This window comes from Xylanibacter sp. (genome assembly GCF_057607445.1).
Genome location: NZ_DBLZAX010000003.1, coordinates 115,343 through 230,685 on the forward strand (window position 1 = coordinate 115,343; position 115,343 = coordinate 230,685).

Annotated in this window: 62 protein-coding genes (2 of these 62 running past the window's edge); 31 read left to right on the forward strand and 31 right to left on the reverse strand. The window is 47.7% G+C overall.

The window, feature by feature from the left end:
- The 4 genes from ACZMIG_RS03860 to ACZMIG_RS03875 form a co-directional block, all read right to left on the reverse strand.
- A protein-coding gene (locus ACZMIG_RS03860) for a pectinesterase family protein (RefSeq protein WP_487889086.1) crosses the window boundary here: on the reverse strand, window positions 1-2,975 show its 5' portion. The gene continues 922 nt to the left of window position 1, outside the view; only the first 2,975 of its 3,897 coding nucleotides appear in the window; it begins with the start codon at window positions 2,973-2,975; the stop codon falls past the left edge of the window.
- Window positions 2,976-3,321: 346 nt separating this feature from the next.
- Window positions 3,322-4,110, reverse strand: coding sequence for a hypothetical protein (locus tag ACZMIG_RS03865; protein ID WP_487889087.1), 789 nt, complete (start codon window positions 4,108-4,110; stop codon window positions 3,322-3,324).
- Between the two features lie 100 nt (window positions 4,111-4,210).
- Window positions 4,211-6,181 carry a RagB/SusD family nutrient uptake outer membrane protein gene (locus ACZMIG_RS03870; RefSeq protein WP_287603211.1) on the reverse strand — a complete coding sequence of 657 codons (1,971 nt, stop codon included), beginning with the start codon at window positions 6,179-6,181 and terminating at the stop codon, window positions 4,211-4,213.
- A gap of 60 nt (window positions 6,182-6,241) precedes the next feature.
- Complete coding sequence (locus ACZMIG_RS03875; protein ID WP_487889088.1) at window positions 6,242-9,433, reverse strand: SusC/RagA family TonB-linked outer membrane protein; 3,192 nt, start codon at window positions 9,431-9,433, stop codon at window positions 6,242-6,244.
- A gap of 665 nt (window positions 9,434-10,098) precedes the next feature.
- Here ACZMIG_RS03875 and ACZMIG_RS03880 point away from each other — a divergent pair.
- The 8 genes from ACZMIG_RS03880 (at window position 10,099) to ACZMIG_RS03915 (ending at window position 22,898) form a co-directional block, all read left to right on the forward strand.
- On the forward strand, window positions 10,099-12,201 hold the full coding sequence (locus ACZMIG_RS03880; RefSeq protein WP_487889089.1) for a pectate lyase family protein: 2,103 nt from the start codon (window positions 10,099-10,101) through the stop codon (window positions 12,199-12,201).
- Window positions 12,202-13,080: 879 nt separating this feature from the next.
- Entirely contained in the window at window positions 13,081-13,548 is a 468-nt protein-coding gene (gene rimP, locus ACZMIG_RS03885) for a ribosome assembly cofactor RimP (RefSeq protein ID WP_021855958.1), read from the forward strand.
- Between the two features lie 98 nt (window positions 13,549-13,646).
- Window positions 13,647-14,915, forward strand: coding sequence for a transcription termination factor NusA (gene nusA / locus ACZMIG_RS03890; RefSeq protein ID WP_021855957.1), 1,269 nt, complete (start codon window positions 13,647-13,649; stop codon window positions 14,913-14,915).
- A gap of 202 nt (window positions 14,916-15,117) precedes the next feature.
- Entirely contained in the window at window positions 15,118-17,997 is a 2,880-nt protein-coding gene (infB, locus tag ACZMIG_RS03895; protein ID WP_487889090.1) for a translation initiation factor IF-2, read from the forward strand.
- A gap of 183 nt (window positions 17,998-18,180) precedes the next feature.
- A complete protein-coding gene (locus tag ACZMIG_RS03900; protein ID WP_487889091.1) occupies window positions 18,181-19,206 on the forward strand; it encodes a porin in 1,026 nt (341 codons plus the stop codon).
- A gap of 110 nt (window positions 19,207-19,316) precedes the next feature.
- Window positions 19,317-20,459 carry a CD0519/CD1768 family membrane protein gene (locus ACZMIG_RS03905; protein WP_193391580.1) on the forward strand — a complete coding sequence of 381 codons (1,143 nt, stop codon included), beginning with the start codon at window positions 19,317-19,319 and terminating at the stop codon, window positions 20,457-20,459.
- A 721-nt stretch (window positions 20,460-21,180) separates the two neighbouring features.
- The gene (locus ACZMIG_RS03910) at window positions 21,181-21,651 is read left to right on the forward strand and encodes a hypothetical protein (RefSeq protein WP_370798660.1); all 471 of its coding nucleotides are present in this window, start codon (window positions 21,181-21,183) and stop codon (window positions 21,649-21,651) included.
- Between the two features lie 5 nt (window positions 21,652-21,656).
- Window positions 21,657-22,898, forward strand: coding sequence for a leucine-rich repeat domain-containing protein (locus ACZMIG_RS03915; protein WP_487889092.1), 1,242 nt, complete (start codon window positions 21,657-21,659; stop codon window positions 22,896-22,898).
- Between the two features lie 155 nt (window positions 22,899-23,053).
- Here ACZMIG_RS03915 and ACZMIG_RS03920 read toward each other — a convergent pair whose 3' ends face one another.
- The 3 genes from ACZMIG_RS03920 to ACZMIG_RS03930 form a co-directional block, all read right to left on the reverse strand.
- On the reverse strand, window positions 23,054-23,818 hold the full coding sequence (locus ACZMIG_RS03920; RefSeq protein WP_302697617.1) for a LytR/AlgR family response regulator transcription factor: 765 nt from the start codon (window positions 23,816-23,818) through the stop codon (window positions 23,054-23,056).
- Between the two features lie 34 nt (window positions 23,819-23,852).
- Window positions 23,853-24,881: a sensor histidine kinase gene (locus ACZMIG_RS03925; RefSeq protein ID WP_487889093.1), complete on the reverse strand. Its 1,029-nt coding sequence runs from the start codon at window positions 24,879-24,881 to the stop codon at window positions 23,853-23,855.
- A 175-nt stretch (window positions 24,882-25,056) separates the two neighbouring features.
- The gene (locus tag ACZMIG_RS03930; RefSeq protein ID WP_487889094.1) at window positions 25,057-26,373 is read right to left on the reverse strand and encodes a hypothetical protein; all 1,317 of its coding nucleotides are present in this window, start codon (window positions 26,371-26,373) and stop codon (window positions 25,057-25,059) included.
- 294 nt (window positions 26,374-26,667) lie between these two features.
- Here ACZMIG_RS03930 and ACZMIG_RS03935 point away from each other — a divergent pair, with 294 nt between their 5' ends.
- Window positions 26,668-27,180, forward strand: coding sequence for a lipocalin family protein (locus tag ACZMIG_RS03935; RefSeq protein WP_487889095.1), 513 nt, complete (start codon window positions 26,668-26,670; stop codon window positions 27,178-27,180).
- An 8-nt stretch (window positions 27,181-27,188) separates the two neighbouring features.
- Here the strand turns inward: ACZMIG_RS03935 and ACZMIG_RS03940 are convergent, their stop codons facing one another.
- A complete protein-coding gene (locus ACZMIG_RS03940) occupies window positions 27,189-27,407 on the reverse strand; it encodes a hypothetical protein (RefSeq protein WP_487889096.1) in 219 nt (72 codons plus the stop codon).
- Between the two features lie 102 nt (window positions 27,408-27,509).
- Here ACZMIG_RS03940 and ACZMIG_RS03945 point away from each other — a divergent pair, with 102 nt between their 5' ends.
- Genes ACZMIG_RS03945 through ACZMIG_RS03960 form a run of 4 tightly spaced genes read left to right on the forward strand, consistent with a single transcriptional unit; the run spans window position 27,510 to window position 31,973 of the window.
- Window positions 27,510-27,959 carry a MarR family winged helix-turn-helix transcriptional regulator gene (locus ACZMIG_RS03945; protein ID WP_053398513.1) on the forward strand — a complete coding sequence of 150 codons (450 nt, stop codon included), beginning with the start codon at window positions 27,510-27,512 and terminating at the stop codon, window positions 27,957-27,959.
- A complete protein-coding gene (locus ACZMIG_RS03950; RefSeq protein WP_484447577.1) occupies window positions 27,940-29,262 on the forward strand; it encodes a TolC family protein in 1,323 nt (440 codons plus the stop codon). Before ACZMIG_RS03945 ends, ACZMIG_RS03950 begins: the two co-directional genes overlap by 20 nt.
- A gap of 39 nt (window positions 29,263-29,301) precedes the next feature.
- Window positions 29,302-30,372, forward strand: a complete 1,071-nt coding sequence (locus ACZMIG_RS03955; protein ID WP_021855945.1) for an HlyD family secretion protein — start codon at window positions 29,302-29,304, stop codon at window positions 30,370-30,372.
- Window positions 30,369-31,973, forward strand: coding sequence for an MFS transporter (locus ACZMIG_RS03960; protein WP_487889097.1), 1,605 nt, complete (start codon window positions 30,369-30,371; stop codon window positions 31,971-31,973). Before ACZMIG_RS03955 ends, ACZMIG_RS03960 begins: the two co-directional genes overlap by 4 nt.
- A gap of 644 nt (window positions 31,974-32,617) precedes the next feature.
- Here ACZMIG_RS03960 and ACZMIG_RS03965 read toward each other — a convergent pair.
- Window positions 32,618-34,024 (reverse strand): helix-turn-helix transcriptional regulator, encoded by a 1,407-nt coding sequence (locus ACZMIG_RS03965; protein WP_487889098.1) that lies wholly within the window; start codon window positions 34,022-34,024, stop codon window positions 32,618-32,620.
- A gap of 220 nt (window positions 34,025-34,244) precedes the next feature.
- Here ACZMIG_RS03965 and ACZMIG_RS03970 point away from each other — a divergent pair, with 220 nt between their 5' ends.
- From ACZMIG_RS03970 to ACZMIG_RS04000, 7 genes are all read left to right on the forward strand, one after another.
- On the forward strand, window positions 34,245-36,656 hold the full coding sequence (locus ACZMIG_RS03970; protein ID WP_486997469.1) for a T9SS type A sorting domain-containing protein: 2,412 nt from the start codon (window positions 34,245-34,247) through the stop codon (window positions 36,654-36,656).
- A gap of 84 nt (window positions 36,657-36,740) precedes the next feature.
- Window positions 36,741-37,883, forward strand: coding sequence for a hypothetical protein (locus tag ACZMIG_RS03975; RefSeq protein ID WP_487889099.1), 1,143 nt, complete (start codon window positions 36,741-36,743; stop codon window positions 37,881-37,883).
- Window positions 37,884-38,642: 759 nt separating this feature from the next.
- Complete coding sequence (gene sufB / locus ACZMIG_RS03980; protein ID WP_487889100.1) at window positions 38,643-40,106, forward strand: Fe-S cluster assembly protein SufB; 1,464 nt, start codon at window positions 38,643-38,645, stop codon at window positions 40,104-40,106.
- Window positions 40,107-40,197: 91 nt separating this feature from the next.
- The gene (locus ACZMIG_RS03985) at window positions 40,198-40,938 is read left to right on the forward strand and encodes a hypothetical protein (protein ID WP_487889101.1); all 741 of its coding nucleotides are present in this window, start codon (window positions 40,198-40,200) and stop codon (window positions 40,936-40,938) included.
- A gap of 53 nt (window positions 40,939-40,991) precedes the next feature.
- Window positions 40,992-41,741, forward strand: a complete 750-nt coding sequence (gene sufC, locus ACZMIG_RS03990; RefSeq protein WP_021855938.1) for a Fe-S cluster assembly ATPase SufC — start codon at window positions 40,992-40,994, stop codon at window positions 41,739-41,741.
- Window positions 41,742-41,863: 122 nt separating this feature from the next.
- Window positions 41,864-43,210 (forward strand): Fe-S cluster assembly protein SufD, encoded by a 1,347-nt coding sequence (gene sufD / locus ACZMIG_RS03995; protein ID WP_021855937.1) that lies wholly within the window; start codon window positions 41,864-41,866, stop codon window positions 43,208-43,210.
- 316 nt (window positions 43,211-43,526) lie between these two features.
- Window positions 43,527-44,741 carry an aminotransferase class V-fold PLP-dependent enzyme gene (locus ACZMIG_RS04000; RefSeq protein ID WP_053398526.1) on the forward strand — a complete coding sequence of 405 codons (1,215 nt, stop codon included), beginning with the start codon at window positions 43,527-43,529 and terminating at the stop codon, window positions 44,739-44,741.
- A gap of 89 nt (window positions 44,742-44,830) precedes the next feature.
- Here the strand turns inward: ACZMIG_RS04000 and ACZMIG_RS04005 are convergent, their stop codons facing one another.
- Genes ACZMIG_RS04005 through ACZMIG_RS04015 form a run of 3 tightly spaced genes read right to left on the reverse strand, consistent with a single transcriptional unit; the run spans window position 44,831 to window position 51,669 of the window.
- A complete protein-coding gene (locus ACZMIG_RS04005) occupies window positions 44,831-46,717 on the reverse strand; it encodes a hypothetical protein (RefSeq protein WP_147630830.1) in 1,887 nt (628 codons plus the stop codon).
- A 27-nt stretch (window positions 46,718-46,744) separates the two neighbouring features.
- Window positions 46,745-48,349: a RagB/SusD family nutrient uptake outer membrane protein gene (locus ACZMIG_RS04010; RefSeq protein ID WP_053398528.1), complete on the reverse strand. Its 1,605-nt coding sequence runs from the start codon at window positions 48,347-48,349 to the stop codon at window positions 46,745-46,747.
- A 23-nt stretch (window positions 48,350-48,372) separates the two neighbouring features.
- Complete coding sequence (locus tag ACZMIG_RS04015; RefSeq protein ID WP_484449150.1) at window positions 48,373-51,669, reverse strand: SusC/RagA family TonB-linked outer membrane protein; 3,297 nt, start codon at window positions 51,667-51,669, stop codon at window positions 48,373-48,375.
- A gap of 1,690 nt (window positions 51,670-53,359) precedes the next feature.
- Here ACZMIG_RS04015 and ACZMIG_RS04020 point away from each other — a divergent pair.
- From ACZMIG_RS04020 to ACZMIG_RS04030, 3 genes are read left to right on the forward strand one after another with little or no spacing between them, the layout of a single operon-like run.
- Complete coding sequence (locus ACZMIG_RS04020) at window positions 53,360-56,551, forward strand: SusC/RagA family TonB-linked outer membrane protein (protein ID WP_302352709.1); 3,192 nt, start codon at window positions 53,360-53,362, stop codon at window positions 56,549-56,551.
- Between the two features lie 26 nt (window positions 56,552-56,577).
- On the forward strand, window positions 56,578-58,167 hold the full coding sequence (locus tag ACZMIG_RS04025) for a RagB/SusD family nutrient uptake outer membrane protein (RefSeq protein ID WP_487889102.1): 1,590 nt from the start codon (window positions 56,578-56,580) through the stop codon (window positions 58,165-58,167).
- A 35-nt stretch (window positions 58,168-58,202) separates the two neighbouring features.
- The gene (locus ACZMIG_RS04030) at window positions 58,203-60,077 is read left to right on the forward strand and encodes a hypothetical protein (RefSeq protein ID WP_443733550.1); all 1,875 of its coding nucleotides are present in this window, start codon (window positions 58,203-58,205) and stop codon (window positions 60,075-60,077) included.
- Between the two features lie 569 nt (window positions 60,078-60,646).
- Here ACZMIG_RS04030 and ACZMIG_RS04035 read toward each other — a convergent pair.
- Window positions 60,647-61,570, reverse strand: a complete 924-nt coding sequence (locus ACZMIG_RS04035) for a tyrosine-type recombinase/integrase (RefSeq protein ID WP_487889103.1) — start codon at window positions 61,568-61,570, stop codon at window positions 60,647-60,649.
- A 55-nt stretch (window positions 61,571-61,625) separates the two neighbouring features.
- On the opposite strand from ACZMIG_RS04035, the gene ACZMIG_RS04040 reads away from it, so the two are divergent.
- Window positions 61,626-61,799, forward strand: a complete 174-nt coding sequence (locus ACZMIG_RS04040; RefSeq protein WP_487889104.1) for a hypothetical protein — start codon at window positions 61,626-61,628, stop codon at window positions 61,797-61,799.
- A gap of 72 nt (window positions 61,800-61,871) precedes the next feature.
- On the opposite strand, the gene ACZMIG_RS04045 is transcribed toward ACZMIG_RS04040, so the two are convergent.
- Window positions 61,872-62,540 (reverse strand): helix-turn-helix transcriptional regulator, encoded by a 669-nt coding sequence (locus tag ACZMIG_RS04045; protein ID WP_487889146.1) that lies wholly within the window; start codon window positions 62,538-62,540, stop codon window positions 61,872-61,874.
- A 431-nt stretch (window positions 62,541-62,971) separates the two neighbouring features.
- Window positions 62,972-63,547, reverse strand: coding sequence for a ribonuclease HII (gene rnhB, locus ACZMIG_RS04050; protein WP_287604868.1), 576 nt, complete (start codon window positions 63,545-63,547; stop codon window positions 62,972-62,974).
- A 254-nt stretch (window positions 63,548-63,801) separates the two neighbouring features.
- On the opposite strand from rnhB, the gene ACZMIG_RS04055 reads away from it, so the two are divergent.
- Window positions 63,802-64,089, forward strand: a complete 288-nt coding sequence (locus ACZMIG_RS04055; RefSeq protein WP_487889105.1) for a hypothetical protein — start codon at window positions 63,802-63,804, stop codon at window positions 64,087-64,089.
- Between the two features lie 606 nt (window positions 64,090-64,695).
- Here ACZMIG_RS04055 and ACZMIG_RS04060 read toward each other — a convergent pair.
- From ACZMIG_RS04060 to ACZMIG_RS04070, 3 genes are all read right to left on the reverse strand, one after another.
- Window positions 64,696-66,459 (reverse strand): choice-of-anchor J domain-containing protein, encoded by a 1,764-nt coding sequence (locus ACZMIG_RS04060; RefSeq protein WP_487889106.1) that lies wholly within the window; start codon window positions 66,457-66,459, stop codon window positions 64,696-64,698.
- Window positions 66,460-66,494: 35 nt separating this feature from the next.
- A complete protein-coding gene (locus tag ACZMIG_RS04065; RefSeq protein WP_487889107.1) occupies window positions 66,495-68,339 on the reverse strand; it encodes an Omp28-related outer membrane protein in 1,845 nt (614 codons plus the stop codon).
- A gap of 120 nt (window positions 68,340-68,459) precedes the next feature.
- Window positions 68,460-69,785: a T9SS type A sorting domain-containing protein gene (locus tag ACZMIG_RS04070; protein WP_487889108.1), complete on the reverse strand. Its 1,326-nt coding sequence runs from the start codon at window positions 69,783-69,785 to the stop codon at window positions 68,460-68,462.
- An 801-nt stretch (window positions 69,786-70,586) separates the two neighbouring features.
- Between ACZMIG_RS04070 and ACZMIG_RS04075 the strand changes: the two genes are divergently transcribed.
- The 4 genes from ACZMIG_RS04075 (at window position 70,587) to ACZMIG_RS04090 (ending at window position 81,596) form a co-directional block, all read left to right on the forward strand.
- Window positions 70,587-71,465, forward strand: a complete 879-nt coding sequence (locus tag ACZMIG_RS04075) for an AraC family transcriptional regulator (RefSeq protein ID WP_487889109.1) — start codon at window positions 70,587-70,589, stop codon at window positions 71,463-71,465.
- A gap of 72 nt (window positions 71,466-71,537) precedes the next feature.
- A complete protein-coding gene (locus ACZMIG_RS04080) occupies window positions 71,538-75,386 on the forward strand; it encodes a hybrid sensor histidine kinase/response regulator transcription factor (protein ID WP_487889110.1) in 3,849 nt (1,282 codons plus the stop codon).
- Window positions 75,387-75,768: 382 nt separating this feature from the next.
- Window positions 75,769-77,697 carry a rhamnogalacturonan acetylesterase gene (locus tag ACZMIG_RS04085; protein ID WP_487889111.1) on the forward strand — a complete coding sequence of 643 codons (1,929 nt, stop codon included), beginning with the start codon at window positions 75,769-75,771 and terminating at the stop codon, window positions 77,695-77,697.
- Complete coding sequence (locus ACZMIG_RS04090; protein WP_487889112.1) at window positions 77,694-81,596, forward strand: pectinesterase family protein; 3,903 nt, start codon at window positions 77,694-77,696, stop codon at window positions 81,594-81,596. Before ACZMIG_RS04085 ends, ACZMIG_RS04090 begins: the two co-directional genes overlap by 4 nt.
- Window positions 81,597-81,842: 246 nt before the next feature.
- Here ACZMIG_RS04090 and ACZMIG_RS04095 read toward each other — a convergent pair whose 3' ends face one another.
- The 5 genes from ACZMIG_RS04095 to ACZMIG_RS04115 all read right to left on the reverse strand — a co-directional run bounded on the left by ACZMIG_RS04095 (window position 81,843) and on the right by ACZMIG_RS04115 (window position 93,639).
- The gene (locus ACZMIG_RS04095; protein ID WP_487889113.1) at window positions 81,843-82,436 is read right to left on the reverse strand and encodes a DUF3109 family protein; all 594 of its coding nucleotides are present in this window, start codon (window positions 82,434-82,436) and stop codon (window positions 81,843-81,845) included.
- A gap of 33 nt (window positions 82,437-82,469) precedes the next feature.
- The gene (gene ung / locus ACZMIG_RS04100; RefSeq protein ID WP_021855918.1) at window positions 82,470-83,135 is read right to left on the reverse strand and encodes a uracil-DNA glycosylase; all 666 of its coding nucleotides are present in this window, start codon (window positions 83,133-83,135) and stop codon (window positions 82,470-82,472) included.
- A gap of 1,265 nt (window positions 83,136-84,400) precedes the next feature.
- On the reverse strand, window positions 84,401-86,164 hold the full coding sequence (locus ACZMIG_RS04105) for an Omp28-related outer membrane protein (RefSeq protein WP_418874135.1): 1,764 nt from the start codon (window positions 86,162-86,164) through the stop codon (window positions 84,401-84,403).
- 15 nt (window positions 86,165-86,179) lie between these two features.
- A complete protein-coding gene (locus ACZMIG_RS04110) occupies window positions 86,180-88,858 on the reverse strand; it encodes a M6 family metalloprotease domain-containing protein (protein WP_487889114.1) in 2,679 nt (892 codons plus the stop codon).
- A 98-nt stretch (window positions 88,859-88,956) separates the two neighbouring features.
- Window positions 88,957-93,639, reverse strand: coding sequence for a choice-of-anchor J domain-containing protein (locus tag ACZMIG_RS04115; protein WP_487889115.1), 4,683 nt, complete (start codon window positions 93,637-93,639; stop codon window positions 88,957-88,959).
- Window positions 93,640-93,975: 336 nt separating this feature from the next.
- Between ACZMIG_RS04115 and ACZMIG_RS04120 the strand changes: the two genes are divergently transcribed.
- A complete protein-coding gene (locus tag ACZMIG_RS04120) occupies window positions 93,976-95,565 on the forward strand; it encodes a helix-turn-helix domain-containing protein (RefSeq protein ID WP_302024295.1) in 1,590 nt (529 codons plus the stop codon).
- A gap of 826 nt (window positions 95,566-96,391) precedes the next feature.
- Here the strand turns inward: ACZMIG_RS04120 and gpmI are convergent.
- Window positions 96,392-97,915 carry a 2,3-bisphosphoglycerate-independent phosphoglycerate mutase gene (gene gpmI / locus ACZMIG_RS04125; protein ID WP_487889116.1) on the reverse strand — a complete coding sequence of 508 codons (1,524 nt, stop codon included), beginning with the start codon at window positions 97,913-97,915 and terminating at the stop codon, window positions 96,392-96,394.
- Window positions 97,916-98,325: 410 nt separating this feature from the next.
- Between gpmI and ACZMIG_RS04130 the strand changes: the two genes are divergently transcribed.
- The gene (locus ACZMIG_RS04130; RefSeq protein ID WP_487889117.1) at window positions 98,326-99,384 is read left to right on the forward strand and encodes a glycoside hydrolase family 43 protein; all 1,059 of its coding nucleotides are present in this window, start codon (window positions 98,326-98,328) and stop codon (window positions 99,382-99,384) included.
- 236 nt (window positions 99,385-99,620) lie between these two features.
- On the opposite strand, the gene ACZMIG_RS04135 is transcribed toward ACZMIG_RS04130, so the two are convergent.
- The 7 genes from ACZMIG_RS04135 to ACZMIG_RS04165 all read right to left on the reverse strand — a co-directional run.
- On the reverse strand, window positions 99,621-102,098 hold the full coding sequence (locus tag ACZMIG_RS04135; RefSeq protein ID WP_487889118.1) for a M6 family metalloprotease domain-containing protein: 2,478 nt from the start codon (window positions 102,096-102,098) through the stop codon (window positions 99,621-99,623).
- Window positions 102,099-102,100: 2 nt separating this feature from the next.
- Window positions 102,101-103,936, reverse strand: coding sequence for a CARDB domain-containing protein (locus ACZMIG_RS04140; RefSeq protein WP_418874131.1), 1,836 nt, complete (start codon window positions 103,934-103,936; stop codon window positions 102,101-102,103).
- A 78-nt stretch (window positions 103,937-104,014) separates the two neighbouring features.
- Entirely contained in the window at window positions 104,015-108,646 is a 4,632-nt protein-coding gene (locus ACZMIG_RS04145; protein WP_487889119.1) for a hypothetical protein, read from the reverse strand.
- Between the two features lie 776 nt (window positions 108,647-109,422).
- Entirely contained in the window at window positions 109,423-111,021 is a 1,599-nt protein-coding gene (locus tag ACZMIG_RS04150) for a tetratricopeptide repeat protein (protein WP_302697995.1), read from the reverse strand.
- A gap of 592 nt (window positions 111,022-111,613) precedes the next feature.
- The gene (locus tag ACZMIG_RS04155; protein ID WP_125105509.1) at window positions 111,614-112,957 is read right to left on the reverse strand and encodes an FtsW/RodA/SpoVE family cell cycle protein; all 1,344 of its coding nucleotides are present in this window, start codon (window positions 112,955-112,957) and stop codon (window positions 111,614-111,616) included.
- Between the two features lie 107 nt (window positions 112,958-113,064).
- Window positions 113,065-114,396 carry a UDP-N-acetylmuramoyl-L-alanine--D-glutamate ligase gene (murD, locus tag ACZMIG_RS04160; RefSeq protein ID WP_125105508.1) on the reverse strand — a complete coding sequence of 444 codons (1,332 nt, stop codon included), beginning with the start codon at window positions 114,394-114,396 and terminating at the stop codon, window positions 113,065-113,067.
- 10 nt (window positions 114,397-114,406) lie between these two features.
- Window positions 114,407-115,343, reverse strand: partial view of a phospho-N-acetylmuramoyl-pentapeptide-transferase gene (locus ACZMIG_RS04165; protein ID WP_021855909.1) — the 3' portion only. 335 nt of this gene lie beyond the right edge of the window; only the last 937 of its 1,272 coding nucleotides appear in the window; its start codon lies off the right edge, out of view — the gene reads right to left on this strand; its stop codon occupies window positions 114,407-114,409.

Below are 115,343 nucleotides of genomic sequence, written 5' to 3' on the forward strand. Positions count from 1 at the left end.
TCGTGAACAGAGTTCTTGCCGTTGTAAGAAGTGATTTCGGCTGCGTTCTCTCCGCCATAGCAAGCCTTGGCGCTGCCCCAGTTGAAGTTTACGTTGTTTACGTATTCCATGAATACGACATAGTCTTCGCCGCGTGCGCCGTTGATACGCGGGCTGCGCGAGTTGTTGCCTGCGAGCAGGTTGTGGTGGTATGTTACGGGTGATCCGCCCCACTGTGCGCCATATCCACGGTTACCCTTGTCGTGGCCTGCCTGATAGAGACCTTCGTGAACGATGCTGTACTGCACTGTCAGGAAGTGGCTGTCGGCAGTGTTCATACATTCCTCAACTGACCATCCGAATGCGCAGTGGTCGAATATATAGTTAGAGCAGTTTTCTGTTCCGCATGCTTGATCCTGCTTGCCGTCGCCTGAGCGGAAACGGATGTTACGTATGATAAAGTTCTGTGAACCTCCAAGGTTAACCTTGTCGCCCACGATGCTTATGCCGTCGCCTGGAGCTGTCTGTCCGGCCAGCGTCCAGTCAGAGCGGCTTACGCGCAGGTTTCCGTTGAGATGAATCTCGCCGTTAACGGCAAATACGATAGTTATAGGCTCGTTGGGATACTGCTCGAAAGCCCAGCGCAGAGTACCTTCTGTGCCGTCGTCGGCAAGAGAAGTTACGGTAACTACCTGTCCGCCGCGGCCTCCTGATGTGTATTTACCGAAGCCTTCTGCTGTCGGGAATGCAAGCATCATGGCGCCTTCCTTGGCTTCAACGGCGTCTGATGTTACGCCGTGGCGCGAGATGCTCTTCACGGTGTATGTAGCATTGTCGTCAGCGTCCTTTGTGTAAGAAGGCTCTGCCGTCATGTCTACGAATACGCCGTCCTTGTAGATGAGGTAGCCGGCAGCCTTGTCGTCGCCGTCCCATGTGAAGCCGGTTGCAGACACGTTGAAGTTTGAAGGCTCTGCAGCGCCGTTCAGGATTGCGTTATAGTCGAAAGAAACGTCAGAGAATTTAGAGAAGATGAACTCTGGGTTCATGTATGCCTCTACCTCAGCATCGGTTGCCTGGTGGCTGAAAGATGCGCGTGATGAAGTGTCAATCAGGTTTCCGCTCTTGTCAACGTTCTTGTATTCAAAGTAAGAGCAGTCGTTCTCGGCTCCGCTCCATTCTGTCCATCCCTTGGTGTTGATGTGCTTGTCGAGCGTACACTGTATGAACATTGTTCCGCACTTCTCCTTCCACGGACGTCCCAGATAGTAGTCGCCTGCAGATACGCGCGGAGCCGGCACCACCTGGCAGTTGCGGAAGAACAGGCCGGCATAGAACTTGTCGGTGCTGAGTTCCGGATACAGAGTCTTTGTGAGTGTCAGTCCGGCATCGCCGGCAGCCGTGATGTAGCCGCCGCCCTTGAGACATTTAATCTCGCAGTTCTCAAACCACTCCAGACCGCTGTCGTAGATAAAGTCGGTAGTACCCTCGATGGTACATCTTGTGAAGTATCCGCGTGCGCCGATGTTTGCCTTGTATGTATCCTGGTAGCCGCTTATCAGACAGTTTTTGAAGATGTGTGCGTCGCCTGCCGTAAACAGAGCCTCGGCCTGTCCCACGTTGCCGCTGGTGTTGCGTATGGTGAGGTTCTCGGCGTAGAAGCGTGATGTATACACGTTGAGCGCAGCGCAGTCGTTGTAAGTGTTCTGCGGGTTGTTTGAGCCGCGGTCTACAGATGAAGTCAGGATGGTAGTGGCCTTGTCCTCACCGATAAGACTGATAAACTTGTTCTTGTTAGTCTTGGTGCCCGAATAGAGGTTTTCCTCATATACGCCCGGACGGATGTATATAATACCGCGTGAGCCGTCGCTTACGGCGTTGATGGCATCCTGGATTTTTGTATAGTCGCCCGTGCCGTCCTGAGCCACGGTATAGAGCTCTATCGGAGCGTTTGCGTCGGGAGCGTTGTCGTCAGATGTATCGCCGCCGCCCTCGATGTCAGACAGCTCGCCCACGTCGCTCACAGGGTTGTCCTTTGCATACTGAGCCTGCTCGGCAGTTATCTCAGAGCCGAAAATCTGTATCTTGTGTACGCGGGTGGTCTGTTGCTGTGTATACGGACTCTCGCTCTTGCCGAACACCGGCTGTCCTTCTTCGTCAGTCTGCACAGGGTCTTTCATGTTCTCGCCGTCCCAGATGCGCCAGCGGATAGACACGTCGTGGGCGTCAATTACGTTTTCCATGAAGTAGCCTTGGTCGCTGAATGATGTGTAGCCGAACTTATGCATGTCCGAACCCATCCATACCAGCGGCTGCCAGTCGCCGTCACCAATCTTTATGTCGCACTTTATTCCGCGTCCCCATGATGTAGAAGACCATGCCCACTGTATGCGTTCTACGTAAGGAATGTGGTCTATTTCCATCCATCCGTGTTGTGAGATAGGTGCTCCGGTTTCAGGGTCGCGATCTTTGAATGCGTCGCGGCACATCTGCACGAATCCGGCTTCGCCGTATACAGGCTTGCCGTCTTCTCCGTATTTTATGTTGTCTTCGATATATTTTGTATGTCCTTCAACAGTCCAGTCATTAGGATATGTTCCGGCTCCTGTGGTGTTCTGTCCCATATAGTACTGACGACAGAATGCTGCTGTGGCACCTGCATAGCCGTTGTATGACTTTTTGTTTGCGAAGATACAGTTGTGGAAAAGAACAGGATATTTTATTTCTGTTCCGCCGTTTGCAGGAACTTCGATGACAGTGTTCACATAGCCGCCGTCTGCATATTCAGGGCAGTCCATGCCGGTCTCGCCGGTCCATGTTTGTCCCGGCCACATTTCGTCGCTGAAGTTTATGTCTATTATCTTAGGATAAGTGGACGAATTACTCCACTCTGCAACTACTGAAGGTGGGTCGAGACTGCCTTCAATAGCTGCGCCCGCATTAAGTGTTGCAGGCAACAATGTCGCTGCGGCAAGCGCAAGCTTTGAGATTAGTTTCATTTTTCTTAATTTTAATTGATTATGTTTTTTACGTTTGTAATGAATTTTCTTGTCTTAACCTAAATCTGTCATTAGAGATCGCGTGGATTATTGCCTGAGATTGAGCTTATTGTCGTTCATCTTTCGCATGCATAGCCAGACTATGTCAAGAAGAAACAGATGACACGAAGGCAACATAAACCACATGGAAGACCGAAAGAGTCAATCTGTTTGTAGTATTAAAGCGTGTGCGGCATAATGACTGATTTTGGCTTGAATGTAAGAAATTTGTATATTTTTGATTTCTTCTTATCTAAAGAAACCGCCCTTCTGTCAGAAAGACGGTTTCTAAATTTTTGACAATTTATTATTTTACAACGAACTTCTTTCCGTTCATGATATAAAGTCCCTTGCCGAGATTTTCTTTATCTTTGCCGATATAGCGTCCGTCGATTGTGTATATCTTGCCGTCGTTGACAGTTGCGTCATTGCCTGTAACAACGTTCTCTATGCCTGTTGTTCCACCGTAGTTAGAGTCGCTGTAGCTTGTAAATCCGAAAGAGTAGAAGTCGATGTTAGCACCTGTCTCAGCTCCGAAGATGTAGTATTTGTGTCCTTTTGTTACGTTTACAACAGAAGAGTGAGGCATAACAGCTCCGTCAACATCGTCGAACAATACGCTGTTAGCCATTACATATGCTCCCAGTCCGTCTTTTGCAGTAGTGTCGAACACATAGAGTGTAGTGCTGTTCTTTCCGCGGCTGTAGCAGAGAGAGATCTTTCCGCTCACCTTGGGCTCCAGAGTCAGCACAGCATACGGCTGCTTCATACCGTTGTAGAGTGCTTCGAGCATGTATACAGCCTCGTTGCTTTCTCTTTCCATAGAAGATCCCATCTGCAGTGCGATGCTGAAATTGTCCTTGCACTGTACGCCAGTTGCAACGTTTGCAGCCTTGTTCAGATAGAGTTTAAATTCGTCGTTGTCAACAAATGTATAGTTTTCGGGCATAATGTAGCCATAGTCATAGCTGCCCCAAAGAGCTTCCCATCCGTTTGTCTGTGCTTCTTCAACAGTAGGGATGTGAATACTTGTCTTGGCATTTAAGTTCATTGCACCTGCAATGGCAAGTGCTACAATAAGTAATAAATTTTTCATAATTAATTGTTTTTAAGTAAATAATAAAATTAAGGCTTTTGGTAAATGTCGGGGCATATTCTTCATGCCCCGACATTTTATGTTATTATATATTTAGAGGTTAATATCCTTTACTTGGGGTAGTTCCATAACCATTGTCTCCGTATTCGTCTTTGTTCTCAATCTGGTTGAGGAAGTCGGCAGAGATAGGACGGTTATAATGTATGTCCTCGTTGAAGTAGCGTGCTGCGCGAGAGTTGTAGAGTTTCAGACGTTCACCCAATTTGTGGTGGCGCTTGAGAAGAGCCCAGCGGCAGAATTCTCCTGCCATTTCGCGTGCATACTCATCAAGAATGGTTTCTTCAGTAACTTCTGTCAGTTCAGGAGCAACAGTTCCCGGACGTGCTGCACGGTCGCGGAGCGGCTTCAGGTATTTTATAGCTTCCTCCGGAATGCCGAGCTGCTGGCATGCCTCTGCTGCGATGAGGTATACCTCTGCAGTACGCATAACCATCATGTCTCCGTTACGGCGCTGCATGTGGTTGCCAACAACACCGTTGTAGCACCAGTCATATTTTATGAGTGACGGATATAGCTGGTAAGAATTTGTGCCGTCAAACTGAGAAGTCTTGTACTGGTCACCGTCGAACAAGTCATCGATGTTAACTGTGAAGTAGATGCTCTTTGCTTTTTCTTCGGCGCTCTTGTAGTCTTTTGAGAGTACGATGGCAAAGCGGTCGTCGTCTTCTGCAACGGGATAGTCAACCACGTAAACGTTTTTCACATCCTTTATAAGGTTCTTTGTGTCGCCGCTGTGGTCGCCCTTGGCCCATACACCGGTGGGGTAGTACTGGTTACCGCCATAAGCAGATGTAGATGTTGCCATGTCAACATAAGGATAGATATACTGACCTAAGTATTGTTCACCGATGCCATATTTTGTAATGAGATTAGGTGTTATCTTTACGCGGCATGCGCTGTAAGGTCCTACCCATCCGGCATCAACCATCGAGAAGAGACCGAATGCTGTCATGAATGTATTTTCATATCGTTTGTCCCATGACGGGTCGAACACGCTTAGAGTATACTTGGTCGGAGCAATTGTATTATTGTTTGTACGGCCAAGGTAATAGTTGGTGTTGTCTGCGCGTGTGTAGATGTCGCTACACTTGTATGGGTTACAGATTGTGTATGTGAACAAGTTGTTGTTGCAGTTCACATAATTATACGACTCGTCGTTGGCATCACGTCCTGAAACGATGAACAGAGCCTCCGGGTTGTTGCGGTTGTTGGCCTGTGCCCACAGGTCAGATACGTCTGTATATAGATAAACATTGTATGCTGAGGCGTTGTTGATGATGTCGTCAGCCACGTCTTTTGCTCTCTGCCAGTAGCTTACTCCATTTTCAGAGAGACCTTCGCCTGCACCTTGTGCATAGGCACGTGCGAGTAGTCCGAGAGCAGTCTTTTTGCATACGCGTGCATAGTTGCCGCCGTAAGGCTGAACGTCGAGCTCGTCAGAAGCCTCAGTGAGGTCTTTGATAATAGCTGTATAGAACTCTTCAACAGTGTTGCGCACAGGTCTTACGTTGGTTTCGCCCTTGCTTATGTCCTCCTGGCTAAGTGTAACCGGACCGTAGTAGGTTACGAGCAGCAGGTTGTAGAATGCTCTCAGGGTCTTTGCCTCGGCAGTGAGAATCCTCTTGTCGTAGTCGGTTATGCCCTTTACGTTGTCTGCGTTGTTTATTACTGCATTGCATGATGCTATGCAAGAGTAAGCCTGCTTGAACACCTTGTTAGAACCGTTGGTGTTAGTTGTCAGTCCATCATAATAGATGAGCTGTTTTGCGTAGTCGGGATTTCCACCCGGAGTCAGCCACATGTCGGTACCTCCTTCTGCTACAGACATAAAGTCATATACGCTGTAGAGCTGTTCAGCCAGAGGCGAGTAGCAGTAAGTCTCAAGTCCTGACCATGCGTCGAACGATTCTATTGTTGCGTCGCCGCCGGTTGGGTTGTATTCGTCGAGCTCACAGGATGAGAAGCTCAGCGTTCCGGCTATAATTGCCGTATATAATAATTTTGTTTTCATAAGTTTTACTTTCATTTTTAGTTATAACAACATTTAATAGTGTATGAGTGCTTAATGCTTTTAGAAAGTAAGGTTCACACCGAACACAAACTGTTTTGTCAGCGGATAGTCTATGCCACCGTCCATTTCAGGATCGTAGTTCTTCAGCAGGTCGCTCTTCTGTATAACGAGCGGGTTGGTAATAGTGGCGTAAACGCGGAAGTTCTCTATGCCGACAGACTTAGCCCACTTCTGTGGCAGTGTGTAGCCGAGTGTGATGTTCTTGATCTTGAAGAAAGAACCGTCAACATATGAGAGAGCATAATATCCTGTGTAGGTAGTGATGTCACGTGAAGAGTTGAGTGCAGGGAAGTAGTGATCCTGATCACCTGTCTCCTGTGTCCAATAGTCAAAGTAAGTCGGGAAGTTCTTTGCACCTGTCGGATCGTAGTTGCCGAGCATGTCGTACTTGATGGTCTGACCCCAACGCCAGTAGAGATAGATGCTCAAGTCGAAGTTCTTGTATGTGAATGTATTTTTGAATCCCATTGTCCAGTCCGGATTCTTATGTCCGAGCACCTGATAGTCGTTGCTGCTGATGACATACGGATTTTCGGCTGTATATGTTTCGAGCACGCGCTCTATTTCGCCTGTTTCAGAGTTCTCGCGCTCAACCCACTTAGAATAAGAACCTTCGCCGTTGTGAATCATTCCAGGCACGTCGATCTTGAGGTCGCCGGGCTTAGCTCCGAATACGGCAGCATCGGCAGCCTCAGAAGTCTTCCATACACCGTTGAGTTTATAGTGATACCAAGAGTTTACGGCTTCGCCCTTCATCAGTACTAGACCGTTGTCGCCGTTGGTTACATATTCAGCATCGGGAGTTGCCAGTCTTGTAATCTTTTCCTTGTTCCATGTGAATGTGAGGTTTGAGGTCCATGTGAAGTCCTTGGTGACGATGTTGCGTGTGTTAAGCGCAAGTTCAAGACCTGATGTCTCAGTTTCACAGATGTTCATGTTTGTCATGTAATATTCAGAAGAGTGGTATCCTCCGTTGGTAATAGGCAGTGCTTTCTGCCAGATAACATCTTCTGTCTTTGTGAAATAGTAGTCGAGCGCCATGTCGATGCGTCCGTTCAGGAAGCTTGCATCAAGACCGATGTTGGTGTTCTTTGATTTCTCCCATCCCAGGTTAAGGTTGGCTACGTTCTGGCTGAAATGATATGCCGGCAGCTTTGTTCCGCCGAGTCCGTAGTATCCCTGCTCAAGCACAGACAGACTTGAATATTCGTCGATGGCAGCAGTACCTGTGACACCATAACCGGCTCTGATCTTCAAGTTGTCGAGCCAGCTGCGTGTGCTCTCCATGAATTTCTCTTCAGAGATTCGCCATCCGAGAGAGAATGCGGGGAATACATCCCACTGGTTGCCTTCAGCCAGACGTGAAGAACCGTCGTATCTTACTGATGCTGATGCGAGATATTTGCCTTTGTAAGAATAGTTGATACGGCCAACAAGACCCATGCCCTTTGACATGGTGTAGGTAGAGTTTACTTTCTGGTTCTGTCCGGCTCCGAGGTTATGCCACAAGTATGTGTTTGTGGTGAAGTTGTCGGCATAAGAGTAAGTGTACTCCTGGCGGTTGTGGTTCCAAGAGGTTACTCCGGTCAGAGTGAAGTCGTGGTCCTTGTTGATCTGGAAGTTATAAGTAAGAATATTCTCCCACTTGTAGTTGTATCCGTTTGTCTGTTCAACCGAAGCATAAACGCCAGAGTTAGTTCCTGTTGCTCCTGCACCGTTGTTGAAGTAGTAGCTGTAAGAGCCGATACCGTCAAACTTGTTGGTCTTGTTGAACGTGAGCGAAGCGTTGAGGCGGCTCTCGAATGTAAGACCCTTCAGCGGATTGATGCGGATGTACGGGTTGATGTATATACGTGAAACCTGGTTGTTGTTGCGGTAGTTGCTCTTGTTGTTTACCAGGAGGCTTATGGCGCCGCTGCCCGGTATTGTCTCAACGTTGGCGTTACCGTTTTCATCGTACAATGAACCTATCGGGTTGGCCTGCAGCGCTCTGTCGAGCTTTGCATATGCAGAGTTCTTGTATACGTAGCTGCCCTGCATGTTGACACCGATAGAGAGCCACTTTTTCAGCTCGTGGTCAACACGTATGTTTGTAGAGTAAACCTTGTAGTCGTCGTTATCATACTGTCCCTGCTCGTCTGTGAAGTTGAGCGACATGTAAGCTTTTGTCTTTTCTGTTCCACCGCTTACAGATACAGAGTAGTTCTGTATTACTCCTGTCTTGAGCAGAGCGTCGGCCCAGTCGATATATTGTCCTTTCTGATAAGCCTCCCATGCGTTAGTGTTGCCCAGTACGCTGGCGTCGTCGATATATCCGCCTGATTCTATCTGAGCCTGCTTGCGCATGTTGAAGTAGCCAGGTCCGTCGTAAACTTCGGGCACTTCAGACCATCCGTTTATACCTACGTATGCGTTGAAGTTAACTTTTGCCTTGCCTTCCTTTCCGCTCTTTGTGGTGACGATGATTACACCGTTGGCACCTGCAGAACCGTATACAGCAGTAGATGAAGCATCCTTGAGAACCTCGATGCTTTCAATGTCGTTGGCATTGATTGTGCTGAGGTTTCCGGGCATACCGTCGATGATGACTGTCGGGTCGCCGCTGGCAGTGAACGAGCGTGTACCGCGCAGCTGCATGCTTATAGATGCACCGGCCTGTCCGCTCGACTTTGTAATGTCGAGTCCGGCAACCTTACCCTGCAGTGCCTCAATCGGGTTAGATGCAGGTGTCATTGTTATGTCTTCGGCTTTGACAGAAGTTACCGCACCAGTAAGGTCGCGTCTTTTCATCGTACCGTAACCTATCACAACAACGTCGTCGAGTTCGGTTGCAGAATCTGGCTTCATCTGTATGTTCAGCTGAGTGTTGCTGGCGCTGACAGTCTGTGTTGCATAGCCAATGTATGACACTTCAAGCTGGTCGCCGGCACCGGCGGCAATAGAGAACTTACCGTCCATGTCCGTTACAGCTGCAGTCTTGCTGCCTTTCACTCTGACAGTAACTCCGATCATCGGCTCTCCGGTCTCATCAGTGATAATACCTTTTACCGTGCGGCTCTGCTGAACTACCTGTACCGCCATTTCCTTAGCCTCTGCATTCTCTGCATAACCGCAGGCGGGTATGCACAGTAGGGCAGAAAGACTGAAAATGACAGAAGTTTTTGTCAAGGCTTTGCCTGAATAATGCTTCATGTTTTTTTCCAAATTTTTAATTCTGTTGTTAAACATTAGTGATAAAGATATAACTAAACGCCGACTTTCGTGACACGCACGATTAACGTGTCAGAATATGTCATCGCTTGTTTCTGGTGTTTTATTTATTGTAGTTTTAATAGGTCTCGGACAAAGGACGTCAATCTTAAAATCACGTCATGTATGTAAAGTTTTCAAGAACTTGTCAAGGTAAAATGTTTTCTTACAGCAATCAGCTTTTTAACCGTTTATAAAGGCTTATGTTTTTCCTTATGGCAGGTTATTTTATTCGTTGCAAATATAGAAGTTTTTTTATTCTTATCTACAAAATATTATAAAAAAGACTTGCTTGTATCAAAAAAGAAAGTTTTTTACTCAAATTTTAGCGTAGTGTGTTGTGAATTCTTAAAAAATATTGACTTACAATTTTAATATATATATGTATGTTTTGCTTGTTTTATATGTTAAATGACTTGTTGACGTGATGCCGACGTTTAGTTACATTTTGTAGCTGATGAGGCCTTATTTCATTTGTAAAATGATTTTTGTGTATAGCATTTTGATATCTTGGCAGGGTGTTAGGCGATAAATGGTTATATTTGCTCTTGATTTTAATCAAGTCTTGCGAAACGCTTTACCTTAATAATTATAAAGAAAAACAAACGATGAGAAAACTTTTACTTTCACTTTTATTTGCTGTTGCGGGCGCTCCCGCATGCGTCATGGCTCAGCACGGGCTTGTGGGCTTTGCCAACTATGCCGACCTCGGACTGCGCGGAACCACCGGAGGTGCCGGCGGAAAGATTGTGCATGTAACTAACCGCGCCGACTTTGAGAAGTATGCCGGGGCAGAGGAACCTTATATAATAATACTGGATGCCGACCTGAAGGGCTTTTACGACTACAGCACCGACCCTAAGCAGAAGCACGACGTGGTGTCGGTGGCAAGCAACAAGACCATCATTGGTGGAGGCAGCGGCGCAAGGCTCGACAGTCTGGGACTTGACATCAAGGACCGGCAGAACATCATTATACGCAACCTGAAGATATCGAAGGCAGACCCTGATGCCATAGCCTTCAGAAACAGCCACCACGTGTGGATTGACCACTGCGACCTTTCGAGCCAGAAGGAGGAGAACGACGCCAACGACGGCCTGCTCGACTTTACCTACGGCTCGAGCTATCTGACGGTGTCGTGGTGTAAGTTTCACGACCACGACAAGTCGTCTATATGCAGCTCGGGCACGCGTAACATTGCCGACTACGGCCGACAGCGCGTAACGTATCATCACAACGCATTCGTCAACTGCACGCAGCGCAACCCGCGCATAGGCTACGGCCTGGGCCACATCTTCAACGACTATAACGAGCGCAACACGTCTTATGCCATAGGCATGTTTGCGCGTGCCGTGGTGAATGTGGAGAACTGCTATTTCAAGGACGTGAAGACGCCGTTCAGCCAGATGTACGCCACGAGCGAGGACGACGCCTACTGGGGATTCCTGAAGAGCGAGGGCAACGTATTTGAAGGCAGCAGGGGCGAGGGCAACAGCAGCGGATTCGACGTGAGCCGCTACTATCAGTATGACTTCGCGATGGACGATGCGCAGAGCGTTCCGGGCCTGGTGGCTCAGATGGGCTGCGTGGACGGCATAGAGAGCGACATCATTCCCTTTCCGGGCGACGGCGCAATAGGCGTTGTCAGAGGCACGCAGATAGCCTGCGGCGACATAGAGGGCGCCACGGGTTATATATATAAGGTGGGCACTTCGCCCGATGCGCTCCAGCAGTGCGACCCTGCGGCGCTCGAGCTGCAGCCTGCCACGACATACTATTGGCAGGTTACGGTAGACGGCGGAGAATATTCGGGCAAGACCTCGGGCGTGTTCCGCTTCACCACTGCACCGGCCGAGGCCACATATCCCACGCCCTTTGACGGCGAGCAGCACGCTTCGCTGCGCGAGGTTGACGGATCTACGTCGCCCTGCGTGCCGCTGAGCCTGCGCTGGCGCGAAGGCTTCGATGCTGAGGGCTACACCGTGTATATGGGCACCGACAGCAGTCTTGACGACGCCGAGGCCAATTATGTCGAGACGGAGGAATGGCAGCCCGGCAGTCTGCGCTACGGTCAGACATATTATTGGCGCGTCGATGCCACCGCCGCCGACGGCTCTGTGGCTACGGGCGACGTGTGGAGCTTTACATCGGACATAAGCCATGCACATGAAGGGCGCAACGAGGTGGAGCATGCCGTAAGGGGAGCGCTGTGCTTCCCTGAGCTCGACAACCAGCCTTCATGGATACTTGCCTCTAACGACTCGTGCAACGTGGGCGACCAGGGTCCCGGCTACATGAGCTTTGTGTGGGCCGGCGAGGCTGCCGAATACGACATCACTACGGCCTACTTCGACGAGGCCTCGGGGCAGGGATGGTTTGGCCTGTACGTTGGCGAGGAGCTGAAAGACCAGTGGACGGCAAAGGCCAACAACAACAAGATGTCCACACGCGTTACAAGAAACGTGCCTCTCGATGCCGGCGATGAGCTTAGGCTCGAGTTCTACACCAACGGCAACATGCGCTGCCGCACCGACTATATCGACATAGCGCCGTCGTCAGGCTCGTCGGGCATCGAGGACATAGAGGCCACGGCACAGCAGCAAGTGCGCATCTACTCGCTCGACGGCCGCTATCTCGGCAGCGACATCGGCAGGCTCGGCAAGGGCATATACATCATTAACAACCGCAAGGTGGTTATATCAGGCAGATAACTGCATGCAGCGGCAGCAGTGCCGTGGCTCTCTGTTTCGCATCTCGGTCCCGCCGGGGCAGGGCGCGGGGCGGTCGGAGCAACGGCTATGCCAAACATCATGACATGGATTGTGAAACCATGTTTTTAACATTCTAGCAAATTTTGTTAACACTTCGTCTCGGCTTAAAATAGAGACGGAGTGTTAATGTTTTTAACCTTTTACCCCGTTTTTCGGCTCTTTCCGTCCGTTTTCATGCCTTCTTCATCGCCGTTTGCGGCCTTTCATGTTGCAAAAGGTATCGTTTTGCATCGCAGAACATGGCCTTTTATGCCCCGAAACATGTCCTTTTGTAAGCCGAAAAGCCTTGTTTTGGCAGCCGTTTTGCTGTCGTTGAATTGCCGGTTGAATGTAACAGCTTGACATACAGTGTGATATAGAAATGCCGGTTTTTACGCTTTTCTCTGTCAAACGCTTGCCGCTCTTGCAATATTCTCGTTTTAACTATTCTTAATTAACATAATTAACGATATTTTACTTGCATCCGTCCCTGTTTCCGTCCCTGTCCTTGCGGCTCTTCACCGCATTGCTCTGCATGCTCATGATGCAGCCTTTTCGAAGGTCGGCCGGCTGCGCCTTGTGGCTTGCTTAGGGCGTGCCGTGTAGCCGTCTTTGCCGCCCCCGTTTCATGGTCGCCCGTGCTTATCCGCCGGCATGCTTATGCCGTAGGTAAGAGAGGCCGAAAGTTGCCATAAAGTCGCTTTCTCTATAAATATTGTATTACAAACTGCATAAAAACCGCAAAATATTTGCTAACCTGCGATTTTATTGTTAATTTTGCAGCGTTCAGTGGAATGAGGGGCTTTACGAAGTCCCTCATTTTATTTTAAATACCCGTTTATGATAGACAAAAACGTAGTAAAAAATTTAGTTGACGAGTGGCTTAAGGACAAGGAGTATTTCCTGGTAGACATCGAAATCAGCCAAGACGACAAGATTGTAGTTGAAATTGACCATGCCGACGGTGTGTGGATTGAAGACTGTGTGCAGCTCAGCCGCTTCATTGAGGACCATTTGAGCCGTGATGAAGAAGACTATGAGCTCGAGGTGGGCAGCGCCGGGCTGGGACAGCCCTTCAAGGTGCCGCAGCAGTATGTCAACTTTGTCGGAAAGGAAGTTGAGGTTCTCGACGCCGACGGCAAGAAGTTCCGCGGCGTGCTCAAGGCCGTTGACGGGCGCAACTTTACCGTAACGGTGAGAGAGAAGGTTAAGAAGGAAGGCTCAAAGCGCCCCGTGCTGACAGACGTAGACCACGATTTCAGCATGGACAGCGTTAAGTACACCAAGTATCTCATAAGCTTCAAGTAGGAGCAGCGCGCCCCCGTGGCGCCGATATGTGCATGAGCCTAAGGCGGCACTGCCGCCCTGACAGAAGATAATAATAAAATAAAAATATACAGACAGCTATGGTAGCAAGAAAGAAAGAGGAAGAAACCGTGAGCATGGTTGACACCTTCAAAGAGTTTAAAGATACCAAGAATATCGACCGTACCACTCTGATGAGTGTGCTGGAAGAGAGTTTCCGCAACGTTATCGCGAAGATTTTTGGCAGCGACGAGAACTTTGACGTTATTGTCAACCCCGATAAAGGCGACTTCGAGATTTACCGCAACCGTATTGTTGTGGCCGACGGCGAGGTGAAAGACCAGAACAAGGAGATAGCCCTCAGCGACGCAATAAAGATTGAGCCCGACTATGAGGTGGGCGAGGAAGTGAGCGAGAAGGTTGACTTCAGCAAGTTTGGCCGCCGCGCCATCCTTAACCTCCGCCAGACACTGGCATCAAAGGTGCTCGAACTTGAACACGACAGCCTCTACAACAAGTATAAAGACCGCGTGGGCCAGGTTATCGCCGGCGAGGTATATCAGGTGTGGAAGCGCGAAGTGCTGCTCGTTGACGACGAGAACAACGAGCTCATCCTGCCCAAGTCGGAGCAGATACCTCACGACGTTTACCGCAAGGGCGAGACCGTGCGCGCCGTGATCAAGGAGGTGAACAACGAGAACAACAACCCGAAGATCATACTTTCGCGCACAAGCAACATGTTCCTTGAGCGCCTGCTCGAGGCTGAGGTGCCCGAAATAGCCGACGGACTCATTACCATAAAGCGCATTGCCCGCATGCCGGGAGAGCGCGCCAAGATAGCCGTTGAAAGCTACGACGACCGTATAGACCCGGTTGGAGCCTGCGTAGGTGTTAAGGGTAGCCGCGTTCACGGCATCGTACGCGAGCTGTGCAACGAGAACATCGACGTTGTTAACTACACCGCAAACATCAAGCTCTTCATCCAGCGTGCGCTCAGTCCGGCAAAGATTTCGAGCATCAACGTTGACGAGGAGAACAAGAAAGCAGAGGTTTATCTCCGTCCCGAAGAGGTGTCTCTGGCCATCGGCCGCGGCGGTATGAACATCAAGCTTGCCAGCATGCTTACCGAATATACTATCGACGTATTCCGCGAGCTCGACGAGAGCGAGGTAGACGAGGACATCTATCTCGACGAGTTCTCTGACGAGATCGACCAGTGGATTATCGACTCTATCAAGGGCATTGGTCTCGACACCGCCAAGGCTGTGCTCAACGCTCCGCGCGACATGCTCGTAGAGAAAGCCGACCTCGAGGAAGAGACCGTTGACAACGTGCTGAAGATACTCAGAGCCGAGTTTGAAGGAAATTAAGTAATTCATAGTTCATAATGCATAATTCATAATCAGGCCTCCGGGCTTTTGGGTTGGCATTATGAGGCTTTGGCCGCCGGACGGGCGCCAGTGGCGTCCGCCGGGCACAGATGCCAATTATGAATTATACACACTGGTGATATTTTACGAATTATGAATTATTAAACAAATTTCGGCAACAGCCAATTACTTAATTAAGAAAATGAGCATAAGATTAAATAAAGCAATACGAGAATTGAATATAGGACTCCAGACCGCAGTTGAGTTCCTGAGAAAAAGAAGTGACCTTGGAGAGGTCAAGGAAGAACTGAGCTTCAAGCTCAGCGACAGTCAGTATAACGCACTTGTTGAGGCTTTCAAGTCGGACAAGGAGGTGAGAAGCCAGGCCGAGAAGCTGTTGCTCAAGCATCCGAAGGAGAAGAAACGCCAGTCGGACGGCAACAAGGAGCGCCGGGCGGACAACGCTGTGAGAAGCGTAAAGCCGCAGAAATATACACCCCTTGGAAAGATTGACCTCGACAGCCTGGGCAAGAAGCCTGCCGCCAAACCGGCGGCGCCGGCCGAAAAGCCACAGGAGGCTGCCGTTGCAGAACAGCCTAAGCCCGAGGTGAAAGAGTCTGCTGCCGCTACGGCGCAGGCCAAGAGCCAGGAGCCTAAGCCCGAACAGCCGGTTGCGGCGGCTGAAAAGAAGCCGGCAGAGCCAGCACAGCCCGCAGGCAATACTACAGCTGTTGTCGAAGAGAAGAAGACTGAGCCTGAAAAGGTTCAGCCCGAAGCAAAACCCGAGGCCAAGGCCGCAGAGCCGCAGGCACAGCAGCCGGCAGCACCCGAAAAGCCGGCAGAGCCGGAACCCGTAAAGGAAGAGAGCAAAATCTTCACACTGAAGAGCGAGAAGAAGCTCGCACCGAAGGTGAACGTGCTCGGAAAAATTGACCTCGACTCGCTCAACCAGAGCACCCGTCCGAAGAAGAAGACCAAGGAGGAGCGCCGCAAGGAGCGCGAGGAGAAGGCCATGCAGGCTCATCCCGACGGAAAGAAGAAACGTTCGCGCATAACAAAGGAGCGCGTAAACATAGACCAGGCCGTTAAGCAGAACAACAACGGCGGTGGCGACAGCCACGCAGACAAGGGCAACGCCAAGAAGAAGAACCGCAAGCGCAACCACAAGCCGCTCGAGGTTAACGAGGAAGACGTTGCACGTCAGGTAAAGGAAACTCTGGCACGACTCACCAGCAAGGGCCAGAACAAGAAGGGTGCCAAGTACCGCAAGGAAAAGCGCGAGGCCGCTCAGGAGCATCTGAAGGAGCAGCGCGCCGAGGCAAAGGCAGAGAGCAAGACGCTGAAGCTTACGGAGTTTGTAACCGTGAGCGAGCTTGCGAGCATGATGAACGTATCTGTAAACCAGGTAATCGGTACATGTATGAGCGTAGGCATCATGGTTTCTATCAACCAGCGACTCGACGCCGAGACCATCAACCTTGTTGCCGACGAGTTCGGTTTCAAGACAGAGTATGTAAGTGCGGAAGTTTCTGAAGCCATAACCGAGGAGGAGGACGACGAGAACGATCTCGTGCCGCGCGCTCCTATCGTAACAGTGATGGGACACGTAGACCACGGTAAGACATCGCTCCTCGACCACATACGCAACACCAACGTGATTGCCGGTGAGGCAGGAGGCATCACGCAGCACATCGGAGCGTATAACGTTACGCTTGCCGACGGCCGCAAGATAACCTTCCTCGACACCCCGGGACACGAGGCCTTCACCGCCATGCGTGCCCGCGGAGCTCAGGTAACCGACATCGCCATCATCATCATATCTGCCGACGACAGCGTCATGCCTACCACACGCGAGGCCATCGCTCACGCCCAGGCAGCCAACGTTCCGATGGTGTTTGCCATAAACAAGATAGACAAGCCGGGAGCCAACCCGGACAAGATACGCGAAGACCTGGCCAACATGAACCTGCTCGTAGAGGAGTGGGGCGGTAAGTACCAGTGTCAGGAGATAAGTGCCAAGAAGGGCATCGGCGTTGACGACCTTCTGGAGAAGGTGCTTCTCGAGGCAGAGATGCTCGACCTCAAGGCCAATCCTAACCGCAAGGCTACGGGCAGCATCATCGAGTCGTCGCTCGACAAGGGCCGCGGATATGTGTCTACGGTGCTTGTAAGCAACGGAACACTGCGTGTAGGCGACAACGTGATAGCCGGAACAAGCTACGGCCGCATCAAGGCCATGTTCAACGAGCGTAACCAGCGCATCGAGAAGGCATCTCCCGCAGAGCCGGCCATCATTCTCGGTCTTAACGGAGCGCCTACAGCCGGCGACACCTTCCATGTGCTTGAGACCGAGCAGGAGGCACGCGAGATAGCCAACAAGCGTCTGCAGCTGCAGCGCGAGCAGGGCTTGCGCACACAGAAGCGACTCACCCTCAGCGACATCAGCCACCGCATTGCCCTCGGTTCGTTCAAGGAGCTTAACATCATCGTCAAGGGTGACACCGACGGTAGTATCGAGGCTCTTAGCGACTCGTTCATCAAGCTCTCAACAGAGAAGATCAAGGTGGACGTAATCTACAAGGCCGTAGGTCAGATTTCAGAGAGCGACGTTACGCTTGCCGATGCTTCTGACGCCCTCATCGTGGGCTTCCAGGTTCGTCCTTCGGCAGCAGCCCGCAAGCTTGCCGACCAGGAAGGCGTTGAAATCAACACCTATTCGGTTATCTATGATGCCATAGAAGACGTCAAGTCGGCTATGGAGGGTATGCTCGAGAAGGTCAAGAAGGAGGTTGTTACCGGTCAGGTTGAGGTTCGTGAGGTTTACCACATCTCTAAGGTCGGAACCGTTGCCGGAGCTTATGTTACCGAAGGCAAGGTTCACCGCACCGACAAGGCGCGCGTCGTGCGCGACGGTATCGTGGTTCATACCGGCGAAATCAATGCCCTGAAGCGCTTCAAGGACGACGTCAAGGAGGTTGGCGTCAACTTCGAGTGCGGTATCAGTCTGGTCAACTTCAACGACATTCAGGTGGGCGATATCCTCGAGACCTTCATGGAGATTGAGGTTAAGCAGAAGCTATAACATAACGAGTGATTTTTCTTTCACAAATAGATTCTTCATTATGCGCCGTTCCTTTTAAGGGGCGGCGCTTTTTTGTGCCGTGAAATTTTATTCATATTTAATTCACTATTATTTTGCGCCATACACTATTTATACTATATTTGCACTCGTTTAATGCGATTAACCTAAATTCTGATATAATAAATGAAAAAGCTTATCGGTGCCGCTTTGTTCGGTGCGTGTGTCCTGACCGCCAATGCGCAGGACGAAATACTGAGGCTGAAGATGCTTACAAGGGTCGACTACCAGAGAGAATACATCAACGGTGAGGCCATACACGACAACTCCGGCTTTAAGGGAAAATATCTTATGTTTGCCATAGACGGAAAGATAGACGAGCATTTCTCTTATGCCTATCGCCAGCGTCTTAACGTGGGTCATTCAGACATGAGTTTCTTTGATGCTACTGACTGGGCTCGCGTAGTATATACTCCCGACGGCCAGTGGGAGTTCTCGGCAGGTAAGGATGTCGTGGCAGTGGGCGGATATGAGTATGACAAGAACCCCGTGGACGTCTACGCAGCATCTGAATACTGGAACAACATATCGCCCTTCCAGCTCGCGGCCACTGTCAGCTACACCACGCCAGGCAGGCACAGCAAGTTTATAGCGCAGTGCAGCCAGAGCATCTACCGCTCCAATGCCCCCGACATGTATTCGTATAACCTTATGTGGATAGGCAACCACGGCTGCCTGGGCACGATGTATTCGGCCAACCTTGTTGAATATATGCCCGGCAAGTATATCAGCTATCTTGCTCTCGGCCATAAGCTCACGCTCGGCAAGCTGTGCATCGAGGCCGATTTCATGAACCGCGCCTCGTCGGGGCACACGTTCCTGTTTAAAGACTGCTCTATAATGGCAGAGCTGGCCTATCGCCCGATAGAGAAGCTTAATCTGCTCGGCAAGGTTACTTACGATGTAAACCATACGGGCAAGGATGCCGACTATTCGGTGTACGACGGCACGGAGCTTACATCAGTTGGCGGCGGCGTTGAGTTTTATCCGCGCGACAACATCCGCCTGCACGCCATGTATGCCCATACGTTCGGCACCAACGGCAATCCCGAAGGAACCATGAAGCCCGGACGCGACTATATGAGCGTAGGCCTTACGTGGAACGTCAACCTGCTTAGCCTGAAGAATCCCTGGAAGAAAGACGACAACTAAAGACCGTTCTTTCTGACTGTTATACTGTCGTCCGGCTGTCCTGACACAGCGGCATGCAGCCGGACGCCTTGCAGAACAAAAGATATAACTTAACCTTAATAACTGCTATGATGAAGACAATGTTAAAGAGAGTCTGGCAGGCCATACCGAGCGGAATAGTCTGTCTGTGCGTAATTTTTGCGCTTTTCGGTTACATCGGTTCAATCATGGGCGTGCCCAATATGCTTAACACCATAATGAAGACCGCCCACGACCTTCTGCTCAACACCGTGTTTTATCTCATGGGCATCTGCGTCATCACGGGCGCCATAGGCCGCCTGTTTGTTGAGTTCGGCGTGGTGAGCCTGCTCGAGAAGCTGCTCCGCCCGCTCATGCGTCCGCTTTTCAATCTGCCCGGAGTGGCATCGCTCGGAGCCGTAATGACCTTCTTGTCGGACAATCCGGCCATCATCTCGCTGTCGCAGGACAAGCGCTTCAGCAGTTATTTCAAGAAATATCAGTTTATCTCGCTCACCAACTTCGGCACGGCCTTCGGTATGGGTCTGCTCGTCATGGTGTTCATGGTGGGGCAGGGCTTCTATATCGAGCCTCTGATAGGCCTCTTCGGAGCCTTTGTCGGCTGCATCGTGTCCACCCGCCTCATGCAGCGCAAGATTCTGAAGGCATACCCGCAGTATGCCGAAGAGCAGGTGTGCGACCCGCATGAGGTGGAGGAAGAGGAGCAGAAGGAAGAGCAGAAGAGCCTGTTCCTGCGCACGCTCAACTCGCTTCTCGACGGCGGCCGCACCGGTGTAGACATCGGCATAGCCATCATTCCCGGCGTGCTCATTATATCTACGCTCGTCATGATGCTCACGTTCGGCGCCGGAGCCAACGGCTACGACGGCTCGCCGTATCAGGGCGTAGAGCTTCTGCCGTGGCTCGCCAACAAGATCGACTTCCTGTTTGCGTGGCTTTTCGGCTTCAACGACCCGCATCAGGTGGCATTCCCCATAACAGCTCTCGGCGCCGTTGGAGCGTCGCTCGGCCTTATACCCGGCTTTATGAGCGCCGGATGGGTAGACGGCAACGCCATAGCCGTGTTCACAGCCATCGGAATGTGCTGGAGCGGATACCTCAGCACGCATACAGCCATGCTCGATTCTCTCGGCTATCGCGAGCTGACGTCAAAGGCCATTGTGTCGCATACCATCGGCGGCATTGCAGCAGGCATGGTGGCGCATTGGACTTATGTGCTCGTGATGCTGATATAAAAAAGTTTTGATAAAAACTCGTCACTCGTCACATCTCCATGTATCATTCTGATTATCAGCAGTATAAGGTGTGATGAGTTGAAAGTCCCACTCATCACGCGTGACGAGTGGGATTTTTAACTCGTCACGCTCTATGGCGTTGACATACAGCCGGTTATGTCTGTTTGTGACGAGTGATGAGTTTTTAAGAAAAAATTTTGTGCGCGTTTAATAGTCTGTCCTTTCCTAAGTTTGGTTGATTTCAGGCGGTCTTTTTCATTATAAAAGTTGACTCCGGTTATACTTTATAACTGTTATTGGTTGACTCTACTTATTATAAACCACAAGCCTTTGTTTATACTTTCAGCCTGAAGACACGCCTTTCGCATTATAAAATGCCGTCTTTTACATCATAAAAGGCCACGTTTCGCATTGCGAAAGGTCACATATTGCAGCCTTATTTGCCGTCTTTTACCTGTCGTTATAGTTCATCCTCAATAGCTTTCGTCAGGAATGTTATTATAGTTGCCGCAATTATATTGCCCCAGTCCATGCGTTTTCTGTCGTTGCCTGCTTGATGACGAGCAGCAATCCGGCCGGGCAAAAATGCTCTTGGCTTAAACCATGTTATGCCTTTTTGTGCCTTATGCCCCATATTCCTAGTTCGGTGTCTTAAAATCCCAGTTCATCGTTTATTTGTTTTATTTATGCTTGTGTATGGCTAACTTTGTGAAAAAAAGCAATGAGAAGAATATTAACCTACACAATCACGCTTATGATGCTGTGCATCACGGCAGGTAAGCTCTCGGCGGCTCCGCGCGAGCTGCGCATCACTGACGGCAGCAACAGTATAACATTGGCTTTCGACAGCGAGCCCACGGTTACGTTCTCAGAGACGGCACTTGTGGTTACGGCAGGCGAAAGCACGCTGGAATATCCGCTGACATCTACAGTGACCTTTGATTTTGTCGATGCCTCAGGCGTCAAGTCAGTAACCGCACCCGACGTGCGCTTCTCGTTCAGCTCTTCGGCAATAAGCGTCGAAGGACTTGCATCCGGCGAGGCCGTGGCCGTCTACACCTATGGCGGACAGATGGTTGCCCGTGCCGTTGCCGACAACGGCGGCAGCTGCACCATCGATGCCGGCACGCTGCCCAGACAGCCCCTTATAGTAAAGACAAGTAAAACCGCATATAAAATAATATTAAGATGAACACCATGAACAGAATAATGTCAGCATTCCTGTTGACGGCGGCTGTATGCATGCCTGCCATGTCACAGACAGTTACGGTATTCCAGAAGAACGGCGAAACCGTGAAATATAAAGTGAGCGATGTAGAGAAGATTGTCTTCGAGGGAGAGAAGCCCGATGACGAGACCAACCTTCTGAGCGAGAAGTATGTTCCGTGTGAGGCCTTCCGCAACTGGATAGACCAGAACCTGGGCGACGGCAGCGGATATTATTCGCTCGACCAGGCTGCCGCTTACGACGGCACGATAGACATAACCGGACTGACCGACATAACCGACATAACGGGCATTGAACACTTCACGTCGCTTACGCGCCTTGTCAGCGAGAACGTAACCTTCCCCGACTTTGACGTTGCGGCGCTTAAGAACCTTACATATCTTAAGATTGTGAACAACTCAAAATGCACCACGCTCGACCTTTCGCAGCTTGTCAAGCTTGAGACAGTCAGTCTGTCGCACGACGCCCTGACAACTCTCAAACTGGGCAACAACAGCGTGCTGAAGACTCTTATCTGCGACACCAACATGCTTCAGGATATAGACCTCACGGGATGCACCTCGCTCGAGTCGTTCGTGGCTTCGTGCAACAACCTCTCAAACCTCGTGCTGCCCGACTCACCGCTCAAGACGCTCGCCATACACACCAACAGCAACATAAGGTCGATAGACGTAACCAAGGTGAAGCCTACGCTCGAGCTGCTTAACGTCAACGCCTGCGGACTGACAGAGTTCGACCCGACAAACTGTCCTAAACTCGACTGGCTGGAGTGCGGACAGAACAATCTGAAGACTCTCGACCTTTCAGGCTGTCCGCTGCTTACAAGCGTGCGCTTCGACAACACTTCCATAACCGAGGTAAATCTCTCTGAGTGTGTCAAGCTGCAGGGCGTATATTGCGAGTATGCCAAGCTGAGCAGGCTCGACCTTTCGAGCAATCCCGACGTTAACGAGGTAAACGCCATGGGCAACGGCCTGACAGAGATAAACGTGAAGGGCTGCACCAACATGGGCTACATGAACCTGAGCGAGAATAAATTTAAGCAGGTGGACATAAGCGACTGCAAGAACATCTGGCTGTTCTACTGCAACCGCTGCACAACGAGTCCTGAAATCAAGGTGTGGAAGGAGTTCGACATTGCGAATGCCGCAACCAACGGATTCTACTGCGACAACGGCAAGTTTGTCTATGAGTTCAGTTCAGAGCAATAGGCCGACGGCACAGACGGCCATCAGATACGGCAATTGTGATTAAGTGACAGATATAACAGCACTTTAGAAATGTTTGGATTTTGATTAGTAAAGACGAATCATGGGCTTCGTGTCAGAAAGGTCCCGGGCGGCAACACTGTCCGGGGCTTTTGGCGTTATCGGCCCAGCCACGCCAGAAAGTCGGCGCGGCGGGCGGCACTTACGCACACCTCGCGCTCGTTGCCCATACATTCAATCTTCACCTTCAGCTTGCCCTTGAACCATCTCGACACCTTCGTCACAGCCTCTATCGATGTTATCACGTCTCTCGACACGCGGAAGAAGCGCTGCGGGTCGAGCTGGTCGTCAATCTCGTTGAGGCTTCTGAACGATGTTATGTGCTCCTTGCCGTTGGTGCATACGGCATATACATATTTGTCTTCGCTCAGGAAGAAGGCCACGGTGCCGATGTCTACCGACTCAAAGCGGTCGTTGATTGATATGAGCAGGCGGCTTATGTAGTTCTTGCGCTGAAGCGAGGCTTCGAGCCTTGTGAGGGTTTCGGCGGCTAGCCGCTGCACGCGGCGCTCTATCTTCTCAAACTTTATGAAGGCTCTCTCGAGCGCGCCCGCTTCAAGCGGCTTCAGCAGATAGTCGATGCTGTTGAGCTTGAAGGCGTCGAGCGTATACTCGTCGAAAGCCGTGATGAATATCACGGGAAACTCCGCCGGTATCTTTCTGAATATGCTCAGCGACAGGCCGTCGTCGAGCTCTATGTCGCACAGGGCAAGTCCAATGTCCGGATTAAGCTCAAACAGCCTGCACGCCTCTTCCACGGTTGATGCCGTGAACGCCAGGTGCCATTCGGGCCGCAGCCTCTCGCACATGGCCTTTATGCGCCGCAGGCTCAGAGAGTCGTTTTCTATTATAACATAATTCATCAGCGTCTGTGTTTTAATTATATTCTTTAATGGGCTACAGTGCCGGTATCGTTACCGAGAACATGTTGCCGCATCTGCTTACGTCTGTCTTCTTGCCGCTGGCGGCATACATGCTGCTCAGATATTTCAGTCCCATTCCCGTGCTTCTGCCTGTTTCGGGGCTTTTGGGGTGGCAGGGGTTGCTCACGGTTATGGCATCCTCCTTGATGCTTATAGTTATTGTCATAGGCATCGTGGCCGATATCACGTTGTGCTTCAGCACGTTTTCTATGAGCAGCTGTATCGAGAACGGCACTATCATCATGTCAGTGTCTCTGTCGCCCGTAACCTTTACTTCGAGGTTGTCGCCATAGTGTTGCGACACAATCTTCAGATAGCAGAACACCGTTTCAAGCTCGTCTTTCACCGTTACCTTCATCACGTTTTTGCGGCGGAGCATGCCGCGGTAGTAGGCCGTGAGGTTCTCTATGAACTCGAGCGACTGCTTCTTCTCGTCGACTTCTATCATAGAGCAGAGCATGTCGAGCGAGTTGAACAGAAAGTGAGGATTGACATACGACTGCAGCAGCTGCAGCTTGTGGGCGGCATTCTCCTTCAGCAGCAGGCTCTCGCGTATCAGCGCACGCTGTCTCTGCAGGCTCACAGCCCAGAACTCTATGCCCATCCATATCATTATTCCGTTGAACACCGTGCCGCCCCAGTTGATTTCAAGTCCGGTGGTGAGCAGGAACAGTATGTTTACGATGATCACAATGCACGAGGCCATCAGCAGGTCGAGCGTTATCTTCTTCCACAGAACAGCAATGTTGCGCGTAAACCATACCGACCACAAGGCGGCTATGGCTATTATCAGGAACGGAACAAAGTTGAACGGCAGCGAATATATGAACGAACCCCAGTCGCCGTTGAATGTCGGCGAGCCGAAGCGCATCCAGCAGTATGTGGCCTGAAAGAAAACCGAATAGAAGAATATTATCAGTGTCAGGCCCAGGGCGTTATAAATCAGTCTTTTATGCTTTTTGCCCATAGTTATTGCAAAGTTAATTATTTTCTTCGATTTCATTGGTGTAAACGTTAAATTTATTTTAACCAAAAACGGTCATTAGTATTGTTTTTCGTTGCTGTCATGCAGGCGCTTATGCTTTATGCACTAGACATGACAAAAGGCTCTGCAATGCTTGTTGCAGAGCCTTCGCCGTGAGCAAGGTCAGCCTGTGGTTGTCCTTGCGCATAGGGTGTCAGCGTATCATCAGTTTCTTTCCGTTGCAGATATATACGCCCTTAGGCAGGCGGGCTATGTCTGCAGGCGTGGCGTTGCTTATTATCAGGGTGCCGTTTATTGTGTAGACATTGCCGCTGATTTCGTCCGTTGTCGTAACCTTGTCAACAGATGTTGTGCCTGCGGTGAATATGCCCACTTCGTCGCCCTCTTCAAGTCCGGTCAGACTGAAGTAGTTGGAGTATTCCACCGTGCGCGGCCGTCCGTTTACGGTTACGCCCTCAATGCTGCAGTCGTCGTTTACAGCCATTATTGCCATCGACGGCTCGTCGGCCGGAACGGTGACAGTGTTGGCTCCTGCTTCAAGCTCCAGCACGTCATAATAGCTTTCGCTCACGCGGTAGACGATTACGTTGTCAGGGTTGTCGATGTTTACGTTTACTGTTATTTCGGGCTTTCTTACGGCCTGTTCCACTATTATTTTTGTGTCGTGTTTCACCACGAAGCTGTAGCCCGGGCCGAACCACGCTGGGGTATTGCCGTCTATCGTAACTGTTAGTGGCGTGCCGCTTTGTTCGTCCTCCCAGCATGCCGGATTGTAATATAGGCTTACGTTGTCGCCGCAGCGTACGGTCAGTTCGTTGCCGAAGTCGCCTGCCGACTGTCCGTTCACCTGTATGTCGGTGAAGAAACGTCCTATGTCTTCAGTCTGCTCAAAGGTCAGCATGCAGTCCTTTTCGGGAAACTCTGCTATTATCACAATCTTGCTTCCGTCCTTCGGCATGACGCTATAGCCGTAGTTATATGTCTGCTCAACGCCGTCGAGCGTAACGCTGTAAAGGTCTTGTCCGTAGTTCACCGATCCTATTATGAGCGGCAGCTCGCTCTGCGGCATGCTCATCTCATTGACTCCTTCGCTGAGGCTGATGCTCTTGTAGTTGCAGTCGAGCACGCTTACCTCCGAAGGCTTGTCCACCTCGATGGTGAATGCCACTTCGCCTTCTTTTTCAGATGTGATGGTCAGGGTCTCTTCCGTCTTCTCGTCGGTTAGTAGTATGGTGGCAGTGTTAGAGCTGATGGCAATGCTCTCTCCGGCAGAGTTCACCACCGACTTTAGCGTGCAGCCTTTAGCCGCACTGATTTCGATGTTTGTCCACGGGCTGACTTCAAGTTCGTTGTCTCCCTCTTTCAGTCCTTCAAGCGGTTCGCCGAAGATGGCAATGCTGACACGTTCGGGGTTGTCAACGTTCAGCGTCAGTTTTATTTTACCCTCGTCCTGGCCGTATGCTGTTATGCCTGCAATAAAAGTGACGAGCAATAGTAGGAGTTTTTTCATAATACTAATATTTTGATGATTACGTTACGAAGTTACATAATATAATATGCTGCGGCAATGGATTTGCGGCAAACTGGGCAAAGCGTTTACCGAACTGGTATTTCCTTGGATTAAAGTTGGTCTTTTATTGGAAGTGATAGTATTATGATGCAGATGTTTTTTATTATGCGGCCAAAAGTTATCGTGCATTTTTATCTAAATTCGTTTAAATCTTGTCATTTTGACGTTTATTTGTTATATTTGCTGTCAAATTAATCGTCAGACTTAGATTAGCTGACCATAAAACCTTTGCCTATGAAAAAGATAATGCTATTTTTGCTTTCGCTTATGTGTCTGGGCGGATGTGCCGACGAGCCGGTTACTGTTGACAACACCACCGTTAGGCAGCTCGACCTCAAGCGGTTTATGGGCCGCTGGTATGAGATAGCGCGCTACGACCATAAGTTTGAGCGCGGAATGACAAACGTTACGGCTACATACACCCTGCTCGACAACGGCAGGATAGAGGTGGTGAACGAAGGCCTGAAGGACGGCAAGCGCAAGACGGCCAACGGCAAGGGCAAGCTGCCCGACGCGTCTGAGCCGGGCAAGCTGAAGGTGACTTTCTTCCTGTGGTTCTATGCCGACTATTACGTGCTCGACATTGCGCCCGACTACAGTTATGCGCTCGTGGGCAGCAGTTCTGACAAATATCTCTGGATAATGAGCCGCACAAAGGCTCTGCCGCAGTCGGTGCTGACCGGTCTTCTCGACAACTTGCGTCGTCGCGGCTACGACACCACAAAGCTTATCTGGGTAAGACAGTGAGCATGGGCTTAATCATAATCACCGTTTTTTGAGCTATAAGCCGTCAGAAGCAAAAGAAGAAATATTTGGGATAACGCCGCGGCAAGATAAAATCCGTTTTTTAGTTTTGTCCGTTGAGGCTTTGGGGCGTGTCCTGCTGTTTCTTCTTTTGCTTTCTTTTTGTTTATTTTAGTTGCCTTTCCGTGGCTATTAGTTTCTTTAGTATTTCCTTTTAGGCATGGTTGCATATAATATGCCGTGCTTGCATGAAAGCAATCAAATTAGTTAAATATTTGACTATCTCGATAAAAAGATGTACTTTTGCAGCCGAAAAGAAAAAGAAGAATTTTATGGAGGATAACAACGGACATTTTTCATCGCGCGACTGCATCATCCAACTTATAAGTACGCGTATGGCATCGCGCCAGGCCATGCAGCGCCTTTTGCGTGATTCGGGCGCAGGCATCACTTTCGAGATGCTTCAGATAATGAGCTGTCTGTGGACAGAACAGGGCATATCGCAGCAGACGCTGGCGGTGAGGACGTCGAAGGATAAGGCCTGTCTTACTAATCTTATGCTGAATCTTGAAAAGAAAGGCTATGTCTGCAGGCGTGAAGACCCTAAGGACAAGCGCAACAAGCTGGTTTATCTTACTGATGAGGGCGAGGCCTTCAGACGGTGGATATCTCCTAAGCTGTCGGCATATTATACGCGGCTTGACGAGATACTGGGCAAAGATGTTATCAAGCAGACGGAGAAACTATTAAAAGACCTGCAGCATGCAATCGAGACATATTAGAACTTTTATCGTTGCGCTCCTGACATCGTCGGCGGCACTGCCGGCATGTGCGCAGACAGCGTGCGACACGTTGTATCTCAGTGTTGAGGAGCTTTTGTCAAAAGTGTCGCGCAGTCATCTTCAGGTGGCTGCCGACCGCCTGAAGGAGCAGATGGCTGCCGAGCGCGCCAAGACGGCACGCATGTCGAGGCTGCCTTCGGTCAGCGTGGGGCTGCGTGCCGGATATTTGGGCCAGCCGATAGTGTGGGAGAACGGACTGAGCCACGCCACCAGGCCCGACTCGCCCGACTGGCAGCAGAACTATACGGTAGACGTAAGTCAGCCCGTATATCAGGGCGGCAGGATAAAATACTCCATACGCAAGGCCGACCTTGAGCAGGAACTTGCGCGGCTGCAGACTGCTGCCGACGAGGGCGACATAAGGCTTGCCATGCTCAGCCGCTACCTTGAACTCTTCAGCATGTATAAGCAGCATATGGTGCTTGACAGAAAGATTGCTGAGTCGGAGCGTAGACTGAAGGACATACGCCGCCTGAAGGCCGAGGGCGTAATAACCAACAACGACGTGCTGCGCAGCGAGCTGCAGCTCACCGACGACCGGCTGGCACTGCAGGAGACAGACAATGACATACGCATAGCCTCGCAGCAGATAGACATCCTTCTCGGGCTCGACGAGCGCCTACTGCTCATGCCCGACACTGCTTTGCTGGCAGACGAACGTCATGTGGACAACTATGAATACTATGTTGAGCGCGCATCGCTTGCCGACCCTTCGGTGCTTGCGCTGCACAAGCAGACCGAGATAGCCGAAAACAACGTGTGCATAAAGCAGTCGGCATTGCGCCCCTCTGTATCTCTCACGGCGTCTAACACGCTGGCGCGTCCCGTTTCGCGCACTATGGCCGACATGTATAACAACGCATGGAACGTGGGCGTGTCGGTGTCTTATCCGCTGTCGGCACTCTATACCGACCGCCATCAGCTGCGCGAGGCACGGCAGAACGTTCAGCTCATGCATAACGCCGAGGAGCAGAAACAGCAGCAGATACGCATGGCCGTGCAGTCGGCCCTGCTGCGCCACCGTGAGGCCATCAGCCGTGTAGAGGCCCTGAAACTTTCAGTGAGGCAGGCATCTGAGAACTACCGCATAATGTATAACAGGTATATGAACCAACTTGCAATACTGACAGACCTGCTCGACGCCGACAACCTAAGGCTTAACGCCGAGCTGCAGCTTACCACGGCACGCACGCAGGTGGCATACACCTACTATGAACTGCAGCGCGCTGTCGGCGAACTGTAGTAAGGACAACATTTTATTAAAGTAACCTACATAAACGACATGTCTATAATCCATCTGAAATATAAGCGCCTGAAGCAACGGCGCCGCCGCAATATCATTCTTAACATAGTGTGTGTCATCATAGCCGGTTCAGGACTGGCCTGGACCGCAAACTATTTCTGGCGATACATAAGCTACGAAATAACCAACGACGCGTTTGTCGACCAGTATATAGCCCCGATAAACGTCCGTGTGGGCGGATATATCCAGGAAGTGCGCTTCCGCGAGCATCAGTTTGTGCATCAGGGCGACACCCTTGTTGTGCTCGACAACCGCGAATATCTGATAAAGCAGAAGGAGGCACAGGCTGCCCTGCTCAACGCCCGCGGTTCGCGCGGGGTGCTGGCTTCGGGCATACAGACATCGCACACGCGCATAGCCGAGCAGGATGCCAACCTTGCCGAGGCAAAGGCAAAGCTGTGGCAGGCGCAGCAGGACTATAAGCGATACGAGCGCCTGCTGCATGAAGAGTCGGTGCCCGAGCAGCAGTTTGAGCAGGCAAAGGCCAACTATGAGGCTGCCAAGGCACGCTATGACGCGCTGCTGCGGCAGAAGGAGGCTGCCAGTTCGCAGTATGACGAGACAAGCAAGAAGCAGGTGGGCGTTGAGGCTGGCATACTCAGTGCTGAGGCGGCTCTCGACATGGCCAACCTCAACCTGTCGTACACCGTGGTAACGGCGCCATACAGCGGCTACATGGGCCGCCGCACGCTCGAGCCGGGCCAGTATGTCAGCGCCGGACAGACGCTCTCGTACATCGTCAGACAGTCGGGCAAGTGGATAACGGCCAACTATCGTGAAACTCAGATAGCCAACATCTATATAGGCCAGCCTGTGCGCATAAAGGTCGACGGCGTGCCCGGCCGCGTGTTCCACGGCCATGTTACGGCCATATCAGAGGCCACGGGCTCTAAATATTCGCTTGTGCCTACCGACAATTCGGCAGGAAACTTCGTGAAGGTGCAGCAGCGCATACCCGTGCGCATCGACATCGACGACGCCGGCGAGGAGAGCATGAGGCTGCTGCGTGCAGGCATGATGGTTGAAACAGAAGCACTCAGACGCAAATGAAAACAGCCAAGGAGCTCGACATACCCGTCAGGTCGTGGGTGCCCGACCGTCTGGCCGTGGCAGCCGTGTTTATTATCATGCTGCCCATAGCCATGCTCAACGGCACCTATACCGGAAGCATGGTGGAGGTGTCTAATACGCTGGGCGTATACACCGAGGACATCACCATAGGCTATTATGCCGCGTCGGCCGGCATGGCCGTGGCCTATCCCATAGTGCCCAAGATTCTTAACGCGCTGCCGGCAAAGACGCTTCTGCTTGTCGACCTCGTGCTGCAGTTCTTCTTGAGCTGGTTTTGCGCCCGTCAGGCCAACATCGACCTCCTGATAACCGCAAGTTTCATCATCGGCTTCCTCAAGGGCTTTCTTATGCTGTGGATAATACGCCGCATAAAGTTCATATTCAGTCCTAAAGACGTGCGCAGCGAGTTTTATGCCTATTTCTATCCGCTCGTGTTCGGCGGCGGCCAGCTCTCGATGGTCATCACGGCCCTGCTGGCCTATCATTACGACTGGAAGTATATGTACTACTTCATGATGCTCCTTCTGGCCGTGGCCATATTGTCGGTCATCATGTTCTTCCGCATCGACCGTCAGACGCGCCCCATACCCTGGAAAGAGCTTCATCCGCGCGAGATGCTCATAATATCCACCGGCCTGCTCATGCTCATCTATGTGATAACCTACGGCAAGACGCTCGACTGGATGGCCTCTCCGCGCATACGCATCTACATCGTCATAGCCCCTCTGCTCGTGGCACTGTTCCTTTGGGAGCAGTTTCATTCGCCCCGTCCGTTCGTAAGCCTTAAACCCCTGTTCCAGTGGAAGGCCATTCTCGGCTATTTCTATATGATGCTCGTGATGTTCTTCAGCACGTCCACGAGTCTGCTGACAAGTTATATGACCACAATACTGCATGTCGACAACACCCGCACCTACACCATATACATCTGGCTTCTGCCGGGATATGTCCTCGGCGCGTTCATCTGTTTCTGGTGGTTCCGCTGGCAGAGGTGGCGTTTCCGTTTCTTCATTGCCGGCGGCATGTCGTGTTTTGCCCTGTTCTTCGGCATGCTCTATTTCGGCATATCACCCGACAGCACCTACGAGATGCTCTATCTGCCGATGTTCCTGCGAGGCCTGGGCATGCTTGCGCTGATAATAGCCTTCGCGCTTTTTGCCGTAGAGGACCTTCAGCCCAAGTATCTGCTATCCAACGCCTTCTTCCTCATAACGTTCCGCTCGGTGCTTACGCCGGTCATAGCCTCGGCATTCTACAGCAACACGCTCTATCGCCTGCAGCAGCGCTATATGGTTGAGCTGTCGGAGACCATGTCGGCCGCCGACCCTCTTGCCGCGTCGCGCTGGCAGTCGGCCTTCAGCAGTGCGCTGGCGCAGGGACACGGAGCCGACGAGGCAGTGCAGATGGCCACTAACACGCTCAACACCATTCTGCAGCAGCAGGGCACTCTGCTCGCGCTGAAGCATATTCTGGGTTGGCTCTTTGCCGTGACGCTGGCAATAGCCATAATATCACGCTTCATTCCGTTCCACAAGACCGTGCGCGTACCGGTGGTAAGGACTGGCGAGGATATGGTCTGATGCTGTGTATGTTATGCCCGTATAGCTTGTCAGGTCCTCATGGCGATAGACATATTTGTAAATAAAAGCGAAAAATTCCGGACGTTTGACGCTCTCAGAATGGCGGTGCCCGTCGCAGATGCGTGGTTTGGCGCGAAAATGGCCGAAAATCTCACGCATTTGATAAACTGCTGATTAGCAGCGGTTTATGCTGTTTGTGAAGTGAAACAGCAACAGTTAAAAAATATTACCGGGCCACTTTCGCATCAAAAGTGGCCCGTTTACGATATCATACTTATGCTTTTGCAGCCTGAAAGTGCAGCTTTTGGATATAAAAATCAGCCATTTCAGGTTTTTTAAATATCTTAGATGTAAATATGTGTTAATAAACTTGCGCTGTTAATACCATTAAATTAACATCCGTTATATATTGTTTTCCTAGATTGAAAAAATATTTTGTCATGACTTTTTACTGCCGATTTTGTAAGTCATAAATTTCCATTTATGCAGTTAATCGTAGATTTCCATTCTCTGTGTAACACGGTATACAGCGTATTTCTGATACTCCGTCTGATTTACTCAATAATTCAATACCTATGTCAGCACATACTTTCAGGGCTAAACTATCATTGACAACCTTTTTAAGGTAAGATTACTAAAGTGTCTTAAACCTGTGGCTTCCAGTCGTTTACCAGATTAAATAGTTCTTCAACACTTTCTATGTTCATTTTCTTACGCAGTCTGTAGCGTGCTTTCTGAAGACTTTCGGTTGATATTCCTAAGGCTGTTGCCGTTTCTTTTACAGGTATCTTCATGCGCATAAACCCGAGAATAAGGATGTCGTTATGTGTAAGTTGCGGATATGTCTTTTTGATATATTCCACAAAGTCTGTATTTATAGTGGCTTCGAGCATGTCAAGGCGTGTCATGGCTGTCTGTCGTGCTGTGGCTTCACCGACAATCTGTGCCACGGTTTCAGCGTTCTTGTTTTTTGTCTTTTCCAGTTCACTTATGGTCTGGTTCATCTTCAGCGAAATCAGCTCGTTTTCCAGTTTCTTGTATTCCACTTCTGTTTCAAGCCGCTTGTGCTCTTCCTCTTCTGTCTTCAGCCGCATTTTGTTTTGTCTGTACAGCAGCAATATTATTATGCATGCGGCTATGGCCGTCAAGGCGAGTCCGCTGAACAGCAGTATTCTTATGATGTGCGTCTTTTCAGCTTCGCGTATTATCCTGTTATATTTATATTGTTCTTTTATAACGGCGATGCGCTGTGCAGTTTCTCCGTTTTTAATCACGCCCGCAAGGCTGTCGTATTTGTCTCGGTTGCGTATGTATTCTGTCAGATTTCCGTTGATGCTGTCAGAGCGCATAATTATTTTCAGGGCATTGGCCTCGTTTTCCATTTCGCCGTATCTTGATGAGTATTCCATGCTCATCTTTGCATATATCCGCGAGCTGTCCGTCTGTCCCTCTTTTTCCAGCAGCATAGAGTGTACATAGTAGGTTTGAGACAGATATCTGTCGTCTTTCAGCGGATTGTTCTCGAGCCTTTTTATAGTTTCCCATGCTTTGGCGGTTTGTCCTGTTACATAGAACATTTCTGCCATGTTGGCCATGTCCATATACAGCCATGTTTTTTTGCTCGGAAAGTCTTTCTTGTCCAGCTCAAGGAGATTTTTCATGCACGTAAGAGCTGTTTGGTAATCGTTGTCGAGGGTAAAGGCATAATACGCCATCATTCGCCAATAATATTGTGAGCTGTAGTTACCTTTTTTTTTAACGTGATAATACTTTGTAGACTTCAGCAATTTATATCCTTCGCGTTTCTGTCCTATTATTCCGCATATAATTCCGAGATGCGAGTTTGCCTCAAACACCCCGACGTTGTCTCCTTCTTCTTTGAATGCAGCCGCAGCACGGTGAAACTGCCGATATGCCACAGGGAGGTTCTGATTTTCCCATTCAATCATTGCATGGTCAAATATCGACCGTCCGTTTTCGTGTTTGGTTTCGCAGGACAACAGGACGGTGAGCGTAAGCAGAAAAGTGATATATCGTATAAAGATTTTCATTTATTTATGGTTAATATGGAATATTGCTCTGATTACAAAATTAGCAATTTTTTTATTTTAAGAAACATGTCTGTCCTTATTTGTCCGTCCTATTAAATATTATTTAACATAATTGTCCGGTTTATTGTCCGTATTATCCCTGTTGTGGTATAAATGAATTAAGCTAAATTTGGCCACAACATTTTTTTTTGAAGTAAAAACACACTAAAAGTTTTGCATTATGAAAAAAAGAGATTTGTACGTTGCTTTATTGGGGCTTTCGTTAGCAAGTCCTGTTACAGCTCAGGTGTATGTAACCGAAGGGCAGTTCTTTTCTACAGGAGTAAATAATGATGGTGAGGTGCTGATAATGGAAAATCAGTGCTCACCTTATAATATTTGGAAACCTAAAAACGACATCAATGACATTACAGAAATTGGTGGTGTTTCTGCAGGAAATGGTATAGGAGGTGAAGCTAAATGGACAGAAGATGGAAAGTTCGTAACTGGTACAACTCCATGGGATAATATTGTCATACAAAAAGGATGGAATTGTTCGGCGTTTGAAGAACCGGCAGATGCTCCGCAGCCACATCATGTGAGCAATGTGTTTTTCATAGCTAACAGTTTGCTTGTCACCACAGCCAGTACGGCAGACGGAAGTGATATGCGCATACGCTGGACAATGAATAATGGTGACCGTTGGAGAGCGGGTAATATTATCGTATCTGGTCTTCCTGTTGAAAGTGTTGAGGGTGTTATGCTCGACGGATGTAGATTTACTTCGTTAATAGGTTATATGTGTGGCCGTAATGCATCTATGTATTATATTGGATCAAATGGAAATGACATACATGCAATAACGCCTGTATTAAATGGATTTGATGGTGAAGTGGACACATATTGGGCAGTTGATTTTGTGGTTACTTCAAACACTTATGATCCTGCTAAATATGGACTTTTAAGCGTCGAGGCTAAAGATGGTGAGTGCAGCGTTTGGTATACAGCCGACGGAGGCGACACTTACAGCAAGGCCGACGGAACTTATGCAGATGCTGCCGCAACCGACTTCTGCTATACAGGTACTGAGGCAGATGCCGTTATGTGGCTGGTAAACAGTAAAGGTGCTATACAGAAGTCTGTTGATTTTGGCGTTACATGGACAACGGTTTGTGAGATAGAAGGTTCTTTCAAGCGTATCCACTTCTCTGGCAGCGATAACGGCGTAGCCGTGGCCGATGACGCAGTGTATGTAACCACTGACGGAGGCGAGACATGGACAAGGTGTGAAGTCGGATCTGACGACGTGGAGCTGAATCCGCTGGCCGGAACAGTGTGGAACGATGCTTGCTGGAGAGAGAACACTCTGTATGTGTTCGGAACTAACGGCATGGCATACAGCTCGCAGAACTATGGAAAAGAATGGAAAAAGGAGAATATAGACGATGCTGAAGGCCATGACCTTAACCGAGCCACTCTTTCGGCAGACGGAAAATATATTCTCGTAGGCGCTAACGATTTCCGCGTTTTCCGTCTTGGCTTTGAAGACTCACGCTTTGGATATGTAGCTGGAAAATATGAAGTTGAAACAGACACCTGGACTCCAATGGAGTGTAGTGGGGTTTTCTCGCAGGATGTTAATAGTTGCTCATATAACGTATCTGGAGACGGCCATGTACTGGTAGGTAATTCTTATCAGATGATAGGCGAAGGAGGCGATGCGCAGAGTCGTGCTCAGGCGGCTGCATGGGTTGATGGCAGTCTGGTTACTCTGCCAGTTTTGGATGAGGAAAGCAATCGTGCTACTCAAAGCTATGCTACAAGTTATGACGGAAGTGTAATTGCAGGATGGAACGACTTTGTAGGTCCTTGGAACGGATGCTATTGGACACGCAACGACGACGGAAGCTACACGCAGCACATGCTGCTCAAGGCTGGTGTAGATGTAAAAGATGTTGACTTTTATAATTTTGATGACACTAAGCGTTATTGCTTCGGTCCTGCCCATGCCGTGTCGCCTGACGGAAAGTGGATAGGAGGTGCTGGCACGTCGCTAAATTATACTTTGAACGCATGGCTCTATAACATAGAGACAGGAGAGTTTAAAGATCTTGGAATAGACGGCGGTACGGTTGTAAGAGTGAACAATGAAGGAACAATGGCTGTCGGCTATGGTGCAACAGGACTTAGTGCCTTTATATGGACAGAGAAAGATGGATATAAAGATCTTAATGATTATGCCGCAGAACTCGGACTCGACTATACAAACAGCGAATTCTCGATGATAAGTTGCGTAGATGCATCGCCAAACTGGCGCTATCTGTGCGGTTGGGGTATGGCCGGCATGGGTAAATATGCCTATATGATGGATACAAAGGGCGAGTCTACCGGCATAGGTCAGGAGATTATCGAACAATGCAAGGCAGAGATTTATCCTAATCCGGTGTCAGACATCCTGCATGTGGCGCTGCCTTATGAAGGACTTAAGACAACCGTTACGTTGTTCGACCTTCAGGGACGTGCCGTGAAGACGCTGAAAACGGAAAACACAACCAATGAGATTGATGTTACAGACGTAAGGCCCGGCATGTATATCCTCGACGTTGAGGCTAAGGGCCTGCACAAAGGCTTCAAGGTGATGGTTAAGCATTAAATTATATAGTGTAAGGCGGAGAGAAGGCCTTAGCGGCTTTCTTTCTGTCTTATTCATAAATGTAGATGTTATAATTTGTATGCTATGAGAAAGATATTATTATTGGCTGCCGTAATGATTTCGCTCTGTCTGCCGGCACAGAATATTACAAGGCTGGTTGACGTAAAAAGAGTTTCTGAATCCTTCAGGACATTGCCCGCATGCAGCCCTCGTACAGATATGATGAGTGTCAAGGCTCAGGCAGACAAGCCGGCAAAGGCGCCTGCAGGAGATGTTGAGACTTTTTATCTTGAATATTACGACAGAGTTTACGGCTTTGAGAATTTATGCGTGAGGTCGCACGTGAAGTCTGACTTCATATTTGGCAACGACGGCAAGGTGTATATCCCCAACATGTTTTTCATGTCTCAGCTTCCGGGATATATCGAGGGTACGCTTTCAGGCAACACAATAACAGTAAGCGGGGCGCACAATGCAGGCACAGTAGGCGAAAACACCTATTATGTGTCTCAGGTTGACCCTGAGACAGGAAGTCCTAAAAATGAGGCTTTCATGCTGACAAAAGATCCTGTCACCGGCATTTGGAAAACAGACGGGAACACGCTGCTGGGACTTTATGTAGATGAACTTATCCCTGAAAATCTTTATTCTTATTGCGCCATGCTTAATTATCTTCCTGCCGGCGCGTTTCCTGCCTCAGTGCAGTGCAGGCTGACAGCGGTGGATAATTATGACAGAAACATAAGCAAGACGCTCGAGGTGATAAAGGTAGAGGACGGCTATTATATAAAGGGCCTTATGAGAGGATATGACGACTCGTGTGTGGTTGGCCTGTATGGTGAGAACGGAGATATAAAAATTCCTTCATATCAGGTGCTTGGCGATGACGTGGCTGCTGTATTTGTAGACGAGTTGAACTACAACCAGCCCGAAGGCCTGTTCGTATATGACGCTGAGGCTGACACTCATTCATTGCAGGATAATATATCTTTGATGGATATGTATTCAGACAACGGTACGGACTTTTATGCAACGCAGGTATATGCAAGGATGACCATAAGCGGACTATCTGCAGACATATCAGACGTAAAGGCAGACAGAAAGATTGTTGGTACGGAATATTTCGACCTGTCTGGGCGTCGGGTCAGCGATGCTTACAAAGGGCTTATAATAAGGGTGACGAGATATGCCGACGGCACCAGCAGTGCTGAGAAAATTATGAAATGAGCTTGTTTTTCATTTTCAGGGTCTTGATTATAACTTCTAATATTTTCATGGTTTTGTTTATTGAAAAATAAATCATGAAAAAGTTATTGTGAAAGAAATTACAAGCTGTGATGCTGACGGATGTAGGGTGTCGGTATCTGTAAGGAACCTGGCATCGTGAAACTTTCTGATGGACGTACAATAAAAATTATGAAATGAAGTAATTGTTCTTCATTTTGAGGGTTCTTAGTTTATAGGATGCGGTTAGGCAATAAATGTGATTTATTCGCTTAACCGCAATTTCTATTTACGCTTCCTTCTGAATTACCGGGCCACTTTTGCATCAAAAGTGGCCCGTTTACGATATCATACTTATGCTTTTGTAGCCTGAAAATGCAGCTTTTGGATATAAAAATCAGCCATTTCAGGCTCTTAAAATATCTTAGATGTGAACACGTGTTAATAAACTTGCGCTGTTGATACGGACAAATTAACATCCGTTATATATTGTTTCCCTAGATTGAAAAAATATTTTGTCATGACTTTTTACTGCATATTTCACGATTCACAATCCATAATTAGCTAAGCGCTGAACAGCATTTCATAATTGGCCTGCGCTGAACTTAATTTCGCAAATCATAATTGGCTTGCGCCGAACTTTGTTTTTCCGTTCTTAATTCTCAATTCTCCATTAATAATGTGCTTGCCGTATTATATTTTTTCGTAACTTTGCAGACCACAGCAGATTTTTATTTTTCTGCAAAATTACGACAAATAGAGATGGATAATAAAGAAATAAATAAAAACAACGAGTTCGTAAGACAGGTGGCTGAGCAGAAATATGAGTTCGGCTTCACCACCGACGTGCATACGGACATAATCGACGTGGGTCTTAACGAGGACGTGGTGCGCCTGATTTCGCAGAAGAAGGGCGAGCCCGACTGGATGCTCGACTTCCGCCTGAAGGCCTACAACTACTGGAAGACGCTGGAGCAGCCTACCTGGGGACACGTGAACGTGCCCGAGATAGACTATCAGGCTATATCATATTATGCCGACCCGCTGGCAAAGAAGAAGGACGAGGGTAAGAAAGAGATTGACCCCGAGCTGATGAAGACTTTCGACAAGCTGGGCATTCCGCTCGAAGAGCGCCTTATCCTTAGCGGCCAGACGGCCGTGGACGCCATTATGGACTCGGTGTCGGTGAAGACTACTTATAAGGAGAAGCTGGCCGAGAAGGGCATCATCTTCTGTTCTATCGGCGAGGCGATAAAGGAACATCCTGACTTGGTAAGAGAGTATATCGGCACGGTTGTGCCTTACCGCGACAACTTCTTCGCAGCATTAAACAGCGCCGTGTTCAGCGACGGCTCGTTCGTCTACATACCAAAAGGCGTGCGCAGCCCGATGGAGCTTAGTTCTTATTTCCGCATCAACGCAAGAAACACGGGCCAGTTTGAGCGCACGCTGATCATTGCTGAGGACGACAGCTATGTGTCTTATCTCGAAGGCTGTACTGCTCCTATGCGCGACGAAAATCAGCTTCATGCCGCCATCGTTGAGATTATCGTAAAGGACAACGCCGAGGTGAAATATTCTACGGTGCAGAACTGGTATCCGGGCGACGAGAACGGCAAGGGCGGAGTGTTCAACCTCGTTACAAAACGTGGCGACCTGCGCGGAGTTAACTCAAAGCTGTCGTGGACTCAGGTAGAGACAGGCTCGGCCATCACGTGGAAATATCCGTCGTGCATCCTGCGCGGCGACAACTCTGTGGCTGAGTTCTACAGCGTAGCCGTTACCAACAATTATCAGGAGGCCGACACGGGTACGAAGATGATTCATTTGGGAAAGAACACCAAGAGCACTATAATAAGCAAGGGCATCAGCGCCGGACACAGCCAGAACTCTTACCGCGGACTGGTGCGCGTGTCGCCTAATGCCGACAATGCCCGCAACTATTCGTCGTGCGACTCGCTGCTGCTGGGCAGCGACTGCGGTGCCCACACGTTCCCGTATATGGACATACACAACGACTCGGCGATAGTGGAGCACGAGGCAACGACGAGCAAGATAAGCGAAGACCAGCTGTTCTACTGCAATCAGCGAGGCATACCTACGGAGCAGGCCGTCGGCCTTATCGTCAACGGATATGCCAAGGAGGTTTTGAACAAGCTGCCTATGGAGTTTGCCGTTGAGGCTCAGAAGCTGCTCAGCGTGTCGTTGGAAGGCACTGTGGGATAGTCCTTCAAATTAAGAATTAAAGATTAAAAATTGACGGGTAGTGCCGTAGGGGTTTATCGGTTCATCAACGATATATATTAAAAATATTATTATGATGAATACAAGACCATTGATTGTTTTAGCCTTGCTGCTTTGTCTGTCAAGACCTGTGGCAATCGCTCAGGACGATGACTCGCGGCGATGGGCAATAGACTTCAGGCTAAGTCCTGTAAAGCCGGTTGTGTCGCTCAACGAAACTCCTGACAAGTATTACGACCCTTTGAAGGCAGGCGGCGGTCCTAACTTCTCTGCTCACATAGAGTATTTCATTCCGCAGACAGGCTTCTCTGTTGTCGGCGGCTATGACCACGAAGTGATGGACTTCTACTCAGGCGACGTGTCGGCCGATCTGTCGCAGATTATGCTTGGCGGCCGCTGGTATTTCCTGTCAAAGTCGTGCCCGCTGCAGCCTTATCTCGGCGTAAGCACCTTCTGGAACGTTGCCGGGCGCAAGGATGCAGGTACGATAAGCATGTCGGGAATGTATGGCAGCTATGAGCGCAAGTATAGCGTGAGCAGCCCTGTGCTCAGTGTGGCGCCGGTGGTGGGTCTCGACATATATCTGTTTTCGTGTGTGGCTCTTGAAGTTGACTACGGCTTCCGCATGGCTGTCGACGGACACACATCGTCGCAGACGACATTCGGAAAGGACACAACACCCTATGCAATGCGCTCGCTGATGCACCGCCACGCGCTGTCAGTGGGACTGAAAGTTACGTTCCCGTTCAAGTTTACAAACAGTGATGTCACCGGACTGCTGGACTCTCTGCTGACATATCTATATCTGAAATAAACAATCACGGCAGGCGCAAGCCGTAAGGCCGGAATAAATTATAAGCAAGAATTATGTTAGAAATAAAAGACTTACACGCCAAGATTGGCGACAAGGAAATATTGAAGGGCATCAACCTCACCATAAAGGACGGTGAGACACATGCCATAATGGGACCTAACGGTTCGGGCAAGAGTACATTGAGCGCCGTGCTGGTCGGTAATCCGCTGTATGAGGTTACGTCAGGCTCGATAACCTTCAACGGCAAGGACCTGCTCGAGATGAAGCCTGAGGACAGGGCACACGAAGGACTCTTCCTTTCGTTCCAGTATCCCGTGGAGATTCCGGGCGTGTCGATGACCAACTTCATGCGTGCCGCCATAAACGAGAAGCGCAAGTATGAGGGCAAGGAGCCGCTCAACGCAGCCGACTTCCTGAAGCTGATGCGCGAGAAGAGAAAGATTGTTGAGCTTGACAGCAAGCTGTCTAACCGCTCTGTGAACGAAGGTTTCAGCGGCGGCGAGAAGAAGCGTAACGAGATTTTCCAGATGGCAATGCTCGAGCCGAAGCTCAGTATCCTGGACGAGACTGACTCTGGCCTCGACGTAGACGCGCTGCGCATTGTTGCCGAAGGCGTCAACAAGCTGCGCACGCCGGAGTCGAGCTGTATCGTCATCACTCACTATGAGCGCCTGCTCGACATCATCAAGCCCGATATCGTTCACGTGCTCTACAAGGGACGCATCGTAAAGACCGCCGGTCCGGAGCTGTCGAAGGAAATCGAGGCACGCGGATACGACTGGATTAAAGAAGAGGTGGACTGAATTTAATTCATAATTGGCTGATGCCGAACTTCGTTTCACAATTCATAATTCACAATTGGATTGCGCTGAACTTCGTTTCATAATTCACAATTCTTAATTCGTAATTTATAATTAATATACGGATGGATAGCGAAAAACAATATATAGACCTTTACAACCAGTGCCGCGACATGATATGCGCGCACAGCTCAGCGCCGCTCAACGCCGTGCGCGATGCTGCGTTCGACGACTTCAAGCGGATGGGATTCCCGACAAAGAAGGTCGAGAGATATAAATACACCGACATTCCGTCGCTATTTGAGCCCGACTACGGCCTTAACCTCAACCGCCTTAACATTCCGGTTGACCCGTATGAGGCTTTCAGATGCGACGTGCCTAACCTCAGTACATCGCTCTATTTCATAGTGAACGACGGCTTCTATGGCAAGTCTACGCCTAAGGGTCAGCCGCTTCCCGAAGGAGTGATTGTCGACTCGCTGGGCAAAGTGGCTGCCGAAAGGCCAGAACTGATAGAGAAATATTATGCCAAGCTGGCAAAGACTTCTGAAGACGGCATAACGGCTCTCAACACAATGTTGGCACAGGACGGACTGCTGGTTTATGTGCCCAAGGGTGTTGTGGTAAGCAAGGCCGTGCAGGTAATCAACATCCTGCGCTCTGACGTCGACCTGATGGTTAATCGCCGTGTGCTGATAATAGTGGAGGAGGGGGCTGAAATCAAGCTGCTCTTCTGCGACCATGCCGCCGACGACCGCCGTTTCCTCACCACGCAGGTTATCGAGGCTTATGTCGGCGACAATGCCGGACTTGACCTCTACTGCCTTGAGGAGACTCACGCAAAGAACGTTCGCGTGAGCAATCTGTTTATTGAGCAGCAGCGCAGCAGCAGGGTTAACCATAACATAATAACGCTGCACAACGGCATAACACGCAACCGCACCGACCTCGTGTTTGCAGGTGAGGGTGCCGAGTGTAACCTCAGCGGATGTGTTATAGCTGACAAGAAACAGCATGTTGACAACAATACGCTGATAGATCATCGCGTGGCTCACTGCACGAGCAACGAACTGTATAAATACGTTCTCGACGAGAGCGCCACGGGAGCCTTTGCAGGCCGAGTGCTGGTGCGTCATGGCGCACAGAAGACCGACTCGGTGATGCGTAACCAGAACCTCTGCTCAACCAAGGAGGCGCGTATGTACACGCAGCCGATGCTGGAGATATATGCCGACGACGTTAAGTGTGCCCACGGCAGCACCGTGGGTCAGCTCAACGATGCGGCCCTGTTCTACATGCGCCAGCGCGGCATCAGCCTTAAGGAGGCCAAGCTCCTGCTTGAGTTTGCCTTCGTCAACGAGGTCGTAGACGGCATAAAGCTCGAGCCGCTCCGCGACCGCCTGCATTATCTTGTAGAGAAACGCTTCCGCGGCGAACTCAACAAGTGCGAGGGATGCAAGCTGTGCAGATAAAATTCGGTAGTTAGAAGTAGTTAAAGGAGTTAGAGTAGTTAAAGTCATTACCTTTGTTGATGTCGTCATTCTTTATGTAACAATGTTGACTGGAATTTGGCTTTGGCTGCTCTAATTCTGAAAATAAGCTCGGATACTTGCATGTTTTCATCTCTTGCAATATAAAGTTTCAAGGCTTGTTCGCTTTAACTGCTCTGACTTCTGTAATTTACTGAATATTCTCGTTAGTCTTTGGCCACGTTACTTTGTATAAAATTATTTAGGCTATTGACTTTAACTACTCTAACTCCTTTAACTACTTTAACTCCTAAAAAGTATGTTCGACGTAACCAAAATAAGAGAAGACTTCCCGATACTCAGCCGTAAGGTTTACGACCGTCCGCTGGTATATCTCGACAACGGTGCAACAACGCAGAAGCCGCTGTGCGTGCTCGATGCCATGCGCGAAGAGTATCTCAATGTCAATGCAAACGTACACCGCGGCGTGCATTATCTTTCGCAGCAGGCAACCGACCTGCACGAACAGGCACGCGAGAAGGTGCGCAAGTTTATCAATGCAGGTTCGGTTAACGAAATAATCTTCACGCGCGGAACCACCGAGAGCCTTAACCTTGTGGTTTCGTCGTTCTGCGACGGGTTTATGAGCGAGGGCGACGAGGTTATCGTGTCCGTCATGGAGCATCATTCCAACATCGTGCCGTGGCAGCTTCAGGCAGCGCGCAAAGGCATATCGCTGCGCGTGATACCGATGAACGACAAAGGCGAACTGCTGCTCGACGAATACGAAAAGCTGTTCACCGAGCGCACTAAGATAGTCAGCGTTACGCATGTAAGCAATGTCCTAGGAACGGTAAACCCTGTTAAGGAGATTGTGCGCATAGCCCACGAACACGGCGTTCCCGTTATGGTCGACGGTGCACAGAGCACTCCTCACTTTGCCGTTGACGTGCAGGACATTGACTGCGACTTCTTTGCCTTCAGCGGGCATAAGATGTATGGTCCTACAGGCGTAGGCGTGCTATACGGAAAGGAAGACTGGCTCGACCGCATGCCGCCGTATCAGGGCGGAGGCGAGATGATAGAGAGCGTAAGCTTTGAGAAGACCGTGTTTGAGCATCTCCCGTTTAAGTTTGAGGCCGGCACGCCCGACTATGTTGCCACTCACGGCCTTGCCACCGCCATCGACTATATCAGTTCGATAGGCATAGACAACATCTCGCGTCATGAGCAGGAACTCACAAGATATTGCATGGAGCGGATGCAGGAGATAGACGGCATAAGACTCTTCGGCACGGCCAATGATAAAGACGCCGTGGTTTCGTTCCTCGTAGGCGACATCCACCATCTCGACATGGGCACGCTGCTCGACCGTCTCGGCATAGCCGTTCGCACCGGTCACCACTGCGCCCAACCCCTCATGATACGTCTTGGCATACAGGGCACGGTGAGAGCCTCGTTTGCCATGTATAACACAAAGCAGGAGATAGACGTTCTTGTTGAAGGCATAAAGCGCGTAAGCAAGATGTTTTGACTTTAGTATTTACTTTTTATATAATAGAAAAATCCTGGAAGTGTAGAGTTTTATTCTTCCAGGATTTTGTTTGTTTCATGCTTCAAGGGCTATTTCCTCTTAATGCTGCCTTTGATTTTTGTTGCCTTTAGCATGATATTGCTAGACATCTTTGTCTTATAAATGTATCTTGAATTCTTATTAAACATTCTTGGAACGAAATTTCTAATCTTAATGTTATTCTTGGTAGAGATTCCTTGTGCTCCATTAATTTCAAATGTTTCGTATGCACCACCGAGCCAGCCATACTCACCATTAACATAAACGTAATAAATGGTACCAAACACGAACATTTGGGCTTCTTGGTCATATCCGCTTGTATGTTGGTCTGTGACACCAAACAGAAGCGCAGCATCTCCTACATATAGAGGTCCGTATGTCTGATGAGAGAATCCGGTGTCAACATCTTTGAACGAAATATAGCCTTGATCGTCCATAGTGAATGTTAAACTGCCTTCTTGTGTTATCCATGGTTCAATCTTATAGTTAAATGGATTCTTCTTATCCTGATACATTGTGGCAGAGTATGATGGAGTAATATCATTGATTATAGGATTACCTACGAAATTATCACTGCCCTCACCATCTGTTATAAATGCCGGTTGTACATTATGTGTAAATGTTCCAGAATAAACAGGTTGCCAGTCTGCGGCACTTGATTCACCTCCCAATGAGAATTTAAATGGTGTTGCAGAATGATTTTTCATGTTGCCCTGAGCGTCATATGTAACTATAATCATAATATAATTACCGCTTTCTGTTAATTGTGCCTGTATGTCTTCTCCCGATGTAATATAGTTTGACTCTATATTACCATCATTTATGGCTGTTACAATTTCATTTATGTCATCACCTTCTGCAGCGATTACCCATCTTGCAAAAGCGACATCTTTGCCAAGAGTTATTGTACCTTGTACATAGCTGTTGTCTTTTGCATCGGTAAATCTTCCCGTATAGGTGAATGAAGATGTATAGTCGGTTATTTCATACCCTGGCATTGCTATTGCAAACATTCCGTCTGAATTTGTATAATAGGTTGGACTTGTTATCTGTGAAGGTCCAAGCTCCATTAAGAAACTTTGTGCAGGCATGGTAATTATACCATCTTGATATGTTCCGAAATATTCAGGCGCAATCTGCTTTAACGTTTCTACATCGTATCCGTTAAGTACATTTAGTGCAGTTACATAACTGTAAAGAAGAATATTGTCTGAACCGTATTTTCCTGGAAGTATTGTTCCATCTACATAGGCATGAGCTGGATCCGAAACATCGAAGATGATACCATTGTCATTATTAAATGTGATAGCACTTCCATTATACATTTTATAAATTTCCGTATCTTCGCCGTAAGGATTCTTGAGACGGTAACGGCCTTCTTTTAGAGCACTTTTTTGTAGTGGAACTTTGTAGGTTAGAGGTTCTATACCGAAAACAGAAGATATGAGACCTTCACGATAAGTTACTTCTTCTCCTGTATCAATCCATTCTGTAAGACCAGCTGATATTGTGCATGATGAATCTCCGTATGGAGTGGTATAAGCTTCATCTCCAATACTGAGTGTAATGTTTTCATAATATCCATATCCGCATTTGTCTGACAGAAGGGTTTTGGGGTCGTATGCAATATTTATGTCTGCTGTTGTCGCACCGTCTGCAAAAGTCACTGTTGCTGGGACAGTGTAGATACTGCCGTCTTTAGTTACAGCGTTTATTTTTACGGTAAGTTCACCTTCGCTCTGAATACGGTTTATCTGTACCTGAAAACTGTTTTTTGCAGGATCCAAGTCGTAATTTGAGGCAAGGGTTGTTTTAAAATATACCTGTTCACCCTCGGCTGTTGCAGCAGTATGCTCATATTCTTCGGTACATGACCCCATAACGAGTGCAAGCGCCACGAAAATGAACATCGTGCAATAACTGAATATTTTATTCATAATATTGTCTATTTAAATTATTTCTATTTATTTTGCGTAGTTATTTGCCGGGTCAGGGTTGTTATAATATCTTACACCGGCATTATTTGTCTCTTCTGAGCGTACTATAGCCCAGTTCATCCATGCAGGACGTGAAGTAGTCTTGAATTGTGCCCGAGATTCTATGTTGACAGATGTAGTCTTGTCAACAGCATAGCCTAGGCGTTTAATGTCGAAGAACGACTGGCCTTCACCCCAAAGCTCAATTTGTTTCTGGAAAACAATTTCTTCTATAATTTGGTCTTGGCTTGTACCTTTAAAAGAATACTTCGTGTCACGTGACAGCATGAAGGTTTCGAGCAATTTCTTTCCACGTTCAGCGTCTTGGTGAGCAGCAGCTTCAGCTTCAATGAAATACATTTCTTCAATTCGCATTATCGGGAATGCCGTGACATTTCCTGCTGTATAGTCGCTAACGTTTCCACCGGCAGGACGGAATTTAGTTGAAGTATAATCTTCAAGAGCTTCGCCTATTTCTGCATCGCAATATGTATTCTTTCCATACAGTGAAGAACCTTCTGGAGCTTTAAACATAAGTTTACGCCAGTCAGTATTGCTCATTTTATTATAAGTAGCTGAAGGAATCTGTGGAAGAACACCAGCTCCTCCCATTGACAGAGGACCACTGTATCCATACGTGTTTTCTGATGTCATGAATGCAGCCCAATTCATAAGATTGCTGACATTGCCGCGTGAATAAGTTGCTCCCCACATCCATTTTGTAGCATCGTTGAATCCTGTAGTTATGTTGAGTGCCTCTTCCTTTGTCATTGGCTGTGACGTAGAGGCATCTATTGCCATGCGTGCATATTTTTCAGCCATAGGATAGTTTTCCATCCACATATAAAGACGTGCATAAAGACCATAAACGCAGTCGATCTTAGGTACGGATGTGCTTGATATTTTCAGTAGGGGTACAAACTTTTCTGCAGCCTGCAAGTCACTGAGGATAAAATTGAACATGTCTTTTTTCTTTGCACGCGGGTTGTTACGTGCTTGCTGTTCTGTTGTCTTCTCTGTTACAATAGGTACTGTCAGACCGGAAATGTCATTTCCCTCTGGACTTATTGGCTTCGTCTTGTCATTTTCAAGGAACTCGTATTCGCGGGCCATATCGAGATAAATCAAAGCGCGGTAGGCAAATGCTGCACCGGCAAGACCTTTTTCAGAGTCAGTTCCGCTTATTGTGTCAACTGCAGCAATAGCGTTATTAGCAGCCAGGACAAAACCTGTTTGATATTGCCACATGAATTGGGCTGTAAGGTATTCGCGTCCCCAATATAAATCATAGTACCAGTTGCCCCATTGGTTGTATTGGTAGCCATTGGGACTGAATGCCAATTCGCCAGACTGTATATCACGAATAATCATCAAACCGGCATATCCGATTGACCAATGGTAACTTGACGTCCATATTTTTGAAAATTGATTGTTCAGACCCATGACAAGTGCTTCTGCACTTTCTTCTGTAGGTGGCACCTGTTCATCGGTAACGCCACTTGTAGGCAGGGTTTCGTCAATACAGCTTGAAAGCGTAAATGACGATACCAAGACCATCAGCATGCTAAGTCCGTATATAAATATCTTTTTCATATTTTTTCTGTTTGTAATTGTTTTTAGAATGTAACTGTTATACCGCCTGATATGGTGCGCATTGCAGAATAGTAGGCAGTTGAAGCTCCTCCTGTTATGCTTTGGCGTGGGTCAAGTCCTTGACGTTTAGACCAAACCCAAAGATTTGTCGCCGTAAGATAGAGTCTTAATTTGCTTATTCCTGCTTTTGCAGTGAACTTGCTGGGCAGAGTATATCCGAAATTGAGGTTTTGCAGACTTAGATATGAGGCATCGGTAAGGAAACGGTCTGAAGTATAGTTGACGTCCTGATCTGCATAGACGATATGGGGAATGTTCGAATTTTTGTTTTCCGGTGTCCATGCATTCAATAAGTCAGCATGGATAGCAGATCCTCCTGTCGCCATGCTCATCATGCTTGCATAATCAGAATCGTAAATTTGACCACCAAGCTGATACGTGAAGTCTAATGATAAATCGAAACCTTTATATGAGAAACGTGTGCCGAAGCCTCCATAGGCCCATGGCAGTGCTGTTCCGCAAAGATATTGTGTGGCATCAGAAGATGATTCTGTCGTTTCTTTGCCTGCGACATAAGTCTTCTTGTTTCCGTATTCGTCTAACACAGGATTCCCGTTTTCATCAACAACGTCTTTAAGGACATCTTTCCAGTAAAGTGCTTTACCTGTTTCGGGGTCAACACCGGCATATTTAGCCATATAGAAAGTGTAAAGAGGTTTTCCTTCACCATAGAAATAGCTGCCGCTTGCATAGCCTTCAACGCCTTCAGAAGTGATTGTTGTCTTGTTTTCATCTGCAATTCTTACAATTTTGTTTTTATAAGCTGTAAAGTTTATGTTTGCGCCCCACTCAAAGTCTCTAGTCCTGAAGATTGTTCCGTCGAGTCCTATTTCAACTCCCTGGTTAGTCATATCTCCAATGTTGTCATAATATCCTGTATATCCGAATGAACCAGGAAGTGAGAACCATGAAAGCATGTCGGTTGTCTTACGGTAGAAATATTCAATGCTGCCGGCAAGACGGCCGCGGAACAGAGAGAATTCGAAACCTGTATTGAAGTTGCCGCCTGTCTCCCATGTTATTTCTTTGTTACCCATAGTGGTACTTGGTATCAGTGAGGCAACTCCGTCTGAAGGTGCTATTGTGTATGTGTTTGAGTAGAGGTAGTTGCCGATGTTGTCGTTACCCTGTTCACCATAAGAAGCCTTGAACTTCAACTCGTCAACCCAAGGAGCCTTGAACCACTTTTCCTTGCTGATAATCCATGCGCCGCCGAATGACCAGAAGTTACCCCAGCGGTGATCCGGATGGAAGCGTGAAGAAGCGTCACGACGATAAGATACTGAACCGAAGTACTTGTTGTCATAGTTATACTGTGCACGTCCGAAGAAACCTTCTGTATTGTAGTCGGTAGTGTACGAATCCATAGTTCCGTCAGTTACAGCTCCTGCCAATTCATCATTGAGGAATGAATACATATTGCTTTTTGATGCAGACAATATGTAAGATCTTGTACGATAATACTCATGACCGAGCATAATCTCAACATCATGCTTGCCGAACAGACGATGCCAATTCAATATTTGCTGATAGTTATATGACCAGTCACGTCCGTGCGATTTGCTTACGATACCGTTTTGTGATGCAAACTGTCCAAAATATGGCTGCTGTGTACTTGTTCCACGGCTCTCATTAAGCATGACACTATTTGTCGTTGTGAATTTAAAGTCTCTTAGGAAACGTATTTCCGCAAATCCTGTAGCATTGAGGTTGTTACCCTCTGCGTAACTCTTGTCAAGCTGATTTGAGCAAATTGGGTTAGAACCTGCAAATACGGAACGCTGTTGGCCGTTAATTTTTCCGTCGCCCCAGTCGTAAGACGGAAGTCCTGTCTGGGCATCTTGTAATATGTTCCCATTTGCGTCGCGGATATAAAGAGGATAAATAGGCGCAATAGAATTTACTGCGAAAATATTTCCGCTTGAACTGCTGCTGCCGTCGTCTCCAAGATAATTTGATACATAGTGTGCATAGCTGAAGTTTGCACCAACTTTAAGCCAATTTCTTATTTGGTAGTCTGCTTTAAGACGACCGGTGAAACGTTCATAGTCAGAACCGATTGTGATACCTTCGTTCTTCAAGTAGCCTGCAGAACCATAGAAAGAACCTTTTTCGTTGCTTCCTGTTGCTGTAATATTATATTCTTGACGAAGACCGTTCTGGAATGTGGCATCACGCCAGTCGTCAGGGAGGAGCATATAAGAATTGCCGTTGTAGTTTACAATGTTTCCTAATGTGGCGTTAGGGTTGATTCTTCCATTTGTTCCAATTAGATATTGTCCTTCTGGAACAGCATAGACATTATAGCCCAATCCATAGGAATTATTGGCGCAAAGGTTGTTGTTTGCCCATATATAAGATTCTCTGTCAGTATGCTTTAAGTATCTGTCTTCTGCTGGCATCCCTTCTTGCCAATTGGGGTTAGGATACCAATCTTTATAGTAATTGTAAAGTGATTTGTAATACGTTTCATAGTATGCCGCAGGGCTGTTTACAGTCTTGTAATATGGAGTGCCTTTTGAATTGGCTCCCCACTTGGCATCAACAGTGATTGATGAGGTGCCTTCGCGGCCGGTCTTTGTTGTGATGATGACAACACCATTGGCACCACGCGCACCGTAAAGAGCTGCAGAGGCAGCATCCTTCAGGACGGTCATTGAGGCGATGTCGTTAGGGTTTATATTCTGAATATCACCATCATAAGGCGAACCGTCAACGACAATAAGCGGTGATGTGCCTGCATTAATAGAACTGATACCACGGATTTTAATGCTTAGACTTTCTTGTCCGGGGGCACCAGTCGCAGAATTGATCTGTACACCTGCAACCTTACCAGTCAATGCTGTTACTGCGTTAGAACTAGAGGTTTTTGTTATTTCCTCTGACTTTACAACCGCTGCAGAACCGGTGAAGGCTGATTTCTTAGCCGTACCGTAAGCAACGACCATCACCTCGTCGAGGTTGGTCTCGTCAGGAGCGAGCACCACGCGTACGCTGTTGCCCTTTACCGTTACGTCCTGATCAACCATGCCGACATAGGTTACTTTCAGCTTGTTGTGCCCTGCGGGCATGCTGATAGAGAACTTACCGTCAGCGTCTGTCACGGCACCGGCGCTGGCGCCCACAACGCGGACAGTAGCACCGATAATCGGCTGACCGTCCTCCTGAGACACCACGGTTCCCGTAACTGCTGTTTGTGCCAGTGCCATTCCCAGTGACAGGAACAGGCAGGCCAAAATCATAGTTAGTCTTTTTTTCATAAATACTCTCTAATTAAATAAATAAGTTACATAATTATCCAAAGGTTTATTGCTGCGGCACTTATGTCTGCTGATGGCTGTTCTGTCACCTGTGGAAGTAAAATTTTCTGTTAATGCCAGAGTCAATCAATAATAGTCATATGTTTAACAGAAGTCAGCTTTAATCAGTGAAAAGGCTCTTTGAGGGCAACCTCAATAAGGAAAGGACATATAGCTACAGGATAAAAAGTTTTCGATAGAAACTCGTCACTCGTCACATCGACGGGTAAAGTGCTGACTGTCAGTTAAATATGGTGTGACGAGTTGCGTCTCATGACTCGTCACACTTGCGTTGATTAACAGTGCCGTGACGAGTTGAGGTTTTAACTCGTCACATCGTAACGGCTTGTTTGTCAATGAATTATGGCCGATTGTGACGAGTGACGAGTTTCTGCGAAAATTTATTATAAGTAAGATCCTGATTACGTAAAAGCTTGCTTACGGCCCTGCGAAACATGGCTTTTTGGCGTGCAATATGTATGCTTTTGCACGATGAAACATGGCTTTTTGTATCTAACAGAGGCTTCTGTCTGTATGGAGCTTGCCTGCTGTTTAAATAAGCATATTGATTTTAAACGGTCAGGATGTTATGTCGTCTTGCATTTTGCGCCTATATAAAAGTCTTGTAGAAACGTTGTGTCAAGTGGCGTTGCAAAGGCTTGTTAGGCCTTATTTTATCAGTAGTCGCAGTTTTGTGGTAGGTAATGTCAAATCTGTTTTGCATAATTTATAGCAGAAAACTTTATGATTATAAGTCATGATTTTGCTTGTCCGGAGCTACATATTGAAATAAATCCATATTTCATTGCGTCAAAAAGTTATTGATAATGTAATCTGTCTTTGCTGTTTTTTGTGCTATGAAACTAAAATTTCTGTATAGGAATGTGGCATGAAATGTGGCTGCCGAGTGTTTGAGGCAGTGCTAAAATACTATAATTTTAAACTTTATATAATACTTTTTGTTGACATTCTGCTCTGTGTTTGCGTTTACATTATGCCATATTGAATCGTTTTTGCTTACATTTTGTCAGTGCTTTGTTTATGTTTATGCAGAAAATATTGCATATTTATCCAATATTGTTATAATTAAGTTAATTACACCTTATTATATATACAATGAACCATAATTACTGCCTGCATTATTTGATGTATTGAAATAGTTTTGTGTCATAATGTCTGCCGGGCGATATTAAATATCAGTAAATAAGCAATTTACATGCATTTTGTGCATAATATCTTAAATATTTGCATGTCAACATAGACGAAACAGATATTAAGCATTATTTAAAGTGTAAAATTTTAACTCAAAAAATGTGCGAATAAACATAATGCAAGCATATAATTAATTATTTATGCATATAGATTTAAATTTCTTTATATGAATGTTCAGGTGTAAATTACCTTTATTTTGATGCATTCTAAAAGTTAAGAAGTGGTGTATATACACTTTATATACAAATCAAAATGAAAGTAAAATAACACTCAAAGTTTCATTTTACATGAATTTTTATGTGATTCTGTCAGATTTATGTTAAAAACCCGACTTAAACCCACTTTTTTTTCTTTCATTTTTTGGACTTTATGAAATAATCTTTATTTTTGCATATTGTAACAAAAGTATAATTTATTTATTTAATTAGAGAGAGTATTTATGGAAAAAAGACTAACTATGATTTTGGCCTGCCTGTTCCTGTCACTGGGAATGGCACTGGCACAAACAGCAGTTACGGGAACCGTGGTGTCTCAGGAGGACGGTCAGCCGATTATCGGTGCTACTGTCCGCGTTGTGGGCGCCAGCGCCGGTGCCGTGACAGACGCTGACGGTAAGTTCTCTATCAGCATGCCCGCAGGGCACAACAAGCTGAAAGTAACCTATGTCGGCATGGTTGATCAAGACGTAACGGTAAAGGGCAACAGCGTACGCGTTGTGCTCGTTCCGGATCAGACCAACCTTGACGAAGTGATGGTCGTTGCTTACGGTACGGCTAAGAAATCAGCCTTCACCGGTTCTGCAGCGGTCGTAAAGTCGGATGACATCGCGAAGATTTCAAGCTCTAACGCAATGTCTGCACTTAGCGGTAAAGTATCTGGTGTGCAGATCAACTCTGCTACAGGTGCTCCTGGTCAGGAGAGCTTCAGCATCCGCATCCGCGGTATCAGCTCTATCAACGCCGGTAACGACCCGCTGATCATAGTAGACGGTGCTCCTTACAACGGAGACATCAACAACCTTAACCAGAACGATATCGCTTCAATGACCGTCCTGAAGGATGCTGCCTCTGCAGCTCTTTACGGTGCGCGTGGTGCCAACGGTGTTGTCATCATCACAACAAAGAACGGCCGCGAGGGTACTTCTTCAATCACTGTTGACGCTAAGTGGGGTGCTAACACACGTGGCGTAGAGTTCTACAATACAGTAGAAAGTCCTGCCGGATATTATGAGGCATACTATCAGTCATTGAAGAACTATCGTACAAGTCTCGGCGATGATGCTGCAACAGCTCACAGATGGGCTCTGAACAATATGTTCTCTGGCGGTTACGACCTTGGCTATAACGTTTACACTGTTCCTGAAGGACAGGACTTCATCGGCCCGAACGGAAAACTGAATCCTAACGCAACACTCGGCCGCGTTATTAACGTTAATGGCACAGAATACCTGCTCTATCCTGATTCATGGCGCGACGCTGCTTATCAGACAGGTGTACGTCAGGAGTATAACGTTACTGCTACAGGAAGCAACGACAAAGGTTCTTTCTATGGTTCTGCAGGTTATCTGAAGAACGAAGGTATCAGTATCGGTTCTGACTATGAACGTTTCACAGGCCGTCTGAAGGCTGACTACCAGCTCAGATCTTGGTTGAAACTTTCTGGTAACTTCAACTATGCTCACTATAAGGCTAACTCACTGGCTGACGATGGTGGCAGCACAGTAGGAAACGTGTTTATGGTTAAGAACATGGCTCCTATCTATCCTCTGTACATCCGTGACGCAGCAGGCAACATCCTGCAGGATTCTAAGACAGGTCTCGCTATGTACGACTGGGGTGATGGCACTGTAACAGGTCTTACACGTCCTACAATGACAGGTTCTAACCCTATCTTCGCTAACTATTTTGACAAGAACCAGAACGAGGGTAACAGCCTCGACGCTACAGGTACAGCTGAAATCCGTTTCCTCGAGGACTTCAAGTTCACATCAGCTAACACTGTAATGCTCGACGAAACTCGATTCACATATACAAACAACCCGTATTATGGTCAGTTCGCTGCCAACAACGGTTCTGTTCAGAAGGCACACGTACGTACATGGGCTTACAACTACCAGCAACTCTTGAACTGGCATCACCTGTTCGACAAGCACGACGTAGAGGTTATGCTCGGTCATGAGTACTACCGTACACGTTATTATTATCTGACAGCATCTAAGAACAATATGTTCTCTGTATTCAACGATGAGTTGGCAGGTGCTGTTAACACTGGTACAATGAACTCTTACACAACTGACTACAACGTTGAGGGTTGGTTCGGACGCGTTCAGTACAACTATGACAACAAGTACTTCGGATCACTTTCTTATCGTCGTGATGCCTCTTCACGCTTCCACCCGGATCACCGCTGGGGTAACTTCTGGTCATTAGGTGGTGCATGGATCATCAGCAAGGAAAAATGGTTCAACGCTCCTTGGGTTGACGAGTTGAAGTTCAAGGCTTCTTATGGTGAGCAGGGTAACGACAACATCGGCAGCTACCTCTACACAGATACATACAGCATTGTTCCTTCTGGCGATGGTGCAGGCGTGAAACCTTCTTCAACTAAGGGTAACGAAACTATTACTTGGGAAAAGAACGGTAACTTCAATACAGGTTTCGAATTCTCATTCTTCCGCGGACGTCTTGCCGGTAGCATCGAGTACTTCTATCGTCGTACAAGCGATATGTTGGCATTCTTCGCACTTCCTGCTTCTTCAGGCTGGAGCGGATACTATGACAACGTAGGTAACATGCAGAACATGGGTGCTGAAGTAGAACTCGACGGAACACTGATCCGTACAAAGGACTTCGAGTGGGGACTCAACCTTAACTTCACTGCTTACAAGAACGAAATCACATCTATCGCTGAAAAGAACAAGACTCAGACTGTTGAGGGTTCTGAAGGTTATGCAAGCGGCAGCTACTTCTATGGTGAAGGCGAGTCACTCTATACATTCTACATGCCTAAATATGCAGGTGTTGACGAGAACGGTAAGTCTATGTTCTATAAAGACAAGCTGGATGAAAACGGAAACATAATTGGTCGTGAGACAACAACAACTCCGGGTGAGGCTACATACTATCTCTGTGGTACAGCTCTTCCATGGGCATACGGAGGTTTCGGAACACGCTTCTCTTACAAAGGCTTCGACCTCGCTGTTGACTTCAACTATCAGCTTGGCGGTCAGATCTACGATTCAGACTATGCCGGCATGATGGGTATCACCAGCAGCGGTAGAGGTAGCGCTATCCACGCTGACTTGCTGAACTCTTGGACAGAAGAGAATCCTAATACAAACATACCTAAGCTGATTATCGACGATACAAGTACAACAACCACTTCAGACCGCTTCCTGATCGGTGCTTCTTACCTGAGCCTGCAGAACCTCAACTTTGGTTACACATTCCCGACAAAGATGACAAGCAAGGTAGGTATCGGCAAACTTCGTGTTTACCTTACAGCTACAAACTTGTGGTTGTGGTCTAAGCGTCAGGGACTTGACCCACGCCAGAGCATTACTGGTGGTGCTTCTTCTGCATATTACTCTGCAATGCGCACAATTTCAGGTGGTATTTCTGTAACATTCTAAAAACATTAAAAAACAAATTGAACATTATGAAAAGATTCATGACAATATGCCTTGGTGCAGCTTTAACTCTGATGACTTCAATGTCATTCACAAGCTGTATCGACGAGGTTGAGCCCACAGACGGAGCGTCAGACGGCCAGGTTTCGGGTTCAGAATCAGCGGTGGCGTCATTGGTTAGCGGTCTTAACTCATACGCTACAAATATTTGGAATACATCAAGCTTCCCCGCAAGTTTCGGTTATCCTGCAATTATGATAATCCGTGACATTCAGTCTGGTGAGCTTGCTTATGGTGAGAAAGCTAACGGATGTCTGTTCCTTAACTGGCTTGCAGATGTTTATCTGTCACGTGAGTATATGGTAAACCAGTTCTTGTGGTATTATCAGACACAGTATGCAGGCGCTGCTACTAACGCTATTGCAAAGATTGATACTCTTGCCAGCGATGCTAACAAGGGTTACTATGCTGCAGCTTTGGCTTATCGCGCAATGCTTTATATCGATATGGCACGCGAGTATGAGTGGCTGCCCAACGACATTACTCAGGGTGTCAGCCCCGAAGGAAAAGACATCACAGGTCTTACAGTGCCTATCGTTAAGGAAGGCATGACAGAGGAGCAGTGGCAGAACAATCCTCGTGCAAATAAAGCAGATATGGCTGCCTTCATCCTTGGCGACCTTCAGAAGGCTGCAAGCATGATTGGCTATCTTGACGACGCAAGCAAGACAATGCCTCATCTCGACTGTATCTATGGTTTGATGGCACGTTGCTATATGTGGCTTGAGGATTATCCTAACGCTGAGAAGTATGCACGTCTGGCTATCGACAACTCAACATCTGCACCTGTAACACAGGCACAGGCTCTTAACACAACATCTGGTTTCAACGACCTGAGCCAGTGGATGTGGGGTACACAGTACTACACAGGTTACGTTAACAACCTTTACTGCTGGACAGCAAACATGTGTAACGAAATCAGCTACGGATATACAGGTACTCAGCTCGGAACTTATGTTCAGATTGACGCTAACATGTATAACCGTATCAGCGACGGCGACTGGCGTAAACTCCTGTGGAAAGCTCCTGAAGGAACATCTCTCGAAGGCAAGAACCAGTTTATCAGCGCTGAAGTTGGAGCTCAGCTTCCTGGATATGCTTCATTGAAGTTCCGTCCGGGCGGTGGTAGCATCAATGACTACACTGTAGGTAACGTTGTAGGTGTTCCGTTCATGCGTATTGAGGAAATGTACTTCATCGAGGCTGAGGCTGCTGCACACAGCGACCAGGCTAGAGGTAAGGAACTTCTTGAGTCATTCATGAAGCGTCACCGTAACCCGAACTACACATGCCGCGCTGCTGATGTTATCGACGAAATCGTATTCCAGAAGGCTGTTGAACTTTGGGGTGAAGGTCAGTACTTCTTTGATGTTAAGCGTCTGAACAAGACTGTTACAAAGGACTACAACGGAACCAACCATACAGCACCTTATCTGTATAACACAACAACTCGTCCTTCATGGATGAACTGGCAGCTGAGCCGTCTGGAAGAGATGAACAACAGCGGAGTAACGGGATACAACAACCCGACACTCGCAGATCAGCCTTATGCTAAATAAATTAATAAATAAGTAATAATAAAACAGAAAATATCATGAACAAGATATTCAAACATTCCATGATGCTCCTCTTTTCGGCACTGGCACTCGTGCTGGGCTCATGTACCGAAGAGTTTGAGTACATAGGAGCAACGATTGAAGGAGAGCAGGTGTATTTCAGCAATGCGCTTTCTTCAACAGTGAACCTTGATCCTAATGCCAGTGAGGTGAAAATACCGGTAAACCGCATCCAGCGTACCGGTGAACTCACTGTAAACTTCAATGTAACTACATCTGAAAACTGTGCAGTTAGTGTTCCTTCTTCTGTAACATTTGCTGACGGCGACTCTGTAGCATATCTGACTGTTACTTACGATCCTCAGACAATACAGATGGGTCACTTTGATGATGTTACTGTAGCTATTGCAGATGCTAACTATACAACTCCTTACGGAAGTTCATCTTATACATTCACTATCGGACTGTCTGAGTGGAACTCAATCGGTACAGGACTTTATCGCGATGCAATCTATCCGGGCTTCTATGGCGCAGATCAGCTGACTTACAACGTAGAGATTCAGGAGAACATCCTGAAACCGGGTTACTACCGTATCGTAACTCCTTATGGACCTGGCACAACATTCTATAACACTTATGTTGCTACAGGTATGATGGCATGGGCTAACAAGGATAACACAAGCCTGGTTATCAACGCAACAGATCCTAACTTCGTTTATGTAACAGGCGACTTCTATCCTGGCACAGACGACGGTATGGCTTCTCAGGGATATGGTGTAATGCACTTGTTCAGCATCGTTGACGAGTATATTAAGGAGGGTAACAGCCTTGAGGATATCAAAGCAGCTAAACCGGATCTCTTCGGAACTCTGAAAGACGGTATGATCACTCTGCCTCAAGTGTGCATCTATGTAAACTTCGACGATTCATTCACTCCGCTTGGCTATCTTGACACAACAGGTTGGGCAATTGCTCTGCCGGGCAGCGAATTTACTGACTACTCTTCTTCGTTCACATACAAAGGCCGTTTCACTGACGTTGCAGGCAACAACTACGCTGAGGGTACTATCACTCTTGGTGAGGATGTAGCTAACGCAAAATATGTATTGGCTGCTGACGGTGACGATATCAATGCTATTGTTGAAGCTATCGCTGACGGTTCTCTCGAGGCAACAGGTATCACTGAAAGCGGTGATGTAAGCATCCAGATAGCAGAAGGTGGTAAGTATACAATGGTTATCGTTACATTCGATGCTGAAGGCAACATGAGAAGCAACTCTGCTACTACATTCACATTCAGCACTGGTGGCGGTTCAGGTGCTGCTAACTGGCAGCCTGTAACTTCTGGTACATACGACCAGAACTACTTCCCGAACTTCATCACTGACGAGGGCGGTCAGCCGGTAGGTAACCCGTTTGGTGACGGTACATATTCAACAACTCTCTATGTTGACGGTAACGACCAGACTCACTACAAACTTGAGCCTTGGCTGACACAGGAAGGTAGCCTTGAATTCACTCTCGACGATAGAGGTATCATCTCATTCGATGTCATCGATACAGGCGTAGACTCTCAGACAGGTTACGGTAATGTGCTTGTTGTAAACGCTAACGACATGTTCGCTGATAATCCTAACTATCCGTTCAGCTTCTATGCTGAGGAAGGTATCTTCGCATTCGGTATGATGTATTATGTTAACATGAACGGCCAGCAAGGCTGGATGGGTGGTGCAACAGAAACATTCACTCCGTCACAGAGCGGTGCTCCTTCAATGGTTAAGATGCCGGCTGCTAAGAAAGGTGTTAAGAGTTATAAGGCTGTCAAGGGTGTTAAGAAAGTGCTCAATGCTAAAGTTGACAGAAGCTATGACTCTAAGTTCTTCAGCAACAGAGGACTGACTATCAAGAAATAATGTGATGAATGCTGTGAGTCAAGTTCTTCACTGTAAGACTTGACAATACTACAGACATCATTAAATAACAAGAAAGGCCTTGCCTGACCAATGTGTCGAGGCAGGGCCTCTTGTTTTTTGATATAATTATAATAATACAAGTATTGTCATTCGGGATAAAATGTTCTCAGATGAGCGAGAAATATAGTGCTATAAATGTTAAGAATTTGTCTGTTTTTAGTATTTGTATCTCATCAGATATGTGCTTTTTCGCCTCTTGATTCGCCCTTTCAGATGGGACAGACGACAGTCTCTCCTCATAAAAACTTATTTATGAGAAGGAAAAAATATTTTTGCTGACGCATGTTAAATATAAGAATTTACTATTATATTTAATTTAACACATATTAGATTTGGCTTAATGTTAGCGGCCGTGATAATCAGTCTACCAAGGCAAATTATGAAATCAATAAATTTAGGGGTTTAATAATATTCTAGTAATCCTTTGGGATTCAGACTGTACGCTTGACATACTAATCAGTTCTGTACGTTGGGTCTGTCGGCATCGGTCTTTGCTGATGCGTCAAGAATTATCTTACAGACTTTAGCATCTTGTCAATGCATTTGCGCTTTTGGCCCATGTCCGGGTGGACATACAGATTAAGCGTCGTGCTTACGCTAGAGTGGCCGAGAATTGAACTTACAGTCTTGTAGTCGCAGTTGCTCTCTATACATCGTGTTGCAAAGGTATGTCTCAGACCGTGGAACTTCATTGCGGGCAAGTTCAGCTTGCTCATGAAGCGTTTATAGTAGTGACGGTAAATTCGTGGCTCAAGCGGCTTTTCGGTGTTAGTCAATACGAAGTATGTGCTGTTGACAAGACCAACAATCGGCTTCAGAAGCCGTAGTAAATCGCCGCTTATGGGTATGTCGCGTATTGAGCTGGCTGACTTTGGCGTGCTTATAATGAGCTTTGTGTATTTATGTCCGTCTTCTATGACATAAACCCGCTCAATGGTGCGGCGTATGCAGATGGTCTGAGTCTTTACGGATATGTCGCTCCATTTAAGCGCGCAGATTTCTCCGATGCGCAGTCCGGTGCAAAGACAGATATACAGACCAAGGTTCTTGAACGAGAAATGTGATTTCAGAAATGTCATAAGCTTTCGCTGTTCGTTAATAGTAAGAACCTGAAACTCGTGTCTCTCTGCTGTTGTCGGGAACTTGATGTCCCATTCACAATGTTCGAGCCATCCTTGCCGTGTCCCATAGGCCACAATCATCTTCAGCACGAGCAGTATGTCTCTCACTGTGCGCTGGCTTAAGCCTGCCTTCAGTTTGTCAAGAACAAACTGCTGAACGTTGCTCTCTTTTACCGAGTGCATGTCGCTAAGCACCGGCAAAATGTGCTTCTCGGCATTGGTTACATAAGTGGCAAACGTCGATTCCTTGACGAGCCTTACTTTCATCTCACGCCATGCGAGATAGACTTCTTTGATAGTTTTTCTTTCCATAATTTATACATTTTAATTGTTTGTCGCTATAAAAGTAATAAATTATGATATTTAGATGGCAGAAATAGCAAAAAAGGATGAATTTCAAATAATGCATTATATACCTACTTCATCTTATGTGCATCACGCTGATGTGTTTCGCCGTCCCTCAGCTTTCATCCGTCATGAAGTATGGCTACTGAAAGCTGGCGTATGCAAGAAACTTAATGACTTTAAAGTTGCTGTCTGAAATGGTTGGTGATAAACAGCGGACGGGGCAGGGCGCCTATATGTGAATTGACTCGCATTGATGCAGCCCGGCTTATTGCTCCTTATGGGTGTATGACGAAGCCATGGCTGCCACTTTCTGCTGCAGGTATGCTATGAAGCCCTCATCGCCAAGCACCTCAATGTCGTCGAACAGGCCAAGCACAAAGCGTCCTATGCCTGCATAGCTGCACACCGGCAGATCGAGTCTGTGGCGCCCGTCGTTGCATGTGGTCATGTTGGCCTCTGCCGCGGGATATTCTTCGCGGAACACGTTGTAAGACAACTGGCCCAGCAGCATGCTTACGGGCATCATTTTTTCACCGCTGAACATAAATACGTCGGTGTACATCTGCTGATGGCGGTCTTTGTATGCCCACTCCGTATCGAGCAGCTCCACCTCCTGCATGCGGCTTACCTTGAAGGTCTTGTTAAGCTTCGACGACGGCTCATAGCAGCGCACCTCGTTATTGTTGTTCATCAGCAGGAACGGCTCAACGAGCCTGTCCTTTGTGGTGCGGCTGTGAGGCGACGCATAGCCATGTATCACCACCTGACGCTGCAGCTTTATGGCATCATACAATACGCCGATGTTGTATACCTTCTGCTCTCGCAGCTCGTCGTTGTTTATGATGTCGAAGTCGTAGAAGCGCTCAAGCTTCTTCCTGAGATTGTCCGCCAGCACGTCGCCTTGTCCGGCCTTGTCCAGCAGGCGCCTTATCATCACCGCCTCCTCTTCCGTTATGGATATCCGCTCTATCAGGCGGTTGAAGAAAGGCGAATTGCGGTCGATGCTGTAGCAGTTGCCGTGCTTGTATACCTTAAATCCGCTGTCGCGGAAAAACTCAAGATAGTAATACAGGTTGCGGCGCGATATGCCGAGCTTCTCGCACAGCCGCTCAATGGTGTATGTGCGGTTTTCGGTGAGCAGCTGCAGCAGATACAGTTCGCGTTCAAGTTTGTCGTGTCGCATAAATTCTTTATTAACGTGATAATTTGCGGCATAAACGTTGTTGCCTGCCGGTGCGTGTCTTTGGCTCTTACATACGTCATAAGCCGTCAGAACGTGCATAAATGGCTTTTGCCGCTTTCCTTTTGTGCCATTGTCTGCTTTGTCCTGCGCTTCAGATGCTGATGGCCTACTCAGACGTTTGACTAAAGCAGCCTGAACGTCTTGCGGTGATATGGCGTAATGCCGTGCTCGGCAATGGCCTGGCGGTGCTTCTTCGTGGGATAACCCTTGTTTGATATCCAGTCATACTGCGGATATTCCTCAGCCAGACGGTCCATGTAGTCGTCACGGTAAGTCTTTGCCAGTATGCTTGCCGCAGCTATCGACATAAACTTGCCGTCGCCCTTTACCACTGTGGTATAGGGTATGAAGTTGTAAGGCTTAAAGCGGTTGCCGTCTACGATGATGGCCTCCGGGCGCACCTTCAGTCCGTCAAGCGCCCTGTGCATGGCCAGGATGCTGGCATTAAGTATGTTAATCTTGTCTATCTCCTCAGGTGTAACCACGCCCACGGCCCATGCCACGGCGTCGCGCTCTATTATCTTGCGCAGCTCGTAGCGCCTGTGCGGCGTAAGCTGTTTCGAGTCGTTCAGGTCGTCGTTCCTGTAGTCTTCGGGCAGAATAACGGCCGCCGCATACACGCTTCCGGCCAGGCATCCGCGCCCGGCCTCGTCGCATCCGGCCTCAATCAATCCTTTGTTCAGCGAACTTTTAAGCATATTTATTTTCAGTTTATTGTTATAAGCCATGTTCCGCAGCCATGTGGCCCGGCCGTCATCTTGCAGTTTGCAGACTGCCATGTGCCGTTCATTAGGTGCAGATTTTACGCTTATTTAACAGATAACGGCCCGAGTTTGAACTTATTGTGCACAAACAAGCATTTATTTTGCACACGGAAAGCCACACCAAAGCGTGGCACATATATAAAAAACAATATTTACAACGAAACAAAAAACACTTAAAACATACGATTATGGAAAAGCAGATAACACTGGAACAAGCCGGCACTGCATGCGGCAAGATTAATTCAATGATAAAAAAGGCAACCAGTATGCTTAACGCTCCGCTCCGTCTTCTTGGCAGATATTATTCATATGTGATAGAGCGCAATCTGGACATGCGCCAGACAAAGGCCATAACCGAAGCCCAAATGGCATTCTTTGCCACCATATTTCCGGTTGAGATGCCCATACTGCTGCATCTGGCAGCCTGCATATGGTTTATCATGTCGCTGAAGAAATGCCGCTCTTTGCTGAAGTGATGCAGCCTGAATGTATGCCGGTGACAGTATCATGAAAGGGGTTGCATTGCTGAATTAAAGCCGTTCTGTAGCTTGCCAGCGCTGTAGCTGCCGTATAGATGTCTTGTTGCCGACAAACAAACCATTGGTTTAGACATAAAAACTCGGCCACTTTTGCATCAAAAGTGGCCGAGTTACGACCCGAAAACAATAGGTTAATGATTTGAAACCAATACGTTATATTTTGCTTTCGGTTTACGCCTTAATCGCTGTTCAGATGATTGTTTGTTAATTAAAAAGACGTGTTTCCCTTTCGAATTTTCGGCCGTTTGAAGCTATGCTTCTTTTGCGGTGCATATACCGTGTGAGAAATTCATGCAATAAACTTGTTTCTGCCTGCGTCATAGATGTTCAATGATGCTTTCATGCAACATTGTCCACGTGCTGTATTATGCTTTGCGTTATCGGCATTGTAAAATAGTGAAAAAGAAATGCCGCCCTGCGCTGTCGAACCGGCATCGGTCCGGCTTGTTGCGCATGGCGGCATATATGTTTGATGTGTGTGGTGCATCGTGTAGAATTATCATTCACGATACACCTCGAGACCGTATGTAAGTTACTTGTTTTTTATCTCACTTGCTTACGCACAGAATTGATTACATAGCCAGTTGAAGCATCGAGCACGGCAACTGTGACATATAGATTCTCTGCGCTGCTGTAAGATGTATCGTCAAGATTTATTGTATATGAAATGTCGTAATCCTTGTCGGTTTCAATAGTGGTCGGAAGGCCGCTATCCATTCCCTTGAACTCAGGATAGATGCCGCGTGCCACATCATAATACGGCAAACCAACAATGTATTCCTGACCATATTTTCCCCCTTTGCCAAACTCTCCTAATACCGGTAGGCTTAATTTGCTGAAATAGTTATGCTGTGAACCGTTAGGCACTACATTATCTTCAGTCAGAATGTAAACAAGTCGATAAGCTTGTCCGGCAGGAGGAACGATAGCAAACTTGACAGACGATTTTACATTTATGCTGTTGCCGGAGATGATGGCGCTTTCAATAGATGGCTCAAGAGATACATAATCTTTGAGTGTGGCCTGGACAGAGTTAAGGAATGTTCCTTCACCCTCTAAATAATAAACCTCGTCTACAAGTGACATGGGCTGGCATGCCGTCTTACGGTTAATGAGCCCTGACGGAAAATTCATGAAACCAAGAGCTTTGTCGTAGTCTGTATCGCAAAGTACATCATCATGATGTACAGTTACGGCTATCACCGTGTCTGGATAAAGTTCATTAAGATGTTCTGTGGCGAGCATTCCCAGCGGGCAATATCCGCACCACATGCCTGTGCCTTCCTCGAGCAATATTCTGTGTGCCGGTATGAAATTTACCGCGGCCACAGAATCTTCAACGCCAACATTTTCAAGTTCGTTTACGTTAGCCCACACCTTAAATTTCGTGTAAACGCCCTTTTCGGTTGGTTTAAGTTTTGTTGAGAATATGAACGAATGGCTTTCGCCCGGTTGTAGGTTGAGTCCTGCGTAATGCTCTGTACGTACAATCGAGTCAGCCGTGGTGTAATGTATGTCATATTCCGTGATTGCAGAATCGCCGGCGGTGATATGCCCTCTTATCTCTATTTCGTCAGCTGCATACATCGGCTTCATATCTAGGCTGACGATGTATGGACGCGGACAGCTTATCATTACGTCGTCGAGACATATTATACTCTTGTCGGTGCTTCGGTTTACAAAGGCCACGTATATAGTCTTGCCGGCATAGCTGTCGAGCGGCAGGCTATGTTCCTGCCATTCTCCGTCGATGCTTTCCGTCGGACCGGCTTGTTCTTCGTCAATCTGCCATACAGGCTCACCAAAGTCAGTCTCAGGATTGCCTCCGCGTTCAGAGATGTAAACCTGAAGACCGTCACGTTTGTTAAGGTCCAGAGCCTCAGACTTCCATGAAAGCACATACCCGCTGTCAGGAATTTCAATGGCTTTGGTTACTAGCCACGCGTCTGCAGCTCCTGCGGGATTGTAAGCTGATGTGGCACCGGCAAAGTAATTTTTTGAAGTGTAGCTGTCTTGAAGCTTGAATATCCATGGGTTGCCGGTGCTAAAGCCCAATTGGGCCATGAATGACGTTGGGGCAAGGTTGCTGAAATCATAGACATTGAAGAGTGATTTTGCCTTCTCTGTATCTTGAAAGTCGCATGAAAAGATAATTTTGTCATCAGTTCTAAATTCTTCTCCAGGCGAAACTCCTGTATCTGGAGTTTCGGGTATTGTTATGTTTTCGTCATCACTGCATGATGTCAGTGATAGAGATGCTATGAGCGACGATATTAAAGCCACTGTGAAAAAACGATATACTCTCATTATTGTTCTTTTTTTTGTTTTTATTTTTTATGTTATTAGTCTGCCATAAGTTTCATCACTTCCTGTCCGTTGCCGCATACGATTGTGGCAATGTAATATCCGCGGTCGAGGAAACTGAGGTCGGCAGTGTCGTCTGCTGTGGCAGAGTAGACCTGACGGCCCGACATGTCACATACAGTAAGGCGGCTGAATCCGTCTTTTACCATGAGTGTGCTGCCGTCCCATGACACGTGCATGGGCTTAGCAACGGCGTTTTCTATTCCTGCAACGCCCTCATAAGGCACCTTTGCCTCTTCAGCGTTGAGCACGCGGCAGTTGTTCTTGTCTTCAGCATCATAGTTGGCTACAAACGCCACTACGCTTAATCTGGCCGCATCCCATCCGGTCTGCACAGGAACAGTATAGTCGGCTGTATAGCCTTTTATGTCAATAGGCTCTCCCCATGTCGGCGTTACGCTCTGTCTTGCCATGTGGCGATGGTAATATCCGCCGGATGCACCGCTCTGGTTGGTAGAGTAGACGCTGTCTTCAGAAACAAAGACGAACAGGCGTGGCGATTCTACGTCAGTGCCTATAAGCTGCTCACCCTCAACATGGATGAGTATGTTGCCGCTTTTGTCCGTTTTCACCGTAGGTTCAACCGATACAAATGCCGGTGCGCAGCTCTGTTCGGCATAGAGAGTCTTTAGCTTTGATGCACCAACGCTCACCACAGGCACTCCGTCAGAATAAATGTCGGGATAATTGTCCGACATCTCCGTGCGGTCGAGCATCACGGCAGGAGCGTAGAGTCTGCCTTCCTTGTAGAACCACTCATACTCCTTGCTTGCTGCTATGGTATAGTTGTCCTCGTAGAAACCGGCATGATGGCCCAGCTCTATGATTCTTTCGCATGTGTCGGCAACGGCAGAAATCTGCTTGTGAACGGTAGGGCAGTTGGTGCAAAGCTCCGTAGAGAACACCTCGAGCAGCACCTTGCGCTGCGGCATTATGGAGCGGCAAAGCACCTGTTTCGTGCGCGATGTGTTGTCAGACGGGGCGAAGTCGGCCTCGCCGTTTACAGCCGATATTTCCACGCTTACCAGTGGTTCGCCTTCAGACAGGATGCGCAGTCCGTTCATCTCGAATGTGCCTGTGCCGCGCGGCTTCACTTCCGTCACGCTTACCGTCTCTGTTGCCAGGCTGTCGCCAACGTGATAGGTGAACGTAAGGCTCTCAACCGGCACGGAACCAAGATTGATAAAGTCGCCCGAGAAGGCCAGCGGCTCGCCCAGCCGGGCGTATCCCGGCATGACAATGTTGCCTAGACTGACGTTGCAGCGCGGCAGATTGTCGCTCTCTACTGTGGCATAAAACGCTGCGCTGAATCCCTCTACGCTCGGCTTCCATTCAGAGCCGTCGGTGCAGATATACTCTTCGCCGTCTACAAGGCTCAGGGCATACGGAATGTTCAGTATGCCTTCTACGAGATAAGACATATAAAACGCCTTGCCGTCTATCCTGAACGGCTTTTCAAGGCGCACCTCGTTCCATCCGTATTTTTCAAGGGTGGCTGTCTGTTCATAAAGTGCCTCGCCTCCGTCAAGGCTGCTTCTGATGGCGAAGTGTACGGTAGAAGGCTCCATGATGCTTGACCAAATGTGGAACGATACGATGTCCGTGCCGCTATATGCCTGCATAAGCGCTTCGGGAAAGAATACGGCCGAACCGCCAGCCGGAGATTCTTTAGCGGCGGGGTAGAAAGACACGGCGTTGCCCTCGCAGTAGCCCAGCTTCATGCTGTCGGCATATATCGTTTGTGTAGCAGCCAGCATCAGTGCCAGCGTTAAGATAATCTTGCTGACGTAGCGCGTTGCTGACGATAAAATATAATTATGCATAAATGTTCATTGTGAATTAACTTGCAGACAAAACTGAAAATGTGACAGGACGCACTGCCTGTCACATTATGTCAAAATGATTTTCAGCCGACATTATATCAGCTTGATGTTAGTGCTGTTTTAGCGTAACACCTTGAATGTCTTAGAACCGCCGTTGTAAGAAACCTTTACAACATAAGTGCCTGAAGGCAGAGATGACAGGTTGAATGCTTCTCCCTGGCCGCCTTTCATTACGAGGTTGCCGCCAACGCCATATATTTCAGCGCTGTTGTATTCGCCGTTTACGTACAGTGTTCCGCCCTTGCGGTAGTCGATGCTTACATCGCTCTTTACAGCCTCAGGCTTAGATATGCCGGTAGCTCCTTTTGAAACGATCATAGCGGGGCAGTTTACAACACCGAAACCAATGTCTATAGTCTCGCCGCCGGCAAGAACCTTTCCGTCAGTGCTGCAGTCGAGAAGTGAATACATGCCGCCTGCCGGAACAGCCTGTGCCTCGCCGTTCTCGTCATAGGCAACAGACGGACCGAATTTATATCCGCCTCCTGCGCAAGTAACCAGCTGGTCGAAATATACGATGCTGCCGTCGGCCTTTACGCTGAAATATTTATAAGTGTCATTGCCATCAAGGAAGTAGCCGTACATGTTTCCTTCTGCGTCGATGCTGCAAAGTATTCCTCCGTTGAATGTATTTGTTTCAGGGTCGTCGCAGCTGAACACGTTGTATAGCTTGCCGTCTTTGATGTATGCAGGATTCTGTCCGCCGTTTTCAGCAGTATTGACACCTACCACAGTGCTGCCATCCTCACTGATGCCGTACACATAGAATGTGTTTATTCCGAGGTCGTCATAAACCTTCTTTATTTCGTTGTTCTCCCATACGACAGGCAGCAACTTAACTTTCTCAATGCCGAAGTCTTCGTCAATCTCACCTGTTGATACATAAACCTGTCCGGCCATATATTTTCCGTCAGATGAAACGGCGCGTACACAGTTGATTGTGCGCATAGAGTTAAATTCGTTCGACTGGTCAGAAGAATAATTCTCAGGTACAGGTAACAGTTTCCATCCTCCGTCAAGCGTAAATGTAGCAGGCCATTGTCTTACATAAGTCTCACCTGTCAGCAGCGAGTCAACGCTACCTGCCATAACTCCGTCGTTGGTTACGTCGTTAAGAGTTGAATATCCTCTTGAAGGATCCCAGGCCATATTGATGACGTCTGGTGCGTCAGCACTCCAGTAGTAGCTCGTCATCGAAATCTGATCGTCTGCGCCAACGGCATATTTGCCATTGTTTGACACATGATTAAATACACCGCAAACCGGTGTTTCATAGCCTTCGATAATGAAAACTGCATCGTTAAAGTTGTAAAGGGTTGCCTCTTCTTGGGCTGATGCACCGCAAGCTAAACTTGCCATTGCTGCTAAAAGTAATAATTTTTTCATAAGCACTTTAGTTTGGTTTTAATTTGCATAGATTTATAGCAACAAGTAAGAAACTTATATGCTGCTCTTAGTTTCTGTTTGCAATGATACAAAATTATTTTATAAGAGTAATGATTATTTGTAATAAATATGATAAAATTAAATTATTTTAATAAATATGCTTAATTTATAAGATGTGACGATTTTATGATATCTAGACGATATATAGCGTAAAATAAAAACAAAATGATTGAATTAGTGTTTTTTCGGTACAAAAACAAAGATATTTTAGATGGTAATAATATGCGAGAGGCGCAAATAAGTGTTAACAATACATTAATCACGGGCATGTATGGGGCAAGCAAAAGTGATGCCAAAAATGAATATATATAAATGCTATTTAACATATCGCAGGCGTGTTTGGTGGTTTATATATAAAATATCGACTTTTGTATATAATTGTATGGTGATAATTCATGCTTTAAAATAGAAAGATTTACATTATTTTGCATGCCTTTATTCTATATGTTGCCTTTTTCACGCTGTGCCTTGAAGGGCATTTGCTATATTTTTTTGAATATAATTTTTTTGTGAAGCCGTCGGTTTGTGAGTTGTTGCTTTGGCTTCTCATGTCAGTTTCCTTGTGATGTATGACCATGTCAAGATTTTTTATCTGTGTAATGCCCGGTAAGGTTTTGGCAAAGGGTGTTGACACCTTATATTATGGAAAAAATAAACCTTGTCGATACAATGATTATTTTTTGATTTTAATTTGATGGTGGCTGATATTTTGTTATCTTTGCAAGACAAAATTTTGGAAAAATGGGACAAAAGGGATTAATATCTGTTTCAACGTTTTCGGTTGCTAAGGAATATAACTTCAGCCGTATTGACGATGATATTATATTGTTCGACAATTTTGGAAAATTGCCGGTCCCGTGTGAGCCGAGCCGCAACATGGGATTGATTATCGGACTGTGCCTGCAGGGCAGCTTCCGCTATACTGCCGACACCGTAGAACAGTGTGTGCATGCAGGTGAGGCCATGATTATACACGAAGGTCAGGTTGTTGACAACTATCAGAGGAGCGACGATGTTGAGGGAATAGCCATCATGATGTCTTACGATTTCTTTCATGAGATTGTTAAGGGCTTTCATGAGCAGTCTTCTCTGTTTCTATTCTCGCGCAGTCATCCTGTCTTCATGCTTCAGCCCAACGAGGTTAAAGATGTGGTCGACTATTTCACAATGATAAAGAATAGGGTTGACGACGGCAGCAGGCCTTTCCGCCGTGATGTGGTCAGGATGCTCATATCTGCCATGATTTACGACCTTAGCAATGCCATATACAGAATACAGCTCAGGTCAGACAAGAAGCCCACGCGTGCCGAAGCCATATTCTCTGACTTTATCCGTCTGGTAGAGCAGAACTACCGCTCGGAGAGAAGAGTTGGATGGTATGCCCATGAGATGTGCATAACCGCCAAGTATCTTTCTGAGACGGTGAAGATGGTGAGCCGCCGCACTCATAACGACTGGATAGACAACTACGTTGTGATGGAGCTGCGTGTCTTGCTGAAGAACACGACCAAGAGCATAAAGGAGATATCGCAGGACATGTGCTTCCCGAACCAGTCGTTCATGGGAAAATATTTCAAGGAGCATGTCGGTATGTCGCCCATGTCCTACCGTAAGTCGTAATGGACAGGCGGCCGACGGCCGCCTTCATGGCTTTGTCCTACTTGCCTGCAGCGCTTGTTTCTTAATTCGAATATGTTGAAAATCTACTTAAAACCAATCATTACTTATATTCTTGCGGCCTCATTCTTGCTTGCGGCCACGGCTTCGTCTTGTTTTTCGCAGCCATACTGCAAGGTAAGGACATTTACCATCGATGACGGACTTCCTGCCAACAACATATCGGAGTTTGGGCTTTCGGACGATGGCATGATGTGGGTTTCAACATGGAACGGACTATGTAATTACGACGGCTATAAGTTCAGCCGCTTCCGCGAGCACTTCGGTGCGGGCCAGGTGCTTACTTCCAACCGCCTTAAGTTTATCCGTCCAAACTCCTGCGGCGACATCTGGTGTTCCACCTATGACGGCAAGGCCTATCTGTTCGACTGCACAACCTGCCGCTATATTGACCTCGACGTGCTTGTCGGCAACAAGGTCAGACATAAGTTTCCGGTGCGCAACATTATATCGCTGCCCAACGGCCATGCATGGGTACTTGGCGACGGCAACATTAACTTGCGCATAGATGAGGGCAAGATAAAGAACCACGGCGGCGTAAGTCTTATCGACACGCGCAAGACGATATATCGGGGACCTATACGAAAAGTAATGGCCGACGGAAACGGGCGCGAGTGGGTGTTTGCCGACAACGGCGTTGGGCTTTACGGCAGCAAGGTGCTTCTTCCTTTCAAGTTTGAGTATATGTGCCATGTGGGGCGCAAGGTCTATTTTGCATCGCGCGACGGCCGCTTCGGCGTTTATTCAGACCGGCTGCGCATGATCAGCGTTCCTGCACCGGTAACAAAGATAAACGGCATGTGCAGCTTCGGTTCCGACAAGCTTGCCTTGGCCTGTGATAAAGGACTGCTCGTGTTCAGCACTCGCACGTCAGGTTTTCGTCTTGTGTCCGTTCAGCATCCTTCGCAGCCGTCTGCCGATGTGAAGAAGGTGTTTACCGACAGTCGGGGCCGTGCCTGGGCATATTCTTCAGGACCGGGTGTTAGTCTTGTTTCGCCAGACGGAAGCAGCGTTCGATGGCTTCAGTCGGAAGCAGACGGATGGATGGGCACCACGAGCCGTTATCCTGTTTTTCATGAAGACGACAACCACACGGTGTGGGTGATACCCAACGGCGGCGTATTCTCTTATTATGATGAAGCCCGCGGATGTCTCGTTCCTTACAATCTTAATGCCGAAAACAGCAACCGTCTGCCCGTAAGCTACATCCTGAAATATAAGAAGGACGCACAGAACAACCTTTGGTTTACGGGCAATCATAATCTTACACTTGTTAATTTTAACTATTATCGCTTCAAGTTTACGCCCACGGTGCGCGATGCCGACGTGCGTTCGGTGATGAAAGACCGCAGCGGACGGATATGGACAGGCATGCACAACGGCTATGTAACCGTTACCGATGCCGTAAGCCGCAGGATGATGTATCTCTCGCCCGACGGCCGGCTGACCGGTGTGCCGGTGCGTCTTACCGACGAGGGCGTGTACGCCTTGCGCGAAGACCGCTACGGCAATGTGTGGATTGGCACCAAGGGCCGCGGCATATATGTGCTGTATGGAGGCCGTGGCGGAAACGGATTGGCACATTATGCCAGGAGCTACACCGACAAATGGTCGCTGAGTTGCGACAGCATATACGACTTCTGCGAAGACGACGCCGGCCGTATGTGGGTGGCCACTTATGGAGGAGGCATCAACATTGCAGCCATGAAGCCCGGCGGCAGCATGGCATTCATCAACGGCAACAACGTGATGACGCCCTTCAAGGACAAGGCTTACAACCGCATGCGCCGCATATCAGCCGCCCCCGGCGGAATAATGGTGGCGTCAACGTTCGGCGGCATTGTTACCATGTCGCATCGTGTAGACAAGTTTCCGTCGATGCGATATTACTATACGACGCACATTCAGGGCGACACCACGTCGCTGCTTGCCTCCGACGTGCTCAACACTTATATCAGCAGGTCGTCGGGGCGGATATATGCCACCACCATGGGCGGCGGCTTTCAGGTTGCACAGGCGTCAAGTCTGCTTCGCGACAACATCCCGTTCAGGCGCGTTGAGGGCATAGAGCATGAGGAAGGCACCATACAGGCTGTTGTCGAAGACGCAGCGGGCAATCTGTGGCTTGTGCGCGAGAGCAGTCTCGACAAGCTGTATCAGAAGACCGGTCAATATGAGATTTACGGCTCTAACGACTGGGAAGAAGACATCGGCTTCACCGAAGCTCAGCCCTATGTGTCGTCACGTGGCGGCGAGATTTTCCTCGGTGTCATCGGTGGTTACCTGTCGTTCCGCCCCGGTCAGATAAAGAAGAGCCGCTACAAGCCCATGATAGTGTTCAGCGGTGTGCAGTTTCAGGGCGAGCAGCAGATAACGCCAATACTCGGCAAGACCGTGCTCGAGATTCCGGCAGGCGAGCGCAACGCCATTGTCTACTTCTCGGCACTCGACTACGACGGCAACCGCCTGATACGCTATGCCTACAGGATAAAGGAGCTCGACAGCGAGTGGAGCTACACGGGCATGAGCCACAGCGCGTCGCTGAGCCACATTCCCGCAGGAAAGTATACGCTCGTGGTGAAGAGCACCAACTCCGACGGCGTGTGGACCGACAACGCCCGCGAGCTTAAGATATATGTTCATCCCACATTCTGGGAGACAGGCTGGGCCATGCTCCTGTATGTGCTTGTTGGCCTTTCCGTCATATTCTCGCTGTTTTACGTGTGGCGCCTGCGCAGCAACGTTGCAATGGAAAAGCGGCTCAAGGAGCGCCAGCTGCGCTTCTTCACGGGCATATCCCATCAGTTGCGCACCCCTCTGACGCTCATCGACGGCCCCGTTGGTCAGGTGCTGAGCGAGGAACCGCTGTCGGCCAAGGCCCGTACATATCTCGAATTTGTGAAGAAAAACTCCGTGCGCATGCTCGAACTCGTGAACAAGTCGCTCGATCTGAAGAAGCTCGATGCCGCTGCCGACGATGTGGATGCAGCGCCACAAAACTCCGATGAAATGGCCGTTTCTGACAATATGCCGCAGTCTGCTGCCACCGTAAGCGGTCTCGACTTTGCTTCAGGACGCATCACCGTGCTCGTGGTTGAAGACAACGTAGAGCTGCGCTACTTCCTTGTAAGCAGTCTTTCGTCGAGCTACAATGTGTTTGAGGCACGCAACGGGCAGGAAGGACTCGAGATGGCGCAGAGCCGCCAACCCGACTTCATCATCACCGACATCATGATGCCCGTGATGGACGGCATGACCATGATACGCAAGATAAAGGCATGTCCCGACACATGCCACATACCTATAGTGGTGCTGTCGGCCCGAACAGCCATCAACTACCGCATAGAAGGTCTTAACGAGGGCATCGACGACTATATAACCAAGCCTTTCAGCGTGTCTTACCTGAAGTCGCGTGTCGACAACATCATACGTCAGCGCCGCCAGCTTCAGCAGGCATACGTCAGCAAGCTCAATGCCGCGGGCGACGGCCACCTTATATATAAGGCCGACTCACCGGGCATTGCCGATGCCGACAAGGAGTTTGCGCGCCGGCTTGTCGACTATCTCGAGCCGCGCATATCCGACCCCGAACTCAAGATAGACGACATAACCAGGGCCATGGCCCTTAGCCGCACCGTGTTCTACGGCAAGGTGAAGTCGCTCTTCGGCATGTCGCCCATCGACTTTGTGCGCCACATGCGCATCCTCAGGGCAGAGCGGCTGATAGTTGAGAGCCGCATGTCGTTCTCGGAGATTGCATATTCAGTAGGCTTTACCGACCCGAAATACTTCGGCCGCACGTTCAAGGCCAAGACCGGCATGACGCCGTCCGACTATCGCAAAAAATATTCGCAGCGCGGCTGATATGCAGTGTTTTCAGCCTATATCAACATCACCTCTGTAACTGTCTGATAATAAGCGTGTTGCAAAAGGCCGTCTTTTACCTTCTAAAAGACGGCCTTTTGCGTGCCAAAACATGCCCTTTTGCATTGTAAAACGTGGCCTTTTACAAAATCCTTGCTCGTTATGTTATAAGCCGTCCGCCATTTTCCGCATAATCTCAGCAGTATTTCCGCACACCAACAATACGCCCGAAATCAGGCGCTTATAGGCTCGAAATGATGAAAAGTCCGCCTTTCTAAACAATTTTTATCCCATTTCATCGGTAAATAAGAACTATCTTTGCCGCCGAAATCTACGTCAAACTATCTACGAAATTTATAACCTTAAAAAATAACTTACACTTATGAACCTTTTTAAATCTACGCTTTTAGCAGCCGGTATGCTGGTATCAACGTCGATGATGGCCATAAAGGTGCACACCATCGGCGACTCAACGATGGCCACATACAGCGAGTCGACAACCGTTACGCGCGGCTGGGGACAGATGTTCCAGCAGTTTTTCACCGACGCTGTAACGGTGAACAACCGTGCCAAGAGTGGCGCGAGCAGCAAGAGTTTCTATGAGGAGGCCGCCTACTGGGAGTCGGTCAAGAAGCAGATACAGCCCGGCGACTACGTGCTGATACAGTTTGCACACAACGACGAGAAGAACGACGGCATGGACGGCGACGAGGTTAAAGCCTACTACGAGAGCATAGGCGACCAGGCCAAGGCCGATGCCACCGACTATCGCGGCACCACTGCCAGCGGAACCTATAAGGAATATCTGCGCAAATATGTTGAAGAGACACGCGCCCTCGGTGCCACTCCGGTGCTCGTTGGCGCCATCTGCCGCAAATATTTCACGGGCAGCACCATCCGCCGCAACGGCCGTCACGACCTGGGCGACGACTTCTCGCTGCTCACTGCATCGGGCATCAAGGAGGGAAACAAGGTTGGCGAGGACGACCATACATACGACTATCCCTATCAGATGCGCTTGGTTGCCGATGAAATGGGCGTTTCTTACATCGACCTGACCACCGCAACGAAGGAACTCTACGAAAGTTACGGCGACGCCAAGGCCAACGAACTGCTCTTCGACGGCGACGGCAGCACCCACACTTCGGCCATGGGAGCCACTCTGATTGCGCGCCTCTGCGCACAGCTCCTGCAGAAGCAGGGCATCCTGACCGAGTATATCAACCTGACGAGCGACCTCAGCGTCAATCCGTCGAAGGCCGACCTCGGCGAGGCTTACAAGGGACAGACCGTTGTAAAAGAATTCCAGATCAGCGGCTTCGACCTTCAGCCGGCCGAAGGCAACGTAACCATTACGGCAAGCAAGGGCCTGCAGGTGTCTGCCGACGGCGAGAGCTATTCTGGCAGCATCAGCATGAGCTATAAGGAAGGCAACATGATAGGCACGTTCTACGCACGCTGCGAGTTTGCCGAAGAAGGCCCCATTAACGAAGAAATAACCGTAACCAGCGGCGACAAGACCATCATCATACCCGTTACAGGCACAAGCATCGTGCTCGAGGGCGGCGTGCCCGTTCAGGCATACTGGCGCCTTGAGAAAGACGATGAATGCGAGGTTACAGGTCCGATGAACACTCTCGGACAGTCGTACAGCGGCATGACGCTTCAGAAATATTCTGCACCCAACACTAACACCACATGGCCCGAGTGGACAGGTTTCGACGCATCACGCAAGACACAGCGCAATGTCATCGAGGGCGAAAGCTGGCCTGCCGGTGAAATCGACGAAGTTTCAACCCGCTATATCGAATTTGCCGTTCAGCCGGCAAAGGGCACCACGCTCAAGGTAGACTCCATGTCGATGTTTGTATGCGGCTGTGGCGGCAACGGCATGTGCTGCAAGATATACTATTCGAAGGAAGAAAACTTCGCCAATCCTGTAAACATCTTCGAGATGAAGAGCATGCCTGCCAACAACATGCAGTATGTATGCTCAATGCCGGTTCTGTCGGTCAACGAGGGCGAAACTCTCCGCATACGCGTTTATCCCTGGTATAACAATGCCGCAACAGGCAAGACCATCTGTCTGAGCGACGTTACGATACACGGCATCGCCGTCGACTCTACCACAGGCATCAGCTCAGAGCTGACGCAGAATGCCGCTCCCGTGCGCACAATATATATTATGGCACAGACGGCACAATGCGCCAGGATATGCGTCCCGGACTTAACATCGTTAAGAAGGAATATGCCGACGGAAAGGTTGAAACAACTAAAATTCTATATTAAAACAATCAGTAAACAATTATGAAAAGCGTAAAAATCAGCTTATGCGGCTTGCTCGTCATGCTGTCGTCGCTGTGCTTCCCGACCGGTGCCCTGGCGCAGACGGAAGCTAAGCTCGCAGAATGGACATTTGCAAGCGGCTATGACAAAACCGACGTAGACGGCAAGACGGTCTACGTGCCCAACAGCAACGAGTGGGCAGAGATAAGTGCAACATGGTTTAAAGACCAGGCACCTTACTTCTATCCAAACGTATTCGAGGGCGAACAAGGCAGCTACATGCTGTCGGCACAGTCGGAGTCAAGATACTGGCAGGTATCTGACAGCAACGGCGACAAGGTGATGCGCATTGAGAACAGCGAGGCAAACAACATCACCGACTACACCGATGCCTCGCAGCACAATGTATATTATGAGGTGTCTTTCCCCACAAAGGGCTACAAGAACATCTCTCTTACCTATGCCATAGGCTACGGCGGCAACGCTGAGGCTGCCATCGAGGCCGTGTTCTCAACCGACGGCGGCGAGACATGGATTGATGCCGGCAAGGGCACCACAGCCCCCAACTGGTGGATATACAATGAAAACACCGTGAAGCTGTCGGCCAACAACAAGGACAAGGTGATAGTACGTCTCATAGCCGGCAACGGACTGGTGAGCAACTGGAACCTGAAGCAGCTCACTGTGAGCGCCGAAAAGGACGAAAGCTCACAGGGCATCAGCGCCAAGGACGCCACAGTGGCATGGCCTTTCAACGAGGGTGCGTCTAATCCTACCTCTGCCGAGGCTTCTGTTCCCGAGGCTCTGTCGTCTACAGGCTACACTCTCGGCAGCAAACTTATGCTCAACGGCACACAGAAGTGCGACCCTGAGGTGATGTCAAAGCTCGAACCCACAGAGAAAATCAACAACGCTCTAGACGAAAACTCGTTCATCAGCTTTGCCGTTGTGCCCAAGAAAGGCATCAATTTCACACCTAAAAAGATTACGTTCAACGCTGCAAAGTGTGGTACAAGCGGCGGTACAATGGACATTTATGCCGTAAGCGGCGACCAGAAAGTGGCCATTGCATCGAATGTAAATCCTGAAAGAAACCCGGCTTTCTCAAGCTACGACTACGACCTGTCGCAGCTCGGAACGCTCACCGACAAGCTCGAGATATTCATTTATGTATATAACCTCAACGCAGGCAAGCAGCTCGCCATCAACAACGTAAGCATCACTGCCGACTTTGAGGGCACTCCTGTTGCCGTTCCCGTATACACCCTGTCGGTTAAGTCGGGCATGGAAGGTGCCGGCAACGTATCTTCTAATCCTTCAGGAACAGAGTTCGACGAGGGCACAAGCATCACTGTTACTGCCACAGAGAACTTCGGATATCACTTCCAGTCGTGGAACAACGACAAGGGTGAGGTGGTTTCTACCGAAAATCCCTATACATTCGAGATTTCAGAGAACACATCGCTCACTGCCGTTTACACCAAAAACAACGTTTATGCGCTCAACCTCACACTTGAAGGCGGAGCCAACACTAACCTCGTTCAGTTCAGTCCTGAGGGCAATGTCGTTGACGGCGTTCACTATTATGAGGAAGGAACCGACGTGAAGCTCACTGTTCTCAACAATCGCATTCTGACATTCACCAACTGGGAAGACAACTCTACCGACGCAGTGCGCGAGATAAGCATGGACGGCGACAAGCAGGTTACTGCCACATTCTCTTGCGCTGACTATATCGTAGGATGGGACCTTTACAGCGATACTCCTGCCAAGGAGCGCGCTGCCGACTATAAGGCTGAGAGCGACAACGCCGGACTGCTGTCGCTGCGCAATGCCGAGGGCCTCACTTCTTCATGGCTCGCATGCGGATCAGAGAAGGGCGGACAGAACGGAAAATATGCCGCACGCGTGTGGAGAGATCTCAGCGAGAAGTATTATTTCGAGATTTCGTTCTCTACAAAAGAATATTCTAACATCAAGCTTTCGGCTGCCGTGGGCGACGACTTCAACGCTCACAGCATTGTAAATGCCGAATACAGCATTGACGGGCAGACATACACTAAGTTTGGCACATACACTCTGCCTTACCGCGCATGGGCAGAAGGCGAGTTCGACCTGCCTGCCGACGCTGCCGGACAAGACCGCGTTTACATACGCTTCATGCCCGACTGGACTTCAGAGCTCGTGGGCAGCGAGAGCAATCTCGACGGAACAGCCGTTGCAGAAATATTCGTGCTGGCTGACAGAAACATCGTTGACGACGGCGAGGCGCCAAAACTGGTGTCTACACTTCCTGCCGACAAGGCTAAGGACGTTACGGCCAACGGTTCTGTGATACTTACGTTCAACGAGAAAGTTGTGGCTGCCGCCAACGACGGAAAGGCAACTCTCGACGGTGAGGAGATTGTTCCTACCGTAAGCGGAAAGACAGTTGTATATAAATATACAGGTCTGAAATATTCTACTGACTATACGTTCACACTGCCTGCCGGAGCCATTGAAGACCGCACGGGCAACGCCTTCGAGGGCGTAAGCCTCACCTTCACCACAATGGAGCGCAAACAGCCCGAGGCACGTGTTTACGATGCTGTGGTTGCACAGGACGGAACAGGCGACTACACAACCGTGCAGGCTGCTGTAGACGCAGCTCCCGAGGGACGCGTAAAGCCGTGGCTCATCTTCATCAAGGAAGGTGTTTACAAGGAGCATGTAGATGTGCCTGTATCGAAGCCTTATCTCCATTTCATCGGACAAGACCGCAACAAGGTGTCTATCAGCGACGATAAGCTGTGCGGAGGCGACAATGCGCTGCACGTAGACGTAGGCGCTACGTTCGTGGCACGTGCCGAGAACCTCTACTTCGAGGGCATAAGCTTCGTAAACTCTTATGGCGTTGAGCAGAATGCCGGACCGCAGGCTCTGGCCCTTAACACCAAGAACGACCGCCTGGTGTTCAACAACTGCGGCATGTACAGCTATCAGGATACATGGATTACGCCGAGCGACTCTCACTGCCGTGCTTATGTCAAGAACTGCTTCATAGAGGGTGCGGTAGACTTTATCTACAACAACGGCGACTATTATTTCGACGGCGACACGCTAAACATCGTGCGCAAGGACGGCGGATACATCGTTGCTCCATCGCACAACAGCGACTCTAAATGGGGCTATGTGTTCATGAACAACGTGATTACCGCTCCCGGCGTGCCTTCAGAAACTTCTGTATGGCTCGGACGCCCGTGGCACGACCAGCCCAAGACCGTGTTCATCAACACCAAGGCTGAGGTTACCATACCTGCCACAGGATGGTATGAGACAATGGGTGCAATACCGGCTATCTTTGCCGACTACAACACCGTTGACGGCGAAGGCAACCCCGTAGACCTGTCACAGCGCCGCAGCTATTACTACTATTATGCCGACGACGACAAGACTCAGAAGGTGGAGGGATATGCAAAGAACTCTCTGACCGACGAAGAGGCAGCACAATACACTGTTAAGAACGTGCTTTCAGGCGACGACAACTGGCAGCCGGAGATTATCACAGAGGCATGCGACGCTCCTGTTCCGGTAATCAGCAAGTCTGAGCAGACCATCACATGGGATGCCGTGCCTTATGCTATCTGCTACGTTATAACCAAGAACGGCAGCGTGGAAGGATTCACCACTGCCACATCTTGCAGCTATACTGACGGCGATGAATATCTTATTCAGGCTGTCAACGAGTATGGCGGACTGAGCAAGGCCGGAAAGGCATCTGAAGGAACTGTAGGCATCGACGGCGTTGAGGCCGGTCAGGCCGTAACCGTTACAGGCATCTATTCTGCCGACGGTGTTAAGCTCAACACCTACCGCAAGGGTGTCAACATCGTTACAGGCAAGACTGCCGACGGCAAGGTGGTTTCAAAAACTATCGTGAAGTAAATTTGTCTGGCTTTTATTTATGGTGAGGCCCCGCCCGGAACTGCTGTCCGGCGGGGCCTTCTTTTTGCCTTTTATTTTAATGTACCTTATATTCTGTTATCCGAAAGTTTTTTATGTCATCGGCTGTTGACGCATTCTTTGATGTTAATACCGTTGCAGAGCGTATTGCATTTATTGCCTATATATGAAAAACGTCCGTGACTCTGATGTCAGAAACACGGACGTCTATATCTTTTACGGCCTTTATCATATCATCCCAGCCTTGTGCAGCTCGGCAACGGTGGCTTCGAGTTCGGCATACCATTCCTCACCGAAACGGCGTGTCAGCGGCTCTTTCAGAAATTTATACACGGGCAGTCCCAGTTCCTTGCCTTTGGCGCGTGCAGCCTCGCAGATGCTCCAGCGGTGATAGTTGAGGCCGGTCAGACCGTTGGAAAGTTTCTTTTCGCGGATAGGGTAGAGAGCGCAGCTTATGGGCTTGCAGAACTCTGTCTTGCCGGCGCGGTGAGCCTTTTCTAAGGCGCACAGGCAGCAGCCGTTCTCGTAGCATGTAAACACGCAATCCTTGCCGTTGACTATGCTCGTTACGAGTTCGCCTTCCGGATCGATGTCCGCCACGCCCTGCTGGTTTATCACGGCTTGTGCGTTGGCCGAAAGGTCGGTCCACACCGTGTCGAGCGAATCCTCAATGCCGCCTATCTCGTCCATCGTTACAGGCGCTCCGGCGTCGCCTTCAATGCAACATTCGCCTTTGCAGGCATCGAGGTCGCAGCAGAACTGCTCTGTTATAATGTCGGGCGACACAAGTACGTCGCCCACCTGTATTATCGGTAAATCCATATTCGTTGTCTATTGTGATATAATGTCGTTTTTTCACCATTTTATCGGCTCCATGCCGTGCTGCTGCAGATACTGGTTGGTCAGGCTGAAGTGGTGGTTGCCGAACCATCCGCCGCGGTTGGCCGACAGCGGTGACGGGTGGACAGACTGCAGTATCAAGTGGCGCGAGTTGTCTATGAGCTGTGCCTTGCTGCGGGCATAACCGCCCCAGAGGATGAACACCAAGTTGTCGCGGTCTCTGCTCAGTGCGCTGATAGTAGCGTCGGTGAACTCCTCCCAGCCGCGCCGCTGGTGACTTCCGGCAGCATGTTCGCGCACGGTCAGCGTGGCGTTTAGCAGCAGCACGCCCTGCTGTGCCCAGCGCACAAGGCTTCCGCTTTGCGGCATCGGCGTGCCGAGGTCGTTCTCAATCTCTTTGAATATGTTGATAAGCGAGGGCGGAAACGGCACTCCGTCGCTCACCGAGAAGCACAATCCCTCAGCCTGCCGCGGCTCGTGGTAGGGGTCTTGTCCGAGTATCACCACCTTAACCTTGTCGAACGGGCACAGGTTGAAGGCGTTGAAGATAAGTCGTCCCGGCGGATAGCACGTATGGTTGCGGTATTCGTCGTGTACAAAGTTGATAAGATTGGCAAAGTAAGGCTTTTCAAACTCACCGCCAATATGCTGTTTCCACGACTCTTCTATCTTTACGTCCATAATTCAAAGTGTAATTTTTTAACCAATGCAAAAATACATATTTTTCTTTGAAAGTCAAATTTTTGCGCCAATCTTTGTGCCGTCGCCTCTCGCTCAGCATGTCTTTATTCCGGCAGATTAGAATATCTGATTGAATGTTGATAATGGATAAACGAAATCAAGAATGATTACCATGAGTGTAATTACGGTATCGGGCTTGTGCTATGCGACGGGATAGCCCGAAGGGCTTCATTTCCGTAACCGTGGGTGCCGTAGCAATGCGAAGGCCACCCACGGACTGACAACGTGCAATTTTACAAGCACCCGTAGTGGTGCTACTTTGCGACATTTTAGTAACCTCATATAAAATAGCACCGCTTCGGGTGCTTGTTTTAATGTGGTCGGTTGTCCGTGGGTGGCACACCCACGGTTACTAAGGTGTAGCCCTTCGGGCATCCATGAGCGCTGTCAGTCCTATATTTATGTTTTTGTAGATTTTCCTTGGCTCATAGATTGATGTTTAACCCCGTTCCTTGCCCGGACTTGTTTTGGCTAAATGCGGTATAAAAAAGTTTTTGCAGAAAACTCGTCACTCGTCACATCTCAATGTAAAGTGTTGTAAATGTGTTACTTATGGTGTGACGAGTTGAAATTCCAACTCGTCACACGTCTGTTAAAATCCTATTTGAAGTCAACCGGAATCAGAAGCTTACAGTAGATTTTCTCTGAGTGTGATGAGTTGAAATTCCAACTCGTCACGCTTTAATCACTTGTCATACAGAGAGTTAAGGCTAGATGTGACGAGTGATGAGTTTTTTATAAAAACTTTTTTATTGATGTATTTGTCTGTCCTTTTCTAAATTTGGCTGACTTCAAAGAGTTTTTTCCATGATTAAAGTTGACTAGGGTAAAACTCACATCTGTTATCGCCCGAATTATGCTCTTCTAATTATCATTTGCAATATGCCACCTTTCGCTTTATGAAAAGCCACCTTTTACAGTGTAAAAGCATGCCTTTTGCATCATGAAAGGTATGCTTTTGCCGGCTTTTCAGGGTATATTCTTCTATTTCGTCTTTCTGATAAGGCCATTATAAAGGCAGAAGAATGTTTTATATGCCTAGGCGTTAGATATAGAATTTATGAACATAAAATCGTTCTTAGATATGCTTTCGGTAATTATTTCTGTTAGTCTGTTGAAGGGAGAAAAATAAAGAAGCCGGAAACATCACGCTCCCGGCTTCTTCTCTAAATCCATTTTTTTACCATTATCAAAGAAAAATAGTGCTATTTGAGAATTTTATTTGTATGGCCATTCTTGTATTTCACGATAAATATGCCGTGCTGCGGATTGGCTATGCGCTGTCCCGACAGATTGAAATATTCAGCCGGTTCGTTACAGCCGTTGTCTTCAGCAGTGTTTATTCCCGTTGTCTCTTTCTTTATCAGGTCTATGGCCGCCGAATTTTCCACGGAACAGTCGGTGGCGTCGTCGGGATTATAGTTGGCAAGTGCAGCCACAATCTTCATGTTGTTCTTCTTCCACTCCTTGTCGATGTCGAAGGTGTATGAGTATGTAAACGAATTGCCGTCCCACACTACAGGCTCACCCCATGTGCTGTTGTATCCGCGGATTACGTGCTGCTGATAGTATTGTCCTTCATATCCTTCCTGAAAAAGACTTTTAACCTCGTCTTCAGTAAGGTATACTGTCAGATGTGGCATTGCGCATATCAGGTTGTCGTTTTTAAGGCAGGTGACGTTTGCCGTAACCGCTGTAGAGTCGGTATTGAATTCATACGTTATGCCTACAACAGCATTTGCCGTCAGCTCCATCTCTGTGTTGATATACGACGTGATGTCGTCAGGGCTTTGCGGCAGATAAACGGCGGTCTTGCTTCCGGCAGAGTTGCCCGTTTCATGATACGGCTGCCTGTTTATCATCATAGCCGGAGCATAGCAGCTGGAGCCGTTGTTGAACAGCCAGAGCATCTCCTCGTCGCAGGGCAGGGTAAACTCGTCGGTATAGTAGCCGGCATGATGGCACACGGCGAACACCCTGTCGCTATAGTCGTTGCTCGAGTTCATTGCCGTATGCAGATAGCCTGCCACTCTCGGACAGTTGCTGCATTTCTCTGTCGTAAACTCCTCTATGAGAACGTTTTTCAGATAAGTACACACCGCTTCAACCATGTTGTTGGTGCTGTTTTCGTCTGTACCGTTGTCAATGCTTTCAATATCTATGCTCCAGCTGGCCTGACTGTCGGTGTAGATGCCCGGGTCGATGACGAACGAGCACGACGTGCTTGACGTAGGCCCAATGGGCGTGTCGATGTGTGTCCGGCAGACAGTTTCGCCTGTGGTGCATTTTATGGTAAATCCGTTCACGGTCTCTATGCCGTAGTTGTGTATGGCGGCATTAACCTTCAGGGCGTTCACTCCGCTCTGTGGCCACGGACTTATTGTGGCAGATAGCAGTCCGAGGTCTTGCTTAGGCAGCGAGCTGCCCGTTATTATTGCCTCCATGCTGATAACGCCCTTGTTGCTTATGTCCTGCCATTGAGCGTCGCCCATCTTGAGATATGATGTGCCTGCCACGGGTTCGCCAACGATAGAAACTGCCACTACGTTGGCTCTCTGATGGAAAGAATAGCCAATGTATATGTCACCGGCATTCTCGGTTATCTCATACGGCTCGGTCAGCTCCACTTCGTTCCATCCCTTGCTCACGGAGGGAGTAGAGGAGCGTGTGATGTATCCCTCGGCTATGTTGTCGCCGTCGAGATTGGTGCGTATCCATACCTTCAGCGTGTCGATGTTTATGCGGTTAAGCAGTGCTGCGCGTATAGACGAAATGGTGTTGCCCTTGTATGCGTCGAGGGCAGATGACGGCAGTTTAGTTGCGCACGACACCCATCCTTTGCCGTTCAGCTGTATGTCGCCCTCATCGGCCATCTGACCGTTGCAGAACCCCATGCTTACCGTTCCTGACTGTGCCATTGCGCCTATGCTGAGCAGCAATGCAAGTATTATTGTTGCCAGTCTTTGCATAACTCTAAATATTTTTTATTTCACAACTTTCTTTCCGTTAATGATGTACACTCCATGAGGCAACGCTCCTGCCGGCATTCTGCGTCCGCTGAGGTCGTACACTTCAGTCTTGCCTGCGGCAGAATCGTCCACAGCCTGACTTATGCCTGTGCTGTTGGGCAGTGTCAGCGCACATTCGTCAGAGCTGATGCTCAGTTCGCCGTTCTGTGCTGCACGTATTATGAAGCTGTATGTTGCTCCCGGATTCAGCCCTTTTACGTCGTAGCTTAGCACGTTGCCTACAGACAGTCCGTCGTATCCGCTTACCGGTGTGCGCTCCACCACCTTGCCTTCAGCCACGACATCGTCGATAACTACAAAGCCCGAAGTGCGTCCGTAGCGCAGGCGCACCTGCTTGCACTCGTCTAAGCTTACCCGCTCAGTGGCTCCGTCTACTGATGGACTGATGACACTCACCTCGGTCCATACTCCGTCGCCACGGTCGGCCTCTACGTATATCTTTTCCGTATTGCTCTTTGCGCGGCACCAGAAACTAAGGTTGCTGATGAGCATCTCGTTGTATGCAATCACGAGATAGTCGCCGTCTGACGAGAGACGCAGCGACGGTGCCTTTTCGCCGTAGTAGCCCGAAACCGAGTAGAACATGCTGCTCGTTGAAGTCCATGTGTCAGGCATGCCTTCTGCCTTGTTGCTGAAGTCATATCCCTTTGCCGAGAGTTCATCGGAATAGCCATGTTTCATTACCGTCAGACGATAGTCGTCTGCATCGCGCACGGCTTCCCATTTAGCCTTGAATCCCGTTTCTGTGACATCTGTTGCGGCTAAGCCTGCAGGCTTGCGCTTGGCGAAGGCCAGATCGAGAGTCTGCACTGGAGCATTCTTTTCTTCAGACATATAGCTGCCAAGTCCGGCGCTTACGGCTACGACATAGTCGGTAAGCGGCACAAGACCGTCTATCTTTATCGTCTCAGGCGATGTGTAACGCTTATGGTCAAAGTCGCCGATATATTGGCGTTGGCTGTTGCCGTCGGTGCAATATATGCTTACTTCATAATATTTGGCGTGTTCGACAGCCGCCCATGAGAACACGAAGCTGCTGTCGGCTATGTCTGTAACGTCTATTGTAGCCGGTGCAGGCATGCTGAATGACGTTCCGGCAAGCAGCAGTTGGGCTGTGTCGCCGTCCAGCGTGACGTCATCAAACGATACAAGGCTTGCGCCGTCCCACGATGTGAGTTCATACTGTGTTATTCCTGCAAAGCCGGGGAAGGTGTCGCCCGAGCGTGTCGCTTCTGACAGTATGCCGTCAGCTTCAACAATGTCTACGCGCTGATGCTGCGGGTCTATGTTTACGATGTTGTTCTCCCATGCGTCTTTGTCCTGATCTATGTGCCATACAAGCATGCCTTGTCCCGGCAGGTATGTGTCGAATCCGCTTTGTATGCGGTTCTCAAGCACGAAAAACTCGTTGTCCTTTCCCGGAACGTTCACACGGAAAGCCTTGTTTGACGATGCCAGGTTTGGAATCATCGTTATGCTGTCGGCGTTGTTGTCCAGTATGTCATAGTCGAGCCATGCCAGTTCGGCACGCTCAAACGCAGAGAAGAGCGGCGGCGTGTGCATGTTGTTATTGTATGAGCCTGAGGCCATGGTGTCGTAGGCTCCGAGCCCGAAGGTGAAGTAACCATATGAAGTGTCGTAATGGTCAACCAGTCCGAGCACGTGGCCGAACTCATGGACAAATGTGCCTATGCCTGAAGGCTGCAGGTTGCCAACTGCACTATAGCGCAATTCGTTGCTGCAGGCGTAATGGCCTATCACTTTGTCGTCGTAGACGAGCTTCATGTCCCATGCTTCCTCAACGATGGCAGAGTGGGGCCATATAAGTTCTGTTCCGTTAGGGTCGTCGGCCTGTCCGCCGCCGGCATAGAAGAAATATATGTTGTCGACATATCCGTCGCCATTGGTGTCGTATTCGGAGAAGTCCACTTCATCGTCAACAAGCTCGCATGCTTCTTTTATAGCTTCGCCCATTCTGAAGTCCTGTCCCTTGTCGTCAGAACCGTAGTAGGTGGCTTTGTTTGATAGCGTCACCGGACCAACCACAGTGAAGTCGGGGTCAAACAGACTGTTAGAGCTTTGCAGATAAAAGTCGCGTGCGCTGCCGTTTGCTCCGTTGCTCCACGTGAAGCCTTCCTTGTTGAGCATGTCGTCATAAAACTGGTGAGGGTTGTCTATAGACGAGAACTTGACGTCGCTGAATTGAATCAGTATGACAAGAGACTTCTGGCGTCCTATTGTGGGGAAGTCGCTAATAAGATAGTCGCTTCGCTTAGGTGCCTTTCTCATTCCGTTGCCGGCTGTCGCGCGGCTAAATGCGTCAATATTTATAGAAGCCAGATATTTCTTGGCTTCTGTCTTTCTCATGTCCTTGTCTGCAGCAGCCAGACCGCTTCCTGTTATTTTGCTGCCGTCGAGTCTGGCATATTCATAGGTTTTGGTCTTAAGGTTGAAAAACAGAGGATATCCGTCTTCGGTGAACAGCAGATGGCGATGCTCGTCGCCCCGCATAAGCACCGTGAGACTTGTGCCGTCGGGCTGAATCACTTTCTTTGGCGTAGGGTCAGCCGGTATGGCTTTAGTGCTGCAGATGCCGCATAATAGAATGGCTATTGAGATAAAAAGTCGTTTCATGCTTAATGTCTTTATATATAAAAACAAAGAAGCCGTAAGGGGCCGGCATGACACTTGGCTTACCGTGCCAGCCCCGTGGCTTCTGTTATTCTAACTTATTATTTAACAATCAGCTTATATGGCTTGTTGCTTACCATAACCACATAAACACCTTTTGCTACCTGATAAGTTGCCGTCTCGCCTGCAACGCTGCCTGCAACCTTCTGTCCGTTGAGAGTGAACACCTCAACCTTCTGTCCGATAGCATTCTTTACTATGATGCAGCCGTTGCCAGCCATAACCTTCACGTCAGATGTCTGCAGGTCAGCTATACCGGTTGTTACCGATACAGTGTTAGACAGGTCTGATTCGCCAAGGTCGTAAACTGCGCTTACTGCGTAGGTTCCGTTGGCTGTGGCCTTTGCGCTGTTTGTAGCAACGAGGCTGTTAACGGCATTGTCGAGATACAGCTTGTAGCCTTTCAGCACAGGTGACTTTGCTTCTGTGTAGGCAATATTGTCTATCATGATGCCGAAGCCGTCAAGGATAGTGTGTATTGCCACATACTTAGCGTCAGCCGGGAGCGTTACCTTTACTTCCTTCCATGTACTTATTGTAGGATATTCAACCACAGTAACCTTATTGGTGAACGATTCGGGCTTGTCGTCTGTCGAAGATGTCAGAATCTCGATAGAACTTGTAGCGTCATTAGAGAGAGTCATGAACGAAATTTCTGTGCCGCCCTTAATCTCTGGTGAGATAAACCAGTCGTCGTCAGGATTGTTGTTAGGACGTCCTTCGGCGTCGGCACCATAGTTGCCCCAGTGAATCAGACACTTTTCTCCTTCATACGGAGTCCATACTGCTGCGTCGGGACATCCGGCTTCCTTAGCGCTCCATGTCATCCATGCCAGAGGCTGGTTAGCATAAGGCCAATAGTTGCCGTAATATTGTATGAATGTTGTTGACAGGTTTCCGTCTTTGTCAACAGTCTTCCATCCTGCAATCTCATTTGTGGCGAATGCCGGCAGGCTCTCGAAGTCGAGCATAACCTCGCGTCCGTCCATTGCTTCAGGTGCGGTCCATGCCAGTTCGTCGTCATTGCTGAGTGTCAGTGAGGTAGGAGCGGGCAGATTCATGTTGCGCGGGTCGAGTTCTACGTCGCTGCTAAGGTTGTTCTCTTCGTTCTGGTCGCCGTCATACAGCACTTGTGCGTTGTAGAGTATGTTCTTCTTCGCTGCTGTTATAGGCAGAGTGAACGTGAATGTGCGTGATGCTCCTGCTGCCAGGGCCTCTTCCGGATCTACTTCGTCTATGGTCATGTCGTCGACATTGAACAGTACAGAGTAGCCTGTGGCTTCGTTTGCACCCTTGTTTACAACGGTTACGCTGATTGTTGCAGTGTCGCCCACTACCGGCATGTAAGGCTGTGTTATGCCTGTCACGGCGAGGTCTTTGCCGGATGCCTCGTAGATGCTCCAGTTGTCTGCAAATATTCTTACGGCCGGGTTAGGCATATATCCATAGAGTGATATCTGTGCTTTCTTGCCGTTCAGGGCTGAGAGGTCAACAATGTGCTCCTGCCATCCGTTGTTGCCGGTAAGATTAATCTCTTCGCTGATGTCGACATAGTCTTTGCTTCCGTCAGTTGAAGCCATAACTTTAATATATGCAGTTTCAGACATTGCGTCAGAGTGGTGCAGCCAGAATGAGAACATAGGCTTCTCTGTCTTCTCGAAGTCGATTATCGGAGAGATGAAATATGCAGAGCCTTCTGATGAACCGGTGTTGAGACACAGCAGCTGTGCGCCGTCCTGTCCATATGGCTGAATCTTTGCATTGTAATAACCCGGGTCGATGGTCCATGCCTGATTGTTTATACCTGCGCCGATGAGGTATGGTGCATGGTCTACTCCGGCTTCGGCAAAGGCCTCATTGTATGGCAGTGTGTATGGTGTACCCATCACCAGTCCTGAACGCACGTAGTCAGATTCACCTTCATCGTTAGAAACTGTTACGCCGAATATATACTGGTCTTGTGCGTCAGAAGCGTCCATAATCTGTATTTCAACTTCGCTTTCGCCTGTGGTTTCGCCAAGTTTTGTATAATTTGGCCAGTCGTTCACGTCATATTTATAGATAGTATATTTGAAGTTTGCCGGATCAACATATCCTCCGTGTACGCCTTCTGTCGGATTCGTCCATGACAATACGGCAATGTTCTGTTCTTCACCCCATTTGGTTGTCAGGTCTGATATCGTTTTTGGTACGTCAGGTCCAACATATTTTGTTATGTCCATAGGTCTTCCTTCGCCATTAGCGTTGGCTGCAACGATTGAGAATGTGTTGAAGCCTTTGGCTGCCTTAACCTGCAATGTAATCTGTTCGCCTGGACGTACGTCAGTCTTGGTGGCAAGAGCATTCCCCTTAAGATCGTATATAGTTACCTTTGTGAGTTCTGAAATCTGTTTGCCGTCGATGCTCTTTGAAGGCAATGTGAACGTGAATGTTCCGCCTAAAGCACCAACTGCGTCTGGAACGAAGTTAACGGCAGATACTGTATCAGGAGCTTCTACTGAAGCGATGGCTTTCACAATGAATGTGTCAATAGATACCGGGCTGCTTCCTATTCCGTAATCATGCAGACCGAAATTGTAGTAGCCGTCTTCAGTTGGGGTGATATAATAACGTTTTGTTTCAGTACCTTCAGTTGCAAAGTTATACAGGTCGTCTATTACAATGTTCTGTGACTCAACAGTGTTACTATTGCCCATTGTCGTTTTCAGACTTGCTGTTTCATACGAAACACTCAGCTGATAAGACAGCATATATAAAGAATCGATCTTCAGGTCAAATGCGGGTGATATTATCCAGTCGTCACATCCGTTGCGACCGCTGCAAGTTAATAGTCCATAGATATTGTTGTATTGCCATGTCAGGGCTGTTCCGTCGTTGTTCAAGTTGTATATAGCCCATCCGTCGATGTCAGACATATCAGAGAATGTGTTGACATAAGGCATAGGCATATATAGTCCTGCCGTTATGCTGTTTGTTACGGTTCCGCGGTTTACGTTGCCATGGCTCTTTGCATAAATGGTATATGTGTGAGTGAGTATTTCTTTCGGCATGTCTGTGTCAACGGCAGTTGTTTCGGTTATGTCCTCGGCAATAGTCTTTCCGTCGACATTGCGTACAACTGTATATGATATGTCAGATTTGTCAAAGATACTTCCAAAGTCATCATACAATCCCTTTTCGGGAGCTTCCCATGTGATTGTTGCCTGTTGATTCTCTATTGTGAGAGTAGGATTTGCTACATCTGCAGGTGCATCGTATCCGCATACTATAGTCTTTGAGAATCTGCCTCCACTAACTTCGCTGTACAACGGATATACCTGTACTGTAACGATATGCATGCCTGAAGAAAGACCTTCCATGCTGCAGCTGACTTTGCTGCCCAATGTGGGCTGTGAGGGAACGCCTGTTGGATTTACGCTGGCTCCGTCAACATAGAAGTAAAGGCGTACTTTGTCTGATGCCCATTGCGGTATTTCAATATTTTCCCCACCATTGACAGTTGACGGTATTGTGAACGATATATTTGCGTCGTTACTGCCTTCTGCAACGGATACAACTAAGTCATTGATGTCGTCCAACTGTAATTTAGAGAAAGTCGTCTCTGCTTCTGGCCTTTTATAAAAATAGGTGAAGCCTGTAGGAGTTTTTTCTACTAATACGGTTTTACATGTATCTTCTTTTGATCCATATGGCACAAATGGACTGACTTTATAGTAAACTGTTCCGTAGTTGAAGTCATAATGGTTTACGAGCAAACTTCCTTCTGCAACGTTATATATCATTGGCTGTTGGCCATAGACATATTGATTTGGCATTTTGGTCCGGCCAATAATGGTTGTCTTGCACGTTACCGGATCTATTTTAGCCATGTAGATACTGTCGTCGGCGAGTTGTACGAATAACGAACCATAGCCAGCTACAAATCCTTTGGGATTATAGTTACCCGATGTCTTGTAAGCACGGTATGAACCTAAGAAACCAACTCGCTGAAGGCGGCATGTTGCCGTGTCTAATATATTAAGATAGTAGTCTGTTCCGCCGTATCCCTGATATCTAACGTTTTCCATTGAAATTGCGAAAACAACGTCACGTTGATCGTCGTAGGACATCATGTATGGCACATAGCTTGAGTTGCCGTTAGCGTTGGTAAATGTCTTTTTGCTCAGCAATTCAAGAGTGTTGGCATCATATACAGTTCTGACTATTGTGTTATAGTTGCCTGTGGCACCATCTTGAATAGGCAAGAAACAATACAATTTGCCTTTTGCCGTATATGAATAAGGCGAAAGTCCTGAATCTGACGACACGGTGTCGCAGGCAAATGGTGTAAGATTAAAGTTTACCATGCCGCCTGTTGCATTTCCGTTTTCATCTAATCCGGCTCCGGCGTTGAATCCTGTATATGTATATAGGATTTCGCTTTCTGCCTTGGCAGATGTCTTGTATGGTATTGGTGCAATTAATGTAGGTACGTTACCTTTTTCTTTTATAAATCTTGAGTAGATTGTTTTTTCATCAAAAGTCTGTAATGGCCACGGACTCTTATAGTCTGTTGACATGCTTTCTGCTTTAGCTTTGGCCGGTTCTGCCTTCTGCATTTGTCCGGCATTGCTTTTTGCCGCTTTGTTCGTTTCAGGCAGTTTCATTACTACCTGTGCCTCTGTCGATGTCCAACAGAACAACAATGCCGCTGAAGCTACAAAATAATGGATAATTCTTTTCATAAGCATTATATTTATATTTGTTAAACTTAAAACGCTTGACAAAAATATTATTTTATCTATAAAAAACATGATTTTATGTTCCGACTTGTTTTTAAATTCTTGAATTTAAATAAAAAACCTAACAAAAACGGCTTGAAATGTATATTTATGTTATCAATATAGACTTTTTATGGGCGTTACTTCAATTTGTTATTGTTTTGTCTTTTTTTCACGTTTAAGTAATATTATTTTGTATCTTTGCATGAGTTAATCTGTATCACGGCTCAAGATTCAGGTATGCCTGATGATTCTGCTGAAAAATTTAGTACCCCCTTTTATTAATAAATATTATTCTTGATGAAATTACAAGTCTTGTTGCTGTTGTTGTTTTCTTTTGTCTTTACGTTGCCGTCTTTTGCTTCTAAAGAAAAGTCGGACAGCGCAGTTGTTCTGAAGACTAAAGGAGATGTGTTCTATTCTACCGGACGTTTTCCTGAAGCCTTGGATTATTATACAAGGGCACTTGACAAAGCCGAAAATGAAAAGAACAATCGGGTATATAATGCATGTATCGGTTGTATCGGAAATATATATGCAAGCATAGGCGACTATAACCGATGTCTGCATTATTATCAGCGAGGGTATAAGGCTGCCGTGAAGGCAGAAGATGTAGATCTTCAGTTTAAGTTCTTGTCTAATATTGTCGTGTGCTATTGTTTCATGAAAGATATTAAGAGGGCAAAGGCTTCTTTTAATGTTATGATGAGGCTGCCCGTACAGGACCAGCAGCTAAGGCAGTATTATTGTCTTAATAATCAGGGATTCATAGCTCAGACGGCAGGAGACTATGCTATGGCTGAGTATTATTATAAGGAAACGTATGCTTTTGCAAAGGAGCGTAATATGCCGCTTATGTATGTTCAGGCACCGTATATGGAACTTGGAAATATTGCGCTGAAACGTAAAGATGCAAAAACAGCAATTGCATATTTTAAGGAATGTCGTGAGATGGCATTAAAGATAGATAACTCAGACAAAATGTCGAGAGTGTATAAAAGTCTCAGTGAGGCTTATGCCAGTGCGGGACAGGCTGATTCGGCAGCCAAATATAAGGCAATGTATCTTGAATTGTCTGACTCGGTATTCAACAAGAGTCAGTTTTACATCTCTGGCAGCAAGCTGTTTAAATATGAAAATGCCGTAAATCAGAAGCTCATCGACTCGCTTACAACGCGCAACACCACGCAGCTTGTGGTTATCATCGTGTTTGTCATCATGCTTATTGTGCTTACCGTGCTGTATCGTATGCTGAGGCTGAAGAACCGCAAGCTTACCGACGCACAGATACTGCTTGTAAGTAAGAACGAGGAACTGATGAAGTCTGACAAGCAGAGCCGCCTGTTGCTCGAGCAATATGCAAAAGCTGTAAATACTGTACACGAGGACGGTGTGCCCGATGTTGCCGGTGAGGCAGGGCAGGAGAGTGCCGTTGACATTGAAGGCGAGGCTGAAGATGCAGACGGAAAGACCGACGACGCTGATAAGAAAGAGCGCACGGCCGTAGCGCTGCTGAGCGAAGAGCAGAAGAACCTGCTGCTGAACAAGATTAACACCGTGATGGCAGACATGAGCGTGATATCGCGCTCCGACTTCAACCTCAACATGCTTGCGCAGATGGTTGGCTCTAACACCAAATATGTTTCGTGGGCTATTAATGATGTCTACGGCAAGAACTTCCGACAGTTTCTCAGTGAATACCGCATACGCGAGGCGTGCCGTCGTCTCTCGGACAAGGAGCATTACGGCAACATGACGCTGCAGGCCATATATGAGGAACTGGGCTACAACTCGGCAGCAAGCTTCATACAGGCTTTCAAAAAGGTGAACGGAATGACGCCTTCTACCTATCAGCGCCTTATGACCAACAAGCCTGACGATGAGGCCTGATGCTGTTATCTCTTTTTGGCGCAGACCGCATATCTTATGTCTTTGACTAAGGCTTGAGTTGTTGTGATATTTGCCAGATCTTTAAGCCTGTTTGAAAAATACCATAAAAATCGTAACATTTTTATGGCGTTTATATTTCGGATTAAATATTTATGTCCTATTACAACGAGTACCGTTAAGTAAATGTCATGACTTTGCTTTCAGACTGTTAATGGCCCGTTTATGTGTCAAAAGTGGCCCACTTTTTATACGTAAACGGGCCACTTTTTATGCAAAAACCGACCGCTTATTTTCTTTATTTTGCAGTCATTAAAGTGTGGGGATGTGTCGCTAAGTGAAGAGCAGGCGCTGTGCTTAATGAAAAATGTCTTGCGAAAGTGAAAAGGTAAAACTGAAAAATCCAAATGCGTAGTGATTGATAAGAATACACAAGACTAATGTTCTGTCGGATATGCTATCCGACAGCATTAGATATTAGGATCTGTGATCCGAAACTCCTACTTATTAATCAAAAATAGGAAGCAAGCGGATTAAAATCCTTATACTCTATTCCGGCAGATTAATTCTATTGATTGTTGGCTGCGCTCGGCATAACCAAATATAATTTGCTTCTGCTCTCGCTTGTACGACAATTGCAAATCAGCCGGTAATTAGTCTTGCTGCTACATATCCGATGGCAAGAGAAAAGCATTTGTCTTTTTTCGCTGCGCTCAAGGAAACTTTTGGTGCAAGTAGATGATGTCTGTATAAAAATATAGGGACGGGCAAAAAATGCCCGTCCCTTTATTTTTTATCTTTTCCTACTGACTGTTCAGTCGGAATGTTGTTACTTGTTGTCCTCGATAAGGTTTTCGCCTGTCATGTCAGACGGCTGCTCCAGACCCATGATGTGGAGGATTGAAGGAGCAACGTCGGCCAGACGGCCGTCCTTTACGGTTGCGCTGTTGTTGTCTGTAACGTAGATGAACGGAACAGGGTTCAGCGAGTGAGCTGTGTTAGGTGTGCCGTCCTCGTTGATGGCGTTGTCGGCATTTCCGTGGTCAGCTATGATGATTGCCTCATATCCGTTGGCCTTGGCAGCCTCGATAACGTCCTTTACGCAGTTGTCTACGGCGTGAACAGCCTTGGCAATGGCGTAGTAAACGCCGGTGTGGCCTACCATGTCGCCGTTGGCAAAGTTGACAACGATGAAGTCATACTCCTGAGTGTTGATGGCGCCAACCAGCTTGTCCTTAACCTCGTATGCGCTCATCTCAGGCTTCAGGTCGTATGTTGCAACCTTTGGAGAAGGAACCAGGATGCGGTCCTCGCCCTCGAATGCAGCCTCACGTCCGCCGTTGAAGAAGAATGTTACGTGAGCATACTTCTCTGTCTCGGCTGTGTGCAGCTGTTTCTTGCCCTGCTTGCTCAGATATTCGCCCAGGGTGTCCTGTACGTTCTCTTTCGGGAAGAGGATGTGAACGCCCTCGAACGATGCGTCATACGGAGTCATGCAGTAATACTGCAGATTCTTTATTGTGTGCATGCCTTCCTCCGGCATGTCCTGCTGTGTGAGCACCTGTGTAAGCTCTTTTGCGCGGTCGTTGCGGAAGTTGATGAAGATAACAACGTCGCCCTCCTGTATCGTGCCGTCAACGCCGGCGTTGCTTATAGGCTTGATAAACTCGTCGGTAACGCCCTCGGCGTAGCTCTCTTCCATGGCCTTAACCATGTCGGTAGCCTTCTTGCCCTTGCCTTCAACGATAAGGTCGTAAGCCTCCTTTACGCGGTTCCAGCGCTTGTCGCGGTCCATTGCGTAGAAGCGTCCTACGATGCTTGCTATGTGGGCGTCGTTCTTCTCGCACTGCTCTGTCAGCTCCTTGATGAATCCGGCACCGCTCTTCGGGTCGGTGTCGCGTCCGTCCATGAAGCAGTGAACGTATGTATTCTTCAGTCCGTATTCTTTTGATATCTCGATGAGCTTGAACAGGTGGTCGAGTGAAGAGTGTACACCGCCGTTGCTGGTCAGACCCATCAGGTGCAGCTTCTTGCCGTTGTCGCGGGCATAGCTGTATGCGTTAACTATTTCGGGGTTGTTAAGTATTGAGCCGTCCTTGCATGCGCGGTTAATCTTAACCAAGTCTTGATAAACGATGCGTCCTGCTCCGATGTTGAGGTGTCCCACCTCAGAGTTACCCATTTGTCCGTCAGGCAAACCTACATCCTCGCCTGAAGCCTGCAGCTGTGAGTGAGGGCTTACGGCGTAAAGATAATCCAAATAAGGCGTCGGTGTGTTGAAAATTACGTCTCCTGCGCCATGCTTTCCGATACCCCATCCGTCGAGTATCATCAATAATGCTTTTTTTGCCATAGTTTATATTATATAATGTAAGAATTCCGGCGCAAAGTTACTAAGTTTGTCGTTAACAGCAAAATGCGTAAAGAGGTTTTTTGAAAATTCACAATTTACAATTGGCAAATGCTGAATTTTGTTTCATAATTCACTGCGCGTAACTTGGTCCGTCCATCCTCATTACAATTATTGTATGTTTGTTGCCATACCGATCCGTAAGGCAGTATCCGTATCAGTTATTTTATTATGTTTCAAATGTATGCCTTTTCTTGTCATGCGCGTATATTTTATTCTTTTATATGTCTGTCGGCAAAAACAAAATTTTATATTTGCATCTGGCAGACGTGCAGTGAGGCATGGGCGTGCCTGCCATGATGGAAGCAGGTGCTGACAAGAAGAAATTTAAAAAACAAAAACATACAAATATTATGAAAACATTTTTAGCATTAATTACGGCTGGTCTGATGGGTGCAACGTGTGCCTGTGCGCAAGAAGTAGCCGGCTCGGAATGCTGTAGGCGTGGCACGAAGGACAACGTCCAGGCAGTGAGAACATTCACGAACACAGGCAATCCGCTTGTGAAAGACAAGTTTACAGCCGACCCTGCCCCTATGGTTCATGACGGCAGGCTGTATCTCTATGTAGGCCATGATGAGTATTACGACGGTCAGGACACGGCTTCAGGCGGAAAAGAGTTTAACATAACCGAGTGGCTCTGTTATTCTACAGCTGACATGCAGACATGGACAGACCATGGCGCTGTGCTCAGTCCTGCCGACTTCAGCTGGGCTGTAGGCGAGGCATGGGCGTCACAGGTTATAGAGAAAGACGGCAAGTTTTATTTCTTTACCACGGTGCAGGCCGGTGCGCCATATACGGGCAAGGCTGTTGGAGTGGCTGTTGGCGACTCGCCTATAGGTCCGTTCAAGGATGCGATAGGCAAGCCGCTGGTGTGCGACACGATGACGTCAAACGGCGAGCGCGGCTGGTGGAATGACATCGACCCAACGGTGCTTGTAGACGATAAGGGCCAGGCATGGCTCTGCTGGGGCAACGGCACGTGCTTCATGGCAAAGCTGAAGCCCGGCATGACAGAGCTTGACGGCGAAATACAGGTGATTGATCTTCCGAAATACATGGAAGGTCCGTGGCTGCACAAGCGAGGCGATATGTATTACCTGACCTACGCCTCTGACGGTGGCGGTAAGGAAGCCATTTCGTATGCCACGGCGCCTGATGTGGCCGGCCCTTGGACATACCGCGGCGAACTGACCGGTCCGGCAGAAAACAGCTACACCATACATCCCGGCATAATAGAGTTCAACGGCCGCTGGTATTTGTTCTATCACAATGCCGTATTGACATTAGACGGCCACCGCGGTGCCATAGGCCGCCGCAGCGTCTGTGTAGACGAGCTGCACTATAATTCAGACGGAACGATGAAGCATGTTGAACAGACAAAGACTGGTGTATGCGCAGGCAGGTAAGGGGGGCTAATGTCACCCTTGGTGCCTTGTGGCGAACATATCAGTTTTATCAAATAATATGCTTTTGAGCGCCTGGACGCCAGCTTGACTTATAGTTATTATCAGGTCTTGTCTTGAAAAATAATTCCAGCCGGTTATTAGAAATTGTAATAAAACAATAGCAAGCCCAAGAAATTCATTATTGATATTTCGAGGCTTGCTATTGTGTAAAAGAATGTATTGTATGGTTTTAAAATTTATGGTATAATCAATTTTCTTGCTTCAGCATATCCGTCGTCGTAAGTTATACGTTGTATGATAATGCCTTTGGCTGTTCCTGATATCTTCCTGCCTGACAGATCGTAGAAAGATACGGATGCAATCTTTCTGGTGGCTGAAGATTCAAAATTTTTGATGCCGGTGCCTATTGTCGTGGTAACTTGTATATCTGCAGATGGTAGAGAACTCTTCAGCTCCTCTGTGGATAATGCCTGTACGTTGTAAATATAAGTACGGTTGGCGGTAAGTCCATCTACCATATAGCTGGTTCCGCTGATACTGTCAACAGACCATTCCTGAGGACCTGCATTCCATACATCATCCTTTCCTATAGAATCTTTCAGTATGCGCAGGTCGTTGAAATATGCGCGTTCTTTGTTGGTCTCAATGACAAAGTAGGCCTTTTGCGGAACGTTTTTGAAGAAAATGACAACCTCGCTTTCGGTTTTATTGGCCTTCAGACTATGCTTTTGTATAGTGGCCTGTGTGTCAGGATCGGTCAGACTTATAGTGTAACTTACGGTTTTGCCCGGATACGACACGGCATTGAATGCCATCGTCGCGTAACCGTTACAGTCAGCAAACTCGAACACGGGAGATCTGAGCATACCATTTTGCCCATAGAAACCCACCTGCATATATCCGCCTGACTGGTAAATCTTTGATCCGTACCACCCTTGCTGGGCCATGTAGCTGTCAAGGTCTTCGCCTATGTCTGTTATGTCAGATTTTGGGTATTCGCCACTGGTCATAAGCGAGAAGTCTTCATCGGTGATGACAGGATTGATGGAGTCGGGCAGTATCTCGCGCAGGTTGAGCCTGTAGCTTTCAGCTTCTTCAACTTCCTGCCAGTTAGCCACGAAGGACGATGATGTTATATCAGAGGCTTCTTCTGCAACAGGGCGTTTCAGACGGTCTTTCATGAACGAGAATGAAATCACGCCATTATTGTCAGTTATGTTAGTTACTCCTTTTTCAGTTGGCGTTCCATCCCATGACAGCGAACTTGGTGATGAGTAGTCTGTAAACATGTTATTTGTGGCAATGGGGTAGAGGTCGCTTTCCGTTGTGATACCCTGTGTTCCGTCCGCTTCAACAAGGTCATATCGCTGTATTGTTCCGCTGTTGACATAGTTGCCGTCCCATGCAGACTGGTCGTATGCAACATGGAAAATCATAAGTCCGCGTCCGGGAAGGTAAGCATCCCAGCCTTTTTGCTGTCTGTTCTCTAATGTGAAGAATTCGTTTTCATCAGCCGTGCTTATCTTGTATGCCACGTTGTTTTGGGTAAGTTCGTCCAATGTAACAAGGTCTGCAGGAGTGTCGAGTTCAACGAAGTCGAGCCATCCTACGGTGAAACGTTCAAAAGCCGAATAGGCAGGGGGAGTGTGTGACTCATTGTTATAGTTGCCGGTGTCCATGACATCCCATACGCCGAGCTGTACCATCTGCTGGTTTCGTGTGTTATATGCGTCAGGAAGACCGAGTACGTGGCTGAATTCGTGGCAGAATGTGCCGATGCCTTCAAGCTGTGTTCCCGATACATATTTAAGTTCGCTTGAGCATGCATAACGTTGAACTTGCTTGCCGTTGACATTACAGCTTATACCTAGTGATACAAGGTTTGAGGCATGTGGCCATATAGTATTGCTCGATGCTCCGTAGCTTTCTGCATATCCGGCATAAATAATGTAGACAAAGTCTACAATACCGTCGTCATTATAGTCGTATTTTGTGAAGTCAACTCCAAGTTCTTCGCTGGCATATTCACAGGCTTCTTTTACCATCAGTCCGGGTTTGGAGTCTTGTCCGTAGCTGTCGTTGGCACCATAGTACATCATGCTTTTCTTCAGCTTGATTGGTCCAAAGACGTCGAAATCAGGAGTAAACTTGCCCATCGATTGTGATATGAAGTAGTCGCGTGCGCTTCCTGTAGCCCCGTTGAGGCTGAAGCCTTCCTCGTTCATTACAGAATGGAACAGTTTGCTGTCATGTCCCTCCTGCATAGAGTTGTCGGCAAATTCAACAAGCAGAATCACTCCTTTAAGATTGCCGGTTGTCGGGAATGTCGGTCCTGGCAGTCTCTGCATGGGCGCTTTACGCATTACGTTCTCATCGTAAGCTTTGTTGAAGTCTGCTGTGCCTATGGCTTTCAGCCGCTCTACCTCTGCAGCCTGTCGCATGTCAGGATTATGTGCTATCATGCCCATAACGGGTGTGCCGTCTTCAGATATTGACTCTACATAACGCATTACGCCATTGGCATCAGCCTTTATCATGTGGCCGTCTGTTGTTGTGAATGCATGGAAACGTTCGTCGCCGACAATGCGGTATGTAAGCACGCTTCCGTCCGGTTGTGTTATTTTCAGCAGTCCGGGATAGGCTGGTACGGCGTTTGCTGTTGCCACGGCAAACAGAAATGATGCGATGGCTATAAAAATATTTGGTATTTTCATATTCAATATATTAATTTTGTTGTGTAAATTGCCTGTCTGTCGTTGTATACCTTTACTATGCATAGTCCTTTGCCTGACAAACTTATGCGTGCAGAGCCATTGACTAGTGCTTTTGACATGAGACACATGCCGGATGCATTATATATACATACCTTCATATCCTTGTTTTCAGCATTGCCGGCAATAATCTCTATGGTGTTGCTGATGCGTGAAATGCCGATGTCGTAGTTTGCATCGGTCGTGACAGATGAAATGCCGTCAGTATCATCAGAAGCAATAGGAACGATGCTCATGGCGTTTTGTATGTAACCTGAGGCTCTGTCAATAATCTGGCCTATGACATGTATGTTCTTCTTGTTTTTTACTGTGGGGGGTACGGGTATTGTGCTTGTTGTTTCATATTCTTTACCGGCCTCCATGTCTTCAGAACTGCATGGGTCGCCAGAATAACAGCTGTAAATGGCACGTGCCAGGTCGTTGAAGCAGACGTCGGTAGTTATTGACTCCTTGTTCTCCCATCCGGCCATCTCGCCGTTTTTGCCGTCAGCATAATAGTTGGTCTGCGGATATCCGGTGACGGAGTCTTCTGTTATTGTGTAGGCGATATTGTATTGCGGTGATTTGATGTCAATGTCAGAATAGTAAACAGAGCGGAGTGTTATGGCTGTGCTGTCCTCATTCCATTCACCAGTCAGGCTGTAGGCTATTGGGCTGTCTGACGAAGTCTCCATGTTGAAAAGATTCTGTATGTCATAATAAGGGTCGCCAGACAATTTGCGGTTTAGACTGCATGATGGCGCACCTGTACAAGAACTGATGAATGGCTTGTAGCTGTATTCTTGCTTCTCGTCAATCTCTAATGGGTCTCCTCCGTGTACGCTGACTGCTATGAATTGCTCGGGATATTTTTCTTTCATCATTTCCAGACCTACTAGGCCTCGAGGACACCATCCACACCATGTACCTGTATATTCCTCGCATACCACACGCTTCATGAATGCCTTGTTGCGTACCGTAAGTATCGCAGTGGCTGTGTTGTTTGCAGAATAGGCATCTGCCTGTCCGTTCACTTTGTCAATGGTGATACGGATGTCGTGTGTACCCGGACTATTGGCCGGAACCTCGAATGATATAGTGTCACTTTCGTTTGTTGACAAACTTTTGTTTACGGTGATGGTTTCAGGTTCTCCGTCATAGCTGCATATTGCTGTGTATGAGTTGATGTCATTAGCTCCAACGTTGCGCACCGCCACGCTGAATGTAGCGGTTGAGGCGTCGTAGGATGCTGTTTGGTCGCTCATCTTTCCGATGAGCATTTCGTTTTGCGGCATGTCTTCGCCTTCAACAACTGCCTGTATGCATATAGATCCGCCGGTTGTCGTCCATTTGTTCTTGCTGTTATAATAAACAACATCGGCATCAGTATGCTTTTCTGAGCTGTATCCCACACCTTCTGATTTGGCGAAAGATGCTTTATATCCGATGGCAATGTCGTCTGTTCCGTTGATTGCAAACGGAGTGTCAAGTGTAATTTCATTCCAACCGGCCTTCAGGTTGTCGAGCTTTTGCCTGTATATATACGTATTTTCTTGCGGCTTCTGCTTGATATAGAGATATACGTTTGTACCTTCAGAGCACACGCCTATGCGTATTTTGGTTATACTGTTGCCTTTGTATGGGCTTACAAATGTGGCCGGAAACGTTACGTAAGGCGTTACCACGGCTGAGGCATCACCCCATCCGTTGTCAATCTCCGGGCCATAGCGCATAACCACCTGACCATATGTGCTGCAGACAGACAGCATGGCTAATAACGAAGTAATAATGTTTCTGATCATAGACATCTTTTTAAGATTTAACAAAACAAGGACAGCCTCCGTATGAAACGGAAGTTGTCCTTGATGATAATGGCTATGTTATTTTACGACAATCTTGAATGTCTTGTTGCCGACCTTAACAAGGTAAACACCATGCTGCATGCTGACGGTAGTGCTGTCTTCAGCCTTGCAGCTGAACGTCTGGAGTCCGGCAAGTGTATATACGTTTACAGTGTAGCCTTTAGCTCCATTGATGACGATGGCATTGTCGATAGCGTATACCTTTATGCCCTGTTCGGCAGTTGAAGCATCGATGCCGCTGCCAATGCTGCTCTCATAGCTGTTAGAATAGTTAGACTCACCTTCTTTCCATACGGCTGTAACATTGTAGACATGAGTGCCTTCGCCAGGATTGCTGTCGGTGTAAGTCTGTCCTGTAACATTGCTTGCTATCAGCTGGTTGTCGCGGTATACATTATATCCCGTGAGAGTTATTTCTGATGTAGAACCGTAGAGCGGGGTGTATGTGATGTCGTCAAGCAGTGCCACGGTGTAAGAACCCTTGCTGCAGCTGCGGATGGCGAAGTATTTAGCATCTGCCGGTAATGTGTATTCGAACAATACCCAGTCTGTTCCTGAAACGATAGAATCGCGGTCGAATGCTATGAAGTTTTCAGGCTCCTGGTCTGTTGTTGAGTACATCATCTCGAATACCTGAGGATCAGAACCTTCGTTAGGCATCCTATAGTAGAACGACACGTCTGTTCCGCCTATGACGTCTGAAGAAATCAACCAGTCGTCGTTTGGCAATGTTGTTGAAACTCCGTCTGATGCAGCCCAGCAAGTGAGATACTTGTCACCAGAGTGAGGAGTAAGAACCTCAAACTTGTCGAGCGTGAATCCTGCCTCAACAGGAGCCCATACCTGCCATGCCTTAGCCTCGAATGCGTGTGATATGGTCGGACCTCCGAAGTATACAGTAGGTGTTCCGTCGCCGTCGTATGTCTTCCAGTCACCTATTCCTTCAATGATGAATGACTCGTATCCTTCAAAGTCGTCAGTTACTTTGTCTGCAATTTCTGATTTTGCAGGTTTCTCCCAGTTAAGGGTTACGCTGTTTCCGCTTGTAGAACCTGTAAGATTCTCTGCTACCGGCAGGTTAGAGCCGTGAACATACAGGCGTACTGTAGATGTAGAATCATTGTCTGTGTATGTGTCAGGTTCGTATTCAATGGCTGCACGGTATATGTATGTCTTTGTAGCCTCGGCCTTTGTGGTATTTATTTCGAATGCCACTTGTGCCATAGCGTTCTGAGTTATAGTTTCGCCTTGTTTTGTATCTATAACTTCGTTGTCACGCAGCAATACAACTTTGTATCCTTCAGCTTTGTTTGTGCCGTAGTTTGCTACGCCCACATTGACAGTTGTGCTTTCTCCAGCCTCAATTCTCTTTTCGTCTATTGATATCGACGTTAATGCAAGGTCGTTTTCTGTGCTTTCGTCAATGCTGATGGCGTCTACATAGATAGAGGCACTCGCGTCTGCTGCATAAGCACCGAAAGCAATCTGGATGTTGTCGGCGTCAGTGCGAAGAGGAACAGAATAGCGTACCCATCCTGTTGCGCCATTGTTATAAGCCACGTTTGCAGAGTTCTCCCAACCCTCGTCATCATAGTTTGTATATACCTTGAGTGTAAGGTCTTCAGGCTCAGCCTCAAATCCGTGATACATAAAGAATGACAGTTCGGGACTTTCTGAACCATTAAGAGAGATACGCGGACCTGTAATCACCTGGTCGTTAGAATCTTCTGCGACGTATGAGAACTGAAGCATACCTTCGTCTCCGTCGTAAGGTTTAACTGCGATGCCTGAGCCAGTGCTCATATTCCATGCATAATTATATGATGTTGCATAGAGTGTCCATGGATCCTTGCTTGCAAATCCGTATGCAAACGATTCATCGTAAGGACGTTCGTAAGGTTCACCGAGCACGATGCCGACTCCTGTACCTTCAGATGTTCCGGCGCTGTTTACTGCAACGAGCAGGTAGTCAACATACTGCTGCTGTGCACCATACAACGGTGAGAATGTCTCGTCTGTAACTGTCAGGTCAGATGTATAGTCTGTAACAGGTTCCCATGGGTTTGTCCAGTTGTATTCATTATAGCGGCATAATACATATTGTACGTCGTCAGGATTTACGTAGCCTCCGTGGAGTCCTTCTTCTGTAACCTTGTCCCATGTCAGAACGGCCTTGTTGTTCTCGTTCATCTTGACTTTAAGGTTGGCTACATTAGCAGGCATGTCGAGTCCTACCCAGTTGGTTATGACAGCCTCTTTGCCCTGGCCTGATGTGTTGAACGGAACGATGCGGTATGTTACGTTGCCTTGCTCAACATCAGTGTCTGTCCAGGTGAGAGTCTCGCCTGCCTTAGGTGTTTCAAACACGTGTGCCGGCTTATTGCTGCCGTTGCGGTATACGTTGATGTATGCTATATCGCTGAGTGTTTCGCCTTTGTATGTCTTTGTAGGAGCTGCGAATGTCAGAGTGTTGTTCAGTGCACCCTTTTCTCCTGCGGTAACTTTTACATCTGTAACGCAGTCCGGACCTTCGAATGTAGAGTAAACGTCGAGCGAGATGTTGTCCATGCTGATGTTTACGCTTTGTGCGGGCGAGTCACCATGGAACAATAAATTATATAAGCCATCTTCTGGAACATTGAAAATTACTTCATATTTATTCTTGTCTGCTACAATGTCGAGTGATGCTATTTTTGTTTCATTTCCGGTGACTTCTTGTTTGTTTCCCAACAATATTGTCATGTGTTCTATGGCCATCCATTGATCGTATGTATCAAATGTGAGTCTATAGTCTGTATTTTTCTTGAGACTTATTGAAGGAGAAATCAGGTAGTCGTCATTTCCGTTGCCTTCATATATGCCTGTGTCAACGTCTGCAGTTCCATTACCTGTTAAGTAGGCATATCCGCTTTCTACGCCAGAGGGGAACATGAACGACCATGTATGTGTGTCGTTGTTGGCATCGATGACCTTGAATGAGTCGAAGTCTGCCTGTGTGTCAAATGTTTCTATGTATGGCGTGAACCATGTTGAACCGGCTGTCACCTTGTTAGATGTGGCTGTCTCTCCTTCACGGTTGTCTGAGCAGGCTGTTACTGTGTAGTAGTAGCGGGCATGTGCCTCAGGTACGCTTTCGCTGAACGTTGTTTCTTTCAGGCCTTCGGCAACAACAGTCTCGTCAGGATAGCGTACAACTTTGTAGTTTATAGAGTTGTTGTCTACTGGACCGCCGTTTACAGATGTCGTCGGTGCGTTCCAGGTCAGAACAACTGTTTTTCCGTCATCTATTGAAAGAGAAAGATTGGTTACGGCGCTCGGTACATCCTGACCTACGAAAGTCTGTAAGCGACGTTCGGGTGAGTTGCCGGCTGCATTTGACAATATGATACTTACGGTATGTTTCCCTTCGGAAAGATTCAGGTCGATAGCTGCATTGCCTCCGGCATTCACTTTGGTTTCTGTCGCATCGCCTCCGTCAACAGATATCTTGGCGGTCAGTTCTCCTGACAATGTCTCGTCTGATGTGTATGTCTTTGTAGGTGCTGTGAAGTACAGTTTCCCGTCTGCATAGCTTATCTTTGTTGGGGCGCCTGGTGCTTTGGCTTCACTATACGGTATGTATAGTCCCAGAAAATGCTCGTCTCCAGGCAGGTCTGCGATTTTTGTAGTGTGTGCCGTATTTAGGTCAATAGTGTAAAGTGCAGATTCCTTTGTGTTGTTGTTTACTCCAATCCAATAGACTTTTCCTGTTGCAGGGTCACACACGGCAGACATCTGGTCGGCTGTCAGTGCATGTGGAACATCCAGTTCGCCGACTTCTGTTGGTGTACCGTTCTCCTTATTGATCTTATACAGTTTCTTGTCGTTGAACGCTATTCCGTACAGCTGTCCTGCATTGTCGACAAAAAGAGTTTGGATAAATAGGTTGACTTGTCCTATGTTCTTTGTCTCCATGGTGTTCAGGTCGATGGAGATGAGCGGTTTGCCGTCGCCCCACGACATGGTGTATGCTTTATCCGTTGTAGGATCATAGACACCAATCTGTCTTAGATACATCTCCATGGTAGGATCTTTTTCTGCCAACATTTTTGTGCCTAATTCTTGCCATGTCTCTGCATCGTATGTAGTGATGGATGTATTGGTCAGTCCATCTTCATCCATGGCGCTGTTCAGGGCATAGAATTTACCTTTGGCATAAAATGCGGCCATAGGTCTTGGTATCTCTATAGAAGATTCGTCTGTATAGTTTATGACAGGTGCTGCCTGAAAAGAGTATACTTTGCTTGCTAATGGAGATAACGTTTGCCAAGTTCCGTCTGAATAATTAAGGCCATAGAGAATAAGACTGTCTGCCACGTTGGCCTGAGCTGCAATACGTTCTGTCTTGTTCTCTTTTGCTCGCGCTTTATTAATAGATGTAGTGATATTTCTGGCATTTTTTAGATGGTTGTAGACATCCTTTGGTGCCACGTTGAATTTGTTTGAAGGATTTAGCTTGAATGTTGTGCTTCCCCTTTTTGCCTTACTTACTTGCACCTTTTCTGAGGTTGGTGCTACTTGTTTTTGCATAGTCTTGTTAAGCGACTGCGCCATTGTCGGGCTTGCCGTCAGCGAACTAAGCAACATTAATTGTATTAGTTTCACATTCATAAGCATTACCATTTTATGGGTTAATATTCGTGATGCATCATATTGCAAAAATACAAATTCATATATTAGAAAGGGCTTTTTGTGAAGGTGACAAAAGGGTGACAAATATGTTAAAACGTTGCATTTTATGATATTTAGGCCTAATTCTGTTCTTTTTTTATAGTTTAAGGTCTTTGCTGGTGAAGTTTTGTTATTAAATCACTGTGATGTCATTGTTTTGTTTTGTAGCATTATTGTAAGTTCATAAGTTCGTTTCATTCCCTTTTTTGTGAGTAATTTGTGATGTCTTTCTCTTATAAATTATGTAGATAATAAGAATACTGATATATCTTTTTATTTTGTATGTGCTGGTTCTTTGTCCGTTTCTTGCAAGACCATAAGGTCATGGCAGCAAAGAAACTTGAGAAATGACTTTTGCAGAGTGTCGTTAAGCGAACAACGGCATGAATGAAAAGGTTGAAATGGCTGTAATGTGGATTAATTACTTATTAATATTATGTTTTATAAAATATCCTTATTGTTTGCGTATAATAAATAGGCCACTTTTCATGCAAAAGTGGCCCGTTTACGACACGTAAACGGGCCATTAACAGTCTGGAACTAAAATTGATGCTTATCTTAATAATTGACTCTGCTATGGCATAGAAATATTTAGAATGTAGTTGAAATATGTCTAAAATGTTACTGTTTTTTTAGACCTTGTATGTGCAGACATGTCCTGACGATAAATCATGTCATAAGATATTGTCACTGAACATATTCCTTGCTATGAAATTTTACATTTTGATGATATAGTTATATAATTCTGCAGAACTCTCAATTCCAAGTTTTTTGCTTATTCTTATCTTTCTGCGTTTGCATGATTCCGGATTGATGTTTGTCAGTGACGCTATGTCTTTTGTAGACATGTTCATGCGTATGTATGACAGAAAGCGTATGTCTGATGATGACAGGTCTGGATGCATCTCCTTGAGTGTCCGTATAAAGTCTGGATTTGCAGATTCAAAGTTTATGATAAAGTTATCCCGCTCGTTGCTTGTCTTGAGCAGCTGTTTAAGGTGTTGCACTAGTGTCTGAACGCCGGTTATGCCTTGCACCTCCTTTATGTCGGTGAGATGTTTGAGAAGATCTCCTATGAGCTCATTGCGTGATGATATGAACATATTGGTTATAGACAGTTCCTTTTGTTTTTGTTCCAAAGAATGTTTCATTATCTCCTGACGATAGTGTGCTTCCATTTCTACCGATTTTGCCTGTTCCTCAGCCAGTCTCTTTTCATGTTGCTCTTTTTCCAGCTGTAGTTCCATCATTTTATGTTGATTTCTGCTTTTTATACGTTGGTTGCGCATCATTATTACGGCTATTGTTATAAGCAGTACAAGTATGCACATCACAAGTATTAATGTATAATGGCGTTGTTGCATGCGGGCAAGTTGTTTGTCCATGTCTGCCTTAAATTTCATTATCTCAATTTTAATCTTGCTGTTTTCTGTAAGCTGACGGTTAGTCACAGTTGTTATGGAGTCGTTATAGACTATTACTGAGTCCATGTAGTTTAATGCATGCCTGTAGTTGCCAGTTGCTTTATATAATTTTGCAACAGACTCAAATAAATATGGCTTGTTCTTTAGTCCAGTCTGGTCTTCAGCCTGTTTAATGCAGTTGTATGCTTTTAAGTATTCTTTCCGTTCGGTGTATATGTTTATAAGGTATATAAGAACAATACTTTTATTATCTTTGTCTGCATATTTATCGTTGAGCAGCTCTTCGGCAATGTTGATAACGTTATCATATTTTTTCTGCAAGAACATAGTTTCTGCCTCCACAGCTAATGACCTTGATCTTTTTTTGTAGTTTCTTTTCTCATACGTCTGTGCTTCTTTTATATATTTTATTGCCTCATTGAATTTTTTCTCCTTGTTGGCTATAAGTGCCATGTCCAAAGCGCAGGTATATGACAGGGAAGAGTCTTTATTGCTTGTAGCCGTAGTGTAGCATTTATATGCTATTTCTCTTGCCTTTTTATAATTTCTTTCTTCAAAATATACGCCTGCTATGCCATTGAGGATGTTTGCTTCTTTGTGCCAGTCTAATTTGTTTTTTTTGCATATACTGTAAGCTTCGTAAAAGTTTTTCAATGCTTCTCCATTTTCTGAGATCACAAAATAGCAGACACCGATGTTGTATGTTGAGAGGCATATGTCTTGTGGACTATTTGCCTTTGTTGACAGTTCTTTAGCTTTCATGAAGAGTTTTATGGCTTTTGCTGCATCGCCAGAATTGTATGCCTCTTCTCCTGATTTTATAGTTTGATCGATTTTTTTATCAATGCTTTTTTGTGCGTATAGGATACTACTGTATGGTATTATTGCCATAAGCATAATGAAGCATTGCATGATTATGTGGTTTCTTTTTTGGAATAGCATGATTTTATGGTTAATATAGAGTTATGAAAGCATCGTAAGACTTGCTGATTTGTCTTTGGTTGCCAAGGCTTGTAAATTATATTAAGAATTACAGAGTGTAAAGGTACGGCTTTTTGTTTATTTTACCAAATTTTGATAAAGATTTAATGTTTGATGCTTTGTTTCCCTTATAGGTCTGTATTTTTCGGATTGACTATATTATTGGCTTACTGTGTTTTTATATGATATAATGTTTTAAGCCTCATTCTGACATTAAAATTCAGTCTATATTTTGTTTTATATTGAGTTGGGTTCAGTTTGATTCATCGTAAGTGCAGTGTGTTATTCAAGTAAAAACTGATGAAAATATACCAGTAAAAAACAAAAAGGTGCCTGAAAGAATGAATACATACTAGAGATAAAAAATATATTTGATTTAATGCTATACAGGGGGGATTATATATTTTGCGTAACTATAAAATATTAAATCCGAATGTCTTTTGTGTAAAAAAGACATTCGGATTTAGTTATTTGTTTTTTCTGTCAGGCCCTAGCGGCAGGCTTATCCTATCTTGGCGAGGGGCACGGGTGATGCTGATGTTGTTGAAGTTATTTTCTTGTCCGTTGCTGCTGGCTTTATTTTGTCAGCTTTAGTCTCGTCCATGTCGCCGTCCTCGTCTTTCTTCTTGGCCGAGTAGCTTACGCTCAAGATGATTCCTATGTAGACGCAGTTCACTATGGTTGACGTTCCTCCCTTGCTTATCAGCGGAAGCGGCTGTCCGGTGACGGGAACAAGGCCGACGGCTACAGCCATGTTGAACATGGCCTGGATGACGAGCAGCAGGGCAAAGCCCATGATGAGAAGCGCCGGAAACGTGTTGACACAGCGGTTGGCTATGGTTGCCGTGCGGAAGAGCAGTATGATGTACAGCAGGCACACGAAGGCTGCGCCGGCTATGCCCATCTCTTCGATGATGATGGCGTAGATGAAGTCAGAGAATGCCTGCGACAGGAAGTCGCGCTCTACGGAGTTGCCAGGGCCTTTGCCTACTACGTTTGACGAGGCAATGGCTATGTTGGCGTGTGCAGTCTGGCCGTCCTTGTCAAGGTCTACTTCTTCAGGAGCTATCTCCTTGTTGTCGAGGAACTTGTCTATACGTGCCTTCCATGTGTCGAAACGGTGGAAAACTTTTTCTACCACGGTTTCGTCTTTTTTCTCCACCTGTTCGGTCATGGCCATCTTCTGTCCGTCGGCATTTTCTTTTTCCTTATCGTGTCCGAGTATCATTACCATAGACACGATGAAGATCAGACAGAGCATCACTATGCCCAGCAGTCTGCCCAGCTGAGCCTTTGGCACCTTGCCGATGAACATGAGCAGGAACACCACCGTGCAGAGCAGCACGGCCGTTGAGAGGTTCTCTACCATGATGAGAGGAACGATGAAGGCGCATACGATGCATATGTATTTAAAGGCACGCTTGTCGGCTCCGGTGGGGGTCTGCATGGCGCTGAGTATCTGTGCCGTTGCAAGTATTATGGCGCCTTTGGCAAGCTCGGAGGGCTGAAACTGTATGCCCATAACCGACAGCCAGCGCTGCGAGCCGTTGGTGCTCTCGCCGAAGCACAATACGGCTATAAGGCCGATGAACGAGATAATCAGGGCCCCAGGCGTAACCATCTTGAAGTATTTGCACTTTACGTTCATGGTGGCTATCATGGCCATGACGCCGACGACGAGCAGCATAACGTGCTTCAGTACGGGTCCGAGATAGTTGCCGCTCTTGAAAGAGAGGTTGCTCGATGCGCTGAACACTTCGATGATGCTGATGATGCAGAGGAAGAAGAACACTGTCCATATCACTCTGTCACCCTTAAATTTGCCGGTTGCGGCTTTTTCTTCCATGTTTGTCTGTTGATATTATTGTTTGCTATTGTTGATGAAGAGGCTGTCCGTCATTGCTTGGCGTGAGGCGGTGCTGTGACGGACTGCCTTGATGTAGCGGCGATGTGTCAGAGAGCTCTTACGAGTGTCTTGAACTGTTCGCCGCGGTCTTCCATGTTCTTAAATAGGTCGAAGCTGGCGCAGCAGGGACTAAGCAGCACTGTCTGTCCGGGCTTTGCCATCTCATAGCATGCGTTTACGCAGTCGCGCATTGAGTGGGTATCGCGAACGGGTATACCCATGCCGTCGAAGAAGTTGTGAAGCTTGGTGTTGTCGGCGCCGAGATAAACCAGTCCGGCACACTTTTCCTTCACAAGGTCTTTTATTGCGTTATAGTCGTTGCCTTTGTCTTTTCCGCCGAGAATAAGTATTACGGGAGTCTTCATGCTCTCGAGCGCATACCAGCATGCATCCACATTGGTGGCTTTAGAGTCGTTTACGTAAAGCACGCCTGCCACTGTAGTTACCTTTTCGAGGCGATGCTCAACGCCGGGGAAGTCGCTGAGGCTCTTGCGTATAAATTCTTTCTTTATTCCAGCCACGTTAGAGGCAATGCCCGCTGCCAGCGAGTTGTATATGTTGTGCTTGCCTGTAAGGCTCAGGGCCTCCTGCTCCATGTTGAAGGGTGTGGGTTTCTCTATCTTGTACATGCCTTCCTCGATGTATCCTATAGAGCCTTTCTCCTTCAGTTCCGAGAACGGATAGCGTATGGCCTTGATGTCATATTTCTCGAGCTCGCGGCTTATTATCGGGTCGTCGTTCCAGTAGATGAACGAGTCTTCGTCTGTCTGGTTCTGCAAGATGCGCATCTTGGCGTCTACATAGTTCTGCATGCAGTTGTCGTAGCGGTCGAGATGGTCGGGCGTGATGTTCAGCAGGATGGCTATGTTGGCGCGGAAGTCGTACATGTTGTCGAGCTGGAATGAACTGAGCTCGATGACATAATAGTCGTGCGGCGTCTCGGCCACCTGCAGTGCGAGACTGTTGCCTATGTTTCCGGCCAGGCCCACGTCGTAGCCTGCGCTCTTGAAGATGTGGTATATCAGTGATGTAGTGGTTGTCTTGCCGTTGCTTCCCGTTATGCAGATCATCTTTGAGTCGGTGTAGCGGCCAGCAAACTCAATCTCGCTGATGAGGTGGATGCCCTTAGCCACGCATTTCTTTATCATCGGGGCGTCTGAAGGGATGCCCGGACTCTTGATAATCTCGTCGGCGTTCAGGATGAGTTCCTCCGTGTGGTGTCCCTCTTCCCATTCTATGCCGTGGCTGTTGAGCATGTCCTTGTATTTGTCCTTGATGGACGACATGTCAGAAACGAAGACGTCGAAGCCTTCTTTCTTTGCCAGTACGGCGGCTCCGGCACCGCTCTCACCGGCTCCTAATATAACGATTCTTTTCATACTCGTCTGTTTATCTTATTTTCAGTGTAATGATTGTGAGTGCCGCAAGGATGATGGTGACAATCCAAAAGCGTATGGTTATCTTCGACTCGTGCACCGCTCCTTTGGGCTTTTTGAATAGATACTTAATCTCCGGGTCGAGCTGCTCCTGCTGCGTGCGGAAGGTGTCGTGCAGCGGCGCGCGCTTGAACATGCGCTGCTTTACGCCTTTGCGGGTGCCCATCTTGGCATACCACACCTGCATTATCACGCTGAGGCTTTCGACGAAGAAGATTCCACAGAGTATAGGCAGCATCAGCTCCTTGTGTATGATGATGGCACACACGGCAATGATACCGCCGATGGTCAGCGAACCGGTGTCGCCCATGAATATCTGCGCCGGATAGGCGTTGTACCACAGGAAACCGATAAGCGCACCGATGAAGGCACATAGGAACACCACAAGCTCCTGTGAGCCCGGGATGTACATGATGTTGAGGTAGGCGGCATATTCGATGTGACTGCTCACATAGGCAAATATGCCCAGCACCACGCCTATTATGGCCGAGTTGCCGGCACACATGCCGTCCATTCCGTCGTTGAGGTTGGCACCGTTTGACACGGCTGTTACAACGAATATGGTCATCACCACGAACAGTATCCATCCAGCAGCAGTCTTGTACTTGCCGCAGAAGCTCATGATGTTGGCGTAGTCGAGGTTATGCCCTTTGACGAAGGGTATTGTTGTCTTCAGCGACTTGGTGGCCTCGGGCCTGTGCTTCACTACGACTTCCTTGCCATCCTGCTTCTCGATGGCCAGGTTCTCATTTATCTTGGCGTCAGGACTGAACCATAGCACCAGGCCCACGATGAGGCCGATGCTTATCTGTCCGATAATCTTGAAGCGTCCGGGCAGTCCTTCCTTGTTGTGGCGGAATATCTTGATGTAGTCGTCAAGACCGCCGAGG

Bases quoted from the DNA above. Each gene is read 5' to 3' on its own strand.
- ACZMIG_RS03865 (WP_487889087.1), bottom strand. From the start codon at position 4,110: ATGAAAAATTTATTACTTATTGTAGCACTTGCCATTGCAGGTGCAATG.
- ACZMIG_RS03870 (WP_287603211.1), bottom strand. From the start codon at position 6,181: ATGAAAACAAAATTATTATATACGGCAATTATAGCCGGAACGCTGAGC.
- ACZMIG_RS03875 (WP_487889088.1), bottom strand. From the start codon at position 9,433: ATGAAGCATTATTCAGGCAAAGCCTTGACAAAAACTTCTGTCATTTTC.
- ACZMIG_RS03880 (WP_487889089.1), top strand. From the start codon at position 10,099: ATGAGAAAACTTTTACTTTCACTTTTATTTGCTGTTGCGGGCGCTCCC.
- rimP (WP_021855958.1), top strand. From the start codon at position 13,081: ATGATAGACAAAAACGTAGTAAAAAATTTAGTTGACGAGTGGCTTAAG.
- nusA (WP_021855957.1), top strand. From the start codon at position 13,647: ATGGTAGCAAGAAAGAAAGAGGAAGAAACCGTGAGCATGGTTGACACC.
- infB (WP_487889090.1), top strand. From the start codon at position 15,118: ATGAGCATAAGATTAAATAAAGCAATACGAGAATTGAATATAGGACTC.
- ACZMIG_RS03900 (WP_487889091.1), top strand. From the start codon at position 18,181: ATGAAAAAGCTTATCGGTGCCGCTTTGTTCGGTGCGTGTGTCCTGACC.
- ACZMIG_RS03905 (WP_193391580.1), top strand. From the start codon at position 19,317: ATGAAGACAATGTTAAAGAGAGTCTGGCAGGCCATACCGAGCGGAATA.
- ACZMIG_RS03910 (WP_370798660.1), top strand. From the start codon at position 21,181: ATGAGAAGAATATTAACCTACACAATCACGCTTATGATGCTGTGCATC.
- ACZMIG_RS03915 (WP_487889092.1), top strand. From the start codon at position 21,657: ATGAACAGAATAATGTCAGCATTCCTGTTGACGGCGGCTGTATGCATG.
- ACZMIG_RS03920 (WP_302697617.1), bottom strand. From the start codon at position 23,818: ATGAATTATGTTATAATAGAAAACGACTCTCTGAGCCTGCGGCGCATA.
- ACZMIG_RS03925 (WP_487889093.1), bottom strand. From the start codon at position 24,881: ATGAAATCGAAGAAAATAATTAACTTTGCAATAACTATGGGCAAAAAG.
- ACZMIG_RS03930 (WP_487889094.1), bottom strand. From the start codon at position 26,373: ATGAAAAAACTCCTACTATTGCTCGTCACTTTTATTGCAGGCATAACA.
- ACZMIG_RS03935 (WP_487889095.1), top strand. From the start codon at position 26,668: ATGAAAAAGATAATGCTATTTTTGCTTTCGCTTATGTGTCTGGGCGGA.
- ACZMIG_RS03940 (WP_487889096.1), bottom strand. From the start codon at position 27,407: ATGCAACCATGCCTAAAAGGAAATACTAAAGAAACTAATAGCCACGGA.
- ACZMIG_RS03945 (WP_053398513.1), top strand. From the start codon at position 27,510: ATGGAGGATAACAACGGACATTTTTCATCGCGCGACTGCATCATCCAA.
- ACZMIG_RS03950 (WP_484447577.1), top strand. From the start codon at position 27,940: ATGCAATCGAGACATATTAGAACTTTTATCGTTGCGCTCCTGACATCG.
- ACZMIG_RS03955 (WP_021855945.1), top strand. From the start codon at position 29,302: ATGTCTATAATCCATCTGAAATATAAGCGCCTGAAGCAACGGCGCCGC.
- ACZMIG_RS03960 (WP_487889097.1), top strand. From the start codon at position 30,369: ATGAAAACAGCCAAGGAGCTCGACATACCCGTCAGGTCGTGGGTGCCC.
- ACZMIG_RS03965 (WP_487889098.1), bottom strand. From the start codon at position 34,024: ATGAAAATCTTTATACGATATATCACTTTTCTGCTTACGCTCACCGTC.
- ACZMIG_RS03970 (WP_486997469.1), top strand. From the start codon at position 34,245: ATGAAAAAAAGAGATTTGTACGTTGCTTTATTGGGGCTTTCGTTAGCA.
- ACZMIG_RS03975 (WP_487889099.1), top strand. From the start codon at position 36,741: ATGAGAAAGATATTATTATTGGCTGCCGTAATGATTTCGCTCTGTCTG.
- sufB (WP_487889100.1), top strand. From the start codon at position 38,643: ATGGATAATAAAGAAATAAATAAAAACAACGAGTTCGTAAGACAGGTG.
- ACZMIG_RS03985 (WP_487889101.1), top strand. From the start codon at position 40,198: ATGATGAATACAAGACCATTGATTGTTTTAGCCTTGCTGCTTTGTCTG.
- sufC (WP_021855938.1), top strand. From the start codon at position 40,992: ATGTTAGAAATAAAAGACTTACACGCCAAGATTGGCGACAAGGAAATA.
- sufD (WP_021855937.1), top strand. From the start codon at position 41,864: ATGGATAGCGAAAAACAATATATAGACCTTTACAACCAGTGCCGCGAC.
- ACZMIG_RS04000 (WP_053398526.1), top strand. From the start codon at position 43,527: ATGTTCGACGTAACCAAAATAAGAGAAGACTTCCCGATACTCAGCCGT.
- ACZMIG_RS04005 (WP_147630830.1), bottom strand. From the start codon at position 46,717: ATGAATAAAATATTCAGTTATTGCACGATGTTCATTTTCGTGGCGCTT.
- ACZMIG_RS04010 (WP_053398528.1), bottom strand. From the start codon at position 48,349: ATGAAAAAGATATTTATATACGGACTTAGCATGCTGATGGTCTTGGTA.
- ACZMIG_RS04015 (WP_484449150.1), bottom strand. From the start codon at position 51,669: ATGAAAAAAAGACTAACTATGATTTTGGCCTGCCTGTTCCTGTCACTG.
- ACZMIG_RS04020 (WP_302352709.1), top strand. From the start codon at position 53,360: ATGGAAAAAAGACTAACTATGATTTTGGCCTGCCTGTTCCTGTCACTG.
- ACZMIG_RS04025 (WP_487889102.1), top strand. From the start codon at position 56,578: ATGAAAAGATTCATGACAATATGCCTTGGTGCAGCTTTAACTCTGATG.
- ACZMIG_RS04030 (WP_443733550.1), top strand. From the start codon at position 58,203: ATGAACAAGATATTCAAACATTCCATGATGCTCCTCTTTTCGGCACTG.
- ACZMIG_RS04035 (WP_487889103.1), bottom strand. From the start codon at position 61,570: ATGGAAAGAAAAACTATCAAAGAAGTCTATCTCGCATGGCGTGAGATG.
- ACZMIG_RS04040 (WP_487889104.1), top strand. From the start codon at position 61,626: ATGGCAGAAATAGCAAAAAAGGATGAATTTCAAATAATGCATTATATA.
- ACZMIG_RS04045 (WP_487889146.1), bottom strand. From the start codon at position 62,540: ATGATAAGGCGCCTGCTGGACAAGGCCGGACAAGGCGACGTGCTGGCG.
- rnhB (WP_287604868.1), bottom strand. From the start codon at position 63,547: ATGCTTAAAAGTTCGCTGAACAAAGGATTGATTGAGGCCGGATGCGAC.
- ACZMIG_RS04055 (WP_487889105.1), top strand. From the start codon at position 63,802: ATGGAAAAGCAGATAACACTGGAACAAGCCGGCACTGCATGCGGCAAG.
- ACZMIG_RS04060 (WP_487889106.1), bottom strand. From the start codon at position 66,459: ATGAGAGTATATCGTTTTTTCACAGTGGCTTTAATATCGTCGCTCATA.
- ACZMIG_RS04065 (WP_487889107.1), bottom strand. From the start codon at position 68,339: ATGCATAATTATATTTTATCGTCAGCAACGCGCTACGTCAGCAAGATT.
- ACZMIG_RS04070 (WP_487889108.1), bottom strand. From the start codon at position 69,785: ATGAAAAAATTATTACTTTTAGCAGCAATGGCAAGTTTAGCTTGCGGT.
- ACZMIG_RS04075 (WP_487889109.1), top strand. From the start codon at position 70,587: ATGGGACAAAAGGGATTAATATCTGTTTCAACGTTTTCGGTTGCTAAG.
- ACZMIG_RS04080 (WP_487889110.1), top strand. From the start codon at position 71,538: ATGTTGAAAATCTACTTAAAACCAATCATTACTTATATTCTTGCGGCC.
- ACZMIG_RS04085 (WP_487889111.1), top strand. From the start codon at position 75,769: ATGAACCTTTTTAAATCTACGCTTTTAGCAGCCGGTATGCTGGTATCA.
- ACZMIG_RS04090 (WP_487889112.1), top strand. From the start codon at position 77,694: ATGAAAAGCGTAAAAATCAGCTTATGCGGCTTGCTCGTCATGCTGTCG.
- ACZMIG_RS04095 (WP_487889113.1), bottom strand. From the start codon at position 82,436: ATGGATTTACCGATAATACAGGTGGGCGACGTACTTGTGTCGCCCGAC.
- ung (WP_021855918.1), bottom strand. From the start codon at position 83,135: ATGGACGTAAAGATAGAAGAGTCGTGGAAACAGCATATTGGCGGTGAG.
- ACZMIG_RS04105 (WP_418874135.1), bottom strand. From the start codon at position 86,164: ATGCAAAGACTGGCAACAATAATACTTGCATTGCTGCTCAGCATAGGC.
- ACZMIG_RS04110 (WP_487889114.1), bottom strand. From the start codon at position 88,858: ATGAAACGACTTTTTATCTCAATAGCCATTCTATTATGCGGCATCTGC.
- ACZMIG_RS04115 (WP_487889115.1), bottom strand. From the start codon at position 93,639: ATGAAAAGAATTATCCATTATTTTGTAGCTTCAGCGGCATTGTTGTTC.
- ACZMIG_RS04120 (WP_302024295.1), top strand. From the start codon at position 93,976: ATGAAATTACAAGTCTTGTTGCTGTTGTTGTTTTCTTTTGTCTTTACG.
- gpmI (WP_487889116.1), bottom strand. From the start codon at position 97,915: ATGGCAAAAAAAGCATTATTGATGATACTCGACGGATGGGGTATCGGA.
- ACZMIG_RS04130 (WP_487889117.1), top strand. From the start codon at position 98,326: ATGAAAACATTTTTAGCATTAATTACGGCTGGTCTGATGGGTGCAACG.
- ACZMIG_RS04135 (WP_487889118.1), bottom strand. From the start codon at position 102,098: ATGAAAATACCAAATATTTTTATAGCCATCGCATCATTTCTGTTTGCC.
- ACZMIG_RS04140 (WP_418874131.1), bottom strand. From the start codon at position 103,936: ATGATCAGAAACATTATTACTTCGTTATTAGCCATGCTGTCTGTCTGC.
- ACZMIG_RS04145 (WP_487889119.1), bottom strand. From the start codon at position 108,646: ATGAATGTGAAACTAATACAATTAATGTTGCTTAGTTCGCTGACGGCA.
- ACZMIG_RS04150 (WP_302697995.1), bottom strand. From the start codon at position 111,021: ATGGCAATAATACCATACAGTAGTATCCTATACGCACAAAAAAGCATT.
- ACZMIG_RS04155 (WP_125105509.1), bottom strand. From the start codon at position 112,957: ATGGAAGAAAAAGCCGCAACCGGCAAATTTAAGGGTGACAGAGTGATA.
- murD (WP_125105508.1), bottom strand. From the start codon at position 114,396: ATGAAAAGAATCGTTATATTAGGAGCCGGTGAGAGCGGTGCCGGAGCC.